This window comes from Pseudoalteromonas sp. DY56-GL79, assembly GCF_041414765.1.
In the GTDB taxonomy this organism is placed as follows: domain Bacteria; phylum Pseudomonadota; class Gammaproteobacteria; order Enterobacterales; family Alteromonadaceae; genus Pseudoalteromonas; species Pseudoalteromonas piscicida.
Genome location: NZ_JANHZS010000006.1, coordinates 1 through 115,343, shown reverse-complemented (window position 1 = coordinate 115,343; position 115,343 = coordinate 1). Strand labels below are relative to the sequence as shown.

104 protein-coding genes, 1 rRNA gene, 1 other RNA gene and 1 pseudogene (1 of these 107 running past the window's edge) are annotated in these 115,343 nt (G+C 42.4%); 44 read left to right on the top strand and 63 right to left on the bottom strand.

What is annotated here, in order from left to right; all coding sequences use genetic code 11:
- The 4 genes from NO992_RS06105 to NO992_RS06090 form a co-directional block, all read left to right on the top strand.
- A protein-coding gene (locus NO992_RS06105; RefSeq protein ID WP_371375171.1) for a helix-turn-helix domain-containing protein crosses the window boundary here: on the top strand, window positions 1-117 show its 3' portion. Its footprint begins 222 nt before the window's first position; the window shows 117 of its 339 coding nt (coding positions 223-339); its start codon lies off the left edge, out of view; its stop codon occupies window positions 115-117.
- Window positions 118-511: 394 nt separating this feature from the next.
- Window positions 512-1,009: a hypothetical protein gene (locus NO992_RS06100; protein ID WP_371375168.1), complete on the top strand. Its 498-nt coding sequence runs from the start codon at window positions 512-514 to the stop codon at window positions 1,007-1,009.
- Window positions 999-1,763: a hypothetical protein gene (locus NO992_RS06095; protein WP_371375165.1), complete on the top strand. Its 765-nt coding sequence runs from the start codon at window positions 999-1,001 to the stop codon at window positions 1,761-1,763. Before NO992_RS06100 ends, NO992_RS06095 begins: the two co-directional genes overlap by 11 nt.
- 825 nt (window positions 1,764-2,588) lie before the next feature.
- Window positions 2,589-5,096 carry a hypothetical protein gene (locus NO992_RS06090; RefSeq protein ID WP_371375162.1) on the top strand — a complete coding sequence of 836 codons (2,508 nt, stop codon included), beginning with the start codon at window positions 2,589-2,591 and terminating at the stop codon, window positions 5,094-5,096.
- A gap of 155 nt (window positions 5,097-5,251) precedes the next feature.
- Here NO992_RS06090 and NO992_RS06085 read toward each other — a convergent pair whose 3' ends face one another.
- Window positions 5,252-5,797 (bottom strand): Ltp family lipoprotein, encoded by a 546-nt coding sequence (locus tag NO992_RS06085; RefSeq protein WP_211858719.1) that lies wholly within the window; start codon window positions 5,795-5,797, stop codon window positions 5,252-5,254.
- A gap of 977 nt (window positions 5,798-6,774) precedes the next feature.
- Between NO992_RS06085 and NO992_RS06080 the strand changes: the two genes are divergently transcribed.
- Window positions 6,775-7,002, top strand: coding sequence for a hypothetical protein (locus NO992_RS06080; protein WP_211858720.1), 228 nt, complete (start codon window positions 6,775-6,777; stop codon window positions 7,000-7,002).
- A gap of 303 nt (window positions 7,003-7,305) precedes the next feature.
- Here NO992_RS06080 and NO992_RS06075 read toward each other — a convergent pair whose 3' ends face one another.
- On the bottom strand, window positions 7,306-9,129 hold the full coding sequence (locus NO992_RS06075) for an alpha/beta hydrolase (RefSeq protein ID WP_371375155.1): 1,824 nt from the start codon (window positions 9,127-9,129) through the stop codon (window positions 7,306-7,308).
- Window positions 9,130-9,260: 131 nt separating this feature from the next.
- Between NO992_RS06075 and NO992_RS06070 the strand changes: the two genes are divergently transcribed.
- A complete protein-coding gene (locus NO992_RS06070; protein WP_371375152.1) occupies window positions 9,261-11,234 on the top strand; it encodes a winged helix-turn-helix domain-containing protein in 1,974 nt (657 codons plus the stop codon).
- 56 nt (window positions 11,235-11,290) lie between these two features.
- On the opposite strand, the gene rpmG is transcribed toward NO992_RS06070, so the two are convergent.
- The 3 genes from rpmG to radC form a co-directional block, all read right to left on the bottom strand.
- A complete protein-coding gene (gene rpmG, locus NO992_RS06065; RefSeq protein ID WP_010364212.1) occupies window positions 11,291-11,446 on the bottom strand; it encodes a 50S ribosomal protein L33 in 156 nt (51 codons plus the stop codon).
- 11 nt (window positions 11,447-11,457) lie between these two features.
- Window positions 11,458-11,694, bottom strand: a complete 237-nt coding sequence (gene rpmB / locus NO992_RS06060) for a 50S ribosomal protein L28 (protein ID WP_010376746.1) — start codon at window positions 11,692-11,694, stop codon at window positions 11,458-11,460.
- 459 nt (window positions 11,695-12,153) lie between these two features.
- Entirely contained in the window at window positions 12,154-12,828 is a 675-nt protein-coding gene (gene radC, locus NO992_RS06055; RefSeq protein ID WP_017219072.1) for a DNA repair protein RadC, read from the bottom strand.
- Between the two features lie 128 nt (window positions 12,829-12,956).
- On the opposite strand from radC, the gene coaBC reads away from it, so the two are divergent.
- The 4 genes from coaBC to NO992_RS06035 all read left to right on the top strand — a co-directional run bounded on the left by coaBC (window position 12,957) and on the right by NO992_RS06035 (window position 20,955).
- Window positions 12,957-14,153, top strand: a complete 1,197-nt coding sequence (coaBC, locus tag NO992_RS06050; protein WP_371375147.1) for a bifunctional phosphopantothenoylcysteine decarboxylase/phosphopantothenate--cysteine ligase CoaBC — start codon at window positions 12,957-12,959, stop codon at window positions 14,151-14,153.
- A gap of 157 nt (window positions 14,154-14,310) precedes the next feature.
- Window positions 14,311-14,898, top strand: a complete 588-nt coding sequence (gene slmA / locus NO992_RS06045) for a nucleoid occlusion factor SlmA (protein ID WP_010376740.1) — start codon at window positions 14,311-14,313, stop codon at window positions 14,896-14,898.
- Window positions 14,899-15,004: 106 nt separating this feature from the next.
- The gene (locus NO992_RS06040; protein ID WP_371375144.1) at window positions 15,005-17,776 is read left to right on the top strand and encodes a prolyl oligopeptidase family serine peptidase; all 2,772 of its coding nucleotides are present in this window, start codon (window positions 15,005-15,007) and stop codon (window positions 17,774-17,776) included.
- A 266-nt stretch (window positions 17,777-18,042) separates the two neighbouring features.
- Window positions 18,043-20,955: a TonB-dependent receptor plug domain-containing protein gene (locus NO992_RS06035; protein ID WP_371375141.1), complete on the top strand. Its 2,913-nt coding sequence runs from the start codon at window positions 18,043-18,045 to the stop codon at window positions 20,953-20,955.
- 736 nt (window positions 20,956-21,691) lie between these two features.
- Here the strand turns inward: NO992_RS06035 and NO992_RS06030 are convergent.
- Together NO992_RS06030 and NO992_RS06025 are read right to left on the bottom strand one after the other, a co-directional pair.
- Window positions 21,692-21,952 carry a hypothetical protein gene (locus NO992_RS06030; protein WP_010376734.1) on the bottom strand — a complete coding sequence of 87 codons (261 nt, stop codon included), beginning with the start codon at window positions 21,950-21,952 and terminating at the stop codon, window positions 21,692-21,694.
- Window positions 21,953-22,075: 123 nt separating this feature from the next.
- Window positions 22,076-24,265 carry an EAL domain-containing protein gene (locus tag NO992_RS06025; protein ID WP_253105391.1) on the bottom strand — a complete coding sequence of 730 codons (2,190 nt, stop codon included), beginning with the start codon at window positions 24,263-24,265 and terminating at the stop codon, window positions 22,076-22,078.
- Between the two features lie 220 nt (window positions 24,266-24,485).
- On the opposite strand from NO992_RS06025, the gene NO992_RS06020 reads away from it, so the two are divergent.
- Together NO992_RS06020 and NO992_RS06015 are read left to right on the top strand one after the other, a co-directional pair.
- Complete coding sequence (locus tag NO992_RS06020) at window positions 24,486-24,968, top strand: hypothetical protein (protein ID WP_010376729.1); 483 nt, start codon at window positions 24,486-24,488, stop codon at window positions 24,966-24,968.
- Between the two features lies 1 nt (window position 24,969).
- Entirely contained in the window at window positions 24,970-25,848 is an 879-nt protein-coding gene (locus NO992_RS06015; protein WP_045964954.1) for a TIGR03899 family protein, read from the top strand.
- Window positions 25,849-25,934: 86 nt separating this feature from the next.
- Here NO992_RS06015 and NO992_RS06010 read toward each other — a convergent pair whose 3' ends face one another.
- The 10 genes from NO992_RS06010 to rsmI form a co-directional block, all read right to left on the bottom strand.
- The gene (locus tag NO992_RS06010) at window positions 25,935-26,696 is read right to left on the bottom strand and encodes a TIGR04219 family outer membrane beta-barrel protein (protein ID WP_010376724.1); all 762 of its coding nucleotides are present in this window, start codon (window positions 26,694-26,696) and stop codon (window positions 25,935-25,937) included.
- Between the two features lie 4 nt (window positions 26,697-26,700).
- The gene (locus tag NO992_RS06005; RefSeq protein ID WP_371375136.1) at window positions 26,701-27,687 is read right to left on the bottom strand and encodes a DUF2333 family protein; all 987 of its coding nucleotides are present in this window, start codon (window positions 27,685-27,687) and stop codon (window positions 26,701-26,703) included.
- 17 nt (window positions 27,688-27,704) lie between these two features.
- Window positions 27,705-28,229 carry a copper chaperone PCu(A)C gene (locus tag NO992_RS06000; RefSeq protein ID WP_010376720.1) on the bottom strand — a complete coding sequence of 175 codons (525 nt, stop codon included), beginning with the start codon at window positions 28,227-28,229 and terminating at the stop codon, window positions 27,705-27,707.
- A gap of 95 nt (window positions 28,230-28,324) precedes the next feature.
- Entirely contained in the window at window positions 28,325-28,666 is a 342-nt protein-coding gene (locus NO992_RS05995; RefSeq protein ID WP_010376718.1) for a hypothetical protein, read from the bottom strand.
- 23 nt (window positions 28,667-28,689) lie between these two features.
- Complete coding sequence (locus tag NO992_RS05990) at window positions 28,690-28,899, bottom strand: PspC domain-containing protein (protein ID WP_010376716.1); 210 nt, start codon at window positions 28,897-28,899, stop codon at window positions 28,690-28,692.
- A gap of 47 nt (window positions 28,900-28,946) precedes the next feature.
- On the bottom strand, window positions 28,947-29,603 hold the full coding sequence (locus tag NO992_RS05985) for a PspA/IM30 family protein (protein WP_371375132.1): 657 nt from the start codon (window positions 29,601-29,603) through the stop codon (window positions 28,947-28,949).
- Window positions 29,604-29,782: 179 nt separating this feature from the next.
- Entirely contained in the window at window positions 29,783-30,802 is a 1,020-nt protein-coding gene (gene dusA / locus NO992_RS05980; RefSeq protein ID WP_371375129.1) for a tRNA dihydrouridine(20/20a) synthase DusA, read from the bottom strand.
- Window positions 30,803-31,015: 213 nt separating this feature from the next.
- Window positions 31,016-32,491, bottom strand: coding sequence for a serine hydrolase (locus NO992_RS05975; RefSeq protein ID WP_371375126.1), 1,476 nt, complete (start codon window positions 32,489-32,491; stop codon window positions 31,016-31,018).
- A 238-nt stretch (window positions 32,492-32,729) separates the two neighbouring features.
- Window positions 32,730-33,100, bottom strand: an RNA gene (gene rnpB / locus NO992_RS05970) — RNase P RNA component class A.
- Window positions 33,101-33,154: 54 nt separating this feature from the next.
- Window positions 33,155-34,015: a 16S rRNA (cytidine(1402)-2'-O)-methyltransferase gene (gene rsmI / locus NO992_RS05965; RefSeq protein ID WP_253105395.1), complete on the bottom strand. Its 861-nt coding sequence runs from the start codon at window positions 34,013-34,015 to the stop codon at window positions 33,155-33,157.
- A 60-nt stretch (window positions 34,016-34,075) separates the two neighbouring features.
- Between rsmI and NO992_RS05960 the strand changes: the two genes are divergently transcribed.
- Genes NO992_RS05960 through dolP form a run of 4 tightly spaced genes read left to right on the top strand, consistent with a single transcriptional unit; the run spans window position 34,076 to window position 37,489 of the window.
- Window positions 34,076-35,962: a penicillin-binding protein activator gene (locus tag NO992_RS05960; protein ID WP_010376707.1), complete on the top strand. Its 1,887-nt coding sequence runs from the start codon at window positions 34,076-34,078 to the stop codon at window positions 35,960-35,962.
- Between the two features lie 9 nt (window positions 35,963-35,971).
- A complete protein-coding gene (locus tag NO992_RS05955) occupies window positions 35,972-36,337 on the top strand; it encodes a YraN family protein (RefSeq protein ID WP_010376706.1) in 366 nt (121 codons plus the stop codon).
- A gap of 1 nt (window position 36,338) precedes the next feature.
- Window positions 36,339-36,926 (top strand): SIS domain-containing protein, encoded by a 588-nt coding sequence (locus NO992_RS05950; RefSeq protein WP_010376705.1) that lies wholly within the window; start codon window positions 36,339-36,341, stop codon window positions 36,924-36,926.
- Window positions 36,923-37,489 (top strand): division/outer membrane stress-associated lipid-binding lipoprotein, encoded by a 567-nt coding sequence (dolP, locus tag NO992_RS05945; protein WP_010376704.1) that lies wholly within the window; start codon window positions 36,923-36,925, stop codon window positions 37,487-37,489. The genes NO992_RS05950 and dolP overlap by 4 nt, the downstream gene beginning before the upstream one ends.
- Window positions 37,490-37,526: 37 nt before the next feature.
- Here the strand turns inward: dolP and NO992_RS05940 are convergent, their stop codons facing one another.
- From NO992_RS05940 to zapE, 8 genes are all read right to left on the bottom strand, one after another.
- On the bottom strand, window positions 37,527-37,952 hold the full coding sequence (locus NO992_RS05940) for a ClpXP protease specificity-enhancing factor (RefSeq protein WP_010605921.1): 426 nt from the start codon (window positions 37,950-37,952) through the stop codon (window positions 37,527-37,529).
- On the bottom strand, window positions 37,952-38,578 hold the full coding sequence (gene sspA / locus NO992_RS05935; RefSeq protein ID WP_017219052.1) for a stringent starvation protein SspA: 627 nt from the start codon (window positions 38,576-38,578) through the stop codon (window positions 37,952-37,954). The genes NO992_RS05940 and sspA overlap by 1 nt, the downstream gene beginning before the upstream one ends.
- A 96-nt stretch (window positions 38,579-38,674) precedes the next feature.
- Window positions 38,675-39,412 carry a cytochrome c1 gene (locus tag NO992_RS05930; RefSeq protein WP_029215832.1) on the bottom strand — a complete coding sequence of 246 codons (738 nt, stop codon included), beginning with the start codon at window positions 39,410-39,412 and terminating at the stop codon, window positions 38,675-38,677.
- Complete coding sequence (locus NO992_RS05925; RefSeq protein ID WP_017219050.1) at window positions 39,409-40,710, bottom strand: cytochrome b N-terminal domain-containing protein; 1,302 nt, start codon at window positions 40,708-40,710, stop codon at window positions 39,409-39,411. Before NO992_RS05925 ends, NO992_RS05930 begins: the two co-directional genes overlap by 4 nt.
- Complete coding sequence (gene petA, locus NO992_RS05920) at window positions 40,710-41,300, bottom strand: ubiquinol-cytochrome c reductase iron-sulfur subunit (protein WP_010376697.1); 591 nt, start codon at window positions 41,298-41,300, stop codon at window positions 40,710-40,712. Before petA ends, NO992_RS05925 begins: the two co-directional genes overlap by 1 nt.
- Window positions 41,301-41,814: 514 nt before the next feature.
- On the bottom strand, window positions 41,815-42,207 hold the full coding sequence (gene rpsI / locus NO992_RS05915) for a 30S ribosomal protein S9 (RefSeq protein WP_161796706.1): 393 nt from the start codon (window positions 42,205-42,207) through the stop codon (window positions 41,815-41,817).
- 8 nt (window positions 42,208-42,215) lie between these two features.
- The gene (gene rplM, locus NO992_RS05910; RefSeq protein ID WP_010376694.1) at window positions 42,216-42,644 is read right to left on the bottom strand and encodes a 50S ribosomal protein L13; all 429 of its coding nucleotides are present in this window, start codon (window positions 42,642-42,644) and stop codon (window positions 42,216-42,218) included.
- Window positions 42,645-42,998: 354 nt separating this feature from the next.
- Window positions 42,999-44,087, bottom strand: a complete 1,089-nt coding sequence (gene zapE, locus NO992_RS05905; RefSeq protein WP_305777470.1) for a cell division protein ZapE — start codon at window positions 44,085-44,087, stop codon at window positions 42,999-43,001.
- A 123-nt stretch (window positions 44,088-44,210) separates the two neighbouring features.
- Between zapE and NO992_RS05900 the strand changes: the two genes are divergently transcribed.
- From NO992_RS05900 to NO992_RS05890, 3 genes are all read left to right on the top strand, one after another.
- Window positions 44,211-44,666 (top strand): YhcB family protein, encoded by a 456-nt coding sequence (locus tag NO992_RS05900; protein ID WP_010376689.1) that lies wholly within the window; start codon window positions 44,211-44,213, stop codon window positions 44,664-44,666.
- Between the two features lie 110 nt (window positions 44,667-44,776).
- A complete protein-coding gene (locus NO992_RS05895; RefSeq protein WP_010376687.1) occupies window positions 44,777-46,129 on the top strand; it encodes a DegQ family serine endoprotease in 1,353 nt (450 codons plus the stop codon).
- 102 nt (window positions 46,130-46,231) lie between these two features.
- Entirely contained in the window at window positions 46,232-47,311 is a 1,080-nt protein-coding gene (locus NO992_RS05890) for a trypsin-like peptidase domain-containing protein (protein ID WP_010605926.1), read from the top strand.
- Between the two features lie 68 nt (window positions 47,312-47,379).
- On the opposite strand, the gene murA is transcribed toward NO992_RS05890, so the two are convergent.
- The 7 genes from murA to NO992_RS05855 are packed head-to-tail and all read right to left on the bottom strand — an operon-like array spanning window position 47,380 to window position 52,036.
- Complete coding sequence (gene murA / locus NO992_RS05885; RefSeq protein WP_017219046.1) at window positions 47,380-48,639, bottom strand: UDP-N-acetylglucosamine 1-carboxyvinyltransferase; 1,260 nt, start codon at window positions 48,637-48,639, stop codon at window positions 47,380-47,382.
- A 12-nt stretch (window positions 48,640-48,651) separates the two neighbouring features.
- Window positions 48,652-48,909 (bottom strand): BolA family protein, encoded by a 258-nt coding sequence (locus NO992_RS05880; RefSeq protein ID WP_010376682.1) that lies wholly within the window; start codon window positions 48,907-48,909, stop codon window positions 48,652-48,654.
- A gap of 5 nt (window positions 48,910-48,914) precedes the next feature.
- Entirely contained in the window at window positions 48,915-49,220 is a 306-nt protein-coding gene (locus tag NO992_RS05875) for a lipid asymmetry maintenance protein MlaB (protein ID WP_010376680.1), read from the bottom strand.
- On the bottom strand, window positions 49,207-49,893 hold the full coding sequence (locus tag NO992_RS05870; protein WP_010376677.1) for a phospholipid-binding protein MlaC: 687 nt from the start codon (window positions 49,891-49,893) through the stop codon (window positions 49,207-49,209). The genes NO992_RS05875 and NO992_RS05870 overlap by 14 nt, the downstream gene beginning before the upstream one ends.
- Window positions 49,894-49,895: 2 nt before the next feature.
- The gene (mlaD, locus tag NO992_RS05865) at window positions 49,896-50,441 is read right to left on the bottom strand and encodes an outer membrane lipid asymmetry maintenance protein MlaD (RefSeq protein ID WP_371375115.1); all 546 of its coding nucleotides are present in this window, start codon (window positions 50,439-50,441) and stop codon (window positions 49,896-49,898) included.
- Between the two features lie 12 nt (window positions 50,442-50,453).
- Entirely contained in the window at window positions 50,454-51,233 is a 780-nt protein-coding gene (mlaE, locus tag NO992_RS05860) for a lipid asymmetry maintenance ABC transporter permease subunit MlaE (protein WP_010376675.1), read from the bottom strand.
- Between the two features lie 2 nt (window positions 51,234-51,235).
- Window positions 51,236-52,036 (bottom strand): ATP-binding cassette domain-containing protein, encoded by an 801-nt coding sequence (locus NO992_RS05855; protein ID WP_010376674.1) that lies wholly within the window; start codon window positions 52,034-52,036, stop codon window positions 51,236-51,238.
- A 174-nt stretch (window positions 52,037-52,210) separates the two neighbouring features.
- Between NO992_RS05855 and NO992_RS05850 the strand changes: the two genes are divergently transcribed.
- From NO992_RS05850 to mgtE, 12 genes are all read left to right on the top strand, one after another.
- Window positions 52,211-53,170, top strand: coding sequence for a calcium/sodium antiporter (locus NO992_RS05850; RefSeq protein ID WP_010376669.1), 960 nt, complete (start codon window positions 52,211-52,213; stop codon window positions 53,168-53,170).
- A gap of 9 nt (window positions 53,171-53,179) precedes the next feature.
- Window positions 53,180-54,151 carry a KpsF/GutQ family sugar-phosphate isomerase gene (locus tag NO992_RS05845; protein ID WP_010376668.1) on the top strand — a complete coding sequence of 324 codons (972 nt, stop codon included), beginning with the start codon at window positions 53,180-53,182 and terminating at the stop codon, window positions 54,149-54,151.
- Window positions 54,151-54,702, top strand: a complete 552-nt coding sequence (gene kdsC / locus NO992_RS05840; protein WP_010376667.1) for a 3-deoxy-manno-octulosonate-8-phosphatase KdsC — start codon at window positions 54,151-54,153, stop codon at window positions 54,700-54,702. Before NO992_RS05845 ends, kdsC begins: the two co-directional genes overlap by 1 nt.
- Window positions 54,699-55,253: an LPS export ABC transporter periplasmic protein LptC gene (gene lptC, locus NO992_RS05835; RefSeq protein WP_010376666.1), complete on the top strand. Its 555-nt coding sequence runs from the start codon at window positions 54,699-54,701 to the stop codon at window positions 55,251-55,253. The genes kdsC and lptC overlap by 4 nt, the downstream gene beginning before the upstream one ends.
- A complete protein-coding gene (gene lptA / locus NO992_RS05830; RefSeq protein WP_010376665.1) occupies window positions 55,243-55,785 on the top strand; it encodes a lipopolysaccharide transport periplasmic protein LptA in 543 nt (180 codons plus the stop codon). Before lptC ends, lptA begins: the two co-directional genes overlap by 11 nt.
- Window positions 55,785-56,510, top strand: coding sequence for an LPS export ABC transporter ATP-binding protein (gene lptB / locus NO992_RS05825; RefSeq protein WP_010376664.1), 726 nt, complete (start codon window positions 55,785-55,787; stop codon window positions 56,508-56,510). Before lptA ends, lptB begins: the two co-directional genes overlap by 1 nt.
- Before the next feature lie 46 nt (window positions 56,511-56,556).
- Window positions 56,557-58,056 (top strand): RNA polymerase factor sigma-54, encoded by a 1,500-nt coding sequence (locus NO992_RS05820; protein ID WP_253105401.1) that lies wholly within the window; start codon window positions 56,557-56,559, stop codon window positions 58,054-58,056.
- A gap of 29 nt (window positions 58,057-58,085) precedes the next feature.
- Complete coding sequence (hpf, locus tag NO992_RS05815) at window positions 58,086-58,373, top strand: ribosome hibernation promoting factor (RefSeq protein WP_010376661.1); 288 nt, start codon at window positions 58,086-58,088, stop codon at window positions 58,371-58,373.
- A 1-nt stretch (window position 58,374) separates the two neighbouring features.
- A complete protein-coding gene (gene ptsN / locus NO992_RS05810) occupies window positions 58,375-58,833 on the top strand; it encodes a PTS IIA-like nitrogen regulatory protein PtsN (protein ID WP_010605936.1) in 459 nt (152 codons plus the stop codon).
- Complete coding sequence (gene rapZ, locus NO992_RS05805) at window positions 58,826-59,692, top strand: RNase adapter RapZ (protein WP_010605937.1); 867 nt, start codon at window positions 58,826-58,828, stop codon at window positions 59,690-59,692. Before ptsN ends, rapZ begins: the two co-directional genes overlap by 8 nt.
- Window positions 59,693-59,962, top strand: a complete 270-nt coding sequence (locus NO992_RS05800) for an HPr family phosphocarrier protein (protein WP_010376658.1) — start codon at window positions 59,693-59,695, stop codon at window positions 59,960-59,962.
- A 722-nt stretch (window positions 59,963-60,684) separates the two neighbouring features.
- The gene (gene mgtE / locus NO992_RS05795) at window positions 60,685-62,043 is read left to right on the top strand and encodes a magnesium transporter (protein WP_010376656.1); all 1,359 of its coding nucleotides are present in this window, start codon (window positions 60,685-60,687) and stop codon (window positions 62,041-62,043) included.
- Between the two features lie 68 nt (window positions 62,044-62,111).
- On the opposite strand, the gene pmbA is transcribed toward mgtE, so the two are convergent.
- Window positions 62,112-63,461 (bottom strand): metalloprotease PmbA, encoded by a 1,350-nt coding sequence (gene pmbA, locus NO992_RS05790; protein WP_010376655.1) that lies wholly within the window; start codon window positions 63,459-63,461, stop codon window positions 62,112-62,114.
- Window positions 63,462-63,597: 136 nt separating this feature from the next.
- Here pmbA and yjgA point away from each other — a divergent pair, with 136 nt between their 5' ends.
- On the top strand, window positions 63,598-64,116 hold the full coding sequence (yjgA, locus tag NO992_RS05785; RefSeq protein WP_039492934.1) for a ribosome biogenesis factor YjgA: 519 nt from the start codon (window positions 63,598-63,600) through the stop codon (window positions 64,114-64,116).
- A gap of 343 nt (window positions 64,117-64,459) precedes the next feature.
- Here yjgA and tldD read toward each other — a convergent pair whose 3' ends face one another.
- The 9 genes from tldD to NO992_RS05740 form a co-directional block, all read right to left on the bottom strand.
- A complete protein-coding gene (tldD, locus tag NO992_RS05780) occupies window positions 64,460-65,899 on the bottom strand; it encodes a metalloprotease TldD (protein ID WP_010376653.1) in 1,440 nt (479 codons plus the stop codon).
- Complete coding sequence (locus NO992_RS05775; protein ID WP_017219039.1) at window positions 65,896-66,711, bottom strand: carbon-nitrogen hydrolase family protein; 816 nt, start codon at window positions 66,709-66,711, stop codon at window positions 65,896-65,898. The genes tldD and NO992_RS05775 overlap by 4 nt, the downstream gene beginning before the upstream one ends.
- Window positions 66,704-70,633 carry a YhdP family protein gene (locus NO992_RS05770; RefSeq protein ID WP_371375102.1) on the bottom strand — a complete coding sequence of 1,310 codons (3,930 nt, stop codon included), beginning with the start codon at window positions 70,631-70,633 and terminating at the stop codon, window positions 66,704-66,706. The genes NO992_RS05775 and NO992_RS05770 overlap by 8 nt, the downstream gene beginning before the upstream one ends.
- A gap of 14 nt (window positions 70,634-70,647) precedes the next feature.
- Window positions 70,648-72,120, bottom strand: coding sequence for a ribonuclease G (gene rng / locus NO992_RS05765; RefSeq protein ID WP_045990521.1), 1,473 nt, complete (start codon window positions 72,118-72,120; stop codon window positions 70,648-70,650).
- A gap of 3 nt (window positions 72,121-72,123) precedes the next feature.
- The gene (locus NO992_RS05760; protein ID WP_371375099.1) at window positions 72,124-72,690 is read right to left on the bottom strand and encodes a nucleoside triphosphate pyrophosphatase; all 567 of its coding nucleotides are present in this window, start codon (window positions 72,688-72,690) and stop codon (window positions 72,124-72,126) included.
- Complete coding sequence (gene mreD, locus NO992_RS05755) at window positions 72,690-73,169, bottom strand: rod shape-determining protein MreD (protein WP_010376646.1); 480 nt, start codon at window positions 73,167-73,169, stop codon at window positions 72,690-72,692. Before mreD ends, NO992_RS05760 begins: the two co-directional genes overlap by 1 nt.
- Window positions 73,162-74,004 carry a rod shape-determining protein MreC gene (mreC, locus tag NO992_RS05750; RefSeq protein ID WP_371375095.1) on the bottom strand — a complete coding sequence of 281 codons (843 nt, stop codon included), beginning with the start codon at window positions 74,002-74,004 and terminating at the stop codon, window positions 73,162-73,164. The genes mreD and mreC overlap by 8 nt, the downstream gene beginning before the upstream one ends.
- Window positions 74,004-75,047 (bottom strand): rod shape-determining protein, encoded by a 1,044-nt coding sequence (locus NO992_RS05745; protein WP_010376642.1) that lies wholly within the window; start codon window positions 75,045-75,047, stop codon window positions 74,004-74,006. Before NO992_RS05745 ends, mreC begins: the two co-directional genes overlap by 1 nt.
- A gap of 67 nt (window positions 75,048-75,114) precedes the next feature.
- On the bottom strand, window positions 75,115-77,127 hold the full coding sequence (locus NO992_RS05740) for a formylglycine-generating enzyme family protein (RefSeq protein ID WP_017219036.1): 2,013 nt from the start codon (window positions 77,125-77,127) through the stop codon (window positions 75,115-75,117).
- A gap of 299 nt (window positions 77,128-77,426) precedes the next feature.
- Here NO992_RS05740 and NO992_RS05735 point away from each other — a divergent pair, with 299 nt between their 5' ends.
- Window positions 77,427-78,338, top strand: a complete 912-nt coding sequence (locus NO992_RS05735) for a 1-aminocyclopropane-1-carboxylate deaminase/D-cysteine desulfhydrase (RefSeq protein WP_253105408.1) — start codon at window positions 77,427-77,429, stop codon at window positions 78,336-78,338.
- Window positions 78,339-78,359: 21 nt separating this feature from the next.
- On the opposite strand, the gene NO992_RS05730 is transcribed toward NO992_RS05735, so the two are convergent.
- From NO992_RS05730 to NO992_RS05715, 4 genes are all read right to left on the bottom strand, one after another.
- Window positions 78,360-79,946, bottom strand: coding sequence for an EAL domain-containing protein (locus tag NO992_RS05730; RefSeq protein ID WP_371375089.1), 1,587 nt, complete (start codon window positions 79,944-79,946; stop codon window positions 78,360-78,362).
- A gap of 417 nt (window positions 79,947-80,363) precedes the next feature.
- Window positions 80,364-82,538 carry an AAA family ATPase gene (locus NO992_RS05725; RefSeq protein WP_371375084.1) on the bottom strand — a complete coding sequence of 725 codons (2,175 nt, stop codon included), beginning with the start codon at window positions 82,536-82,538 and terminating at the stop codon, window positions 80,364-80,366.
- Entirely contained in the window at window positions 82,535-82,975 is a 441-nt protein-coding gene (locus tag NO992_RS05720) for a hypothetical protein (protein ID WP_257174845.1), read from the bottom strand. Before NO992_RS05720 ends, NO992_RS05725 begins: the two co-directional genes overlap by 4 nt.
- Window positions 82,976-83,134: 159 nt before the next feature.
- On the bottom strand, window positions 83,135-83,452 hold the full coding sequence (locus NO992_RS05715; RefSeq protein ID WP_257174846.1) for a hypothetical protein: 318 nt from the start codon (window positions 83,450-83,452) through the stop codon (window positions 83,135-83,137).
- 352 nt (window positions 83,453-83,804) lie between these two features.
- On the opposite strand from NO992_RS05715, the gene NO992_RS05710 reads away from it, so the two are divergent.
- The 3 genes from NO992_RS05710 to NO992_RS05700 all read left to right on the top strand — a co-directional run bounded on the left by NO992_RS05710 (window position 83,805) and on the right by NO992_RS05700 (window position 86,563).
- Window positions 83,805-84,983, top strand: a complete 1,179-nt coding sequence (locus NO992_RS05710; protein WP_257174847.1) for a HEPN/Toprim-associated domain-containing protein — start codon at window positions 83,805-83,807, stop codon at window positions 84,981-84,983.
- Between the two features lie 297 nt (window positions 84,984-85,280).
- A complete protein-coding gene (locus NO992_RS05705) occupies window positions 85,281-85,844 on the top strand; it encodes a hypothetical protein (RefSeq protein WP_257174848.1) in 564 nt (187 codons plus the stop codon).
- 281 nt (window positions 85,845-86,125) lie between these two features.
- Window positions 86,126-86,563 carry a hypothetical protein gene (locus NO992_RS05700; protein ID WP_182760706.1) on the top strand — a complete coding sequence of 146 codons (438 nt, stop codon included), beginning with the start codon at window positions 86,126-86,128 and terminating at the stop codon, window positions 86,561-86,563.
- A gap of 59 nt (window positions 86,564-86,622) precedes the next feature.
- On the opposite strand, the pseudogene NO992_RS05695 reads toward NO992_RS05700, so the two are convergent.
- The 9 genes and pseudogenes from NO992_RS05695 to NO992_RS05655 all read right to left on the bottom strand — a co-directional run bounded on the left by NO992_RS05695 (window position 86,623) and on the right by NO992_RS05655 (window position 96,841).
- Window positions 86,623-87,272, bottom strand: a pseudogene (locus NO992_RS05695) (transposase).
- A gap of 94 nt (window positions 87,273-87,366) precedes the next feature.
- Window positions 87,367-87,756 carry a hypothetical protein gene (locus tag NO992_RS05690; RefSeq protein ID WP_257174849.1) on the bottom strand — a complete coding sequence of 130 codons (390 nt, stop codon included), beginning with the start codon at window positions 87,754-87,756 and terminating at the stop codon, window positions 87,367-87,369.
- A gap of 334 nt (window positions 87,757-88,090) precedes the next feature.
- The gene (locus NO992_RS05685) at window positions 88,091-88,588 is read right to left on the bottom strand and encodes a hypothetical protein (protein ID WP_257174850.1); all 498 of its coding nucleotides are present in this window, start codon (window positions 88,586-88,588) and stop codon (window positions 88,091-88,093) included.
- Between the two features lie 2 nt (window positions 88,589-88,590).
- Entirely contained in the window at window positions 88,591-90,834 is a 2,244-nt protein-coding gene (locus tag NO992_RS05680) for a hypothetical protein (protein ID WP_371375079.1), read from the bottom strand.
- On the bottom strand, window positions 90,827-92,434 hold the full coding sequence (locus tag NO992_RS05675) for a site-specific integrase (protein WP_257174852.1): 1,608 nt from the start codon (window positions 92,432-92,434) through the stop codon (window positions 90,827-90,829). The genes NO992_RS05680 and NO992_RS05675 overlap by 8 nt, the downstream gene beginning before the upstream one ends.
- Window positions 92,424-93,767 carry a site-specific integrase gene (locus NO992_RS05670; RefSeq protein ID WP_257174853.1) on the bottom strand — a complete coding sequence of 448 codons (1,344 nt, stop codon included), beginning with the start codon at window positions 93,765-93,767 and terminating at the stop codon, window positions 92,424-92,426. The genes NO992_RS05675 and NO992_RS05670 overlap by 11 nt, the downstream gene beginning before the upstream one ends.
- A 149-nt stretch (window positions 93,768-93,916) precedes the next feature.
- Window positions 93,917-94,570 carry a single-stranded DNA-binding protein gene (ssb, locus tag NO992_RS05665; protein WP_010376633.1) on the bottom strand — a complete coding sequence of 218 codons (654 nt, stop codon included), beginning with the start codon at window positions 94,568-94,570 and terminating at the stop codon, window positions 93,917-93,919.
- A 17-nt stretch (window positions 94,571-94,587) separates the two neighbouring features.
- Complete coding sequence (locus NO992_RS05660) at window positions 94,588-95,955, bottom strand: MFS transporter (RefSeq protein WP_371375274.1); 1,368 nt, start codon at window positions 95,953-95,955, stop codon at window positions 94,588-94,590.
- Between the two features lie 139 nt (window positions 95,956-96,094).
- A complete protein-coding gene (locus NO992_RS05655; protein ID WP_010376631.1) occupies window positions 96,095-96,841 on the bottom strand; it encodes an ABC transporter substrate-binding protein in 747 nt (248 codons plus the stop codon).
- 180 nt (window positions 96,842-97,021) lie between these two features.
- Here NO992_RS05655 and uvrA point away from each other — a divergent pair, with 180 nt between their 5' ends.
- Together uvrA and NO992_RS05645 are read left to right on the top strand one after the other, a co-directional pair.
- A complete protein-coding gene (gene uvrA, locus NO992_RS05650; RefSeq protein WP_017219024.1) occupies window positions 97,022-99,844 on the top strand; it encodes an excinuclease ABC subunit UvrA in 2,823 nt (940 codons plus the stop codon).
- Window positions 99,845-99,894: 50 nt separating this feature from the next.
- A complete protein-coding gene (locus NO992_RS05645) occupies window positions 99,895-100,989 on the top strand; it encodes a hypothetical protein (RefSeq protein ID WP_010376628.1) in 1,095 nt (364 codons plus the stop codon).
- Here the strand turns inward: NO992_RS05645 and NO992_RS05640 are convergent.
- Window positions 100,970-101,368, bottom strand: a complete 399-nt coding sequence (locus NO992_RS05640; protein WP_371375073.1) for an acyl-CoA thioesterase — start codon at window positions 101,366-101,368, stop codon at window positions 100,970-100,972. The two genes, NO992_RS05645 and NO992_RS05640, sit on opposite strands and share 20 nt — an antisense overlap.
- Before the next feature lie 29 nt (window positions 101,369-101,397).
- Between NO992_RS05640 and NO992_RS05635 the strand changes: the two genes are divergently transcribed.
- On the top strand, window positions 101,398-102,099 hold the full coding sequence (locus NO992_RS05635; protein ID WP_017219022.1) for a 2OG-Fe(II) oxygenase: 702 nt from the start codon (window positions 101,398-101,400) through the stop codon (window positions 102,097-102,099).
- A 63-nt stretch (window positions 102,100-102,162) separates the two neighbouring features.
- On the opposite strand, the gene NO992_RS05630 is transcribed toward NO992_RS05635, so the two are convergent.
- Window positions 102,163-102,531 (bottom strand): YacL family protein, encoded by a 369-nt coding sequence (locus NO992_RS05630; protein ID WP_017219021.1) that lies wholly within the window; start codon window positions 102,529-102,531, stop codon window positions 102,163-102,165.
- A 104-nt stretch (window positions 102,532-102,635) separates the two neighbouring features.
- Here NO992_RS05630 and NO992_RS05625 point away from each other — a divergent pair, with 104 nt between their 5' ends.
- The gene (locus NO992_RS05625; RefSeq protein ID WP_371375067.1) at window positions 102,636-103,538 is read left to right on the top strand and encodes an AEC family transporter; all 903 of its coding nucleotides are present in this window, start codon (window positions 102,636-102,638) and stop codon (window positions 103,536-103,538) included.
- A gap of 3 nt (window positions 103,539-103,541) precedes the next feature.
- Here the strand turns inward: NO992_RS05625 and NO992_RS05620 are convergent, their stop codons facing one another.
- A complete protein-coding gene (locus NO992_RS05620; protein ID WP_010376621.1) occupies window positions 103,542-103,769 on the bottom strand; it encodes a hypothetical protein in 228 nt (75 codons plus the stop codon).
- 220 nt (window positions 103,770-103,989) lie between these two features.
- Here NO992_RS05620 and NO992_RS05615 point away from each other — a divergent pair, with 220 nt between their 5' ends.
- Window positions 103,990-105,303 (top strand): short-chain fatty acid transporter, encoded by a 1,314-nt coding sequence (locus NO992_RS05615; protein ID WP_371375064.1) that lies wholly within the window; start codon window positions 103,990-103,992, stop codon window positions 105,301-105,303.
- 30 nt (window positions 105,304-105,333) lie between these two features.
- Here NO992_RS05615 and NO992_RS05610 read toward each other — a convergent pair whose 3' ends face one another.
- The gene (locus NO992_RS05610; RefSeq protein WP_371375062.1) at window positions 105,334-106,344 is read right to left on the bottom strand and encodes a metalloprotease; all 1,011 of its coding nucleotides are present in this window, start codon (window positions 106,342-106,344) and stop codon (window positions 105,334-105,336) included.
- A gap of 210 nt (window positions 106,345-106,554) precedes the next feature.
- Here NO992_RS05610 and NO992_RS05605 point away from each other — a divergent pair, with 210 nt between their 5' ends.
- Entirely contained in the window at window positions 106,555-107,763 is a 1,209-nt protein-coding gene (locus NO992_RS05605; protein WP_371375059.1) for an EAL domain-containing protein, read from the top strand.
- Here the strand turns inward: NO992_RS05605 and NO992_RS05600 are convergent.
- Entirely contained in the window at window positions 107,747-108,874 is a 1,128-nt protein-coding gene (locus tag NO992_RS05600) for a hemolysin family protein (protein WP_026001070.1), read from the bottom strand. The two genes, NO992_RS05605 and NO992_RS05600, sit on opposite strands and share 17 nt — an antisense overlap.
- A 166-nt stretch (window positions 108,875-109,040) precedes the next feature.
- Between NO992_RS05600 and NO992_RS05595 the strand changes: the two genes are divergently transcribed.
- Together NO992_RS05595 and NO992_RS05590 are read left to right on the top strand one after the other, a co-directional pair.
- On the top strand, window positions 109,041-111,494 hold the full coding sequence (locus tag NO992_RS05595; protein ID WP_371375056.1) for an alpha/beta hydrolase family protein: 2,454 nt from the start codon (window positions 109,041-109,043) through the stop codon (window positions 111,492-111,494).
- Between the two features lie 225 nt (window positions 111,495-111,719).
- Window positions 111,720-112,415, top strand: coding sequence for a response regulator transcription factor (locus tag NO992_RS05590; protein WP_017219015.1), 696 nt, complete (start codon window positions 111,720-111,722; stop codon window positions 112,413-112,415).
- A 43-nt stretch (window positions 112,416-112,458) separates the two neighbouring features.
- Here NO992_RS05590 and NO992_RS05585 read toward each other — a convergent pair whose 3' ends face one another.
- The 3 genes from NO992_RS05585 to rrf form a co-directional block, all read right to left on the bottom strand.
- The gene (locus NO992_RS05585; protein ID WP_371375053.1) at window positions 112,459-113,979 is read right to left on the bottom strand and encodes a YifB family Mg chelatase-like AAA ATPase; all 1,521 of its coding nucleotides are present in this window, start codon (window positions 113,977-113,979) and stop codon (window positions 112,459-112,461) included.
- 17 nt (window positions 113,980-113,996) lie between these two features.
- On the bottom strand, window positions 113,997-114,611 hold the full coding sequence (locus NO992_RS05580; protein ID WP_010376603.1) for a trimeric intracellular cation channel family protein: 615 nt from the start codon (window positions 114,609-114,611) through the stop codon (window positions 113,997-113,999).
- A 393-nt stretch (window positions 114,612-115,004) separates the two neighbouring features.
- Window positions 115,005-115,118: ribosomal RNA gene (gene rrf, locus NO992_RS05575) — 5S ribosomal RNA — on the bottom strand.
- Between the last annotated feature and the right edge of the window lie 225 nt (window positions 115,119-115,343).

Sequence of the window (115,343 nt, the reverse complement as noted above, 5' to 3'; positions counted from 1 at the left end):
GAAATGGCCAAATTTGTTACATTGTTCGCTCAATTGTCTAAAGAAGAAAAGCTAGAGCTGTTAAATAAACTAGAACTCCGTACCGATTCAAAGCATTTCTCAAACCAAACCATCTAGGTTTCAGTAACTTAGATAATATAGTTGTATACAATTCCCCTACGTAACCTCCCCCCATCTAAGTACTAAACTGTTCTTTGAATATTCCGATGTATCCATAGTCAGCAGTCATCCTCGCTGGTAGCAATACAGATTTTAGAAATAATCGTGTTATGTTGGTTTTTGACGATTCAAATTAAAAATGGAAGGATTACGCTCCAACGTTTATGATACGAAAAAATTCTACTTCTGGCGCTAAATAATTTACGGAGGCTCACTGAAGTACTCTCGGGTTTGTTAAAAAACTTGCAATTCCTTTAATGAAGGATTTATCGTCTTACAGACTCAGACAACTTCTGAGGGTAAGTTATCAAAACCAACATCAATTAGAAAACGACTAGCTGGAATATTACTAATGGAAAAGACTAAGGCATCTCCCTTATCTGAAGCCGAATTAGACTTGTTACATTTTTTGGATCAAGAGTTAGAAGTAATGCACCAACAATTTAGTTTTGAAGTGTTACTTGAAACTATATCTAAACTCATGAATCCACTACCTGTTAACGCCAAAGACTCTGAGGAACTCAACCAATATATAAAGTGGCTTAAAATTAACTTTAAAGATGAGAGAAAAGTATTCACCTGCAAAAGGCAAGAACTAATTTATTATCTAACGCAGCATAGCAATGGAAAAGAAAGGAAAAATAAATTAGGGGTTAACAATGAGTGGTACTCAAACTGTGATTCAAATAAAAAAGAAATAAAACGTTGGTACAAAGGCATTTCCCATGCTTTAAGAGCCGACCTAACATATTACCCTGATAATGAAAATGCTAGAATTGCATTTAATAAATTAAGAGAAATGATCGATGAAATGGGCCTAAGTATTGATGAGGTGGAAAGTGGAAACTAACCCCAACTTGTCAACTAAAGATGACGCTGATTTAAATTCAGACTGTACCGACATTGGTGAAAAAGATTTAGATACAGAGAAAAAGGAGAACGTCGGAAATAAAGGTAAAGATCTTAAAGTCGTTGAATCTCTTGGTACATTACCGACTAATTTCCCGTTAATTCCGAGTGAAATCGATCAAGAAAAGGCACAGAAAAAGCGAAGTACTATTCAAAAATCATCGGGACAAACTGCTGATGGTAAAACCCTTATTGGAGTTGAAGGAGTTAAAGCCGTACTAGCTACAGATGATACAGGGACAAGAATTGTTGTTTCTGACATGGATGATGACGACAAAGTAATCGAAAATGGAAAAACTTATGTAAAAACTCCAGCCGTCATTAAAGTTTTAAATGAAAGAATAGAACAGCCCAGAGACGCTCTTAAAATAGCGGAGTTAAAAGACTCTATAGGTTGCTTAGAAGCAGTAAGAGATAATTCAAGTAGTGTACAGAAAAGAGCAATTCAAGAAGTTAAAAATAGACAAGGCCAAAAAAAGCTTAAAATTGATGCGAAATTGCAAACTACTACTTGTGCTCTGAGTGGTCAACCATTAGATGCTGACGCTGAAATGGATCATGTGATAAGACAGGCTGAAGAACCAGAAAAATCTTTATGTATAGACAATGTTAGAATGGTCAATAAATCTGAGCACAGAAAAAGGCATAGAGAAGAAAACGCCGAATCTAAGCAGTGGATGGAGAATAATAAATAACACACTCTATTGTACCAGCTAAAGTTTGATTTAAGTTCATTGACCTAATTGAATAAGAGTTAGAGTGGGGTTTCGGTCAGTACTTTCACTATTTAAGGAACCTTAAAGACCGAGGCTGGAACGAAATCTATCCCTACAAAATTTGAAAAATACGAAACACAATTTAGTTTTTCGGGAAAAATTGTGGAAATTTGCTATTTTTCTGGAAAATACTCATAGCCCTTATAACAAAGGGATTTACAGAAATCTTCCAGATTATACGTGTGACAGTAATGGGTTACCATGAGATAACCTCATGATTTAATTATCAAATAATCTTTTCATAATAAAACGTGAGCCGCAGACAAGCTCGCGTTTTTTATTCTCTATCTTACATGAGTTCAGGCATTCACTCAGTAGGTTAGATAGGATGCGAAGCAGCGCCATCCAACACTTTCTAAAAGACACGATATCAATAGGATTAGCAAAGATTAGAAATCAATATGACACAACCTAATCTATCTAGTATCGAGACTACTAGTACCTGTAATACTGAAATAATGCGATATGATTGTGCGCACGTCACTTTTAAACAATCGATTTGTATACAAGACTGATCCGTGGAAAGCTAGGAAAATACCGCGATGAAGTAGCTAACTTCAAAGAACAGATGTCACTAATGGCAGCTACTCACAACGCTCTTGCACTATCGAGCCATCAGTTTCTTAAAAGAATTCCTGATTTAGAGTGTGAACTACATTTGTTGAAGAAATAAACCTAGATGAAATAACTTCGAATTTGATAATATGAAAAATCAAAGGGATATTTCATGACTAAGGCTTTGACTTGTTGTACTTAATACGGTTTGCATCTGAATTTCATTCTATAATTGGCCATACTTATACAATAATTGCTGGCTTTGTAGCTATTGGTATCCCACTTTCAATTCAGTTTTCAGCCCAATATTCAGATAAACATGACAATGCTTTACTATCCACTCGATTGACAAGAGGGAAATATGTAAATCCAAAATCTATACTAAGTCTATCTTTTCTATACATGGTTTTAAGCTTATATTACTTAACTTTCGCATCTAGCAAGCACTCTTTTTTATCACTCAGCGCCACGCATCTAGATATTCTAAAGTTCAGCTTACCAATGCTATTCGCTGTACTAATTTTATGCACATTTTATTTCTACTGGCGACTTTTTAAAAAAATAACTGTCAAATCGAGCCTACAGATTCAAGACTACTTACAACTAGACGTTAAGAAAAACTCGAAGGCTAACCTTTTTATAAAGTTTTCCAAATCTCAGTTAGCGCATTTAAACCGCCGTTTCCCTTGGTTAACCAAATGCCTCGAAAGCCTCATAACAGAAGCGCCGATTCAAAAACAACCTTCAGCTGATATAGATAGCATCAATGCTGGGCTAGAATTACTGATATATAACATTGAAAAACGAAGCTGGAGTTTTGAATTTGAAGAAACCCTAAATCAATTTCATAAAGCTATTCACTTGCGCTACTTTAGTCATGACTCTGAAAAAAAACATAAGCTTTCTGAAACAGGTTTAGTTGTAGTAAAAAGTTACTGGAATACACTCTTAAGATTAGTAAAACACGCAAGAAAAAATGAAGATATTCCAATGTCTTTCCAAACACAGCGTTTAATTGCAAGCCTCATGTATAACATTGTTTATCATCCAATGAGAAGTTCAATCATAGCTGAGTCATTCTTAGAGCAGAGTAATTCCAAAATAAGTTTGGTTCAAGATATTTATGAGTTAGCTCGATGGCAAGACTATCAGTTAAATAAGGGTATAGATCTTATTTTAGAATGTGAATGGTTTGATGGAATATTCTACGCCCCAGATAATATAGAGCTTAAAAATATTAAAAGTAGCTTAGAAGGTTTAAGCTATCTCCATAACTTAGCTGTAGATGTATTTGATATAATCGCAAAACATCAGCCAAATACAGCAATAAAATTTGTAAAAAACATCTCGAGAGCAGCCAGCCATGGACAAGAACAGCAATTCATTTCCTACTATCTAGGTGCTCAGGAAACAGAGTGGCTGGCAGATTACTGGAGTGATTTTAATAAGATAACGTTCTGTGTCGAAAATATAGATAAATTAGTTGAAAAAATTGAGTCTTTATATAATGGCGAAGCATTTGAACAGTATAGAAATGGCATTTCCTCTAAGCCTCTGAGTAAACATTCACTAAAGTGCGCTTTATCCGTGATAAAACTTGATGAAATTTTTGAATGTATTCATCTAAAATTAGTAAAACGCATGGGTTGGAGCATTTCGGCCAGACTAGCTTATTATGAGAGATGGGTTGAATTTTACGAATGCCTTTATTGGAAGCAACCAAAAGAAGCCAATGCACACCACCTAGGCGAGACGCTTTTGGCCCACAGTACAAAAGAATTAGCTGACCTTATTTACTATGACCACCAACAAATAGAGCGCTACTGGAGGTTTCATGAAAGGCATGCAATCAAAGTTTATGTCTTCAGAGCATTTTTGTTTCAACTATGCTTTTTCGCTGAGCAAGGTGAGGAACCTAGCCTAATCTATACCTCTGGTGGCTTCGATGATATCCAAACTCAAATGAGTATTATCGAGTCACTGTTGGAGCAAGAACGGTACGTTAGAAATGTAAGACAGTGGAATGCAGTTGTCACGAAAGCATGTAAAAACCTTAGACACTCTATTGAGGCTTTAAATGATCGAAAAGTAAAGCTCATAAAAACTCAAAAAATAAACGAAATAAATTGGCAATCAGCACAAAAGTTGTTGGAAAATAACTGGGCTACAACGTTTGAATTAAAAGATGTAATGGACGTTAGTTATGTTAACACCGTTAACAGAAACAAATGCAAGTTACTGAAGTATAAAGTCCCAAGATCTGAACTCATCACAGAAAAAAGCAGCAATTCTGATATTTCTAGTATGATAAGACAAATGGAACGCAATTTCTTAAGCCAACTTTATAATAAATGTATTGATAGCGCGGAGCAGTGCGCATTTGAACTTAAAGAACAAGACCATGCATTATATTTCGCTCCTTTAAAAACCTTGCAGAAACTCAGGTTTAAGCGCTCAGGCTCTATGTACTGGAAAAGCTCAAGCTATAAAAGTGTACTAGCCATTCGTTCTGAGCATACCCAGGTACTAATCGACTGCACTAAAACCAAGATATCAATCACCAAGAACCTCTGCTCTAACAATAACTCCCCTTTGTTCATTTCTCTCGAGGATAAAAATGAGGATAAAGTACAAGTTAATGCAGAGATATACTTTGAGCTAGAGTTGTTGGAAGAGGGAGCGATTACTTTTTGTTGAATCACATAGTTGTGCTTGTGGACAAAGTGAGTGACTTAAATTTACTTAGAAACAACCCGACCTACAGCGTTGACAGTCATGAGTGGACCTTAATAACATCAAACTCAACTGTGCGGCGTACTTCCCAAACTTACCTTTTTGGGGTACATTTTGACCTATTGGCAAGCATCTGTTTGCTGTGCCCCAAAAGCTGCTTGAGCTTTTGTGTAAGCATCTCCAGCGCTAGAAGAAAGCTGTTCAATCAGACCCGCGCATGAGAAGCCTGAAAAGCTGAGGTAATCCATGGCAGATCTCACCGCTTGCTTGTTCCAATCAATGTCTAGGCTATCCACAGCTACAGTAGCATCAGCAACTTTGTAACCATCTCCAGCATCCGAAGAGAGTTGGCGGATAAGCCCCTTCCGTGAGAAGCCAGAAAAGCTGAGGTAATGTTTTGCAGACCTCACCGCCTGCTTGTTCCAATCAATGTCTAGGCTATCTACAGCTATAGTAGCATCATCAATTTTATAACCATCACCAGCATCCGATGATAGTTGGTGGATAAGCCCCTTCCGTGAGAAGCCCGAAAAGCTGAGATACTGCTTCGCAGACCTAACGGCGTTCTTTTGAGGCCCTGTTAGACTTTTCGCCCATGTGGGCTCGGCGATGGAGACAATAGAACCAATTAGCACAATGTAGATCCAGCTCAATACTTTCTTCATATATTACCCCTTTGGTACGTAGTCTTCGACAGGGTTGTGTAGCCTGACAATTTCTTAGTTCGGTCTTTCCGATAATTTCCAGTATTTACAGTCGAAGGTATCATGTGACCAGACCTTACGTCGTGCATCTTAGACACAAGTAGCAATATTCACAGTTCACCCGTTTCTGATTGCCATACTTACAGTTCCTAAACTAATAGAAGTATACTACGCACACACGAAATCACACATCTTGGAATAAGGACAAACTAATCGGTCAACGTAAGTCACTTAATGTTTCTCATATATTTGGGGGATTAGAGTTCGTCTTGAATTACAAGGAAAGACCAGAGAATTAGCGCTTTTTAATTTGGCTTTATTTAGATAGTAAGTTACGCGTACGCGGTTGTGATCTAGTTTAACTCAAAGTTTCTGATGTTGCCTACGGTATAAATGTAATATCCTGAGCACATATAGTGCAACAGAAGACAAATACGCCTGTGCAGTTCAAGAGTACCAAAAGCACTAGAAAGTCTATTCAAGAATGGATTACTGAAGCAAAGTTAAAGCCTAATAACTTTTTCTTTAAATCAAGAATTCATGTTTCAGAGCACATCTCTACTAGTCAGTACAGTAGGGTTTTTCGTGGTTGAATTGAATATCCCTTGCACTCAATGAGAAGAACTAAAGCCTATTTAACTTATCAGAAAACCAAGAACTTGAGAGTAGTACAGTTACTTCTGGGACATCAAAGCACTGTTAGGTATCTTGGGGTTGAAGTGGATAATGCACTGGAAGCTTCCGAGTCAATCGAACTATGACGTAAGTATTAGAGGCTGCTATTCTGCCTCACGCCATGAGCTTGAGCAGACATTAAGACATAACTTTATGATTAATAAGTTCACATAATACGCCAACTGGTTCTCGATTAATTCAAGTCTGTGTTCTAAATTAAGCTGTGATGCATCCCGTTAACTCAACAACCATAAGGAAATATTGTGAACAATTATCAACTTACCACAGAACAACTATTAAATCTTTTGAATCTACACTTGAAACAACATCCAGATTTTGTAGAAGGTATGTCTTTTGACGATCTAAGTGTATTATCAAATGGCACTTATGATGTCAGAGCGAATTTTAATTTTGGAGGTAAAACAATTGCTGAAAATTACAACTCTCATGGGTACATTTACAATGAAGTTTTTAACGACTTTTTAGTTTAATAAGTAAAAGAAGATATTTACCCTATAATGGCTTATTTTTACTTTAAACTTTTGTAGAGATAGGGTTCATTAACCCAGAAAAATATAGCCTCTTTTTCTGGAAAAGTCTTCTAGACTAGATGACGCGAAGGTTTCCAGAGAGTTCCAGATTTGGATGTACATAGTAAACAAATGCTATGAGGTAACAGACTGATTTAAATATCAAATTATCTATTAAAAATAAAACGCGAGCCGCAGACAAGCTCGCGTTTTTTATATGTTAACTCAATGCTTCAAGCGTTCATCTAGCAAATTGGATAGGTGTCATTGGTTCGCAAGCTCAGTCAATGCCTGCTTGATAAGCTCAGGATGGGTAAATGGGATCAGGTGCTCAGTTGATGATATTGGTAAGTATTGCCCACCACTGGTTTCAGCAACTTCTTGTGACCATTTTCTCCCCTCAGCCTCCCATTTTATTAGATTGCCTTTCACTTCCTCAGAGTCTGCATTGGCAATATCTAGTTTTTCAAACTCACTATCTATAACTGAAATCGGAATGCTGCTGTCTGGCTGCCAATTTCTTACTAACTCCAAGTCATCATGGTAGTTCATCATTTCGTGTACTCGAGTAAGTTGAGCTGCAACACTATGGCGGGTTTGCATGATGTGATTGAAATATTGCCAATCCATGTAGTCTGCAAACTCACTCCCTTCAAGCAGAGCTTCAATATGCGCCTGTTCTTCAGCTATTTTGCCATTCATCTTTTCTTGCCAATTACCGGCAGCAACATGATCAATCAAGTCTTGTCCGTATTGACGATAAACATCAACTGGGTAACCTTGATACTGAGCAATAGAATGTGGCAGCAAAATATCTGGGTCTAACCACAACATGCTTGCTATCTTTTGCTTAAATTCCTGTGATTTTTGCATCGCAATTAGCGGCACTGAATTACTATTTGCGTAACTCAGCAAATGCACATCACTGAGATTGAGCTTTTCAAATAGTACTGGAAGGTCGTGTGCAAATTTATTCATGGAAGGCGTGTCATCTACACTACTTAACCCCTGCCCTAGCCTATCAATGACGTAAACATTAAAACTGTCTGCCAAGTAAGGCTGTAGTAACGCGAACCAAGCACTGTCACTATGAAAATGCATATTCGCACCCGAGAGCATGACCACAGTTGGTCTATCAGTGTGCTGTTTTAATTGTCGAACATGGTAATAACCGTTGTTTACTGAGATAAGATCAGAACCTTGGGGCAGCGCATAACGACTTGTCGATTCAAAAAATGTCATTATCGATTCGGTGGTTTGGACAGGTGGTAAATTCCAGCTATGATGAGCCCCTTCTACACTAATTAGCTGCGTTTGAATATTGCGATTAGGATAGTGAGTTAACGTCACGCCTTCCGCTATTTCTTCATCAACAGATAAAGCAGCCTCATAATTTAAGTTAGCAATAATTTTAATTGCTTGAGGTGACGAGAGTAGCCCAAAATTTGCGTGACTTTTGCCATTATAAGGCAATACCGAGTCTGCTTTACCGTGCATAATTCGGTAGTTTGTAGGTGTCGAAAAATTACAGCTATCACCTAATTGGTAGGACATAGGTGCGGCAATCGTTACTATCGCATTAAACGTCTCCGAGCGGTTACATAATAGGTTTTGTACAAATAACCCGCCTTGAGAAAAGCCAGTCGCATAAATTTCACCGTCAATGACATCATATTTGGCTTTTATTTCCGCAATCATCTGATCAACAAAGCCTAAGTCATCTACACCTAAACGATGTGCCTTGTTACAACCACAGCCTTCATTCCACTCTTCATTTTTTGATTTGGGATAAACGACGATATAATCATCGCTTTGCTCATGTAGCTTGGTTAAACCTGCCATACCGTAAGCAGTGCCACCAGAACCATGAAAGGCTAACATCAGCTTGTACGCTTTATGCGACTTTTCAATCGGCTTCATATAATAGTAACGCCCATTGAGTTGATGAACCTCTAAACCATTTACGGGCTTTAACACTCCATCGTCATTGCTTGACGCCTTTTTGCTGTCGCTACTGCTGCCACAACCCGCGACTAAAGCTGCGAGTGTTAAACCTAACGCCTGTTTTAAAAACATTCGACTTGTCATGTTGGCCATTCCTATTTTATTGTTTTCATGTACTCTAAATACTTTGAAAAAGGCCGCGACGAATTCACATGAAATCGTTGTGAGGAATTCCTTACCAATAAATATAAACAATATAATCAAAGGGATAACAAATGCGCTATGAGATTGCAGCCATTCGGTTTGATACGGTTAATCGAACGCTGACGAGTAGCACAGACTCCATCAGACTTGAGCCTAAGCCTTACTTATTGCTACAAACCTTAATTGCAGCAAATGGTAATGTTGTTTCGCGCGATAAGCTCATTGCAGAAGTGTGGCAAGGTCGCGTAGTCACAGAAAGCGCAATCAATAAAGCCGTGTCGACGTTGCGCCAGTATATGAATAAATTAGATGGTAAAACTGAGTATATAGAGACTATCCCTACCCTTGGATACCGACTGATTCCCGCGGTCACAAGTCATACTCCGGCAACAATAAATAAGACCAGCTCCCAGATCGCGCCACTTTTAGGTGTTTCTCTACTTATTACCAGCGTATGTGCATTTATTGCCTATCAGTTCATGCAGCCAGCGCACAATAACGAACCACTCCTACCACAAAAATTAACGGGCCAGAGCGGTATTGAGCTGCAGTTAAGTAGCGCGCCAAAATATAAAAGCTTTAGTTACCTGCATCCTACCGACACTCAGCAGTCGGAGCTGTGGCTCAATCACAGCAAGCAAAATAGAAAGCTGTTTTCTGGCAACATAAGCGCACAAGCCTTAAGCTCAGACGCCAAACACATTGCCTATATCGACGATGATAATGGCTGTACCGTAAAACAGTTTGATATCACGCAGGCACAGCACATGACGCTATTTCCTTGCCAGCCTATCGAAAACATTAAACTAATATGGGGCGCAAATCCGCACGACATCATTTATCGAAAACGCACAAATATACATAGTGGATACGGCCTTTACCGTTTCGACTTGAATACAAAACAACATATCCAGCTAACGCTTCCTCCAACCTCAGGAAACCTCAGAGGCGACCACCTATTTAGTTTATCCACAACTAAAGACCAACTCGCCGCCGCACGCTACCTTGGAGAAGATAAGCACGAACTGACGGTGTACGATTACCCAAGCATGTCAGTAAAGAGCACCGTTAAGTTACCTTATAATCTCACGGCACTAACTTGGTCTGCCAGCGGACAATCTATTTACTTTAGCGCAGGTAGTAGCGTTTATCGCGCTGATATAAAATCGAGTAAAGCAGAACTGCTTCACAAGCTCACAGCACCAATCGAAAGCCTAGTATTACAAGATAGCAATGAGACCCTGCTCTTTAACCAATATAAGTTAACTAGCCTAATTCTCCTTTTCGACGCATCGGATCAAACCTTTTCACCACTTGTTGATAATCAGGCATTGAATCGCTTACCTCGCGCAAATCAAATGCCGCGAGTTTGGTATATTTCGGATCACGGCGCGCATTCCGCTTTATGGTCTATCGACACTGAAACACAACAACACACTCAAGTTGACTTGCCTCACATATTTAATTTTCAGCGCTTTCAACTTAACCACGATGCCTCAACAATACTGTATGAATATCAAGACGCTATTTACCAGTTTGCTATCAACAGCCAAAAAACAACACAACTTATAAGTCCTGAGCTTAAGCCTTACGTTGCCAATTACAGCCAAGATAACAACGAAATCATTTACAGCAGTGAACGCTCTGGTAGTTGGCAGTTATGGTCTCTAAATCTAATAACAAACCAACATCAGCAACTTACAACACAAGGTGGCTACAGCGGCTACAAGCTTAATAATGTGTTGTATTTTACCAAGTTTACACAACCCGGAATTTGGCAACTGGAAGACGGGCTAGAGTCTGTAGTTGTGACGGATGTACCAGTGAGCAATTGGTTGAATTGGCGACTCAGAGATAATGCGCTTTACTATGAAAAAGACAAAAGTATTTGGCGATTTGACCTGAAGACTAAACAAGAAAAGTTGTATTTCACCCCGCCACAACGATTTATTGGACAGTTTGATATATTGCAAAATGGCGATGTGATTTTCAGTGAGCTGAAGCAACCAAGTGGTGAGCTTTGGCAATTAACCGTAAAAAATTAAAGTACAAAAACAAAAAACCCAGCCGAGGCTGGGTTTTTATTGATTCTTGAAACGAATTACTTGATTTTCGCTTCTTTGAAGATCACGTGTTTACGAACCTTAGGGTCGAACTTTTTGATCTCCATTTTTTCAGGCATGTTACGCTTGTTCTTGTCGGTAGTGTAGAAATAACCAGTACCAGCAGTTGAAACTAAACGGATCTTATCACGCATGATTCAGCTCCTTAAACTTTTTCGCCGCGAGCACGGATATCTACTAATACCGCGTCGATGCCTTTTTTATCGATAATACGCATACCTTTAGTAGTAGTGCGTAGAGAAACGAAACGCTTTTCGCTTTCAACCCAAAAACGGTGTGTTTGTAGGTTAGGTAGGAAGCGACGCTTAGTAGCGTTGCGCGCGTGCGAACGGTGGTTACCAACCACTGGGCGCTTACCTGTAACTTGACAGACTTTAGACATGTCTATGTATCTCCAATAACTTCGCTCGAGCTTAATTTTCCCTTAAAGGCCTTTTAACTGCGTGCCCTAGGTAAAATCAAAGGGCGCTCTTTATACAGTATCTACAGGCAGAGATCAAGGATCTGATCCTACTGAAATCAGCTCATGGGTAAATTTGATAGCGGCCAATTATAATGATCCGAAGCCCACTAGGAAAGTAAAAACTGCATTTAAATTGAACTAATTTATAAAATTTATACAAATATGCTGATTTAACGAGCAAATTTCTTTTTTGGCCCTTTCTACATCGTAATTTTCACTGTTTAATTTTCGTGCTTATGCGTATATTTGGGCAGCAATACTCCACCAGCTACCTCACACTTCGAGTAAAAGTTGAGTGATCAAGCTCCATTCCATTTTGCTCAGTTCGAAAGGACAGCTTGAGAAAGCAAAACCCACCTGATAAAACAGCAACTCAGCTTAAATCAGTCCTCGTTCGGCAAACGAAATACAATGACTTCCGGCAACGATTAAATGGTCAAGTACATTAATATCAACTAGTGCCAAGCCTTGCTGCAATTTTTTCGTAATGAGTTTATCCGCTTCGCTGGGCTCTGCCACGCCCGATGGATGGTTATGGGCAAAAATCACAGCTGCACTATGGTATTTGAGTGCCGCCTTTACTACTTCTCTTGGATAAACCGAAGCTGCGTTAATTGTGCCGTGAAACAACACTTCATCTTTTATCAAGCGATTTTGGTTGTCTAGATACAGCACCATAAACACTTCATGCCCAAGCCCCCGTAGTTGAGCACTCAAATAGTCACGTACCGCTGTCGGGTTTTGAAATACCGTTTCTCTTAAGCACTCTTCTTTTAGATAACGCCGGCTTAGCTCCAAAACGGCCTGTAACTGAGTGTATTTGGCAACGCCTAAGCCTTTTAACGCTGAAAACTCTTCTAACGAGGCATTGAATAAACGCTGTAACGTTTGCTGTTCTTGCAACAAGGATTCGGCAAGCTCTATGGCATTTAATCCTTTGATCCCTGTGCGTAAAAAGATAGCCAATAACTCGGCATTAGATAACGCCTCAGGGCCTTGTTCTATTAACTTTTCTCTTGGCCGTGCGGATTTGGGTAACGCTGATATTTGCATCCTACTATTCCTTATATTTGTATGTCTCCTTGACTAAATTAAGCTTAGCGGGTGATCACGATTATTCAAAAGCAAACACAGACTGTGATATCTTTAGTTTATTGATACTGTGATCGTATAAAACAAACATGCAAAGAAATAAACGCCTCTTACTTGGGATCAGCGGTGGTATCGCTGCTTACAAATGCGCAGAACTTGTTCGCCGCCTAAAAGAACAGCAAATAGATGTCAAAGTGGTGATGACTGAGTCTGCCAAGCACTTTATCACGCCACTGACAATGCAGGCGGTCTCTGGTGAAATCGTTTCTGACTCTTTGCTTGACCCACAAGCAGAAGCATCAATGGGGCATATCGAATTTGCAAAATGGGCAGACCTAGTATTGGTTGCTCCTGCGACCTCGAATATCCTCGCCAAAATGGCGGCGGGTATTGCGGATGATTTACTGACCACATTACTACTCGCAACACCCGCGCCTGTTGCCGTAGCGCCGGCAATGAATCAACAGATGTATGCACATCTATCGACTCAAGCAAACCTTAACACCCTAGCTTCACGCCATGTCCAAATCTGGGGACCTGGTAAAGGTGAGCAAGCCTGTGGAGATGTAGGCGCAGGACGCATGCTTGAACCCCATGAGTTGGTACAACTGTGTTTAACAGCACTTCGCCCTACTGAGCAAGTATTAGCAGGAAAAACGGTAACTATCACCGCAGGGCCGACGCGCGAAGCATTAGATCCAGTGCGTTTTATTACTAACCACAGTTCAGGAAAAATGGGCTTTAGCCTTGCCGAGGCGGCAAAGGCTTTAGGTGCAAGCGTAAATCTGATCGCAGGGCCGGTTTCACTAAATACCCCCACAGGAATTACTCGACTTGATGTAGAAAGTGCTGAGCAGATGCAACAAGCTGCACTCGAATATGCCGTACAATCGGATATTTTTATCGGCTGCGCGGCGGTCGCTGATTACCGTGCAGCCACCGTTGCCGAGCAAAAGATTAAAAAGCAAGGCGATGAAATCACACTTACACTGGTCAAAAACCCCGATATCATCGCCACTGTCGCTGCACTAACACAGTCTCGTCCTTATACCGTTGGCTTTGCCGCTGAGACGCAGAATGTCGCCGAATATGCGCAAGGAAAATTAGTAAATAAAGGGTTGGATATGATCTGTGCGAATGATGTGTCGGATAGTACAGGTGGTTTTAATTCTGATAACAACACATTGACCCTATATTGGAAAAAAGACCGACTTGAACTCCCTCATTCTAGCAAAAAAGAGTTAGCACTCACTGTCATGCAAGCTATTGCCGAAAAGATAAAATAACCTTCATGTAAAAGACTGGAAAGAAACTGAATAAAACATTAACATGATACCCCGATAACGTGTAAACGAGTCGGGGTTTGCACTTCTGCGCATCACTCTCTGTGCTTAATAAACCCGGCAAAAACAATATAACAATTAGAAAAATAAGGGAAATTTCATGCCAGCGACAAAACGTAGTAATCGCAAAGAGCAAATTCTTCAATCACTCGCACAAATGCTGGAAACCAGCCCGGGACAGCGTATCACCACAGCTAAACTCGCTGCTGAAGTCGGGGTTTCAGAAGCTGCGCTTTACCGCCACTTTCCAAGTAAAGCGAGAATGTTTGAGGGGCTTATTGAGTTCATCGAAGATACGTTGCTGTCACGCATTAATTTAATCCTAGAAAACGAAAAAGAAACTCGTAACCGGATCTACAACATTCTTACTCTACTCCTAGCGTTTGCAGAGAAAAATCCTGGGATCACGCGTATTTTAACGGGTGATGCACTACAAGGTGAGCAAGAACGTTTACGTGAACGAGTGCAAAGCTTATTTGAAAAGCTTGAGACACAATTCAAACAAGTATTAAGAGAGCGTAAATTGAGAGAAGGTAAGGCGTTCACGAGTGAAGAAAGTGTTCTGGCTAACCTATTCTTAGCTTTTGTTGAGGGTAAGATGAACCAGTTTGTCAGAAGTGACTTTAAAGCAAAACCAACCGCGCAATTCGATAAACAGTGGGTTGAGCTTGAGAAAATCTGGCTTTAAGCACCTGCGGCTAGCCGCTTAAATACATCCGCACACCGCAGAGCATTTTAGTTTCACTGTTAAAAGTGATAAAAACGTCATAAATACATACTAAAATGCTCTAAACATGACTCTAAAACTCACTCTCTTAAGCGCAGCACTTTTTAGTGTAAGCAGCTTAGCAGCTAAACCCAGCCTTGAATTTAAAGATGTTTTTGATTTTCGTTACCCTCAGGGTACGGTGATCTCCGAACAAGGCACATTCCTCGGCCTAAGTGCAAAGCCTTATCGTGGTGACAGCGAAGGCCAAGTGTATTCTCTCAATAATAAAGCACTGATTGCATCGGTTCCCCGTGGCACGAACCCAGTTATCAATAAAAGTGGTCAATGGGTTGGCTTTACCCAACGCCCTACCCTACTTGAAAAAGAAACGGCAGATAAAAAGAAGAAGAAAACACTAAAAAACAACTTAGTGTTGGTGAACACCACAACCAAGGCCCAGCAAACCTTTAACTCGGTTAAAGATTATCAACTTTCAGACGATGGCCAATGGCTGGTGTACCGTGAGGATGCAAAAAAAGGCGACAACAAATCAGACGCAAAAGCGAATACAGACAAGCAAACTGATGAACTCAAAATCAGTGCAGATAAAGGCGATGACTCCTTAACACTTGTGGTGCTGAATCTTTCCAACAATGAAAGCACTCGCTATGACGACATCGCAGCATACAAAGTGGCGCCAAGTAGTAACGCTATCTTGGTCAATCAGCAAAGCGAAGACGGCAGTAAAAACCGTGTTGCCGTTATTGACTTAGCAAGCAATCAAATCACAAGTCTTATTGATGAGCCCGGTGTGACTTTAGGAGACATTGCTTGGCAACCCAATTCTCAACATGTCGCTTTTTATTTAGGTAATTATGTCAACGATGACAAGCGCCGCCGCGACTACCAACTCAAATTATGGTCTCCAACAAGCAATAAAATAACCGACATCCACAACCCAAGCGGTTGGTTTTCAGGTAAGACAGCATCAATCAAATGGTCTGAAGATGGCTCACGACTGTTTTTTGAAAATCGTCCACAGCTTGAAGAAAAAGCCAAAGTGCTTAAATACACAGATGAAAGCTCACTTTTTGATTACGATACCATTCGCCAGCAAAAAGGCTTAAAGGTTTGGCACAATGCCGATCCTGAAATCAAAACTCGAGAAATAAAAACATGGAATGAAAGCCGTCGAGATCAACATTATCAAGCGGTTTATCATATTAATGGCGAGCGTGTAGTACAGCTTGAAAACCTTCAAGTGCCTGCTATTTCATTGCGCACAAACGCAAATTTTGTGCTGGGCAGCGACGATACTCCCTACCTAAAGCAGATTATGTACAAAGGCTTTTATCGCGACTACTACAGCGTTGATATCAGCAATGGTGATAAACAACTCATTGTTAAAGAAAGTTCAAATCGCCCTACCGTCGCGCCTGATGGTAAACATGCGGCCTATTTCGACGGCGAACAAGTCTGGTTGAAATCGCTATCCACACAACAGCTTACCCCGGTCAGCAAAGCGGTTAAAAACGCACTATTTGCTGATGATAAACATGATAAACCAGAACCAAACGAAGGGTTTGGATTTGCTGGTTGGCAGCTCGATGGTTCGACGCTCTACGCCTACAGTAAATATGATATTTGGGCATTTGATACCAAAACGGCAAAAGCAACTCGACTAACTGACGGCTATAAGACCCAAACACAATACCGCATTGAGTATAAAGATAAGGACAAGCTAGGCTTTAACCCAGACGATACCTTACTGTTAAGTGCGCACAACCTCGAAAATAAACAAACGCATATTGCAACGCTTTCCCTACAAGATAACAAGTTGCGAACTGTTTTGTCTGGCGAAGCTAAATATGGTGTAGTGAGAAAAGCCAAAGAAGCGGATACCTATATTTTCACAAGGCAGTCTTATCAAGAGTTTCCTGATTATTGGGTCTCAGATGGCAGCTTTAATAACCCGACAAAACTCACAGATTTAAACCCACAGCAGCAGACATTTGCTTGGGGCCAAAAACCTGAACTTGTGAAGTACAAAGGCTACGATGGCGAAGATCTTCAAGGCGTGTTAATCAAACCTGCTGATTATAAAGCTGGTGATAAAGTGCCAGTGGTGATTTACTTCTACCGCTATATGAGCCAGCGCATGTATGACTTCCCGAAAATGGAGCTAAATCACAGACCAAACCTGCCAATGTATACCTCAAACGGTTATGCGATATTCTTGCCTGATATTCGTTTTGAAATCGGTCACCCTGGGCGCTCTTCAACACAAACCATGATCAATGCAGCACAGGCGCTGATTGATACAGGTGTTGCGGATCCGGATAAAATTGGCTTACAAGGCCACTCTTGGGCTGGTTACCAAAGTGCATTTATGATCACACAGACAGATATGTTTAAAGCGGTTGTGTCTGGCGCGCCAGTATCTAATATGACCTCTGCGTTCAGTGGGATCCGTTTAGAATCGGGTCTTGCAAGACAGTTCCAGTACGAAACAGGCCAAAGCCGTATCGGTAAACCGCTAACAGAAGCGCCTGAATTATATATAGAAAACTCTCCAGTGTTTTACGCAGATAAAGTAAACACGCCAATTTTGATCATGTTTGGTGATAACGACGGCGCAGTGCCTTGGCAAGAAGGTATTCAATACTATTTAGCCTTAAGAAGACATGATAAAGACGCTATTTTCTTGCAATACGAAGGTGAACCGCACCATCTGAAAAAGCTGCCAAATCAGCTAGATTATTCAATTCGTATGAAAGAATACTTTGATTATCACCTGAAAGGATTGCCACCAGCAGAGTGGATTCAATCCGGTGAAGCATTTATCACTGAAGAGTAAGCAACTCCACAGGTATTCATCGTCAAGGACACCATCGCGGTGTCCTTTTTTTGGCAACAAATTACTCATTCCTTTGTTTTACTTTTATCTAGAAATGTTTTGTTTCAACTTTCATCCGTATAATTTCGTTATAAAAAAGCTCATATCTCCATTACATTTGACGGTTTTACAAACGAACCATTGAACTTTCAGTAGATGCGTTGTAAGTTCTATGTTGCAGGAACATTTTCCTACTCTGCTAATAAATAAATAAATAAGGAAATAAGATGAAACTTTCTAACCTATCAGCAACGATCAGGCTATCTCTACTGGCTTGTTCAACGCTGACTGCAGGCGTATCAGGTATCGCCCACGCTGAAGAAACAGATGCCAACGCTACTAATAGCGTAGAACGAATTGAGGTTACTGGTACTCGTATCAAGCGAGCTGCCATGACCGGTGCGAGCCCTGTAACAAGTGTTACGGCCGAAGACATTAAAGTTGCAGGTATTACTAGGGTAGAAGATCTACTCAACGATATGCCTGCAATCTTTGCTGACCAAACTTCAGGCCAAGCAAATGGAGCTACAGGTACCGCAACAGTAAACCTTCGTAACTTAGGCACAGAACGTACATTGGTACTCGTTAATGGACGTCGCTTGCCTTCTGGTTCTCCTGTTGCTGGTGGTATCGGTGCTGACCTTAACCAAATCCCAGCAGCTTTAGTTGATCGTGTCGATGTGTTAACTGGAGGTTCGTCAGCAACATACGGCTCAGACGCTGTTGCTGGTGTTGTAAACTTTATCATGAAAGACGACTTTGAAGGCTTCCAAGTTGAGTATCAAGGTAGTGTTTATCAACATGATAACGACCACAAAGACATGCAACGAGCACTAAAAGACAGAGGCTTCCCGGTACCTGACGGAAGTCAATGGGATGGCGACACCCATGATATCTCTCTGACTTTTGGTGCAAACTCTGCAGATGGCCGTGCTAACATCACAGGTTACGCGACTTGGCGTGATATCGAAGAGGTGACACAGGATAACCGTGACTACAGTGCCTGTGCTATGAATATAAACGCGACAGGTACACGTGTCTGTGGTGGTTCAGGAACAATTCCTGATGGCCGTATTACCGATTTCGATACCTATGACTACAAAGTATCTGGTACCGATCTAGTTCCTACAGCTGGCACAGTGTACAACTACGGTCCACTAAACTATTTCCAACGTCCAGACAAACGTAAAACATTTGGTTTGCTAGGTCACTATGATTTTAACGACAGCCATACGTTTTACGCTGAGTTTAACTACATGGACAACCGGACAGTGGCTCAGATCGCACCTTCTGGTTCATTCCTGAATCAAGTTGATATTAGCTGTGATAACCCACTACTTTCAGCTTCACAAAGAAATACGCTTTGCGGACCTGATGGTGTTGCAACAGATGGTGTTGTTAAGGGTGCTTTCATCGGTAAACGTAATGTTGAAGGTGGCCCTCGTCAAGACGATATTCGCCATACCTCAACTCGTTTTGTACTAGGTGTTCGCGGTGAAATCGATGACAACTGGACTTATGATGCGTATATGAACTTTGGTAACGTATCATATGCTCAGACTTACCAAAACGACATGTCTACAACCAGAATCATTCGTTCATTACAAGCAACAACAGATGATGACGGTAACGTGGTATGTAAGTCAGTTGTAGATGGTAGCGATCCAACCTGTATTCCTTGGAATATTTTCGATCCAGCGAACATCACTCAAGAGCAAATCGACTATCTAACTATTCCTCTATTTGCTCGTGGTGACACGAGAACAAAACAAATTAGTGGTTATGTTACTGGTGACCTTACTGAGTACGGTGTTGTAGTACCTGGGACTTCCACTGGTGTGGGCGTGGTATTTGGTCTTGAGCACAGAAAAGAGTCGCTAGACTTCAATCCGGATCAAGGCTTCCAGTCGGGTGACGGTGCAGGTCAAGGTGGTCCAGTTCTTGGCGTAAGTGGTGAATTTGACGTCAATGAATTCTTTACTGAATTCAACGTACCTTTAGTTGAAGACTCTGAATTTGCTGATTATATTACTTTAGAGTTAGCTTACCGCTACTCTGATTATTCAACGGATAAAACAACTAACACCTATAAAGGTGCGTTTGATATCCGCGTTAACGATCAACTTGGTTTGAGAACAAGCTTCCAACGCGCAGTGCGTGCAGGTAACGTACGTGACCTATTCAGATCTGCTGGTTTAGGTTTGTTTAACTGGGAAGATCCATGTGGTGGAGCGAATCCAACTCTAACCGTTGAACAGTGTGCTAGAACAGGTCTCGATCCATCTAAATATGGTTCAAACGCACTGATCAACCCAGCAGGTCAATACAACAGTATCACTGGTGGTAACCCAGACCTAGAGCCTGAGAAGTCAGATACTATCTCGTTTGGTATTCTATTATCTCCTGAAGCCATTGAAGGTTTAGACATTGCGATTGACTACTTCGACATTACTGTTGAAGACGCAATTCAAGAAATCCCTGAAGCAACAATCTTCAATCAGTGTGCGATTAATGGTAACGACGAGTTCTGTGGACTGATTAACCGTGGTCCGACTGGTTCTTTATGGCTAGGTCAGGATTCAATCACTGCAATTGATACCAACATTGGTAGCGTAGAAACAAGCGGTATCGATTTTGATGCATCTTACCGTTATAACCTACCTGATGATATGGGTCTTTTACGCTTCAAGCTAATCGGTACATGGCTAGATAAGTATGCGACGCAGAACTTACCAGGTGGTGATATTGACGATTGTGCAGGTCGTTGGGATAGAGCCGTATGTGAATACCCTGTTCCTGACTTTAAGTCAAACTTCTCAACAACTTGGGTAACGCCTTGGGATGCAAACATTACAGCAACCTATCGTTATGTAAGTGAAGTGAAGGAATTCGCTCGAAATGACGACGGTCAAGTAATCGATGGACCAGTTCCAATGACTGCGCGTGACTACGTTGATATTGCAGTAACATGGAATGCTTCTGATAACCTGCAATTCCGCGGTGGTGTAAATAATATCTTTGATAATACTGCTCCACTAGTACCAAATGGTCCTGCAGGCCCTGCAAATGGTAACACTTACCCTGGTTTCTATGATTCTTTGGGTCGCTATATCTTCGCAGGTTTCACATTTAGACTGTAGTCTAATCCCGCAAGATTTAGTCGTAATTATCAGCCCTCGCAAGTTTAAAGCTGCGAGGGCTTTTTAGTTTAATGTCACTCTCACATCACTAGTTAATCATGATGATTAAAAGGTAAACACCTATTAATTGCTAACCTAACATCAAAACCTTTCTAATAGGGTGAGCTATTTTTGAGGCTAGAAAGTCTTGTCGCTTGCTCCGCACCCAGCTAGCAGCAATGCACCTAGTTGTTCTAAAAAAGAAGTTTTAACGCAGCTAGCGTCAGATCTCCCCCTCACATTGAGTGGGTATTAAGACTATTTGGTATTAAAACATGAGATACCATGCACACAATAATATCTATCACCGCTAACGTTCATACATCGTAATCACAATTAAATAACCTGAGCTTCGGATAATTAATGCCTTTCTAGCAGCCAGTTTTAGCGCTAGCTGCGTTGAATTCACTTCCAATAGCCAGCTATTGGTGCATAAATTCGCCTTGTTATCCCTAAAACTGTCTGGCTAGATAAGGGGATAATTTAATGTGTTATTAAAAACAATGAGTTAGCTCATTCCTTATCCAAACCTCAGGTTAAATAAGTGGAGATAGTCAGGAAAGATAAAGCGTAATTTAAACTTGAGAGAGAAAGAAAGGTAATTGCTCTAAAAGAGGAGTTTTCAGCGCAATTCGCAACCGTTTCCTCAATTAGAGCAAATAATTAGACTGCTCGTGCTAGTCTAACAAAGCGAAATTTACTGACCACCCTGAACGCCAACAGTACTCTGCTGTCGGTTAAGCATGTCTTTTGCCGCACGTCGATCATGTTCGATCTGGTCTTTAGTACGACATCTTCGTTTTGTAAACTTACTACCAGTGATGATATCTTGCTTGCAGTATAAATCATCTTGATTCTTAGCTATCGTGCTCTCATTATTGTTTTTTGCCGACTCGGTCGTTGAATTACAACCCGTCAGAAGCACCAATAGGACAACACAAACTCCTGCGATTTTCATAGCAAATCCTTTATTATTGATAATACAAAGTACCTAAGTACACTTAAGAACGGAGTGTTCAAACTTTAGTCTAATCAACATTACAAAGAAAAGCAATTGCACCGATTTTCACAACACAATAGACTAATTTGATTCTAAAAATTCAAGTAAGTCTTGTTCAGGCATTGGTTTTGCTAATAAAAATCCCTGTACTTCATCGCAGCCAAGCTTTTGTAACACCGTCATTTGCTCTTCTGTCTCAACGCCTTCTGCAATTGTTTTTAGACCAAGATGCTGGCCTAAAGAGATGACAAGATCGGCAATTGCACCGCTGTCATCATGAGGGATATCTTTGACAAAAGCACGGTCAATTTTAAGCCGTGCTAAAGGTAGTTTTTGCAAATAGCTCAAAGAAGAAAATCCAGTACCAAAGTCATCAATGGCCACCTCAACACCAAATTCTTGTAACTCTTGGAGTGTATTGATCACAGAGTTTACCTCATCCATGACTACACTTTCTGTCACTTCGAGCTCAATATGCTTAGGCTCCACATTAAACGACAAGATAGTGTCCTTAACCTGCTGTGCATAGTTTGGCACCTTAAACTGCGGCACAGAGACGTTAACAGCAATGCTAAGCTCACCGAACCCCTGTTGCTGCAAAGTTGCCTGCAACTGACAGGCTTGTTCTAATACCCATTGGCCAATTTCGACAATAAGCCCTGCATTTTCCGCAAGCGGAACAAAAATCGCAGGGGAAATATAATTCCCGTTTCCAGAAGGCCAACGCAACAAAGCCTCACAGCCAATCACCTTGCGATCAGCAATAGAAAACTGAGGCTGATACCAGACCTCGAGTTTTTTCATCTCAAAATCTTGCCTGAGCTGTCTTATTAACCCCAGCTTCCAAGCCATTTTTTCTTCTAAATCCGGGGTATACCAATCCAATGGAATACTCGACTGTTTTGCTTGGTTAAGCGCAATATACGCAAGTTTTAAGGTTTCTATTCCTTGCGGTTGAAAGTCTTCTTGACGGCACACTCCAATATGAAAGTGCATAGTCAACAAATGCTCCCCGACATGGTAGGGCACGCACAAGTTATCAATAAAAGACTCTTCATCAAACTGCGACTCTGGCATTAAAAAGCCAAACACATCCGCACCAATTCGTGAAATTAACTGGGCCTCAGGAAACTCAATACTAATTCGCTCAGCAACTCCTAATAACAGCAAGTTCCCAACTTCTTGGCCTAACCCGTTATTGATGTCAGAAAATTGAGCAATATCAACAAGAATAAAAACGAGCGACTGTTGTTGGTTAAAGTAAGACTCTATTTTCTCGATAAAATTAGCGCGATTAGGCAGTTTGGTAAGATTATCTTTGTAAGCAACCTCACGTAATTCGTTGAATAGCTTAATATTATCAAGACCAACTCCAACGTTCGTGAGGAATATCTCAGCAAACTTCAATTGCGCTTCCGATGGCTCAGCCTCTAGCTCTAAATAAATGGCTGCTTTTTTGTTTTTGCTTTCAAGTAAGAAGGTAATGTCATGCGCGGTAGATTGGTGGGATTCGGTATCAATACAGTTTTGCACTTGCATGATGACACGACCATTATCAAGCTGCTCTATACCATGGCCAAAGAATTCGCGGTACTGCTCACTACCACCAAACACCCTTAAATGCATATCATCATCTAGGTAGCCACTCACTAAGCCTTCGCCTGACGCATCTAAAATATTTGCCAATTGGGCAACGACCGCCGCTGCAAAGGAACCCATATCGGTATGACCGAGTATGGCACGAGAAGCTGAAAGGATCTGCTCTAGTGCATAGCTTTGCGCTTCGAGCTCACAAATTTGTTGATAAGAACGGATAGCGGTAAGTAAAGAAGTAACCAATTTGCTGCGGGTGAGTTCTGTCTTCATTTTATAATCGTTAATATCGAACTCACGAATGATCTTTTCTTCCGGTGCATAACCCGGTTGACCTGTACGCATAATAATACGTACTGCCATATTTTTGATTTCTTCGCGCACTCGACGCACGACATTAAGACCTGCGTCGTCGGTTTCCATCACTACATCGAGTAAAAGGATACTGATATTATTTTGTTCTTTTAAAATCTCAATGGCTTCTTTGCCAGAATAGGCGTGAAAAAACCTGAGCTTTTTGCCCCAAAACTCTAAATTAGACAGCGCAAGTTTAGTAACAGAATGGATCTCAGGATCATCATCAACGACTAAGACATCCCAAAAAGCACTTGTCGTTTCTTCTTCTTGAGTAACTTCTTCGTGCTCTGCAAACAAATAATCTTCTTGCTCAGGTGCCATGTTTTACCCTTTAAATCCGCACTACTCTTTAATTATAGGCACTGATTCACTCCAGTGTTTACCATCTTACAAAATATGGTACATTTTTACTATTACAGTTCTGTTTGATTAACATACATGAAATATTATAGTCGAGCATAGAACAAAATAGATGATTTAGCATACTTTTTACCAAAGAGGATTCTGTATCAAACGTTTATCTACTCCTATTAGAATGCTGATGATTTTGGCACTTGTCATTGTGATTGCTGGTTTAGCGATGCCACACCATTATAAAGTGGTAAAAAGCACCGATATTTCTGCAAATAACACAACACTCTCTCCATTGGTATTATCCCATTGGCCAGCATTATTTAATTGGCAAGCAACCGAAGACATCCACTTTCGTATTTTACCGAAAAAGCAACGAGTAGGTGGTTCAGCAGTGTTAGTGCATCCTTGGGGAGAAGCTGAAATGACCATCACCAAAATCAACGAACAGAGTTTAGAGCTGTCATTACATTTGGACGATGAACATTTAGCCAAAATCAGCCTTAATTTGTTGACCGTTCAGGCCGATAAAAAACTGACCATCACGATTGAAGGAAGAGCTAATACGCCATTTATTGGCAGTTTTATCGCACTTTTTATGCAGCAGTATTTACAGCAACTAACTAACTCTGCAGTGAACCATATGCACACACTGTATAAACTACGAGCTTGATATGGCAGTCAAAAATGCACAAGTAAAGTCAGCTTTAGCGCTTTCGATTGAAGAAAAGCTCGGCTACCCCATGGTGAAACGGATCACACCGCTTGTCACTCAAAATGACCGTTATCAGTCTGATAAAAATAAAGACAACCAATACACGGTGCGGACTCAACATGGCACGCTAAAACGTGCTCTAAAGCGCCAACAATTAATCAAAATCCAGCGCCAGCAAAATCTTGAGGCCATTATGGGCATGGCACTTACTTTATGCCCCGAGGTTACCGCCCGAGGTCGCCCCGATCCCGATTGGTTGGAGCACTTCATCACCCTTGCAGAAGACATTGCCAATCACTCTATGCAAAAGTTGTGGGCAAAGATATTAGTGGGTGAAAGTATTACACCCGGCACTTTTTCAATTAAAAGTCTGCAAACCCTAAAGATGATGACCCAGCGTGAAGCAACCGCTTTACAAAGATGTGCACCGTTGTGTGGTTACTTAGAAAAAGAAGACAGCTACCTTATTCTTCATGGATACTATAAAAAGCCGTCTATTTTTGATTTGCTACGTAAAGGCAGCACCGAATCCATCAACTTAAGCCAAGCTGGGCTGAACTTCCCAAATATACTTACGCTGATGGACATTAATATCCTTTATCGGCAAGAAATTGAGTCCGCATCGTTACAAAAAGGACAGTCAATGCAGCTGGTGTATTTACGTAAAAAAATGACCTTAACGGCCAAATCCAATGACTTGGTGCTGAGCTATTACAAGTTGACGCAAACCGGAGACGAGCTAAAAAAATTACTCCAAAGTCCAATCAATAAACAATACAAGCAACTTGTAGAAAAGGCCTTTGAAAGCGAATTTTCTCTCGAGTGGGAAGATAGATAAGTAAGCAGTTTTATTTATAGCATACAGATAAAAACGGCTTAGTCGATTACTCGTACCAAGCCGCTAAAGGAGTAAACTACACTACCTTAGAAATGTAGTTGGATCCCTGCAAATGGACCTGAGACATCCAAATCAGTGTAGATATCATCGATATCATCTAGCTCAAGTACCATAGAGCGGTAACCCACTTTTACCGCCACATCAACAGCCATATTGTCGATAAACTCATAAGCGATACCAATTTGATAATCTTGGATTTTGCTGTCATCAATTGCAAGCATACTGCCTTCGGCAAAAACACTTAGCCCTGTAAGTGGTAAACCCACTTCACCGCGCAAATAACCTAGAGGAACAAAGCCTGAGAATTCAACTTCTTCTGTGCGTGTTTGACCATTTGCAGTACCAGTTACCATGATAGAACCGTCAAACTGCTTAAAGTTCACACCAAAGTCTAACGTCAACAAGTCATTGTCTAGCACTTCGTAATACAATGTGTAGTCGATGTGGTTTAGATCTGCGTTTGTTGTCGCGTCAGTACCTACCGTATAAACTTGGCCGCCAAAGTCAAAAGACTCTGTTAACGTCGTTTGACCATTTAACTCAAGCTCGGTATAGCGTAACTTGATATTTGGTACCAGCGGTACTGGGTGCTCAAGTGCAGCATAGAAACTAGTAAAAGTTTCATCGTCAAAGTTAAAGGTTTGCATATTGCCTTTTTCAGCAAAGCTACCTTCGGTTTCGGTATCCCACCCTTCTGCACCGACATAAAGCCCGAGTACCGTGTCTGCGTGTGCAGCAGGTGCTAAGCAAGCGAGAGATAATGCCGCTGCTAAAAAGTGTTTTTTCATGATGTTATCCTTGCGCTAAAAGTTCACTAAGTTCGATGAGAGCCGCATTGGCTCGCGAAATATAATTTGCCATGACCAGAGAATGGTTCGCTACCAAGCCAAAGCCACTGCCGTTTAACACCATAGGGCTCCACACCGTCTCTTGAGTCGCCTCTAACTCTCTGATGATCTGCTGTAGGCTGACAAGTGCATTTTTCTTTTCAAGCACAGGTCTAAAGTCATGCTCTACCGCTTTCATATAGTGCAGTAACGCCCATGTGGCGCCTCTGGCTTCATAAAATACATCATCAATCTGCCACCAAGAGGTTTTCACCATATTATGGCTTGGCGTCATGGTTGCTTGATCAGCTGCCGAATCCCCAGCTAAATCGGTATTTAATCTGTCTTGACCTACGCTTGCACTTAATCTTTGGCTTAGGCTGCCCATGCGCTTTTCGGCCTCTTTTAGCCAAGCTCTCAAGTTATCAGCACGCGCATAAAACTGACTGTCGCGGTTACTATTATCAGAGATTTGAGTCAAATACTGACGTAGTAAGTCATTGCCTTTTTGATATTCACCTTCAGCACTTGGCCACATCCACGCTGTTGAACTGATATTAAACTGTGGTTGTGCTAGCTTTAAACTTGGGTGTTCAGTCGATTGAGATTGTGAACGACTAAAATCTTTACGCATCGAAAGCGTAAGATCTCGTGTCATCTCAAGCACGCCGTATTCCCAAGCAGGCATGTTATCCATCATTACGCTTGGTGGCATCATGTCATTCGACAAGTAACCACCAGGCTTATTTAAAAGCGTATCCGTCACTTTAATCAAGGTATGTGTCGTTACATATCCAGTGACTAATGTATTGCCATTTTTCTGCGCATCCGCTTTTGCAGCCGCGACGACGTCAAACTGCTCTGGTTCCACACTCCAATATACAGCTATAACATAACCCAGAAGTATGACAGCGATAATGCAAGAGATGATTTTTCCCGTATGATTTCCCATTTAATACCTCACTGTTTTTAGTGATGAGAGTGATGTCCGGCGTTTGACTTTTCTTTGCCACCAAACATGTCTGCAAGTGCGACAACTTCCGCCATGGTGAAGATCCTATCGCCATCAGCAAAATATAGCGTAAGCTTACGCTTTTCACCGACTTTTAATGTTTCTACCGGTTCAAACACCATTAAGTGATAACCACCTGGCTGGAATGTCACTGATTTACCCGCAGGAATAGCTAGCTCGTCAACACGTTGCATTTTCATCATGTCTTCTTTATGAACATGCTCGTGAATTTCAACACGCTTAACGCCTTCAAGCGAAGCCTTAACCAACACTTTATTTTGCTGCGTTGGGTTTTCAATAACGAGATAACCTGCAGTTGAAGGTGCTGCCGGTAAAAAAGTACGCACGGTTGCGTTGTGAACAGAAAGTTGCTCCGAACCATGGTGATGTTCACCATGTTCATGCCCTTGATGAGCTGAAGCGTTAAAGCCGATAAAAGTTGATAAAGCAAAAATTAAGGTTTTGATTACACTTGATTTCATGTTGGCTTTCCTTGGATTTATAACTGCAAATAACTATATCACAGATCCCAATTTAGCGTGTTTTTTATCTCCTACCGCCAACAAAAACCCACAGCTCACACTTTGGCTTGAGCAGATTTGTCTACCACTAACCACACAATTGCAATAATACAGATGAGTGGAAATAGCACTATTAGCGAATTAAATAGCAACGTCATTACTAGCCCAATGAACACAATAAGGAGCATCCCTAAAACACCTGCGCTCAAGAGTGCTCCCAGCACCACCAGCGCTACAATTGCAAATAGCAACGTGAGTATTTCAAAGCCAAACCAACCTAGGTCAAATCCCATATCGAGTTGCAGATCGCTGATGTCTAACCATACCAGTGGCAGCGACACCCAAGATAGCGCCAATAAAAATACCAGCGCTAATAATATACCGGCCACGACTTTCATAGTGCCTACCTCGTCGCCGTTACTTAGTTTTCGTATTGCGCTTTTGGCATTGCAAACCAAGCGACGCCATACGCCAATAGCACCAACATTGGAAACTTAAAAAACAGCAATACCGTTAGTAAACGTGTTAACCAAATTGGCATATCAAAACGTTGTGCTAGTTGCGCACATACGCCACCAATTTTCTTTGAACTATTCATTTGAGACAGTGTTGATTGATATCTATTTTTCATCTTTATCCCCTTTCGCTTTGATTACTCAGTCGTTGCTGTGGGCGAGCCTAGCTCGCCATTTTTTGCTTCAGTTGGGCTAATTCATCGTCGATTTGTTGTTGCTTTTGCTCATCTTCAAAGCGCTGCCATACATCAGGCTGCCCTAAGTCATAGGATTCGACTTCAGCTTCAAGGCGCGCCACCTTACGCTCTAACTCGTCGAACTTGCGCGTTGCAGAGTGCATGTCGTCACTATTCAGCGTTTGTTTGATGGTTAACCTTGCCTTACCAGCTTCCAAGCGGCGCAACATGGCCTTTTCTTTTGCCTTTAATTGCTGAATTTTGCTTTGCAGCTTGTCCGCATCTGCGCTGAGCTTTTCAAGTGCAGGCGTTAGGTCATCAATTTTTTGCTGTGCTTCTTGTGCTTTTTCGGTTTCTCTCTGCTTTTGCTCAAGGGCTGAGCGGGCAAGATCTTCACGACCTTTCTCAAGAGCATGTTCGGCTTTGCTTTGCCACGTTGCCGCAGCTTTATTTGCTTGCTCAGCTTGACGCTGCGCTACTTTTTGTTGGCAAATAAGCTCAGCTGCCGTTGCACGACAATCAGATAGCGCTTCTTCTAAATCACGCACTAACTGAGTTGCCATTTTTTGTGGGTCTTCTGCTTTGTCTAGTAACGCGTTAAGTTCTGCTTTGATAAGCTCTTCAATTCTGTTGATGATGGTCATTGTTCGGCTCCTTTTATAATATAGTTAGACTATTCCAAGAGCCGTGCCAAAAATAAAAACAAAATTAAATCATTGAGTTAAGGTTTTTTGAAAAGAAAAATAGATTTATTGATATACATTAAATAGTGAAAAAGACGATAAAATCGTCTTTTTCACACACAGTATTGGATCAATATATTTTATGCTTCAGGTACAAAAGACAGCGCCTTTTCCATCACCTCTATGCCAGCCTCTTTTTTGTGGCCATTTTCTGATAAATGACGACGGAAACCTCTCGCACCAGGCTGATTTTGAAAAATACCCAACATGTGACGCGCAATATGCCAAAAATTTGCACCATTCGACATTTCACTTTCAAAGTAGTCATACATGCTTCTTATGACTTGATGGCGAGTTTGTGTAAACGCAGCTTCGCCATATAGCAGCTCATCAACCTGCGACAACATAAACGGGTTGCTGTAGGCTTCACGGCCAACCATTACGCCGTCAAGGTGAGCCAAATGATGCTGACATTCTTCAAGAGTTTTAACGCCACCATTAATACTGATATGCAGATCTGGATAGTCTTTCTTTAATTGATAAACACGAGGATAATCTAATGGTGGGATCTCACGGTTTTCTTTCGGGCTTAGGCCTTGCAACCATGCTTTACGGGCATGAATGATAAAGTCATCACAGCCCACCGCCTGCGAGGCTTCAATCAACGCCGTAAGAAACTCATAAGAGTCTTGTTCATCAATACCAATGCGCGTTTTTACCGTTACCGGAATATCCACTTCTGCCTTCATCGCCGCCACACAATCAGCAACTAACTGCGGCTCAGCCATTAAACACGCACCAAAGCGACCATTTTGCACGCGATCTGACGGGCAACCCACGTTTAGGTTTACCTCACTGTAGCCATATTGCTCAGCACGCTTAGCACACTCTGCCAACGCCTTAGGATCAGAGCCCCCCAACTGCAACGCCACCGGTAACTCATGCGCACCAAACGCCAAATAATCCCCTTTACCAAAAATAATCGCACCAGTGGTGATCATTTCAGTATAAAGCACCGCATGTTTAGTCAGCTTACGGTGAAAGGTTCTGCAATGGCGATCCGTCCAATCCAGCATGGGTGCAACGCTAAAGCGGCGAAAGGCATCAACACAGTGATTAGGTGTTTGTGGCTCAAAGGGTGGAGTAGGTTGTTGGCTCATGGTATGACTTTCTCAATCAGGTTTACTATCAATGACCTGTACTAGTTATGTCTATAGCAGTACATAGCTCAAATAGGTGATTGCGTAGTATACCGCAGCTTCTAATACTTCGTTAAGTATAGACAGCGATTTATTGCCAATACCAAAAAGCCGCAAGTAATTGAACTTGCGGCTTTCGACTTGCTTAGGCTGCCGTCACAGTCTTATGGAGAGTTAAAGATACTCCTTCACTTCCGCTACTTTATTTTTTGCGAACTGACTGTTTGAGTTTATCGCAAGTAACTGCTGATAGTGCTCAAGTGCTTGCGCATACTGCTTATTTAACTCATACGCTTGCGCGATGCTGTTATGGTAATAGGACTGCTCGTTATTTTGTGTCAGCGCAAACTTAAAGATTTCGATACCATTATTAACTTGGCCATCTTCAACAAGCTTATTGCCCCACTCCACCAAGATCTCTAAGTCATACATTACACCGGTATCTTGCTGCGCTTTTGCAAACATAGCCGCAAAGTCGGCAAAGCCTTGTTTATCTGTAAGCTGCTTTAAGTACACCATCGGCTGATAGGTCTTTTGCTTACTAGCGTCGTTAAAGTTGGGAATATAATAAGCGGCAATATCATCAACAAACTCAATGGGTAATCCACCCAACAGGTTAGTAAGCACAATCACGGAAACCTTGTCTTCAGGGTAGGTGATCACCGTAGTCGCGTTTCCACCGCTTGCGCTGATCGCTGGGTGATATTTACGCTGAATCACTTGCCAGCCCATTGCATAGCCGTTTTCTTTGGTGTTAAAGGCTTCTGTGCGTCCGTTGTTCAGCTTAACTGGCGTCCATAGCATATCCAACTCTTTAACCAGCTCGCCTTTTTGTAGTGATACAACATAGTTAGCCAGTTCAGTTGCGGTTGAACTCATTCCCGCTGCGGTTCTTAGCATATATGGGAATTCGCCGTAAAAGTTTTTGTAATTTCCCTCACCTAAATGAATATATTGGCGAGCCTGATTTGGCACCATAAATTCAAGATAATCAAAACCTGCCTGCGCTGTCTTTGGCATATTGGCACGTGCTAACTGCATCTTGGTAATAAAAGCAGGAAACCCTTCAGGTGCATATTTATCAATGATTTTACCCAAAATCACATAACCGGTTTGGTTATAACTAAAACGCGAGTTAGGTGTAAATTGAAGAGGCTGCTTTTGCACAGCTTGCCATGAGGCATCAATATCATTCGGTACAATGGTTTCTAGGGCATAATTTGATGCTAAGATCGCTGGCAAACCTGTGGTGTGACCCATTAATTGGTTAATTTTGAGTTGCTGCCAAGCCTTTGGTAAATCGGGTAAGTGCTTACCAATTTCATCGTCAATGTTGAGATAACCTTGTTCAGCGAGCTGTACAATCGCAACGCCGGTAAACGCCTTTGTCATCGAGTTAATCGGAAATAACGTCTGCTCAGTCACAGGCACTTGGTGCTGTAAGTCTGCAAAACCATAACTTCCTTGCTTAATAATTTTATCGTCTTTAACCACGGCCAACTGTAAGCCCGGAATGTGCCTTTCTTTCATGAGGGTTTTGATCAGCTTGTCTACCGACTCAGCCTTCACTAAGGATGAAAATAATGCCGACCATAAAAGCGTGCCAAACCATAACACGGTTGATAGTAAAACTTTGTTGTTCTTGTACATGATTGTTCCATTACTCATTTTCGTTTGAGAGATGGCTCTATCTTTCCAAGTATTGTACCAACCTTAAAAGTCATTATTTATCAGTAACTTAAATAAATTCAGCAAGTGAAAATTAGTGAATAAATTAACGAAAAGTGGTGAGATATACAAATAAATGGCGTTTTTAACAAAGTAACCGAGAGGTGATAAAGTGGGAGTCTCAAGCGTAAACATCTCATGTTGGGATGTTTACGCTTGAGGTGTGAGTCAGCCTATAAGCCGGGTTCTGTTCACTCCCGAAGGAGATCGATAATCATTCGTCTAGGCCTAGGATCGCTCCTAGGCTCAAGCAACCTACCCGGTTCCGATGCGGGCCACACCATAAGGAACCCTATTTGGTCTTGCTCCGGGTGGAGTTTACCTTGCAACCAACTGTTACCAGTGGCCCGGTGCGCTCTTACCGCACCCTTTCACCCTTACCGGTCCCGAAGGACTTAGGCGGTCTTCTCTCTGCTGCACTTGTCGTAGGCTCACGCCCCCCAGCCGTTAGCTGGCACCCTGCCCATTGGAGCCCGGACTTTCCTCCCCCTGATCATTTTCGTCACAGGCAGCGATTATCCGGCTGACTCAGGCCGGCGATTATACGCACTTTAATGCAATAACGCACGCGATAAATTGCGTGAATTACGCTTCTCGCTCAGCAATGATAGCCTTATACAAGGCGTTCTTTTTTAGCCCTAAATATTCAGCTGCTACGCCGCAGGCCTTTTTCAATGGCATTTCTGGCTCTAGTAACTCAATCAGCTTTTTCGCTTCTGGTGTTAATGCTTGTTCATCTCTTTGTTCACCGGGTAGCATCAACACCAATTCGCCTTTTTGCTTTTCAGGCGTTGTGGTTAAAAACTCAATGAGTTCAGTAACCGTGCCACTGAAAAAGGTTTCATAGGTTTTGGTCAGTTCTTTAGCAAAAACGACTTGTTGTGTTTCGCCCAGCGCGATTTTCATATCTTCTAGACTTGCCATAATGCGGTGGGTGCTTTCGTACAAGATACTGGTGATGCCAGAGGCGACTGCATCTTTAAAAAATTGCTGACGCGCTTGGCTTTTTGCTGGTGAAAATCCCACGAATTGGAATTTATCTGTTGGTAAGCCCGAACAACTCACGGCAGCAATGGCGGCACATGCGCCAGGAACGGGTGTGACGGTAGCACCTGCTTCACGACACAGGTTAACCACGGCATAGCCTGGATCGCTGATAAGCGGCGTCCCCGCATCAGATACTAACGCGATGTCTTTACCTTCGTTTAACCAATCTAAAATTTGCTGCGCTTTTTGCTTCTCGTTGTGATCATGCAGTGCAAAAGTTTTTGCTTTAATGCTAAAGTGGCTCAATAATTTACCGGTGTGGCGCGTATCTTCGGCAGCGATTAAATCGACCTGACTTAACACTTTCAGTGCACGTTCACTGATGTCATCTAAATTACCTATTGGTGTCGCTACAATATGTAGGGTGCCGATTTTGTTTTCGTTGTGAAGATTAGCCATTGAGCTCTCCAATATCAGTCAGTAAGATATCCACTCAGTCGTGAAAAAGAAGGTTTGCCTGTGCAGTTTAAAAAGATAGCGCTTTTAGTTGCCATATTGTCGGGGTTATCCGCTTGTAGTACAAGCACAAATGTCACCAAATCCGCCCAAGAAACTAAAACAACTAAAGCCGTTAGCCAATCGGATGACAATGCCGCGTCTTTATTTGCAAAGGCGCAGAGTAAAGAAGGCGTTGCCAAAATCCAATTGCTATATGCCGCCAGAGACGCTGCTATCTTAGAAAAAGACTGGCAAATATTAGAGCAAATTGGTTTAGCGATGGAAGCTAAAGCCAGTGTTGATCATATTCAAAACAAATTATACATCGCACTTGCTCGCAAAGAATTGTCGCAGTATGCCAATGCGTTAGCCATACTAAATACGCTAGAGGGCCGACTCAACACCCCTGAACACCAAGCTTGGTATGAGTATTTACTGGGTAGTATTTATGCCTCTCAGCAACTACCAAAAAAAGCATTGGTTGAATACTTTAAAGCGGCCGATATTGCCAATGAACATAACTTAGCGGTGGCGGGGCTAAACGAAGAGATTTGGCTCGCGCTACAGCAGCTATCAAGTTACGCCCTAGAGCGCTTTGATTCTGGCTCTGTTTTACAACGTGGTTGGGTAACACTGGCTAAATATCAACAAATTTATTTGGGTTCGAGCGTCCAGCTCGACCAAGCCATGAATAATTGGCGTCGTCGTTTTACTAATCACCCTGCGGTTGCTTTGCTGCCTAAAGATTTACAAGGCGCGGTTGCGCTTGAACCTTACCAGGTTAAAAGACTTGCGGTGTTATTACCACAATCTGGTGCGAGCGAGCGACTCGGCACAGCCTTGAAAAATGGTTTTTTAGCTGCCACCGACGAAGGGGCGATTGAAGAAGTCTTCTTCATTGATGAAATGGCATCCGAGTCTGAAATCGTAACGCAACTTGCTGAGGCAAATGTCGATTTTGTCATTGGTCCATTATTAAAATCCAACGTTGAAAAACTACTCGCAGATACAGGTTTTGCGGCTTACCCCACCTTATTTTTAAATGCTCGCGAAACCCTTACGCCTAGCAGTAGTGAACAGTACTTTTTTGCGCTTAATCCTGAGCATGAAGTCGAGCAAGCAATGAAGCACTTTCTTGCTAAAGGCTATAAAAAACCCATGTTACTGGCTCCAGCGAATGCTTCTGGTAAGCGTTTAATTGAGTATTTTGATCAAGGTTGGAAACGCTACAGTGAGGCCGCACCAGAAGTGGGTTATTATACCAATAGTACCAACATGGCGGATGTCATCACGGATATTTTAGAGGTCGATGCATCCAAAGCACGCACTAGCGTCATCAAAAGTCTATTTCGCAAAGAGGTCAAAAGCGAAACACGCTCTAGACGCGACATTGATGCCATCTATATTTTAGGTGATGCAATGGAAACTAGACTGCTCAAACCTTATTTAGACGTCAATGTCAGTACATTTGCCGATAGGATCCCTTTATATGCAAGCTCTCGCAGCTATAGTAAACAAATTGATGTTACTGATAAGGGCGATTTAGAAGGACTTTATTTTACCGAGCAACCTTGGATGCTACCGGGTGCTGTTGAAAAAGCACCGCTTCGAGATGCCTATCAATCTTTATGGCCTGAGCAGGCCGACTTAGAGCAGCGCTTGTTTGCAATGGCATATGACGCCACGAATTTAGTCCCCGAGCTGCGCCAACTGGCTTGGCTCTCGGGTAAAAGTTTTGATGGCTTAACCGGCCAACTCAGCATTCGCGGTGGTAGTGATGTTGTGCGAAAGCTCAGTTGGGCACAGTATCATAATAAACAAATTCGTTTGGTGAGCTTAGATGAACAGCCTCCACTACCATTATTTATGCAACAAGAGAAACCTGCGGGAGACTCTTTGATCAGATAGGATATCTGTATGTTTAAAGGACTATTTAGCAATACACGAAGTAAGGGCGAGCATTTTGAGTTGATTGCGGAGCAATTCTTGGTAAAACAAGGACTAACCCCCGTCACCAGAAACTATCTCTGTAAATACGGAGAGATAGATCTCATTATGCAAGAGTCGCAAACCTTAGTGTTTATTGAAGTAAAGTATCGCGATAGCAGCCACTTTGGTGGCGCAATTAACGCACTATCAAAAACTAAGCTTCAAAGATTAAAGCGTAGTATTTATAATTATTTAGCACAGCAAAATTTGCATAACACGCAACTTAGAGTCGACTTTGTTGCCATTCAAGGGGCCGATCCCCCTGAAATAAACTGGATTAGAAATATTTTTTAGCATGCAAGAATCTATAAAGTCTATATTTACAGAGTCAATTCAAGCGCAGATAGCGGCGGGCGAAGTATTGCCTAAAGCGCTAGAAACCGCAGCTATGACTATGGCTCAGAGCCTGATCAATGGCAATAAAATCATCTGCTGCGGCGCGCCAAGTAATCATATGTTGGCGCACCACTTCGCAACCATCTTAAGCAACTTTTACGAAACCGAACGCCCGTGTCTGCCCGCGATTGCACTAACGAATGAGCAATATAATCTGGCGTCACCAGAAAATGGCAAAGCCAGAGAGCGCTTTGCCAAGCAAATACGCGCATTCGCGCAGCAAGGTGACTTGCTGGTGGCGTATGCCATAAACGGGCAAGAAAAGGCGGTTATTGGCGCAGTGGAAGCGGCTCTTACGAGAGATATGAAAGTCATCGCCTTAGTTGGCGATGATGGTGGTGAAATCACTGGCCTGTTGGGTCCACAGGACGTAGAGATCCGGATCCCTAGTAAACGCCCAAGCCGGATAATCGAGTCACAACTATTCAATACTCACTGTTTAAGTGAGCTAATCGACGCAATTTTATTCCCTCAGGACGAAGTATGATGATGAGAATAACCTCTTTACTTGCCGCCATCTTGTTACTACAAGGGTGTGCTGCTGCGGTAGTTGCTGGTACAGCCGGTGCGGTGTCTGCTGCAAATGATAGACGCACTATCGGTGCACAAATTGACGATAACAATATCGAGATCAAAGGCACGCTTGCCATCAAAGAGATTAAGCGCCTTGCAGACCATGCCAATATCACGCTAGTGAGTGTTAATGGCATAGTATTGATGATTGGTCAAGTCACTAATCAAGAAATGAAAACGGAAGCTGAGCGTGCGCTACGGAACGTTGCTGGGATTAAGCAAGTACATAATCAGTTGAGAATAAGCTCAAACATCGGCATCACGACGCAAACACATGATACTTGGCTGACCTCTAAAGTTAAAACCAAATTACTCGCGGCCGACGAAGTCAATGGCGCAAATATTAAGGTAGTTACCGAGAATGCCGAAGTGTTCTTAATGGGCTTAGTCTCCAAACAAGAAGCAAACTCAGCGGTAGAAATCGCCAGAAATATTAATGGTGTAAAACGTGTGATTAAAGCCTTTGAGTACATCTAAACAATAGCCATAAAAAAACCTGCATCCGCAGGTTTTTTTATTTTATCACTCGAAGGTGAGAACCTTTTTTCTTTTCAGGTTCCGGCTTAGTCTCTGGCGATTGTGAGACTTCCGTCTCTTCTACCAAATCAAACTCTTCATCTTCAAAGATTTCTTCTTCAGGTGTAAATACCGTACCTTCACCATTTTCTCTTGCATAGATAGCCAATACCGCACCGTTTGGCACATATACCTGCATCGGTTGACCACCAAACCGAGCGTTAAAGCTCAGCGCTTGATTGTCCATAGAGAAATTCGTCACAGCAGACGGGCTTACGTTCAACACAATTTGCCCTTCTTGCACAAATTGTGTTGGAACCTGTACCGAGGGAAAGTCTGCGTTCACCACTAAATGGGGCGTACATTCGTTATCGACAATCCACTCGTAAAATGCGCGTAGTAAGTAAGGACGATTAGACGTCATTACGATCTGATCTCACGCTCTGCATCCGTTAGCGATGCTTGGAATGAGTCACGCTCAAATAAACGCAGCATATACTCTTTTAGCTCTTTGCTACCAGCGCCATTCAGCTCAATACCAAGCTGTGGTAAACGCCAAAGTAGTGGAGCTAAATAACAATCAACTAGGCTGAACTCTTCACTCATGAAGTAAGGTGCTTCATTAAAGATAGGTGCTACAGCTAGCAGCGCTTCAGTTAACTCTTTACGAGCTTGAGCCGCTTCATCACCACCCGCAGTGATCTTTTCAGCAAGTGAATACCAGTCAGTTTCAATGCGGTGCATCATTAAACGACTACGACCACGCATTACTGGGTACACAGGCATCAGAGGAGGATGCGGGAAGCGCTCGTCTAGATACTCCATAATGATATTCGCTTGGTACAAGCCAAGCTCACGATCGATTAGCGTAGGAACAGTGCCATACGGGTTAATCTCGTGTAGAGCTTCTGGTAAGTTGTCCTTTTCAGCCTGATGAATATCAACACTTACACCTTTCTCAGCAAGTACAATACGTACCTGGTGACTGTACATACAGTTTGACCCAGAAAAAAGTGTCATTACAGGGCGCTTATTGGCAGCAACGGCCATGCCTACCTCCATTAAAAAACTAAAAGTAATTAAATCACTTTAAACAGCAAAAGGGGCGAACGCCCCTATTGCAAAAATTACCTTTGAATATTCAAATTAATGAACATCTCTCCAGTATTCTTTCTTCAAGAAGAATGCCAGGATGAAGAAGATAACTAAGAAACCAATAACCTTAATACCAATAGCTTCTGACTCTAGGCGAGAAGGCTCACCTACATAAGCTAAGAAGTTTGTCAGGTCACGTGCTGCTTGGTCATATTCATCAACACTCATCTCACCGGTACCATCTGTTTCAGTGCCGACAACTTTAGTCACTGTGTGACCGTGTTCTTCCACTTCTTCAGTGATCGGTGTTGGCAAGCCTTGTAACTCTTGTAGTACGTGAGGCATACCCACCAATGGGAAAACAACGTTGTTCACACCAAATGGGCGAGACTCATCTTTATAGAATGACTTCAAGTAAGTATAGATGTAGTCCGGAGACTTAACACGAGAGATAAGTGTTAAGTCCGGTGGCGCAGCACCAAACCATTTTGCTGCATCATCTTTAGCCATAGAGTTTTTAATATGGCTACCTACTTTTGAACCATCGAAAATAAGCGTTTCTTGACCAATTTCAGTTGGAATACCGATGTCACGGAAAGTACGCTCATAACGCTGATATTGCATTTGGTGACAGCCAAGGCAGTAGTTCATAAATAACTTAGCGCCACGCTGTAAAGATGCTTTATCAGTTAAGTCGTTGTTTGCTTCCATCAAAGGTACTGATGGGCCCGCTGCCATCGATAACGTTGGCAACAATGCGAATAAACCGATTACTAGCTTTTTCATCATTTCGTCAACCTCGTTGGTAGTGGCTTTGTCTTCTCGTTTTTACTGTAGAAGAATAGCAACACGAAGAACATAAAATAAGTTACTGTCGTAATTTGCGACAATAGCGTTTTAAAGTCAGTTTGTGGTGTTGCACCAATCCAACCAAGGATAACGAATGTGACAACAAACTGAGCAATGTTCAACTTATGGAAACCACAACGGTAGCGAATTGAACGAACCGAACCACGGTCAATCCAAGGCAGTAGTGCCAATGCTACGATTGAAGCGCCCATTGCTAGTACACCAATCAACTTATCAGGAATAGCACGAAGGATCGCGTAGAATGGCGTAAAGTACCAAACTGGGAAAATGTGCTCTGGCGTTTTTAGCGGGTTTGCAGCTTCAAAGTTTGGCGCTTCAAGGAAGAAACCATTCATTTCTGGTGCAAAGAACACAATTGCGCAGAAGAAAATTAAGAAGCCAGCAACACCTAAGACATCTTTTACTGTGTAGTAAGGGTGGAATGGAATTGCATCCACAATATCTTTTTTATCCGTGTAGTATTCATGGAATTTAAACTTAGGTTTATCTTCCTCAGCTACAGAGCCTTTCTTGCGCTTGATCTCAACACCGTCAGGGTTGTTTGAGCCTACTTCGTGCAGTGCGACAATATGAAGGAATACTAAGATAACCAGTACTAATGGTAGTGCAATAACGTGTAGTGCAAAGAAGCGGTTAAGCGTTGCACCAGAAATAACGTAGTCACCACGGATCCAAAGCGTTAGGTCATCACCAATTACAGGGATTGCACCGAATAATGAAATGATTACCTGAGCACCCCAGAAAGACATCTGACCCCATGGCAATAAGTAGCCCATGAAAGCTTCAGCCATTAGTGCTAGGAAGATAAACATACCGAACAACCACAGTAATTCACGTGGCTTTTGATAAGAACCGTAGATCATACCGCGGAACATGTGAAGATAGACCACGATAAAGAATGCGGATGCGCCGGTAGAGTGTAGGTATCGCAATAACCAACCATATTCAACATCACGCATGATGTATTCTACTGATGCAAATGCACCTTCAGCAGAAGGTACAAAGTTCATGGTTAGCCAGATACCCGTTACAATCTGGTTTACCAGTACTAGAATGGCGAGTGAACCAAACAAGTACCAGAAGTTAAAGTTTTTTGGCGCTGGGTATTGAGCAATGTGCATATTCCAGACGCGAGTCATCGGAATACGAGCATCGATCCAATCAACAACTTTGCCCACAACGCCCGTATTTGCTGCTTTATCTACATTAACAGACATTATGCAACCCCTTCTTCTTCACCTACCAAAATGGTAGTGTCGTCAATAAAGGTATACGGAGGGATCTCTAAGTTTAGTGGTGCAGGTACGTTTTGGAATACGCGCCCCGCCATATCAAACTTCGAACCGTGACAAGGACAGAAGAAACCACTATCAGTGCCTTCTACTTTTTCACCAAAGCTTCCGTTAAGGAAAGATGGTGAACATCCTAAGTGAGTACAAATCCCAACCGCGACGAAAAGCTCAGGTCGCTTAGAACGGAAACCGTTCTGCGCAGATGCCAACTGCTGTGGCTCTTCAGAGTTAGGATCACGAAGTTGGTCTTCGTGTTGCTTCATTTGTTCTAGCATTTTTGGTGTACGATTAACAATCCAAACTGGTTTGCCTCGCCACTCAACACGAATAAGTTGTCCAGACTCAAGCTTGCTGATATCTACTTCTACAGGCGCACCTGCAGATTTAGCTCGCTCACTTGGATTCCAGGACGCAATAAAAGGAACAGCAGCTCCAACCGCACCAACGCCACCTACAACAGAGGTAGCGATAGTTAAAAAGCGACGTCGGCTGTTGTCTACAGGCGCATTGCTCATCCACTTATCTCCACTTGATTCCCAACACTTGCTATATTGAGAACATCAGTTACAGCAGGTTAATTTAAGAAATTACAAAATAGACGCGATCATAAATAAATACCTTGATTAAAACAAGGTTATTCCAGATCCATGCCCGAATAAACCCGCAGAAAATCATCTATGATTACTTCGAGCATGAAACCGAGTATTTATGATATCGCATCTGACACAACAATATACTGACTAAGATCAACCCCCCGACTAAGGATACGCACCAAATCGCGTGACTGGATCTCAGGTCTTTCTACTTGCTTCGCCAATTGTAGCAAAAAAAACCGCCAAGTTACCGCTCGAATTGCACTAATTATTATATTTATTGAACTTTTTTAACTCGACGCGATATTTTTGAGCAAATAAGTAGGACAAAACGAATTAGATACCTCGTAAATACGAGAGATTGATGTACATAGGAGAAGCTAAAAACAAAAAACCCAGCATAAGCTGGGTTTTTGAATTCTTGAAACGTAATAAATTAACGCTTAGAGAACTGTGTCTTCTTACGTGCTTTCTTAAGACCAACTTTCTTACGCTCAACTTTACGAGCATCGCGAGTAACAAAGCCAGCTTTACGTAGAGCTGGACGTAGAGACTCGTCAAACTCCATTAGTGCACGTGTGATACCGTGACGGATAGCACCCGCTTGACCAGTTGTACCACCACCTGCAACAGTGATGTATAGGTCAAACTTTTCTGTCATTTCAACTAGCTCTAGAGGCTGACGAACAACCATGCGAGAAGTTTCACGACCGAAGAACTCTTCTAAAGAGCGCTTATTGATTACGATGTTGCCAGTGCCTGGGCGTAGGAATACGCGAGCACTTGAACTTTTACGACGACCTGTACCGTAGTATTGATTTGCCATGATAGTGCTCCTTAAATGTCTAGAACCTGAGGCTGCTGTGCAGCGTGGTTGTGCTCGTTACCAGCGTAAACTTTAAGTTTACGGAACATTTCACGACCTAGAGGACCGCGAGGTAACATGCCTTTAACCGCTTTCTCAATGATCATTTCAGGCTTTTTAGCTTGAAGTTTCTCAAAGTTGATAGACTTAAGGCCACCTGGGTAACCAGAGTGAGCATAATACATTTTGTCCTGAGTTTTGTTACCAGTTACAGTAACTTTCTCAGCGTTGATTACGATGATGTAATCACCAGTGTCAACGTGTGGAGTATACTCAGCTTTGTGCTTACCGCGAAGGCGACGAGCGATTTCAGTAGCGATGCGACCTAAAGTTTTACCTTCAGCGTCAACTACGTACCAGTCACGTTTTACAGTTTCTGGTTTAGCAACAAACGTTTTCATTATAAAAATCCAAAGTTTTCAATTTTAAAACCACAGGCAGTCCTTGGACTACCGCTCTACTTGTATTTGCTTTAACCCCTTCGAGTTTAAGACTTTTATGCCGCTCAAGTCAGTGGCTAAGCCGACGAGGGCAATAGAACGCAACGTGGCAGGCCGCGGATTATAGCAAGCCTTCTGGGTGAAAACCAGCGCTTGGTGCTTTTTTCTACAAGAAAATCTGAAGAATTTCGAAAAAAATAGAAAAGGCAAAAAATCCAACGAAATGACGACGTGTGCGTGACAAGGACTCGTTCAAATAGGATGTTTACAAATACCCACACCGAACCAGTCCTCTTAACAAAAAAGTAATTGCCGTTAGGCTAAATGCTCTCTTGCTAAATATTCATGGGATTGCATTTCTTGCAAGCGGCTAATGCAGCGTTTGAACTCAAAATTCAGTGTACCTTCGGTATAAAGTTCAGTAATAGGCGCTGCAGCCGAGATGATAAGCGTCACATTACGCTCATAAAACTCATCGACGAGCGCAATAAAGCGCCTTGCCGCATCATCGTTTTGCTGACCCATTTGCTTCACATTAGATAGAATCACTGTGTTATATAAGCGACTGATCTCCATGTAATCCACTTGCGAACGAGCGGTTTCACATAGCGCAGGGAAATCAAACATAACAATACAATCTGACACCATTCGAGTTTGGATCATTCGACCTTCAATCTCAATCGCTTGTCCGGCTTTACCCGGCTCCGGAGAGAGTTTGTTAAAGTAGTCGAATAAGTTTTCATCCGCTTGTTTATCAAGTGGGCTGTGAAAAATTTCCGCTTGTTCCAACGTGCGCAAGCGATAGTCAATACCCGAGTCCACATTAACTACCTCAGTATTGGCTTTTACCAATTCAATGGCGGGTAAGAATCGTGCACGCTGCAAGCCATTTTTATACAAATCATCAGGCACAATATTCGATGTGGCCACTAACACGATACCGCGCGCAAACAGCGCCTGCATTAATCCACCCAGTAACATGGCATCAGTGATGTCTTGAACGAAAAATTCATCGAAACAGATAATGTCAGTTTCAGATTTGAACGTATCAGCGATGCTTTCCAGAGGGTTTTTCACTTCATTAAGCTTTTTCAGCTCTGCGTGAACACGATGCATAAAGCGGTGAAAATGCACCCGCATTTTACGCTCCGTCGGCAACGCATCGTAAAAGGTATCAACCAGATAAGTTTTACCGCGCCCTACTCCACCCCAAAAGTACAACCCTTTCACTTTTGGCGGCTCAGCTTTACCAAACAAGCGCGAGAAGAAGTTTGGTTTGACCGGGGGCTGATTGATAAGGTCGTCATACAGTCGCTGTAAATGCTTTACAGCATTTTCTTGTGCGCTGTCATATTGAAAATCATCACGTTGTAGATCTTGCTGATATTTTTCCCAAGGCGTCATCGACTTAAATATTTTTTTACGATTTGTTTGTAGGTTATATTAACACGACTGTATTCACAGCGTATATTTAACTCTAACAGAGTTTTAATTTTATTTGCCGTTGAGGCACACAGGGAGAAACCTATGACTACCGTTACTTGGCTTGGATTACTGATCATTGTTGCCATTGCTGCATTCTTTTTAGGTGGCTTTGTAACGAAAAAGCAGTTCAAACACGACGAACTGGAAGTGCAAGCACAACAAGCTAAACACGACCTTGAGCAATATCGTCAAGACGTATCAGATCACCTAGCTAGCACCAAAAAACTAGTAAATAAAATGCAGGATAGCTATCAGCAACTGCTTACCCATGTGGAAGAAACCAACCAACTACTGACACAGGATCGCCCATCTCATCCTGCGGATCCTTTTTTCTCGAAAGAAACCACAGAACAACTACAAGCTTCTCTTCAAGCGCGCCCAGAGAGAAGACGTAAGCAAGACCCAAGTTTTGAAGCTCCACCGAGTGACTATGCCGAAGGTGAAACTGGGTTATTTTCTGGTCAAAAAAAAGAAAGTGAGCAAATTAAAGCCTCTTGATGAAACTTTTTGTTGACCCCATAGTCTTTAAAAGAAGTTATTGATTCTAGGGGCTTGTTAGCAGCCCCTTATGACTTATATTAACGCTAATAGCGGAGTACTTCACGACTATGAAATTTAAACTATCTTTGTTATCGGCCGCTTTACTTTCTTCTAGCTTATTGCTGTTACCGCAGCAAAGCATGGCCAAACTTCCTGTTGCCGTAGACGGCCAACAACTACCAACGCTAGCACCTATGCTCGAAAAGGTCGCCCCGGGCGTTGTTAGTATCCAAGTAAAAGGTGCTAAAGAAGTGCGTCGCCGTGTCGACCCTTTCGACTTTTTCTTTGGACAACCGCAGCCTCGTAGCCAAAAGCGCCCTTTTAGTGGTCTCGGCTCAGGTGTCATCATCGATGCAGATAAAGGCTATGTCGTTACAAACAATCACGTTATTGATGATGCAGACGAAATGCTGGTCACTTTAAAGGATGGCAGAGAATTTGAGGCCAAATTAATCGGTAGCGACGCCGAATCTGATATCGCATTGCTACAAATCGACGGCGAAGACCTAACAGAAATCAAACTCGCTAATTCAGACAAGTTGAGAGTAGGTGATTTTTCCGTTGCTATTGGTAACCCATTTGGATTAAGTCATACCGTCACCTCAGGAATAATCAGTGCACTAGGCCGTAGCGGCTTAAATATCGAAGGCTATGAAGACTTTATCCAAACAGATGCGGCAATCAACCAAGGTAACTCAGGTGGTGCGCTAGTTAACTTAAACGGCGAACTCATTGGTATTAACACTGCTATTTTAGGCGCGTCTGGCGGTAATGTCGGGATCGGCTTTGCTATTCCATCAAACATGATGAAAAACCTAGTGGATCAAATTGTTGAGTACGGAGAAGTTCGTCGCGGTTCATTGGGTATTTTGGGTCGTACTTTAGATGCTGGTCTTGCTAAAGCACAAGGCTTTGATGTCAAGCGCGGTGCTTATGTCATGCGCGTGGTGGAAGATTCAGCAGCGGACAAAGCGGGTCTGAAAGCCAATGATGTCATTGTCAGCCTCAACGGCGACGACATTGAAAGCTTTAATGAACTCCACGGTAAAGTGGCTACGATGGGTGAAGGTCGTGAGGTACGACTTGGTGTCTACCGTGATGGCAAAACCAAGTTTATCGACGTAGAGCTTGGTGGTAAGCAAGAAGAACAGGCGAATGCAGAGGATGTACATCCAAACCTACGAGGCGCGGTACTAGAGAGTGGCGAGCGCAATGGCAATGAAGGTGTCGTCATTACCTCAGTAGAACCTCGCTCACCAGCTGCACGTGTTGGCCTTGAAGAAGGCGATGTGATCATGCAAGTGAATCGCCAACGTGTCACTAGCGTTAAAGATATGTCTAAACTAATTAATGGTATTAAAGGCAATATCGTACTAGGGATTAAACGCGATCGCGAGACGGTTTTCTACCTCATTCAGTAACGAAATCGACAAATATTAAAAATGAAACACAGCGAAACTTGTCGCTGTGTTTTTTTTTGTGTCATTATTAGCAGTATTAGATAACGATAAATATAAGCTCTTGTGTTCAAATTAATTAAATTCATTTTTCCACCGCTGCTTGCCGGACTTGGGATTGCTTTTATCATCATTTGGTTTAATCCTGAGCTGAGGGATAACTTGCCAAAACTTGAGGCCCCACATATTCAGGCCCATCATATGAGTTTTGCTGATGCTGTAGAAAAAACGGCTCCAGCGGTCGTAACGATTTTTTCCGAGGGCTTTAGCAATCAGCCAAGATACCAGCGCCAAAATACGGTTAGAGAGCTTGGCTCTGGTGTTATTATGAGCCGAGATGGTTACATACTGACAAACTATCATGTGGTGAACAATGCCGACCAAATCATTGTACTTCTTCCTGATGGCCGCCAATATAGCGATACGCAACTGATAGGCTATGACACCATCACCGATTTAGCTTTATTAAAAATTCCAGCCGAGAATTTGCCTGTCATTCCTATCGATCACGACTACTCACCACGTGTTGGGGATGTGGTGCTCGCAATTGGTAATCCGTTGAACATTGGACAAACCATTACGCAAGGCATTATCAGTGCAACAGGCAAACAGACACTCACGGAAAGCCAATTCAATAATTTGCTGCAAATGGATGCTGCGATTAATGTTGGTAACTCAGGTGGTGCCGTTGTCAATTCTAATGGCGCACTAGTTGGCATTACCTCTGCACAATTTCGCACACGTTTGAATATTGATATCCAAGGTATCTCTTTTGCGATCCCTTATGATCTTGCACTGGACGTTATGCATAAACTTATTATGGATGGCAGAGTGATCCGGGGCTACCTCGGCTTTAGGGGCACGCCAGTTGATAATACAGGTAAAAGTGTAACGGATCTCTACACACCAATTGTCGGCCTTGCTGTGAGCGAATTAGATCCGTTAGGTCCCGCATGGCAAGCTGGCATGAAAGAGCATGATATTGTGGTTAAAGTAGGTGGAGAACCTGTGACTAATCCGCAAAGGACACTGAAGACGATAGGCAATACCGCGCCCGGTACTAAACTCGAGTTTGAAGTACTCAGGGGTGGTCAGCGCCTCACTATTACGGTGGAAGTCGCTGAACTCGAAACAGGGTTATATTAGGCAAAAAGGTTAAGCAAAAAGCGTCCCGGAAGACGCTTTTCGTTTTTTACCAATTTGCTTAATTATGCTCAGGTTTTACGGCGTTTTATATTTGCACCTAAACGGCTTAGCTTATCTTCTATCTTCTGATAACCCCTATCAACGTGATAGATGCGATCTACGATGGTTTCGCCTGTTGCAACAATACCCGTTAGGATAAGACTCGCTGAAGCGCGTAAATCGGTTGCCATTACCTGTGCACCAGATAACGACTCTGTCTCACCACAGATTGCAGTGTTGCCTTCTAAACGAATATTCGCGCCCATACGCTGTAACTCTGGCACATGCATAAAGCGGTTTTCAAAGATAGTTTCTGTGATTGTCGCGCTACCTTCAGCCACCACATTTAATGCAGTAAACTGAGCTTGCATGTCTGTTGGAAAGCCAGGATGTGGCATGGTTTTAATATTAACGGCTTTCAAAGCGCGTTGACGCATATCCACATAAATACTGTCTTCACTTACCTCAACAATAGCATTGGCGGCACGTAGCTTTTCAAGCACAGGTTCAAGGCTATGATAATCCGTGTTTTTACACAGCACTTCACCTTTTGCCATTGCCGCAGCAACCAAAAAGGTCCCAGTTTCGATGCGATCAGGAAGGATTTTATGCTCACAACCATTAAGACGCTCAACGCCTTCTATCTCAATTCGGCTCGAACCTGCACCGCTGATCTTGGCACCCATGGCAACTAAGCATTCAGCTAAGTTAATAATTTCAGGCTCTCGCGCAGCATTATCTATCACAGTTTTACCATCGGCGAGGGTTGCAGCCATCAGTAAGTTTTCAGTAGCACCAACGCTGACGGTTTCCATAAAGATCTCAGCGCCCCGAAGACGACCTTCGGTTACCGCATGAATATAACCATTCTCAACTTTGATCTTAGCGCCCATTTTCTCAAGGCCTGAAATATGCAGATCGACTGGACGAGCACCAATAGCACAGCCTCCCGGTAGGGATACTTGCGCCTGACCAAATCTTGCGACTAATGGGCCTAACGCCAGTACTGACGCACGCATCTGCTTAACGAGCTCATAAGGTGCAAGCACGCTATTTACCGTTGCACCATTGATTTCTAAGATATCGCCATCCCACTCAACTTCAGCGCCCAGTGTTTTTAATAAGGCTTCTGTGGTACCTATATCGCGTAAGTGCGGTACATTAGAAAAACGGCTTTTACCATCGCCAAGCAGAGCGGCGAATAAAATAGGTAGGGCTGCGTTTTTAGCCCCTGAAATAGTGACTTCACCGGCTAAAGTGGTGCCACCTTGGATAACAAACTGATCCATTGCGGCACTCCGTTATTGTGGAAGAATAAATTTGCGCTCTTTTTGCCATTCATCAGGTGTGAATGCACGAATACTAACAGCATGCATAGTGCCGTCTTTAATAGTATCCATCAGTGGGCCGTAGATCAGCTGTTCTCTTTTCAGCCTTCTTAATCCGTCAAAACACGTTCCAACAGCAATGACTTCGTAGTGACTACCATTAGCTTTAACGATGATCTCGTCAAGCGATAGTGCATCTCTCAATAAAGTTTCGACTTGATTTGTTTCCATTAGACTCACTCAAATAGGGTTGTCACCTGTCCCAACTCCATTAAATTTTGCAGTTGCTCAGGCGTATTTTTCAGCTCGAGACGAATGTCGCGCTGTTTCAATTGACCTAAAGAGTGAATTAACCAAGCTAAGCCCGCGGTGTCAACCCTTGTCACCTCAGAAAGGTTAAAATAGACGGTTGATTGTGCATTTTTCAACACTTGAACGATGGTCGACTGTTTCAGTGCGCTTGGTAAACTCGCTCTCGTAAGTTCACCAGTTAACACGATTTCACCTTTACTTTCGGTGAATGAAATATTAGGCGTCACCATCATCCCCTCTAAATTGCACCGGAAGCTTGCTCTTCTTATCTAACAGTTGGATCACATGTTCAATACCCTGCTGTCGTAAAATACCATGTAGCTCCGATTGTTTGGCATCAAGTAAACTAATGCCTTCCGCCATCATGTCAAAAGCACGCCAGTCACCGTCTTGTCCGCGTCTAACTTTAAAATCGATTTTGATATCAGGCTTACCTGGCTCTACAATTTTGGTCTTAACAACCACCACAGCTTCATTCTCAAATGGGCGATGCTCACCAAACTCTACCTTTTGGTCTTTATATTGAGTAAATACACCAGCATAAGTCGCTACCAAGTAATTTTTGAATACCTCAATAAATTCTCTAATATGCTCGACAGCAGCAGCTTTCTCCTCTTTACTTTCAATGTTGCGAACCTTTTGAATATAAGAACCTAATACACGATACGCAGCATATTTGTAATCAATGTAAGGCAAGAGCTCTTCTTCTACGATAACGCGTAAGTGTTCTTTGTCTTTTTCAATGATGTTTTGCTCTTTCGTAACACGCTGAAACGTTTGCGCCGCAACTTGCTCCACCATTTTATAAGGATCGCTTGAGTCTACTTCTTTCGCCTGAACCAATGCGGTAGCCATCAATGCTACAAACAAAGTCAGACATTTCGCATAGATGTTTTTTAACATATTTACTCGCTCCCTTGATTAAATAGGAACTGACCTATTAGCTCTTCTAATACCAGTGCCGATTTTGTATCTGTGATCATGTCACCGTCTTTTAGCGCTTTTGTTTCCACACCAAAAAGAGACTCAAGATCAACGCTATCTTCACTCGTTACCTCCTGACCAAGACATTTTTGCTTCGCAGATTCAGCAGCAATAACGGGAGAAATACCTAAGTATTGCTCTCCCAAAATGCCCGAAGTCAAAATCGAAACCGACGACGTATCGGAAAACTGACACTCGTAGTTTTTATCTAAACTCATTGAAACTACCGGCACGAACTCTTGTGGATGGATGTGAATTCCATCAACACGACCAATCACAACCCCACCCACCTTAATTGGGGCGCGGATTTTCAACGAGCCTATATTTTCGAACTTAGCATGCAAAGTGTAAGTTTCACCATTGCCGCTTAAGCCTGAATTAGCTACCTTTAGCGCCAACATAACAAATGCAGCAATGCCCAATGCCACGAACAACCCAACTAAAATTTCTATTTTCCGTGTATTCATTTTTAAAACCTTTTAACTTGAGAACATAACCGCTGTTAATACAAAGTCAAAGCCAAGTACAGCCAGTGAAGAATGTACTACCGTCTCTGTCGTCGCTTTACTTATTCCTTCTGAAGTAGGAATACAGTCATAGCCTTTGTATAGCGCGATCCAAGTTACTAATAGTGCAAATACGAAACTCTTAATAAGACCATTTAAGATGTCTTGTTGAAACGACACTTGCGATTGCATAATTGACCAGAAGCTACCTGAATCTACGCCTAACCAATCAACCCCCACCAAGTGTGCGCCTAAAATAGCGATCGCAGAGAATATCAATGCGAGTAACGGCATACTAATAAAACCGGCCCAGAAACGAGGAGCAACCACGCGTTTAAGCGGGTCTATCGCCATCATTTCTAAACTAGATAATTGTTCCGTAGCCTTCATCAAACCGATTTCAGCAGTTAACGCACTGCCTGCACGTCCTGCAAATAAGAGTGCGGTTACCACAGGGCCCAGCTCTCTAAGTAAACTCAAAGCAACCAAAGGTCCAAGGCTATCTTCAGCGCCATACCCAACTAACACGGTATAGCCTTGTAATGCCAATACCATGCCGATAAATAAACCAGACACCATGATAATCAACAATGATTGATGGCCAACCATGTAAAGTTGCTTAATCAACAGCGGCGTGCCTTTTCGGAAATTAGGTAAGCTACATAGCGCACCAAAAAGCATTGTTGTGGCACGGCCAAGTGCAGCAAAACGGCTGAGGGTTTTGTGGCCTAGTTTTTGTAAAAAGTCGACCATACTCACTCTCCTTGCAACAGCGCTTGCTGATAATCAGGCGCTTTAAAGTGGAATGGCACAGGCCCATCCGCAAGGCCCTGTAAGAACTGCTGCACTAATGGCGATTCATGTTCAAGCATCTGCTCAGGGGTTCCTGTACCAATCACACCTTGCTCAGCAATAATAACAACGTGATCGGCAATGCTCAGCACTTCAGTAACGTCATGAGTGACTATCAGCGACGATAATCCCAACACTTCATTAAGGGACTTAATCAAGCGAACTAGAACCCCCATGGAGATCGGATCCTGACCTGCAAACGGTTCATCGTACATAATTAATTCAGGATCAAGCGCGATAGAACGTGCTAAAGCCGCGCGTCTTGCCATACCGCCAGAGAGCTCTGCCGGCATTAAATCTTTTGCACCACGAAGACCAACCGCTTGAAGCTTCATTAGCACCACTAAACGGATTAGTTCTTCAGATAATTCGGTATGCTCGCGTAGAGGAAATGCCACATTGTCGAACACGCTCATATCGGTAAACAAAGCACCGCTTTGAAATAACATACTCATGCGCGTTCGAGCTTGATACAAAGCTGCTCGTGACATGTTAGGGATACTGTTTCCAGCAAAAAGAATATCACCGCTATCAGGCTTAAGCTGACCACCGATTAAACGCAGCATGGTGGTTTTACCAATGCCACTCGGTCCCATTATTGCGGTAATTTTGCCCTTTGGTACAGAAAAGCTCATGTTTTTGTAGATGATCCTTTCACCCCGAGAGAAGGTTACATCCTTGATTTCTACAATTGACTGCGACAAGTCGCTCTCCAGATCCAGACTATATTCATCCAAGTATGATACTTTTTTTTCAAACAAGATGGAAAATCGTTTTGGTAAAATTTTGTAAGTAGTGAAATGTAACGGTTTGCTTATACTTTCCAGAGCGCTTTTGGTAGTATCTATCGAAATTTTAATCCTATTGGCTAGAGGTTCATGGTTTTATCGTTTGTTATTCTCATTCTTGGCTTTATTGCACTGGTTTGGAGTGCTGACCGCTTTGTTTTTGGTGCGGCCGCTCTTGCACGAAACTTTGGTGTGCCAACATTAATTGTTGGTTTAACTATCGTGGCCATGGGTTCTTCAGCACCAGAAATGATGGTTGCTGCGCAAGCCGCTCTTGCAGATAAAACAGACACCGCCGTGGGCAATGCCATAGGTTCTAACATCGCCAATATCTTACTCGTTTTGGGTCTCACCGCGTTATTAAGGCCACTCTCCGTTGGCTCTGGTATTTTGCGCCGCGAAATGCCGCTGTTAGTCATCGTTTCATTGGCAGCTTGGTATATCGTTAGTGATAACCACTTTAGTTTCGTAGAAGGTGTTTTGTTATTAGTCGGTTTCGCCGCTTTTCTTCTTGCACTTATCATTATCACCAAGCGTGGTGGTGGAGATAATGATGACCCATTTGTCAGTGAAGCCTGTGAAGAAGTGCCAAATAATATTCCAACTCAAAAAGCCGTTTTCTGGTTAATCGTGGGTATGATTTTACTGCCTATTAGCGCGGACTATCTCGTTGGCGCCGCGGTTGACATCGCCAAATATTTTGGCATGAGTGACCTGCTAATAGGATTAACCATTATCGCCGTTGGTACTAGTTTACCCGAGCTTGCGGCATGTGTTGCTGGCGTACTTAAAAAAGAAGACGATCTAGCGCTTGGCAATATTATTGGCTCGAATATCTTTAATATATTGGCAGTGCTATCGATTGCTGGGATTATTAACCCATCTGTCCTCGACGCCAATATTGCGTCACGTGATATCTTTATTATGCTTGGCGCGACACTGCTGCTTATCCTAATGAGCCTCAGCCTAACAGGTCAGCGCCGCATCAACCGCTTGGAAGGTGGCATACTTGTCGCAAGCTTCGTCGGTTATATTTACTACATCATTTAAGGAAGCCTTGTGACAACGAACCCATTTATTGATTCTGCAAATCAAGTTTTTGCTACTGAACTTGCAGCAATAGAAGAAGTGCAACAGTTTGTTGATCAACAATTTGTAAAAGCCTGTGAAATTATGTTTGGCTGCCAAGGTCGCATCATCGTGATTGGCATGGGTAAGTCCGGCCACATCGGAAACAAAATCGCAGCGACACTCGCAAGTACTGGCAGCCCCGCATTTTTTGTTCATCCAGGAGAAGCAAGTCACGGCGACTTGGGTATGATCACCAAAGATGATGTGGTTTTGATGATCTCCAACTCAGGGGAAACCCAAGAGGTGATCTCAATCCTGCCTGTGATAAAGCGCTTAGGGGCCCCCGTTATTTCTATGACAGGCAACCCGAGCTCGACAATGGCTCGTAATGCGACGGTTCACCTTTGTGTTAAGGTATCAAAAGAAGCCTGCCCATTAGGACTTGCACCCACGGCGAGCACCACAGCTACGCTAGTGATGGGCGATGCACTCGCGGTTGCGCTACTTGAAGCCAGAGGCTTTACGGCTGATGATTTTGCACTTTCCCATCCAGGTGGTAGTTTAGGAAGACGTCTACTACTAACCGTTGCTGATGTCATGCATCAAGGGGATGCAATCCCTATGGTTAAAAGTCATTGCACAGTTAAAGAAGCTTTATTTGAAATGTCAGCTAAAAGTTTAGGTATGACGGCAATCGTAGATGAAAGCTCGCAATTGCAAGGTATTTTTACCGATGGCGACTTGCGCCGTATTATCGAACAAAAGATCGATATTCACACCACCCCAATCACGCAAGTTATGACGGCTAAAAGTACGACGGCACGCGCCGATATGCTCGCAGCAGAGGTACTCAATATCATGGAAACCAAACGAATTAATGGCTTGATTGTGGTAAACAAAAACAACATACCGGTTGGCGCCTTGAATACGCAAGATTTACTTAGAGCGGGGGTGCTGTAATGCAATTTGAAGATTTATATCAGACGATTTCAACTGAAGCTTGGGAAAAAGCAAAACAAATCAAATTATTGATTTGCGATATTGATGGCGTATTCTCAGATGGACGTATATACCTTGGTAACAATGGTGAAGAACTGAAAGCATTTAATACCAAAGACGGGTTTGGTATTAAAGCCTTGATTGATAGTGGTATCGAAGTCGCCGTTATCACAGGTAGACATTCACAAATAGTTCAGCAACGCATGACTAGTTTAAATGTAACTTATATTTACCAAGGCCAAGAAAACAAGTTAGTGGCATATGATGAATTGAAGACTAAGCTCAACCTTAGTGATGACGAAATTGCATATATTGGCGATGATGGTCCAGACCTACCCGTAATGGAACAGGTCGGTTTTGCCGTTGCCGTCAATGATGCACATCCTCTTGTCAAACGTATCGCCCACTACACCACTTTGATGCCTGGTGGTTTTGGTGCTGTGAGAGAACTGACTGATCTTCTAATGCTCAGCCAAAATCACTTATTGACTTCCAAAGGATCAAGTACATGACCGTATTGCGTGTCATCTTACTCATTGTTTTCGCTTCAATAATGGTATGGATGTGGTCGCCCATGTTTAATCCATCAGAGGCGGACTCAGCAAAAGAAGATGAACCGTTAGCTAAGCCCGATTATGTTGCAACCACACTTCAGCAAACGACCTATAGTGAAAATGGCTTATTAAACTATCAGGTAACTGCTGATAAGATGGAGTTGTATCAAGATCTTGGCTTTAGTCACTTTGAAAAGCCTATTTTCACCTTATATAACGGTGAGCAAAATTGGCAAATAAGTGCATTAGAAGCAACACTGTACGAAAACAATACCTTGATATTAGAGGGCAATGTGCTGGCAAAGAATTTAACGCCTAACGCCATGATCACCGATATCAATGCCGATAATGTAAGAGTTGAAATTAAGCAAAAATTGATGAAGTCGGAACACCCTGTCGTTATCACGGGTCCTAGTCTTAGGATCACGGGTAAAGGACTGCATGCGGATCTACAAAAGCAAGTGATCGAACTCATCAACCACACAAAGACAATTTATTATGACCAGTAAAATCATTAACAAACTAGTTTTCATCGGCTTGCTTGCAAGTTCTACTCTAGTAATTGCTGCAGAACAAAATGAAGTCATTATTGATGCTGGCCGTCAGCAAGCTCAACTGCAAAGCAACATCGGTATTTTTGAACAGAATGTTGTTATTATTCATGGCAACAGAAAAATAAATGCCGATCGCCTAGAAGTCCATCGCCGCGCGGAGCTTGGTACTAACAAGCAACTGCTTGTTGCAACTGGCAGCCCAGCTATTTTCAGCGAACGTCAACCTGATGGTAATTTGCTAGAAGCCAAAGCAAACGAAATTCGCTACGACGTTGCGAAAGGCACCTTAGTCATTTCTGGCGATGCGGAAATCAATCAAACTGGGCAAAAAATCAATGCTCAGGTCATCACCTATGACATTGAAAAGCAACTGATCAGTGCTGAGCGCTCAGACCAAGAAGATTCCCGTGTAAGAACCATCCTTGTTCCTGTTGATGACAAAAAAGACGCAAAAGATAAAAAAGCGCAGGAAGAAGGTAACAATTAATGAGCGAGCTCAAAGCAACTGGTCTAGCAAAGAGTTATAAAGGCCGCCAGGTCGTCAAAAATGTTGGCTTAAGTGTTCAAGCTGGCAGCATTGTAGGCTTATTGGGCCCGAATGGCGCAGGTAAAACCACGACCTTTTATATGATTGTAGGGTTAGTACCAAGCGACAAAGGTTTTATTCAGATTGATGACGAAGATATCACTTTGCTACCAATGCACAGCCGCGCGCGACTTGGTATTGGTTATCTACCGCAAGAGTCTTCGATCTTTAGAAAACTCACGGTCTATCAAAATTTGATGGCGATTTTAGAAACTCGAAAAGACTTATCTAAAGTTGAAAGAGAAGCTGAACTAAACGAGTTACTGGATGAGTTTAATATCCAACACATTCGCGACTCACAGGGCATGGCATTGTCGGGAGGCGAAAGAAGACGCGTAGAAATTGCTCGCGCTTTAGCCGCTAACCCTAAGTTTATCCTGTTAGATGAACCTTTTGCTGGTGTTGATCCTATTTCGGTGTTAGATATAAAGACAATCATAGAGCACCTAAAAAACCGCGGTATCGGTGTGCTAATCACCGATCATAACGTTAGAGAAACACTGGACGTATGTGAAAAAGCCTACATCGTTTCACATGGTGAGTTAATCGCTGCAGGCACGCCAGAACATGTTTTGGCAGATCAAACCGTAAGAGATGTCTACCTAGGCGAACAATTCAAGCTATAGTTAAGACGTAGTATTAATAACTGTTAAAAAGGATTGTTAGAGATACATGAGGCAATCATTACAGCTGCGCATGGGGCAGCAACTTACAATGACTCCACAACTGCAACAAGCCATTCGCTTGCTGCAGCTTAGTACATTGGATCTGCAACAAGAAATACAAGAAGCATTAGACAGCAATCCATTGTTGGAAGTGGAAGAAGGTGATAATACTGACGGCGAAAACACTGACCAACACAGTCAAGAAAAGAGCAGTGCTGACGACAATCAAGATTCAAGCGATGAAGTGCAGGTTAGTGACTATGAGATAGACTCAGATACAGCCATGAGCAAAGACACGGTGAGCGATGACCTCGCCATGGATGTCACTTGGGACGAGTATATGAGTGCAGCGCCCGCTGCAAGCTCAGGCCCACTTCCCGATGACGATAATGTTTATCAAGGGGAAACCTCTGAATCTCTCCACGACTATCTCATGTGGCAACTTGAGCTGACACCATTTAGTCCAACAGATAGAGCGATTGCGATTGCGATTATTGAAGCGGTCGACCTGTCAGGCATTTTAACACTGTCTTGCGAAGACATTTTAGAAAGCATTAATGATGAGAGTAGCGAAGAGCCTATTGAGCTGGATGAAGTCGAAGCCGTGCTCAAACGTATTCAGCTTTTCGATCCTGTCGGTATCGCAGCGCGTAGTTTACAAGAATGCTTGTGTATTCAGCTAAATCAATTCGCCCCAGATACGCCATGGATTGCCGAAACGAAAATGATCCTGACAGAGCATATCGACTTGCTTGCCAGCCGTGACTATCGAACTTTGACTAAGAAAACACGCCTTAAAGAAGCCGATCTCAAAGAGGTCATGACGTTAATTCATAGTCTTAACCCAAAACCAGCGGCAAGCATTATTCATGAAGAGCCTGAATATGTGATCCCTGACGTATCGGTGAAAAAAGTAAAAGGTCGTTGGGTCGTAGAGCTAAATCCTGATGCTATGCCTAAAATAAAAGTAAACGACCATTATGCTGCGATGTCTAGAACAGCGAAATCCAGTACAGATAGTCAGTTTATTCGCTCACATTTACAAGAAGCGAAGTGGTTTATTAAAAGCTTAGAAAGCCGAAATGATACTTTATTAAAAGTTACCAATTGCATTGTGCAACAACAACAGGCATTCTTTGAACATGGCCCCGAAGCAATGCGCCCTATGGTGCTAAATGATGTTGCTGAAATGGTTGAGATGCATGAGTCCACAATTTCCCGTGTGACAACACAAAAATACATGCATACACCTCGGGGAATATTTGAGCTGAAGTACTTCTTCTCTAGCCATGTAAGTACAGAAAATGGAGGTGAGTGCTCTTCTACAGCAATTAGAGCACTTATCAAAAAGCTGATAGCTGCAGAAAATACCGCGAAACCATTGAGTGACAGCAAAATTGCAGATATCTTAGCTGAGCAAGGAATTAAGGTAGCGAGACGTACGATTGCAAAATATCGTGAATCCCTAGCCATTCCACCGTCAAATCAGCGTAAAAGCTTGATATAAGACGTAAAAACCAAGAAGGAAAAATGCTTATGCAACTAAATCTAACTGGTCGCCATGTAGAAATTACTGACTCATTAAGAGACTATGTCACCAACAAGTTTGCGAAGCTAGAAAGGCACTTTGATCATATCAATAACGTGCATGTGATCCTTGATGTCGAGAAGCTAGTACAAAAAGCAGAAGCAACATTACACGTAAACGGCGGCGAGCTATTTGCATCAACAGAGCATCAAGATATGTATGCCGCAATTGATGGCCTTATCGACAAGCTAGATCGTCAAGTTATTAAACACAAAGAGAAGCTCACTCGACACTAAGATGAAATTAAGTGAATTGGTGAACAAGGACTGCAGTAAAGCTGCGGTCCTTTTTAATAGCAAAAAACGTATTTTAGAATACATCAGCGAACTGGCTCATAGCCAAATTCCAAATACCAGTCAGCATGCTATCTTAGACGCTTTAATGGCGCGAGAGAAATTAGGCAGCACAGGGATCGGTAAAGGTATTGCCATTCCTCATGGTAGACTTGAAGGTTTGGATAAAATCCTTGCAATGGTGCTTGTTAGCGAGCAAGGGATCCAGTTTGAAGCCATAGATAAGCAGCCTGTCGATATTTTTGTCGCGTTCATCGTACCCGAAGGTGATAATCAACAGCACCTGAAGACCTTAGCGGCGATTGCTGATACACTCAAAGACAAGTCTTTTTGCAAAATGCTTAGGCAAGCAAAAAGTGATGACGAGTTATATGCAGTGATCCAAGGTGAACTTGATGAGTGATGAAGAAAAAGGACTCGAGCTTATCATTATCAGTGGCCGCTCAGGCTCTGGTAAATCTGTAGCGCTTCGAGTATTGGAAGACTTAGGCTACTATTGTGTAGATAACATTCCAGTCAATTTACTGCCGTCTTTAGTCCGCAGCGTTTCCGACAATTATAATAAAATTGCAGTCAGTATTGATGTTAGAAACTTGCCTAAAGAACAGGACGAGTTTAATGACATTCTTGAATACTTGCCTGGTTTCGCCAAACCTACCCTGTTTTATTTAGACAGTGACGATCAAACCCTGATAAAACGCTTCTCAGAAACACGCCGTTTGCACCCTCTTTCACTACATAATCTTCCATTAGATGTTGCGATAAAGAAAGAACGGGAATTGTTAGACGTGTTGATCACACGCGCTGATTTTCTCATTGATACTACAGGCCTGAGCGTTCATCAACTTGCGGAAGATATCCGCGAAAAAATCTTAGGTAAGAAAGACAAACAACTCATTATTACCTTTGAATCTTTCGGCTTTAAACACGGCATCCCAAAACAAGCGGATTACGTTTTTGATGCGCGCTTTTTGCCCAACCCACATTGGGAGCCTGAGCTTAAGCCGCTAACTGGCCTAGATCAGCCAGTCAAAGACTATTTGTCGAGTCACAGCATCGTGCAAAAGTTTACTTGGCAGATCCAAACCTTTGTACAAACTTGGTTACCACACTTAGAGCGTAATAATCGCAGTTATCTAACGATCGCAATAGGATGTACTGGTGGACAACATCGCTCGGTATACTTAGCGCAAACCATTGGCGAGCGATTTGCAAAAACCCATCCCAACGTCAAAATTCGCCACCGTGAGCAAGAGGGTTAAATGTTAGAAGATACGTTTTTAATCCAGAACAAGCTCGGCCTGCACGCTCGAGCAGCGACGGTTCTTGCGCAATTAGCGACCCAATTTGATGCCGAAGTGACCTTATATCAAGGAGACAAAAGTGCTGCTGCTGACAGCGTACTAGCGCTGTTGTTACTTGAAAGCAGCCAAGGAAAAGAAGTACGAGTGGTTTGTGAAGGTCCCGATGCTCAGTATGCACTAGACGCCATTGGTGGACTAATAGAAAATAAATTTAATGAATCCGAGTAACTTGGGTTACTAGCGCCCAGATAGCACTAAGGCCCGATTCATTTATTCCCTGCTAATCTCCCCCTCCGTAACCAGACTGGTATAATACCAATTAGTCTTAATACTTGCTCAATTTGAAGGAGCAAATCTGACGCTGACTGTGTTAAAAATTTTTCATTTAGAACAACTAAATAACCTGAGCTGCGGATAATTAATGCCTTTCTAGCAGCCAGTTTTAGCGCTAACTGCGTTGAATTCACTTCCAATAGCCAGCTATTGGTGCGTAAATTCGCCTTGTTTTCCCTAAAACTTGCTGGCTAAACAAGGAAAAAACTAAGTTGTGCTTTAGCAACAATGAGTTGGAACATTCCTTATCCAAACCTCAGGTTAAATAGCAAAATTTTCGCCGTGTTATCGACAAGATTTTCTCGCCTCAAAATAGATCACTTAATTAAGCGAATTGGTATAATAAGTCTCTCATAATTAAGCGTAAACCTTGGTAGTTCCCAATAAACTGAGTTACACTGTAATACCAATTTAGGTTTCTTTCGTGCAGTAAAGCGAGTTGCCGAGAAAATCCTATTTTATCGTTGCGTACACCTTTAACGTGTATTAACGATAGCAACCCACCAGCAGAAACAACACGAATAAAATTCAAATTAAGAAATTGATTTCTGCGATAAAGTAAATGAATTGGGTTAACTTCATCACGTTAGCCAACATTATTATCAAAAAGGATGCCTATGCCTGAAGTATTTGAACAAGACTACACACTGGAACAACTCCAAAAGGTAACTAAAGCCTTAAACAGTGGTCAGTTTGTTCAAGTTAGGCGTATGCTCGCAGAAACAGCTCCTTGTGATACAGCACTGCTTTTAGAATCATCTCCTCATAAAGTTCGCTCTATGCTGTGGCAGCTCGTTGACCCAGATATCCAAGGGGATGTTTTAGAGGAACTGTCAGAGGACGTAAGACTTGGGATCATCGCCCAGATGGAGCCGGAGCTAATTGCTGCCGCTACAGAAGACATGGACGACGATGACCTTGGTGATGTCCTGAGAAGCCTGCCTGATACCGTCTACCAAGATGTTATTGGTGCGATGGATAGCCAAGATAGAGAACGTGCGACACAAGCATTGTCCTACAAGGAGCACTCGGCCGGTGCGCTAATGAGCACCGACACGGTCACTATTCGACCCGATGTTACCTTAGAAGTTGTATTTAGATATCTACGTCTTAAAGGCGAATTGCCAGACGGTACGGACGAGTTGTATGTAGTTGATAAAGACAACTGCTTTTTAGGTACGCTGCCAGTCAATACCTTATTAACTAAGTCTCCTGACAGTATGGTTCGAGACTTGATGGATGAAGATAAGGAAACGATCCCTATCTCCATGGATGAATCTGAAGTGGCGCAGCTTTTTGAGCGTCATAACTGGATCTCAGCTCCTGTAGTTGACGATAACGCCCATTTGCTTGGTCGTGTCACCATTGATGACGTTGTTGACGTCATCCGTGAAGATGCTGAGCACAGCTTGTTAAGTATGGCAGGTCTTGAAGATGAAGAAGACACCTTTGCGCCAGTTCTAAAAAGTAGCCAGCGCCGCTCTATTTGGCTTGGGATTAACCTGTTAACCGCCTTAATGGCAGCGTTTGTTGCAAGCTTCTTCGAAGGTACTCTGGATATTTTACCTATTCTCGCGGTGTTAAATGGCATAGTACCAAGTATGGGTGGCGTTGCCGGTAGCCAAACGCTAACCTTAGTGATCCGTGGTATTGCCCTTGGTCATATTAACCAGACTAACCAAAAGTTTTTAATGGGTAAAGAGCTGGCGATAGGTGCCTTAAATGGCGTGCTGTGGTCTGTCTTGATCGCAGGGGTTATTGCTATATGGCAGTGGGATTTTACACTCGGTGCTGTAATTGCCTTCGCGATGTTTATGAACTTAGTCGCTGCAGGTATCGCGGGAGCCAGTATTCCAATTATGTTAAAGAAAATGAATATCGATCCAGCGCTAGCTGGTAGTGTGGTACTAACAACGGTTACTGATATTGTCGGGATCTTTGCATTCCTTGGCACCGCCACTTGGTTATTAGTGTAGCAGTAACATAGTCTACATAGCGGGAAATGCTGGTCAAAACCAGCATTTCTTGAACTGAGGAGGGAGAGTTATTCGCCCGCTATTTGCATAGTATTGAGTAATATTGAGCCGGTTTGTACTGCGCCTCGACATTCAATATCACCGCCAATCCCTTCAATCCCCATAAACATATCTTTTAAATTACCAGCAATCGTAATTTCACTTACAGGATATTGAAGTTCTCCATTTTCAACCCAAAAACCAGCAGCGCCCCTTGAGTAATCACCAGTTACCGTATTAACACCTTGCCCCATAAGTTCAGTGACTAACAAACCGGTGCCCATCGACGCAAGTAGGCTAGTTAAATCGTCGTGTGTTGGTTTTACTAACCAGTTATGGATCCCACCTGCGTGACCTGTCGCTTGCATATTCATTCTACGTGCGGCATAGCTTGCCAATAAGTAAGTATTAAGCACGCCATCTGTGATAATTTCTCGGTCGATGGTTTTTACACCTTCACTATCAAAAGGACTCGAAGCAAGTCCTCTTAGTAAATGTGGCTTCTCTTCAATGTTTACGCAGCGATTAAAAATCTGTGTGTCTAAAGAATCCAATAAGAAGCTAGACTTGCGATATAGCGCACCACCACCGATACCTGATACTAAGTGTCCAAATAAGCTGTTAGCAATATCCGCTCGAAAGATAACTGGCACTTTACGCGTTGATACCTTACGACTGCCTAATTTTGCCAGCGTTGATTGCGCCGCTTCTAAACCAACTTCTTCAGGGGATTTTAGCTCCGAGTGCACGCGAGATAACGTATATGCAGAGTCCCGTTGCATTTGCTCACCTTCTTTACCAATCACCATAGTACTCAGGCTGTGTCTGGTACGTGGGAACCCTGCAATTAAGCCATGGCTATTGCCATATACACGGATCCCTTGGTGGCTCGATAAGCTCGCGCCATCAGAATTCACGATTCGAGGATCGAATTCTAACGCTGCTTTTTCAGCAGCTATACATTGCTCAATGGCTTCATCGGGAGAAACTTGCCAAGGATGGAAAAGATCTAAATCTGTTGGTGACATCTCTAGCAAGGCTTTATCCGCCACACCATTACAGGGATCATCCGAGGTAAATCGAGCGATATCTATGGCTTTTTCAACCACAGAGCGCAGAGCTTCAGGACTCAGATCCGCTGTTGATGCTGAGCCTTTATGGTTACCCACATAAACGCTGATACCAAGACCACCGTCTTGATTAAACTCAATGGTTTCAACCTCTCCCATTCGTGTACTTACAGACAGACCAGAGGTGCTAGACATCGCCGCTTCTGCCGAGGTTGCACCTAGTTTTTTAGCATGCGCTAACACATCGGCAACTGCATTTTTCACATCATCAATTTGATTATATATTGGGTGTTGTTGAGGTTGAGTCATAGATACCTTATCCGCTCGCTCGTCTAACTAAAACATATTAGTTAATATGCTATCACAGCTACTAACTATTGTAGTGATCAATTGTGGTATACTCTAATGTTAGAGACCTTAATATTTACTAGTATAGACAAGACCAATGGCTAAACACGAGCAAACGACCGAAGAAGAGATTATTTACGTTTCAAAAAGCGAGCTTAAGCGCGAGGCGCTAGAGTTGCATGAACTAGGCTGTGAAATTGCAGGGCTTGCCAAGAAGCAGCGTGAGAAGTTACCTCTAACGGACGAGCTTAAAGAGGCCATGACTGTTGCGGATAGGATACGTGCTAAAACAGATGCTTACCGTCGTCATATGAACTACATTGCGAAGACATTGCGTAGTACTCCAAATGTCGAAGATATTCAGGCTGCGATGGATTTGATGCTAAATAAGAACAATAAAGCAGACGTATTGCTGAACAAGATTGAGCTTATTCGCGATGAAGTGATTGCCAAAGGAGATAGCAAGATTAATGAGCTATTGGATAAGTATCCTGAACTTGAGCGTCAAAAAATGCGCCAGATGGCGCGCCAAGCAAGTAAAGAAGTAAAAGCTGAGAAGCCAGGCAAAGCCTACAAAGAGCTGTTTCAGTATTTAAAAGAAGCAATTATGCCGTAACGCAGTGTTGTGGCTCTGATACAACATAAAAAGGCGCTGATGCGCCTTTTTGCTTATGATTAGGGCCTGTTTACCTTTCAAGTTTGTTTTTGCAGCAGTTTGATTGGTATTTGTACAAGGCAGAGCCTGCGTAGCATAGTTATTCTATGTGAGTCAGGCGAGAACACAGTAGAAATACTAATCAAGCGCTGCCCTTTGGGTTCACCTGAGTGCGCTTTGTTCATTGTTGCTCAACTTTTGCCTAGATTACTAGGCGGCAAGTCGAGCGTCGCGACCAAAACACACTCAGGAGAACAAAAATCAAACAGCAAAGATCAACAGGCCCTAGTTATCGTAGGTAGTATTACGCTGTACCACCGACAGTAATTTCGTCAATCTTCAAACTCGGTTGGCCGACTCCCACAGGGACGCTTTGACCATCTTTACCACATACTCCAACGCCTCTATCAAGTGCAAGGTCATTGCCTACCATAGAGACCTTTTTCATCACCTCTGGGCCATTGCCAATCAGCGTTGCGCCTTTAATTGGTTGGGTTATCTTACCATTTTCTATTAAGTAGGCTTCAGACGCTGAGAATACAAATTTGCCGGAGGTAATATCCACTTGACCACCGCCAAAGTTACTAGCAAAAATCCCTTTATCTACACTACGAATGATCTCTTCTTGACTGTGCTCACCCGCAAGCATGTAGGTATTTGTCATTCTCGGCATCGGTAAATGGGCATAAGACTCACGACGCGCATTACCTGTAGGCGCCACGCCCATTAAGCTTGCGTTTTGCTTGTCTTGCATATAGCCTTTCAAAATACCATTTTCAATCAGTACGTTGTATGCCGCTGGCGTACCTTCATCATCCACATTCAAAGAGCCACGACGGTCGGCTATCGTGCCATCATCCACCACAGTACAAAGACTCGAAGCGACTTGTTCACCTATTTTGCCACTGAATGCAGAGGCACCTTTACGGTTAAAATCACCTTCTAGGCCATGTCCAACTGCTTCGTGTAACAAAACCCCCGGCCAACCTGAACCGAGCACCACAGGCATCGCACCTGCCGGAGCATCAATGGCGTCAAGATTCACGCGTGCTTGGCGTACAGCTTCTTTGGCAAACTGCACCCATCTCGGTGCACCGTCTACTAACTCTTTAAAGTAACCATAATCTAAACGCGCCCCCCCACCGGCACTGCCACGCTCTCTGCGACCATTTTTCTCAAGCAGTACCGAGCAATTTAAACGTATTAACGGGCGAATGTCGGTTGCAAATGTGCCGTCGCTTGCGGCAATTAACACTTCTTCATATACCGCAGACAGTGAACTTACCACTTGCTGCGCCTCAGGCGCTAAATCGCGAATACACTGTTCAATCTCTCTTAGTAAAGCCACTTTATCCGCATCACTCATGCTGGTAATTGGCTGTGCTGGTTGAAATTGAATGGGTGCTTTTACATCGCTAAATACTTGGACTTTACTGCTTTCGCCAGCTTGCGCAATGCTACGCGCAGCTTCTGCTGCTTTGGTTAACGCTTCAATATTGATGGCATCAGAATAACTAAAGCCAGTCTTCTCACCACTCACTGCACGCACACCAACACCACGTTCGATGTTGTAGCTGCCGTCTTTGACTATGCCGTCTTCCAGCACCCAAGTTTCATGGTAGCTTGATTGAAAGTACAGATCGGCATAATTTACTTTGTGCTGATGAATATACTCGAGAGTTTGTGATAATTGCTCACGTGTCAGCTGGCTATTGGTCAGTAAATTCTGCTCTACATTACTCATAAAAACTCACTTTTAAATCGGTTATGATCCGCAACCGGCATTTTTTGCCGGATCGAATCAAGAAACGCGCTATCTAGCTGCTGTGAAATGGGTTCTAAACTCGCACCAGAGTCAATTAAGACTTCACCCCAAGGCGATACAATTAAACTGTGTCCATAGGTTTCTCGGCCATTTTCATGACAACCTACTTGCGCGGCTGCAACAACATAGCATTGGTTTTCTATCGCCCTCGCCTGTAATAATGGCTGCCAGTGTGCCTTGCCCGTTGCACAGGTAAAAGCACTCGGGACTAAAAATAGCTCAGCTCCCTTCGCTCTCATCATTTGGAACAAACCGGGAAAGCGCAGATCATAGCACACGCTTAATCCAATTCTGCCAAATGGACTATCCACTACCACGACATCCTTCCCAGGCTCTGTTCGCTCAGATTCTCGGTATTGTTTAGTTTTGTCACTCACATCGGCGTCAAACAGATGGATCTTATTATAGCGTGCTACGATTTCGCCACTAGAATCAAATAAGTAACTTGCAGCTAGATATTTATCGTTCTGACTTGGTATCGCGATGGTACCTGCTGCCAACCAAATGTTATGGTGTTGACAAAGCGCTGAGAGCTCTTCGAGCAGTGCTTCATTATGCTGCGCGTATTCCCAAGTCTGTTGAGCATTGTCGCAAAACGCCAGCCAAGTTTCAGGTAAGCAGACTAAGGTTGGCTCTTCAACCACTAACTTAGCCAGCTGGTTTTTAAGGTAATCTATATTTGTTTGGGGTGCTTTAGCCGAGCTCATTGGCAATGCAATCACCTTAGCCATTACCACTTTCCTTATTTTGTGACACAAGAGGTTGCTCACTTTGCTTAAGTGTAGCACTTGGTTGTGATTCTGAATTCAAAGCTGGTGCTTCTTTACTTATATTCTCATCAGCTCCATCTGGCATAACTTCCTCACTAGGGGGCACAACCGGTTTCGGTAACTCAATTTCTTTACTCTTACGATCAACCTCGGTAACCACCGGCTCTTGCATCGTTCCGGTGATTTTAAAATTAATCTCAGAGATCACTCGCGCGGAGTGGATAACCTTATCTAATGCCAGTGCTGCTAACCCCGTCACCGGATTCACCGCCCATGCCATGATCACAGGTAAACTCGACGTGACTTGTGGTGCAACGGCCAAATCATAATTGATTTCGTGAGTATTGAGGTTGGCATAGCCACGTATCGTTAGATCAGCTGGCACGCCATCGAGCTTTGAATCTTCAGTGATCGCAATACCATTCGTTAGTTGTACCGAACCACTCATACTGTTATAGAAAAAGCCTTTAGAAAACACATCTCTAAAGTCCAAGCGTAGCTTTCTGATCAAAGAGTCCAAACTCAGTAGCGAAAAGACACGTGCACCTTTATCACTTATTTCTGCCAAATGACCCTCACCTAAGCGCCAAGTCAACTCGCCTCCTAGGCTAGGTAAATCCATTTCGTATGGTGCGCCTTGCCAATTGAGGGAAAAATCAATGTTGGCTCGGGAGTCTTTAATAGTTGAAGTAATATCAAACTCATCCGTTAGTTCACCGAAATCATCGCTGTTTAACGCGCCGCTTAGCGTCGTTTTACCTTGCTCAAAGCGACCACTGGCATTGAGTTTATGATCTTTTTTGTCAATCACTAACTCTGAGATATTGAGTCTATTACCATCTCCAAACAACGACATATTGACCTGATCTAACTGATATTCACCTACTTTACAGTCACTACACACAAATTCGGTTGCAGGTAAGCTCAACAACCAATCTAACGAGTGAATGTCTCTTTCCACTGTCTCTTGCGCTTGCGGCTCTGACTTAGGTAAATTTAGACGTAGATAATCACTATTAATGTGAATAGGACGGCTTGAGTTTGATGCTGGAATAGCCACTTGTGAGCGCATTTCTTTACTATTGATTTTAAGCTGCATCGCGCCGTCAATCGCAGCCATAGTAAAGTCAACATCATGGAAAGGGATCTCTGAGAATGTTACTTTTGAGAAAGAGCCATTTACCTGATTCAGCGCTGGTAGAAATGCAGGGTCGGAACCTGAACTTGGCGCTTTGATAATACGGTTGATCAGTGGTAACCAAGGCAACAGCTCGACTTCTTGTTGTTTGATTGTGATATCAAAACCGGATGCATTTAAGCCTTCATCTTTACTGCCAATTATCAGGTGTGCATTACGCATCGCACCGGATCCATTTTCAATGATGCCATTAAAATACAATTGATTATCTAGGCTTGCCGTCACAAGATTCGAAATATCATCCCCTAATACAGTGCCGCTTAGCAGTTTAGCTTGATCAGCAGGTTTGCCGAATTGATCGGGTAAGTGACTTGCAATCCCCCGTAAATCACTCGCAAATTTGGCTTTATAGTTAAATCCAGCATCGGCAAAATTAAGCATAAGCTCAGTGCTCAGCACGCTATTGCCTTCAAAGTAGCCGTCAATAATTCCATTAGCATGCGGTTGCAGTTGTTCTATTCCAGCCTCAAGGCTTACCTTGGTCGTTACTTGATAATTTTGCTTATCTCCGCTTCCTGATAAGTCTAACGAAAGGGGCATGTCCAGCCACTTAGCAGACAAATTATTCACTTTGATAGTGTCATCATCGAAGCTAACCACACCTTTCACTTGCTGTAATTGCATCCCAGGCTTTGCCAAAAAAATAGGATTGTTGTCTAGGTAGATGTCACCTTTAGCATGTACGGCACCTGAGTGCAGGTCGACGGCCAATTGCACATCCCCTTTTGCATCACCTTTACCTTGAACAATATCTAATATATTCGCGAGCGGATCTGCGAGCGGTGTTGCCGCAAAGAAAGGCTGTAACGTGCTCGCTTCTGTGGTGTGATTAATATCAACGGTCAGCACATCAGCGTGATTTAAATCCGCAATACTAACAATGACACCCTCATCAATACTTTGATTAACAAGTTCCCCACGGTGTGCGTAGATATCCATTCTTTCGTTTTCGAAGTGTAATGTGACATCACCTGAAGTAACGCTAGGCCAATCCGGGGCAAAACCAAAGGTAACCTCATTCAAACGTGATTTAACTTCAAACTGACCTTGCTTATCAGCGAATGGAAATTGTGAAAGCGCCCCACTCAGTAAGACTTGAGTCTGCAAGTGCTGACCACCTTGGATCCCTGCTTCTAAATAATCGACTAAGCTTTTACGCATAATACTGACAGGAAAGTACTGTGAAGCGATTTCACCACGCCCACCGAGTAGCTCCGCATATAAATCAAGCCGAGGGTCATCTGATAACTGCAAGGAAAATTCTGTGGCTAACGCTACGTCTTGATTACTAAGCCAAAAGTTGGGACTGGAAACTTGCCAGCCTTGCGTTTGTTGATTGCGAATATAGACATCACCACTGAGCTGCTGGAGCTTAATATTATCTTTGAAAGTCTCTTTTGATAGTAATTCAGTTTGTTCAGCACTTAAATTGAGCCTAACTTGCTCATCAGTCGCACTCACCTCTAATCGGGTACCATAAATTCCAGGGATCCCATGAAATGGCTCAAAAGCTATCTCCTCAATGACCCCCCATGCCGCAAAAGCATTATTAGTACCTAGACTGAATTTCGCTGCGCTCAGTTGACCATTGGGATTCATACCATACAACAAATCTCGTCCAGGGAATTTAGCAAGTTGTGCTAACTCAGCTAAAAAGTTGGCGTTAATATCCTTTAGCCAAAAGGTCTTGTTATCTTTATGCCATTTCGCTTCAAATAAAATAGGAGCAAGCGCTTCTTGATTGCGACTAAACTGGATACCACTACTTTGCACCCACCAACCTTGCTGATCTGGCTTTAACAGAAATTGCGCATCATCTAATGCTAACGTGCGCTGATTTTCATCTTCTTGCCAAGTCAACGTACTGGGTTTGATATCTACTGTGATATCTTGCAATGTACCTTGCTCAAAGCCTAACCATAGCTGAGCATTGATGTCTACTTTTAGGTCTGGATGCGCTAAGGTGATAAGCTCTTCTAGCCAATCAACCGGATTAACCTTATCCGCAGATACATAGATATTCCCCGCCAATTCACGTAGCTTTCGCCCTGACAAAGAAAGACGAGCGTTAAACTGACCTTGAGAAAACCCGGGTAATGCGATTTCTCCCGCACCTTCATGTAATGCGCTAGAGTTTTGCCACACTAAATCTTTCAATAATAAACTGTGAGTCTTACCACTAGAAAAGGTGATATTTAGACGACTGTTTTGCACCGCAAAATGCCCAACATCACCTAAGAAAAGGCTTTCAATTAATGCTTGCTGCTCAAAAGCACCTTGATCTTGAGCCGCGTTTAACTTACTCAGATCTATATCGGCTTCAAACCCTTCCAGTACAAAATAGTTAGATGCGATCTGCATTTGTCGTACAGACTCAAATACATTGAGCTGCAATGAGGTTTTGGCGATATTAATGGAAATTGGCGAGTCTTTATTATCTTTAAAAGAGAGCGATTCCAACACTAGGGCAGGTCCATTGCCCTCCCAACTCGCACTGATCTGGCCAATACTAATATCAACATTCAGTTGCTTTTGGATCAGCGCTTCGATGTTACTTCTATAATCATTAGCATAGGGCAAGGCATACTTTAGCGCAGACACCAGCACCGCGAGTGTCACTAAAGTGATCGCAAAGATTTGCCACGCTTTACGCAGGCAGAAAAAACAGACGGCCTTAGCCTGCATGTACCGCTACCCTATTACATCATTACTACGTCAAACTGCTCTTGGCTATATAAGCTCTCAGTTTGAATGCTAACCTGCTTACCAATAAATAATTCAAGCTCAGCTAAATTATGATACTCATCGTTGATCAAGGCTTCGCTCACCGCTGGCGAGGCGTAAACCATAAACTTGTCAGCGTCATATGCACGATTCACACGCACGATTTCTCGTAGGATCTCATAGCAAACGGTTTCGACCGTTTTTAGTGAACCACGACCTGAACAGGATGGACACACATCACAAAGAATATGTTCTAGGCTCTCGCGCGTGCGCTTGCGGGTCATTTCTACAAGCCCAAGTGCAGAGAGTCCATTGATATTGGCTTTCGCTCGGTCTTTAGACAACGCGGTTTCTAAAGAGTGCAATACTCGGCGTTTATGCTCGTCAGATATCATGTCAATAAAGTCGATAATAATGATACCACCAAGGTTTCGTAACCTTAGTTGCCTCGCAATTGCTGACGTCGCTTCAACATTGGTATTAAAAATCGTCTCTTCGAGATTACGATGGCCAACAAATGCGCCAGTATTAACATCAACCGTTGTCATTGCTTCCGTTTGGTCAATAATAAGGTAGCCACCAGACTTTAACTCAACCTTTCGATGTAGTGCTTTTTGGATCTCAGTTTCAACATCAAACAAGTCAAAAATGGGGCGTTCACCGGGGTAATACTCAAGTGCACTAGCGAGTTGGGGAACAAACTCTTCAGTGAAAAGCTTTAGTTCTTGGTAAGTTAACTTTGAGTCAACACGGATACGCTCCATGTCCTCACCAACATAATCACGCAAGGTGCGAAATGCTAAGGTAAGATCCTCGTGCAAAATTTTTGCTTTGCTCGTTTTACGGCGGCGAGTCACAATTTTTTGCCAAAGCTTTTTCAAAAACTCCGCATCATGCTGTAATTCGGCTTCCGAAGCACCTTCGGCAGCGGTACGAACGATAAAACCACCGTTTTCGTCATTATATTGTGCAACGATCTCTTTTAACCTGTCGCGCTCTTGTTCGGTTTCAATACGCTGACTCACACCCACATGCGTCGCGTCAGGCATAAACACCAAATAACGTGAGGGAATAGTGATGTCGGTAGTCAGTCTAGCGCCTTTTGTGCCAAGCGGATCTTTGACCACTTGTACCATAATGAACTGGCCTTGTTTAACCAGCTCACGAATATCCTGCACTTTCTTAACTGGGGACTCGGCCACCCCCTCTTCGATCGAAGCGCTATTCACGATATCTGACGCATGTAGAAACGCCGCTTTTTCCAAGCCGATATCCACAAAAGCAGCCTGCATACCAGGAAGAACTCGGCTTACTTTGCCAAGATAAATATTACCAACGATGCCGAGGTTACCGATCCGTTCAACTTGAACTTCTTGCAGCACCCCATTTTCGATTAAGGCTACGCGACTTTCACTTGGGGTGACATTGATTAGTAGTTCGCTACTCATATTTTATTTTAAAAACCGTTGAATTAATTCGTCTGTCTCATATAAAGGTAAGCCGACAACTGCAAAATAGCTACCTTGGATCTCAGTTACAAAGCGTCCACCTACCCCTTGGATCCCGTAGCCACCCGCTTTATCTTGTGGCTCGTTGGTGTCCCAGTAGGCATCAATTTCAGTTTCACTGAGCGTTTTAAAAGTCACATTGGTCACAATCACATTGCTCAGTACTTTGCTTGTATCTGCAAGTGCAATCGCAGTCATTACCTGATGTGTATTACCAGAAAGGCGCTGCATCATCGCTTTGAAATCCGCTTTATCACGAGGCTTACCAAGCGCTTCTCCGTCAATGACAACCACAGTGTCACTGCCAAGAACCGGCTTGTCGGTATACCCTAGCGCCACACCTGATTGCGCTTTTAAACACGCCAAACGCTCCACAAGCTGTAATGCGGTTTCATCGTCTAGCGGACTTTCATCTGCATCAACACTAAATTGCTCGAACGAATAGCCAAGCTGAGAAAGTAGCGCTTTGCGACGCGGAGAAGCCGAAGCTAAATATAAAGAAATAGACATTATCTGATCCTAAACTGTCTACGATATTTTCTCAGCAGTGGGAATATCCACAGCCAGCACACCATGCCCGTAACTGCAGGCCAGAGATAATGCGGGTTAAAGTAGATATCAAGCAAGAAATGATTAAGCCAAAATTGTAACAAATGATAGAGCGCGAGAAATAGCCCGATCAGCACTGCTTGCTGCCAGATGGAGAAATTACGAATTTTCTGAAAGTTGCTGGCGGTAATATAAATACAAATGGAATAGGTCAATGAGTTCACCCCGAGTGGCGCGCCCATCGCTAAATCTATTATCAGGCCAGTCATCCAAGCCCAACCAATATTCACACGGTGAGGAACGGCCAAAGACCAGTACATCAGCACCAATAATACCCAGTCAGGACGAAATGGTTCAAGTGAAAAAGGCAATGGCATAAGTGCCATGATTAACGCAACAAAGACACTTAATGCAATCAATAAGTTGCTATGTTTACTCATGATTAATTGCCTCTTGGCTACGTTTACCTAACACCACGAGTAAGCGAATGCGATCTAGTTGTGCAATCGGCTCTGCCTGTACTTGTGCAAATGGTAGGCCTTCATCTCTGTCTATCTCAGTAACTACAGCCACCGGATAGCCTTCAGGGAAAGTACCACCAAGCCCGGAAGTGACCAACACATCGCCAATGCGAATATCCATGCTATGCGGTACATGAGCAAGACGAACATTATTGATTTTACCCGTCCCCTCTACCACAGTGCGAACGTCATTACGCAATATTCTGACCGGTGTCGCATGGGTGGTATCTGTCATAAGCAGCACTCTTGAGGTCGTTGTACCGACTTGAGTTAGCTGCCCAACAATACCCATTTCGTCAATAACAGCCTGCCCTTCGCTGATCCCATCAATAGTACCGCGATTAATCACCACCTGATGACTATAAGGGTTCGAATGAACAGACAACACTTGAGATATTAAACGTTGATTGGTTTCCCTAGCTGACGCACCTAATAAGGCGCGCAATTCTTGATTTTCTTTTTGCAAAAACTGAAGCTGCTGTAATTGCTCACTCTGTATTAATTGTTTTTCTCTGAGTGCTTGGTTTTCTTGTTGCAGCTTTTCTCTGGTATTGAGACTTTTCAGGCCCAAGTTGAACGCTTCATAGGGAATGTTAGCGACGTACAGTAGCGGACTGACCAAAGTGTTTAAACTAGTTCGCACCATAGTCCCACCAACCGTGTAGCGGTCACCAATGATCAGAACAATACTAAGCACAACTGCGACAGTAAGTCGCAGTTGTAAAGGAACGGTTCGGCCAAATAATAAATTCATCAGTCGTAACTAAATACGTCACCACCGTGCATGTCTATCATCTCTAACGCTTTACCACCACCTCTTGCCACACAAGTTAATGGATCATCGGCAACCACCACTGGAATACCGGTTTCTTCCATCAACAAACGGTCTAAGTCTTTGAGTAATGCGCCACCACCTGTTAATACCATGCCGTGGGCAGAAATATCAGAGGCTAGCTCTGGTGGCGACTGCTCTAGCGCAACCATTACTGCACTTACAATCCCCATCAAAGGTTCTTGTAACGCTTCTAAGATTTCATGTGAGTTGAGTGTGAAAGAGCGCGGTACCCCTTCAGCTAAGTTACGGCCGCGAACCTCAATCTCAATCGGTGTTTCACTCTTAAACGCTGAGCCAATTTCATGTTTGATATGCTCAGCCGTCGCTTCACCAATTAGACTTCCGAAGTTACGACGTACATAGTTAATAATCGCTTCATCAAACTTATCACCACCGATACGTACTGAAGACGAATAAACAACACCATTTAGTGAGATAATCGCGACTTCCGTCGTACCACCACCGATATCAACAACCATCGAACCCGTCGCTTCAGATACTGGTAGACCAGCACCAATTGCAGCAGCCATTGGCTCTTCAATTAAGTACACTTCACGCGCACCGGCACCCATTGCGGATTCACGGATAGCACGCTTTTCAACTTGCGTTGCACCACAAGGTACGCAAATAAGCACACGAGGGCTTGGACGCATAAAGTTATTATTGTGCACCTGTTTAATGAAGTGCTGTAACATTTTTTCTGTTACATAGAAGTCTGCAATCACCCCATCTTTCATCGGGCGAATAGCTTTGATGTTACCCGGTGTTCGACCTAGCATTTGCTTAGCCGCAGTACCGACTGATGCAACGCTTTTTGGACCACCAGCTCGCTCCTGACGAATTGCCACCACCGATGGCTCATTCAGTACGATGCCTTCTTCTTTTACATAAATAAGTGTGTTTGCCGTCCCTAAATCGATAGAGAGATCGTTAGAAAATAATCCGCGTAATTTTTTAAACATGAGGCTGGGTGACCTTTCAGAATTCTGTCAAACAAAGCAGCATCACCTGCTGCTCTTAATTTACTACTTATCGCTCTCGAACAAGTCGAAAACCTATATAATTCGCTCTAAAATCTGGCGCTAACGCTAAGCGAGTTGACACTCGAGCCAAACTCGGCGCGAAGTTCCATGCACCGCCACGCACTGTAACATCGCTCTGAGAAGCACGCTTTTGCGTCCACTCCCAGACGTTTCCTACAGTATCATATAAGCCATAGCTATTCGGTGAAAATTGGGCAACTGGTGAAGGACTTTTATTAGACCACTCACTGCCACACCAACCACAATTAGCTAGGTTTCTTCCGATTTCATTACCCCATGGGTACTCAGATGCAGTGCCTGCACGCGCCGCATATTCCCATTCAACTTCATTGGGTAATCTAAATTGTTGTCCTTTTTCGCCAGATAACCAGTTGGCATACGCTTTGGCATCATCATAAGCAACACAAACAACGGGAAAATTATCTGATTGCTCGTAACCTGGGTTTTCCCAATTATATTCAAGCTCCCAAACCGGTTCGCCATTTTTATAGTATGCACAGCCTTTACCTTGTTCTGCTAAGGTTTTATATCCAGTGCTTTGTGCAAAACGGCGAAAAGCCGCCACTGTAACCTCTGTGCTCTGCATGGCATATGAATGACTCAACACTTTTTCAACAATGGGACGCTCATTTGGTAAACCATTACCCGTCAGGTCGCCCATTTTAAAAGTGCCTGCGGGGATAATAGCTAGCTCATTTTCGGTGGTTGCTACAGCGACCACTTGCACTTGTTGCGCTTCAGGCTCAGGCTTTTTCGTTACAACAGACGTTACCGATTGGCGTTTCTTCACCAATTTCGCATTAATGGTTTGTGCCGCTCGTAGGTTAATGCGTGCTTTATAAGGTTCATAACCTAATTTACGGATCTCAACATCATAAAATCCGGCAGGAATTGCTACTGTCGTTTTTGTCGCGCCGTAGCTGACTCCATTAATAAATACTTCGTCGTCGTAAACATTTGATCTTAAAGTTAACTCGACTGTTTTATCAGCCGTTTGTGACTTTTTTACAAGAGGGGTCTCCACGACTGGCTGCTTTGTAATAGTCGCAACTTCAACCGGATCACTTTGCTCGTCCGAAAAAGTCAGTTGATTATCACTGTAGACGGTCGAGTAGTTCGACTGGTAATTTACGGCAAGTGGAGTGCCATACTCCGCACAATAACGATTGTCTAAGCTCAACAGGTTACATAAGCGGCTGCTATTTACATCACCACGCATCGTTACGCTGAGATTAACGTTGTAGTTGCCTTGTCCACTAAATCCACTATTTACAACATGGCTGCTTACCACTTGAACCTGCGCGCCAGCCATATTGCGTTTTGGCTCGACAACACGGCTCTCGGTTAGGTTTGCAAAAATCTGATCAATAAAGCGCTTAGTTGCTTTTTGAAGCCCCATTTGCTGACCACGCTGTTCACAAGCCGCCAAGGTTTCTGTGCGCTTACAGTTAATCGTGTGGTCTACCTCTAGCGTACCTTCACGAGTAAACTCATTACGTAGTCGCTCTACGCGCGCGGTGCCAAGCTGATCTTTTAAGTTTTCAAGCGTATTTACTAAGGTGTGCTTAGTTACACGGACCTGCTCAATATCTTTACGCTGTGATGCAATCGCCGCAATCTGCATCGCAATGTCTTCTTTATTCTGCTTGTGATCTGCCACTGCTTGCTGATAACGCGTTTGCGCAGAAGAAATATCAATGGAAGGATCATCAATTAGCCGACGATACAACTCATTCATTGCATCTAAGGCCTGATTTTTTTCTTTGTCTAACTCACCTGAACGTTTTCTCAATAACTCAAGTTGAGACTGCAGACGCGTTTCCTCAGCGAGGTGTTTTTCTAAAACGACCGAGTATCTGTCTAATTCGCTTTGCTTATTAGACAATTCAGACTCGATGGCAGTGACCGTCGCAGTATCTTGCGCCATAGCGCTTTGAGCAACAGTACCCATGGCCAGGATCGAGGCCGAGACAATAAAAGTTAAAGGAGCAATTCGCATATGTTCCATTCCCAACAGCGGCAATTGTTTGGTCTTGTTATTTCTTATAGTTAGGGCTCTATGCTATGTACTTACAAAGTAAAACACAAGCTTTGCACAATTAATATCTGAGTTTACAACTATTAACCAGCGTCTTGCCAGTTTTTAGCTGAGATTTTGTCTATTTTTCTCTAACATCTCGATGTGTTACTCATTCGAGTCCAAAATAGCAGATAGGTAATCAAGGATGTATGATAACCTCTGGAGTGAAACGCTTAGGTTATTTATTATAGTGTGCAAAATATCAGACTGATTTCATCATGCAAACCATCACCAATATCACCGAGTCGCCAATCCAAACAATTCACCACCCGACATTAGATAAATACGGTTTAACGTTGCAGGTTAAGCGTGATGATTTGCTCCATCCTGTGATCCAAGGAAACAAATGGCGTAAGCTAAAATACAATATACTCCACCTCAAGCAAGCTGGCCTTGAAGAGTTAGTCACTTTTGGCGGGGCATTTTCCAATCACTTATATGCTACCAGCATGGCATGCAAACTTTTCGCAATCAAAGGTCACTTAATTGTTAGAGGCCCAGAGATTGACCGGCACAACCCAACGCTAAAAATGGCAAACGCTTGCGGGCTAACACTTCATCCAGTGAGTCGAATCGAATATCGACAAAGAAATCAACCTGAATACATTCAAACTCTGCAAGCCAAGTTTAATAATGCTTATCTCATACCAGAAGGCGGCACTAATGCACTTGCACTCCAAGGCGTTGAAGAGTTAGCGCATTCCTTGCCGCAAAGTGATTATGTCATGACGGCTGTGGGCAGTGGTGGCACAGTGGCAGGACTAATCTCGGGATTACCTAACCACACGCAGGTTTTAGGTGTTACGGTACTAAAAGGTGCTGAATATCTAGCACAGGAAATACATGAATTAATCACAGTTCAGCGCCGCGCGCCATGGCAGCTACTCCATGATTTTCACCACGGAGGTTACGCCAAGACTACACCTGAATTGCTGAGTTTTTGTCATCAAATGAAGGTGAAATATCGTTTACCTCTTGAGCCTATTTACACGGGTAAACTGTTTTACGCTATTTTCACTTTGGCTAAGCAAGGATACTTCAAAAAAGGCAGTGTGATCACCGCAATCCATACCGGCGGTTTACAAGGATTAGATGGTTTGAGATATCTGGCAAATAAAAAGTCGACCTAACCAGCTCATGCGGTTAGCGTTTTAGTGAATATCAGCGAGCTGTTGTAATGGTGCGGAGAAATAATGCCCTTGCGCGCCTTTCACTCCAAGCCCTTTGATGCAACTCAGTTCAGCAACGGTTTCAACCCCCACGGCATACACGGGAATACCCAAGCTTCTCGCTTGAGCGACTATTTGCTTTACTGTGCGTTTACGATATGCAGACTTTTCAATGCCATGTACTAGCTCATAGCTAAGCTTGACAGCTTTTACCAACTCGGCAAGCGGTGAGCGCCCTAGCGTCAGAGCCTGCGTAACATTATCCAAATAAATATCGCATCCAAGTCGGTTCAACCTATCAAAAACTGCTAGCAAACGCTCTCCATGTTGATAGACCTCTTCTATGCTAAGTTCAAACCCAATTGCCGCACCACTATGAGACGCAATGAGCTGCCCCTCTAGCCACTCAATAAACTGACTATCCACCCAACTCGAAATATGTAAGTTAATACTTACCTTACCAAAACTCCTTTCCTGCTCATAAACAGACAACACCTGCTTAACTATCGCTCTATCCAGAAACTGAAATTGCTCTGGAGTATAAAGGTGTTGCATCACCTGCTTGGCCGAAATTCGCCCCATTTCTTTGTGAGTCACTCTGAGTAGCGCTTCGCTTACAATTACGTCCTCGGCTAAAAAGTCGAACAACGGCTGGAAGAATAAGGAAAACTGTCCGGCTTTCAGATAACTCAGCAAAGCTTCACCGTCTTCGTTAAGGCGTTTTGCCAATAACTCTGTGAGATGAACTAGATGAATATGTTGCCACACTTGATTTTGCGCAATTGAGAGCGCTGATTTTGCGCTTTGATAAACCTGTGTCTGTTGTTTATTTTCCTGATAAAAACACGCGCCAAGCTTCACTTTGCTGCGAGATAAATCCCCCCGAAACTCTAGCAGTACTCGATAAACGATTTCGTGCATTTGCTTTGCCAAATCCATACCTTTAGTCGCCCCTATCTGCTTTACTGTCACGGCCAATGCCCCTGAAGTTAGATATTTAACTGCCACCGTCCCAAACTCTCCAACGCCTTTAACTAGCGCAAGCTGAAAATGTAACTGCAGATCAACTTCTTTAGGTGTACTGCACTGCCAATGGATTAACGCAAATAATGCATACTGCCCTTCAGAAGCAGGGGCTGGCAAAGCCACTGGCTTTTGCGCATTTGAGGTAGACTCAGTCATACCGTATAAAAACCACCACCGATGTACGAATAATACGAGCCCAATCGACAACAAATTGAAAAATATCAATATATATCCATGACTTATCCATATGGATTCATGGTACAAGGTAACCGTTTGGTCATTGACAACAAATTGATGTTCTTCTGCATTCGCCACAGGTAACAACGAAAAACCATACTTCGTAGCTATTTCACTTACTCCCACAGCTAAAGCTTCCGGTGATAACTGAGAAATTTCAGCCGCCGCTTCTTCGCCTTGCGTGTGGACCTGAAGGTGCAGTAAATGATTAAGAAGGAAATTTAGACACAACAACACCGCCAAACTTACCGCGACTAGCTTTTTTTGATACTGACGACTAAATCCATCTAACAGCTGAACTGGCATAATGTTTTGATTGGGTGGAAAGATAACTGAAGTGTTGTTCAAAATAGTGCAAAACTCAAGCGAGATGCGGCTTTTAATTGTGCAGAAAGGATAAGCAACTGAGCCAAAACTAGAAATGCGTTAAGTTTATTAATCGTACAAGATGGTAAGCTTTATCTAAGCTTACTTGTCACCATTTTCTTAGAGATATTTATACCGGTAAAAAACAAAAACCCCAGCATGATGCTAGGGTTTTCGTAGATGCTATACCACCATTTAGAACGGTTATCTAAGACAAAATACATAAATTCAGGGTCAGTACAGAAACAAAACCTTTACCATAAAAGGGTCTTTACCAAATGACCCTAATACTTTTTTAAACATAAAAATACAATAATGTAGATTAATTGCGCTATTTTCTACCAATTACGGTTAAATTTAAACATTTTTCAACATTTCTGCCAAGGCGGTTTTACGAGTATCAACTGCGCCTTGTTTGTTAACACCATAACGAAAATCCGTTTCCTTGCCAATAATATGTACTTTATCTTCTGCTCTTGTCACAGCCGTATACAACCAACTACGATCAAGCAACCTTCCTCGTTCAAGTAAAACAATTACATTCGGTGCTTGTGACCCCTGCAATTTATGCAAAGTTAAGCAGTAAGCAAGATCGATATATTCAAATAATTGCCAATCCACTTCTAACAAACGTTTATTACCTTTTTCATCAAGGTCTTCAAGTTCAATAACACAAGCATATTCATCTGTAGGTTCAGCACTCTTAATGACACCCAATGTACCATTCTGAACATCGTGTTTGTAACTGGTCAGGGTAATGACAACAGGGTCACCTTCCCTGAAATCATAGCTTCCTTTAGTAATAGGCATATCCGTAAGGTCAAGAATCTTGCCATTAGGGTTCACAACGCCTTGCAGCATAATGTTTGCTTTTCTTACTGTATCATTGGTAGGAGCGACTATCATAGCGTTGTCATACTCAGAATATGCAGTTACTGCGTCTTGCAGAATGTCCCCTGTAGATTCTTGAAGCGTAATATCAGCAGTAGTTAATGACTCTGGCATTATGCCGTGCCGTATTGCATTGGAATATGCAGGTACACTACTATCTGCTCCCTGTCGTTTCACGACATCAAGTTCCACATGGTTTATTGCACCGCTTTTAATGACATCATTTAAAATCAACCCCGCATTAATCGGTGGAAGCTGATAAGGATCACCAACTAACAAGATTCGAACTTTATCAGAAAACAAAGTAACTAAACGCCACATGGTATATGCATCCAACATGGAGGCTTCATCCACAAGTAATACAGCCTTATCTTCATCAAGATCAGTTTCTCGCAACAGTTTTGCAATCGTTTTCGCTTCACTACCGATTGATTGTTGAAGCCTACGGGCTGCCTTTCCCGAAAGTGCAACGGGGTATATCGTATAACCTAATTTTTGATAAGCATTTACAATCAGCTTAGTAGTCGTTGTTTTGCCTGTTCCAGCTCCGCCTGTAAGGGCGAAGACATGGCTGACTAATGCTGTCCTTACGGCACGTTCTTGTGCTTTTTCAATGGGCCAATCGGCAGGAAATGAGGTTATAAAAGCCTCTTCTAACTCGCTCGACCAACGATTGTCTAATTTTCTGAGGTTACCAAAACGTTTGGCTATTGTTTTCTCAAATATATAATTGCCAGAAACAAAGTATTGGTTGTTTTTCTTAACAAACCCTATGATATCGCCATTGAGTTCTTTTGCCTTAGAAACTAGGTGCTCGTCTTTATTTAACGAGTCCGAGACACATGATTCGATGTCTTGCCAATCTGCAACCGTATTACCTTCATCACTCCATGACCTCAATGCTTGCTCAACGATTGCGACTAGTCTAATTTTTTCGTCCTGTTTTATACCAAAGTGCTTTTGAGCAATAGCATCTACCTTCGGAAACCGCATTCCCAGCGAAAACAACCGATACGGGTTCTGGGTAAGAAAATTGATAGCATCCTGATCGGCAAATCTGAACAATTGTCGCTGAATAGGGGCTTCTATTTCCCATTCAACCAACTGCGCTGAATGTTTTAGATTTGAATACTCTTTATAGCCATTCCAAAGCCCATGTACCGCTTTGTCTTTAAGCAGCACTTCCCTGACAGCTTGAAAGTTTGTTTTTGATTGGTCTTTTTCGTATGGGGCATATTTATCACATTCTAGGATGTTGAATATATCGCTTCTAAATTCAATCCAGAGTAATTGAGCACTTACTTTACCTATGCCTTCAAATACTTTCTCTGTGCTTAAAAAGGTTACAAAGCCAGCACCATTATCTGGCATAATACATTTCAGTGTCGGCTCCATAAAGCGCCATACATCAACATACCTACCTGTGCTGACTTGTTGCTGTCTGATACTGAAGTTTTGCTCTTTAAGGATTTTCCATTGCTGCCCGACTTTCGGATCAATATTTAACTTGTCTTGAGTAGTCAGAATCTCAATACGATGCGCACCTGCTTTGTGGTTAACAAAAATAGCTCCCAGCCGGACATTATCCGGGTGGTACTGGTATATTCTGGTGATCCTTACCAGATAAGCACTACTCTTCATTTCCACAAGCCCATTTCAATCAGTACATCTTTAAATTCAGATAGCTTGGCAACTTCGGCAGCTAACTTAGCATTTTCGTTTTGTAGTCTTCGGTTTGTTCTTTTTAGGTCTCTGACTCTAGCGCTATCTTTGATGTCTTCGTCAGTTTCTTTTGATACATCAATGATCTCTTTATCGAGAGGCAGGTTTTTCTTACGTTGCTGGTAAACCCCTGAGGTAGCAAGTTCTTGTTTAAGTTCTTGCAACAAATCAAAGAGCTTTTTATTTCTTTTTTCCTTAAATGCAGAGGAATCAAAACCAAGCTCATCAGCAATTTTTTTGGGACTTAACGTATCACCATGCCAATAATCCAACCAATTAGGCGACTCTTTCGATTTCATTTCTGCAACCCAACCGAGAAATAAATCTCTGTTACGCTTGCCTCTTTCTTTACTCATCTTAACCTCCACCCACGATGTGTCTTATCGTAGTCCTAACACCATACTCCTTTGAGAACCAAAAAATAATTATCTTTTGAATAGCGTTAAGTTTATTTTCTGACGGTGCGCCTTTCTCAGCTCTAATATCAATATGCTTTTTATTGAGAATACCAAAAGTTAATGGGCTAAAAGAGGCGATGAGCTGTTTAACGTCCGAATTTGCTCTGGCGAAAAGCCGTGCCGAAGTAATTCAAAATCATCTAAATCGATGATTGCCATTTTTCCTTTTCCAATGAGCTGATACTGTGAGTGACTGGATGTAATAACCTGCTGCGCCCCTATATCCATCGATACGATCCGCGATGTTGTCACGTAGTCCCCTTCGAAAAAGCGAAAAGTTTGATCGTGTTGTACTGTAGCATATAACACTTCTCCTATTAATTGTCTCCCATCCATGACACCAACAATATACCAATTTTTTACAGTGGTGTTCAAAAGCCTCTCCTCGAAGTTAGCGTGAGGATATATGATAAAAAAATCGGAATTAAAAGCATAACCAAAGCGTGGATCTAATCCTGACTTTTTTCTATGGTGCAGTAAATAAAGGGAATAAAGTAGATTTTGCAATCACAGTGAGTAGTTTATTTTTCATATGCTGTATACATAGTGATAAGAATTTGCATTAGCCTACAAAGCTAAGGGATTTACTTGTTTATTTATTGATTCATAATAGCTTTAATTAGAGGCATGAGTCTTAAACCATACTACTCGGTTTAGCTTAATTAGTTCATCTCTGATTACTGAGTTATTAATCAAAAACAATCGTTGTTAAAAGGAGTCGATCGCGATGTCTACTTGGGCTGGAATTGATTTTGGGAAATATTCCATCGAGGAATGGCAAAATACGTATCATAAGTGGCTCTTCAATGATGCTGATCGCGTCAGAGAAGGAGACTTTATTGGTTACCGTATAGACACCGAAACGCTCAAACGCAGATTAGAACTTCAAGGAGTTAATAGGGCATCAGTTGAACTAGAGGTTAACGAGTTCAAAGGTTTATGGATAAAAGATATGGAAGATCTATTAACCGAGACACTTGCCACTAAACACCGTGAAGAATATTCATGCTACATTGACGGACTTAAGAGTTGCTCTTTGAATAGCTGGTTGAAGCTTATCCCCATAGCAGCATCAATGCAAAAACATGAGATTACAGGAAGCTGTGATGAACCTAGTAAATTACTTTCATCGTTAACTAAAGCAGAGCAAAACCTTCTAAAGTTCATGTGTTCTGAATACGATGAATACCCTAATTACACTGCCGGAGGCTATCACTTTCCTTGTCTCTCATCATACAGTTATGCATGGGCAATTCTTCAATTTGTTACCCCAAATTCAGTTTGTGAGCTGGATATATCACCATTAATTGACAGTGGTTGGGTTGACGATTTTGAAGATCTTGCAGAGTATCAAGCAGGGCAAACCAAGTTTTCCGAAAGAGCAAAGATTGAAATTCAGGATATAACTAAGCTTAGTGAATCGTTTAAAGATAATAATGTGTTACAACGTCTCTCTTATAGCGGGCTGGTTACAATACTTGAAGCTTATTTAGCGGACATAGCAAAACGACAGGTGCTTAATAAAGATTCCATTAAGAGAAGATTTGTTGAAAACTTCGACGCATTTTCGAAAAACCAGAAAAACTTAAAAGTAACAGAGGTCTTCTTTTGGATGGAGCAACTTGATAATCAGATTATAGAGTGCCTAGACAATTTGTCTTTCCATAATGTGAAGACTATTAAAGCATTCTTTCCCTCTGTTTTATTGGTTAAAATTTCAGATGATTTAAGCGATCGCCTTGCTGTAGCAGAAATTACTCGGCACGATATCGTTCATCGCGCAGGGAGAACTAAAGATGGGAAGTCCAACGAAGTAACTTTGGCAGATGTGAAAGCTGTATCCACATTAGTGCTGGATATCATAACGTCTGTGGATTCTCAAATCGTTGATGGAATATTGGTGTAAGTGTAGTTGAATTAGATGTAGTAGCTCATATCTGATCTTACAGTTTCGATGAATAGGTTTAGACTTCATCTGACAGACAGCTATGAGCGACAAGCGGACAGTGATAGATTATGATGTTTGAAGGCTAAACTCGGTTTCCTTCGAGGCTATTGTTTGAATAATGTATCAAGTATTTGTAAGTAATAGGCTATCCCCCTCAACTTAAAATTGAATTTAGTGGAACAACTTTCAAAGATCAATTAAAGTTGATTGGTAGTTTTAGTTAGGACGTTAGGCAACAAAATAAAGGAATAAGTAATGACCGATGAAGTCAAGAATTGTCCATTCTGTGGCGAAAAAATATTAGCTGTTGCAAGGATATGCAAACATTGCCGCTCTGATCTTGAACAAGATGCAACAGATAAAGCATCCACAAAACCAGCTGTTGATTACGGTATCTTTCTGCTAGCAATCCCTGTAGTGACAACAATGCTAATTTGGTTTTGGGTGTCTGGCATGAATTTATTCCAGTCACCCAGCGAAACAATGGTGCTTCTAATGTTGACAACTGTACTAGGCACAGCAATTGTTGCCGCAATGGAAGCAAGTAAAGTCGGAATGAAAACGGATCGAAAGAAAGGCACTTATAGTGCTACTTCGTGGTTTTTCATTATCTCTTTGCTCTGGATTATTGGTTACCCAGTTTACCTGTACAAACGTAAGCACTACGGGCTAACTAATCGTTTGATAGCAGGTATTCTTATAGGTATTATCTTTGTTGGTAGCTGGAGTGTGATTAATTCTGCTATCGAAGCCAAAAAGGCAGAAATAAGGGATAACCTCCAAGAAATGCAACAAAGGTTTGAACCGTATGTCAGGTAGTTACTTAGCAAAGCCGCCAATGTCAAAAGTTGCAGTAAACAGTATTCTGAAACCAGTGGGTTACGGTGCTTTACCTTTTTTTAAAATTTGCTTTCAGTATTTCCGATTGAATAAGCTTCTTTAATAGTCAGGAAATCAACTGATGTTTATTATTCGAACACTTACGTATATAGGTGAATACTTTCTAAATTCAATATGGATATTCAGAGGGTAGTAACAGAGCGATTATGCAATAACTGTGTATCGTATAAGTAATAAAATGTTCGCTATGCAGAGGGTATATGGAGAAAGATGAGTTTTTTCTCAAGGTTTCGAGAGCATTGTCAGGATGTCAGATGATAGAAATGGAGTTGAAGCTCTACTTGTCTAATGCTGTCGCTCTCATAAATAAGCGTTTGGGCAATCGAATGTTTTGTGGAATGTCAGGCGACGATTTTCAAAACCATTCTCTAGAGAGACTGATTACTGAATTTAAGAAGTTTTCCGACAATGGAACACTTATTAAACGTCTCAACAAGTTTAAAGACGAACGAAACTTTCTAAGTCATAAAGCAATTGCATCGTGTATGGACCCGCACAATGGTTACCAAGGGCTTCAAGCCGCTTCTCTTGACGAACGTTTGTTAAAAATAGAGAAAGAGGCGTCAGATATAACCCATACTATTCATGAAGAATCAGCGAAGTTTTTGGGATACTTGTTATTTGAAGATGAAGTATGATGCAGTACTAACGATTAGTTTCATGGAGGACGTTCAGAATTCTGTGTCAGCCTAAATTGCTAAATATCTAGCACACCATCTAACCTACCTTCGAAGTGGATGGCCAATTGCGACAATGTCAGATTCCAATTATGGATTGGCATTGTCCATTTCTAAGCATTCAATATACCTGCATACAATAATTTCATCAAGCTGTTTTCATTAGGGAATGCTCCCTTAATCTTGGTGAGTCGCCTAAACTGACGATGTACAGCTTCAATCGCATTCGTGGTATAAATAGCTTTACGCACATAATCTGGATACTTGAAGTAAACCGACAGATTGCCCCACTTACGACGCCAAGACTCGAATCAGCTGGTCTGTCACGGCAGTGATGGTGGCCTCGAATATCTCGATAGCTCATACCTAAAGCAAACATAGGTAGGATTTTTTCATCAATTTCGGGCGTTAATTTGGTTTGGTTCTTTTTAACTAGTTGAGGTTCAAACGTGCCTGAGCGGTCTCTGGGCGTTTCAAGTTCGAATTGACCTATAGATGACTTAACTGTTTTTTTGGTTGAACCATTTTTACGGTTAACTTGAGTCTCAGATGCTAGGTGCTGCTCAATTCGGCTTTAAGAGCCGCTTCAGTGAGTTGTTTGTTCGCCAGTAAGACCTTTACCAGCTTGAAGTTCAGTTAATGCTTTGTTGAAGTCGAAAGATTGAGTTATGTGTCACTCCTGTTTTCTTAATAATATTGAAATGACACAGATTTCTAAACACTACCCGAAAAGCATTAAAGCTCCAACGTCCCCACTTATTGGTCTAACTACGGCGTCTCGTATTTCTGCCTGATAACACTGTCAACTGAACTATTTTTAAAATAATACCAGAAGTTGTGTAACCGCTAACTTCCACCTCATGGTTTTTATTATCACCCCAGTATTTAAAATATATTGTTCCGCAACCCTTATAAAAATCCAAGAATAAGTATTCTGTGTAGTCATAAACCCCTAAATCAGCAAAAAGGTTTAATACATTTATATTATGCACCGTACATGCACCTTTGTTGCTCTCATAACCACTCATATCAAATCGAAGCTTAGTACTTTTTACACCATCAAATTGATTCAGACGTCCCTTTACAAAGGCTTTTAACTCTTCATCTGACATATCCATAATATTGTCTACGCCAGTTCTACCTTGACTATCCACATCACACTCCTTAATTGTTAGTAATATTATTTACTCTATTAATTAATAACATTGGAACATTTCAATTCATTTCCAACATTAGTAAAACATCATGGTATCCAATAACTTTTTAAAAACATATCAAATACGTGGATCTAATCCTGAGTTTTTAAATTCAAACACATTTAAATTTTCATCAACATCTTCAGCTCGTGATGGAAATTCGATTGCGAACTCATTTAAACAGTCAAAAGCTATTTCTTAAAAGAATACAATGCTAGTTTGATTGAATTAGAACGCTATCTAATCTGAACTGATGTACTGTTACAAACGGAGTAAGTTAATGTAGCTAAAATTAACTTCGATTCTTTGCTGGTAACCCACTATCAATAGTTGCAGCAAGCTTATTCAAATCAACACCATCCATCTTCTGAAGATTATGCTGCCACCTAGCAAACCTTTCAAGCAACATGTCATTATGGGTACTTAACCTATTGTTCTCTGAAGAAAGCCTTTCGTTCTCGTTTTCAAGCTTTTCAACTCGCTTTATAAGTTCAGCAATGGTTGCATCATCATTGTCCAAATTTTCCAAAAGCTGGCTTAATTTATCAGAGCTATCGAATATCGATTTAGCCTCTTCAATAGCAATTGATTTCTTGTTTCTAAGCTCTTCTTTCTTTAAGCCAAATGCATGTTTGATTTCATCATGCTTTGTGTAAGTGTGCCTTGATGGGGGACGTTTTAAGCCCAATTCTGATTGAAGCCTTTCAGAAAGAAGATCATATGTAAGCTTACCGCTCCAACCATCAATGATCGCTAGAATCGTTTCTTTATTATCTGTTACAAAAGCCATTATCACTCCTCCATACCAGATAATGCCAAGGCAGTAAGGTCGAAGATTGGTATAACATTTTGCTCATCAATATTAAGTGACCGTTTAACAGGGGAAGGGTCTAATTCGTCAGGAATTCTGATAGGTGTGCCATCAGGTCTGTTTGGATCTTCCATCATAGCAATAATGGTTTTAATCTTTGATAACCTAAAGCCTGAGGCAGTTACCCAACGATCAGCACCGAAAACTTTGTCTCCTGCTTTAACGATTGCATCCTCTAATTGCTCCTTATTAAGCTTTTCAAGGTTTTTAAGCTCTTCTAGAGTGTTTGGCAGCCCCTTAAGGCATTCATGGTCGCTACAGACCGCACAATCGCCATTTTTAACACACGGACTTTCTGCATAATTGTGGACACAATAACCTAACCCTGTGAACTGAGCGACACCTGAGCGATTAATCCCAAGTGACTTGAGAGAGACTGGTAAGCCTAAATCATGCAACACGATTGCAGGAGGTGGCGACTCTGATGTGTATGGCGATAAAAACTGATTAGCTTGAGCAACCGTCATAACACCTTCACCATTTGCAACATGGCCTATACGCTTGGTTAACCGTGACTTTTGCTCTTGAGTTCTACCATCGTAAGCTTTATTTTGTTCTATATCCGCTCGACCTGACCACTTGGCAATCAGCCAATCTTCTTCACCAGCCAGTTTCAACTTAGTATTCAACCAATGCCGAGGTTGGTGTGTATTCAATTGTAACCGCGTGCCATCTTCGTCTGTGATTGCCAATTCATCAAAGATTGACTCGATTGTTTCTTCTCCTGAAGGGCGATCTGACCCCATAGCATCACTCACAGCTCCATGACCGACCATTACCCAAGAAAACGGCTTAACATCAAACTCTTTGTGAAACTCATTCTCGCGAACTAAGGTAATGCAATCCCAAAGCTTCACATCACCATAATTGGGAAAGTCTTTTGTTTTATATTTTTGGTCAACAACAGAGCGAAGATCTCTATAACTAGGGAATTTTATACTAATCCCAGTAGGGTTATGAGTGTGTTTAGTCAGTATTTCGTTATCCTGCGAAACTTTACACCCATTCAATAAATCCTTCTTCCAATCTGCCACATGATTGATTTGGCTTATTAATTTACGTAACCATTTTAGTGAACCATTATGCGTCCAACTCATCTGTGTTCCGTTTGAATCCAGACCAGTCTTTAAGCACATTGCTTTTGCAAATTGATTATATGTTAACGGTTTGTCATGCGGGAAATCAGTAAGTGTAATGCACTCTTCATGCGTCATAAAAATGTTGGGATTTTCAAAAGCAAATTTCGCCGCAGCTCTAGCGGGAGCAGAAATATCAATGAGTCTGTCAAATGCCTGCTGTACGACATCCTCTAGTAGTTTAGGCACCCACTTTTTAACTGGGTCTCCTCCTTTTGCGGGGTGCCACATTAGATATAAACGTCCCTTTTCACTTCTTTGTAGTGAGTTTATTGTTAAACCATTAAGTTCTGTATTTCTGCTTGGCTGACACATCAACATTACACATAGACTGGTGAAGTATTTTTGACGAGGTGTTTTAGCTTTATGAAAGGCATCCGCCACTTGAAGCATTTGATAGTCAGAAGGACATTTCTCCACTTCTTCTTTACGACTGTCTTCATCAAGTTTAATTCTGGAATCGGATGGACGAGGGAAAGGATTTGACCACTCTTGTAAATCTAGTTTGAATCGCTTGTCCTTAATAAACTTCAATATTTTTTCAAATGACAGGCCAATATTGCGCTTGCCTCCAGCACTCAATCCGCTGTTCTTAATCTGCTCTTCCACACGATTAATTACCGTGTTATTGAGGTACATAATATCAATGGCTACTCTACCATTTTGAGTCGCATTTTCTTCTAATGCATTGTGAAGCCATACCAATGAAGAGGCCCACATAACTGAGTCTTTGTGATTGAGCGACTGTTGGTATCGTACATAGGCTTTGGCAAAGTCAGCAAATGGCTGCTTAAATGGTGTATATTTCGAATGATTTTCGCTGTTACCAAATACGATGGTTAATTTCTTTCCTCTTGCTGTATTCCAAGACCACTTATCACATTCCCATCCCTTTTGAATTCCGCTAGGGCTTTCAAAGTCAACATCCTCAAAAAGCGTTAAATCGTTTTTTGCAAATGCTATGAACTCCGCGTAGTTTTTCTGGAAATCAAGTTTATGCTTCGGTGTAAATACCAATACATCAGACATTTAACGCTCCTTCTTTTTCCAGCTCTTGCTTTCTAACATGACACTTTTGAATAACGACTTTGATTGCATCAATACTGCGATTATGACCTTGCAATACAAACTCACTTGCACCCATCTTACGCTTACGATCACGCTCAGTAATGACACTTTTCAGAACTTCTGTATGAGGTGCATTTAACCAAGGTTGGAATTTATTGCAGGTGTAACAATGAATTGTGCCATTAGCACAAAAGCCAAACTTTCCACAGCTTCCGACAGGATTGCCATCGTTGTTGTTGATTCGACTGCGAGGATCATTAGCTCGAATTGCGTCTTTTTCACCATCTATCAAAGTTCCTGAAAATGCTTGCGCCAATGGCGTAAGATCCGCTGCAAGCGCTTCATCAATTCTGTCAGCCATTTCTTCGTTGAACTCTGTATAAACTTTGACTTGCTGGGTATCTGACTGGCCTAGTTCTTCGGCTATTGCATAGTCACTTGCACCTAGCATTGCCATATTGGTCGCATGGGTATAGCGGAATCTCCTTGGATTGATATGCAGGTCACCAAACCCATCATCTAACTTAATCCGTGTTGTTTTTAAAGGGCAAAGTCGAGACAAGCGCCTGATTATTTCATCAACTGATGGATTTCCAATTTTTGTTCGTAAACATAATAAGTCAGGCGTTTTTTGTTGTAGCTGTTCAAATTCATCAAAACTAGCGAGTTTAGACATTTCTCGTGTATTGAGGAAAATAGGAATTTGGTTCTTTTGTCTAGATGTCAATTTAATATCGAATTGTGTTTCAACAGCATTGATGGATTGATTTGCCTGTGTTTTTAGCACTAGCATTAAATCTTCACCAGAATCCTTCTTGATTTGAAAAGAGCCTCTAAAATGCTCATCACGTTTTTTGGCATTTGGAAGCTGTAAATCAAAGTGTTCAACACCTTCTTCAACCCTTGTTATTAAATCTCTATAGTAGAGATACGTGAGTTGCACAGGACGAGCACCCGTTTGTTGTAGTGCCATGATAAAGGCGTAATCAATCAACGAGATCAGCCTTTCAGTAAAGGCATCAACGTACCAGTTTATAAATGCTGTTTGTTCTTCAAATGAATAGGCACCGCTGAAAGGGCAACCTAAAGCTACGGCTTTTCCTTTTTCATTGCCAGACAGTTTAAGTGAGTTAAGCAACTCAACCGTTTTTTTATCAACTCCTTTGATTTCCTTGTCGTGCCAGTCTAATAAGAATGCACGAATGTAACCCAGCTTATACTCTGTGCTTTTGGTTAGTGTTGCCTTGTAATTTATTACATGTTCTTCATTTATTTTGCCCGTAACGCCAACAGCGAAGAACCACCGACAATATCGAAACAGATTATCTGTATAAGAAGATGAAAATTCACATGCATAATCAGCTAATGCTAACCGAAAATTACTTTCGAACTTAGGATCTAAATTTAGCGAAGCGAGCAACTCAAAATTCAACGACTTATTTGCATCTAATTGCCAAAGATCGTCATACACATCAAATTCATAGTTAGCTTTACTGTATCGCTTATCCGACTTTGTTCTAGCGCTTTTTGAGCCGTGTAATTTTTTTGCTTTAGCTACCATGATAGTCCCCGTCTGTTTTGTGCTTCATCCGCGATTGCATTCTTTGGCGTATCCTTTGCGCCTGTTTTCTTGCAGTTCGCTTGAGATAAATCTCACCTGATTTAAGAGATGAATGTCCATTTAATTCGGCTCTTATCTCCAGCTCTCGCTGCTTTGTAATCTTATTTTCGTCTGCATATTGCTTTGCAGCTTGATGCAGCCCCGCCTGTTCCAATCGTTTTACTTCTTGCCTGACAGCCCTTCTTTCCTCATCAACCTGATCTGACAGTTGATCATTAAAATAATGTCTATAAGAATGAGGTGTAATAGCCCAGAAACGCTCAGGGTTCACACCTTTAATGCTTTTAAATATATCGTTAATTGTTTGTTGAATGAGCGGTTGTCCAGACTGGTAATGTCCCTCCTTATCTTTGTGAGAAACAAAAATAAATGGGTGTGTTTTCGCTACTTTTGTATCAGCACGATGAATCTTGATATAAGTGTTTAGTAAGTCTCTAAGCTCTTTTGTAATAGAAACCGCTCTGCCGAGGGTCTTTGCTGTTGGCTCTTTTACCCTAGGATCATCCTTACTGTCATGTCTTCTAACAACTGACAATGTTGGATTGTCAATATCTGTTCCAATATCGCTAATTCGAAGCGCTAATAACTCAGCACATCTAAATCCTGTTTCATACAAAACTTGAACAATGAGATAGTTTCTAAACTTGATAACTGGGTTTTTAAACGGGTTGTAATGTGAATCAGGCTTAGCTACCTCAACAAAGTCATCAAATACATCATCTGGAATACCAGACTTATCTAAGGAAACTTTCTTCGATTTTCCTTTTGGCTTACCACTCTTAAGTCGAGTTTTCATCTTATCCAGCGCCTCAAAAAGTTCTGCGGCTGCTGGCTTATACTTGACTCTTTCTTGCCCTATAAAGTGAAGAAACTCTGCAATGTGAGCTATACGGGATATATATTGAGATTTACCAATAGTCGGTTTGTCTTGTGATTTTGATAAATAAAACTTTCCCATATCGACCACGTTACTTGCTGGTTTATCTTTAACCACTTTAGCCTGATATGAGCAGTGCTCTTTAAGTTTATTAATATCATCAAGGTTAGGTACTTTACCGTTATATATTTCCTCAAGCAGATCCCTACCGTTAATCTCCTCCCAGCGTTTCAAATGTTTAATGTCTTTCAGGTATTGCTCAATTGATGTTGCAGCTTTAGTCATTCGCAGTTTTTGCGTAACAAAATGAGTGACCCAAAAATCGGGAACGCCATCTTCTCCTAATAAAAAGGCGTAGCGCTCTCCACTTTTAAATTTCTTTACAGCAACTTTCATGAACACCCACTAATAAACATTTATATTTGTTATAAAGTAATATAGTGAATATTTTAAACTTTTCAACATTAATTTTCTAATAAAACTAAAAAAGCCGCTAAAAAGCGGCTTTTAAGATTATTTTTCAACATTTGATATTTTGTCTTTGTCTAGAACGGAATATCATCATCAAAGTCAATTGGTGGCTCCATAGGGTTTGAGCTACCGCCTGATTGACCATTGTTTTGGTTCTGTTGTGGTGCAAAGCCGCCTTGAGACTGGCCACCAAATCCAGAAGACTGCTGAGAATTCTGTTGCGATTGCTGTGGTGCGAATCCACCTTGCTGTTGGTTTGACTGGCTTTGCTGTGGCTGCGAATATTGCTGCTGAGGCGCTTGATTATAGCTTTGTTGGCCATAATTATTTTGCTGCTGTTGACCACCTTGGTACTGGCCACCACCTTGACCCTGCTGCTCGCCACGACCACCTAGCATTTGCATTTGGCCACCCATGTCCACAACGATTTCTGTTGTGTACTTTTCTTGACCGCTTTGATCTGTCCACTTACGAGTTTGTAGACGACCTTCAATGTACACCTGCGAGCCTTTTCTTAAATACTCACCCGCAACTTCCGCAAGTTTGCCAAACAACACCACACGGTGCCATTCTGTACGCTCTTGCAATTGACCGGTGTTTTTATCTTTCCAGCTATCCGTAGTTGCAATGCTGATGTTAGCCACGCCGTTACCGTTTGGCATATAGCGAACTTCAGGATCTTGGCCCAGATTACCTACCAAAATTACTTTATTAACACCACGTGCCATGGCATTGTCTCCTCACACTATGACAAGCCCAACACTTGCTTGGCTTGCTTCAAATCAAAAATTTTATCATCTACTTTTAGGTAGCTACGATTCTCATCTCTTACTACCGTGGCCTCAAGTACCCCAGGTAATGAAACCAATTGATCTGCCAATTCCGTCGCTTGTTGCTCATTTTCTACAGCAGAAACTAAGCTGATCGCTTTGCTCTTAGGTGGTACTTGCATACCCCATGCGATAACAAACCATATTACCCCAATAATGGCCGTTGCGGCAAATATCGTATCGACCGCAAAATTTTGTGCCAAAATACCACCCAAAGCACCGCCTATAAATGCACCAAGAAACTGGCCAGATGAAAACACTCCCATCGCCGATCCCTTTTGGTTTGCTGGAGCTATGCGAGAAACCAATGCAGGCATAGTTGCTTCGAGAAAATTAAAGGCAATAAAATAGACCAGCATTGCACCTGCGATCACCCAGAGCGAATCTACAAAGCAATACAAAGTAATTGAGCTTACCACTAGCATTGCAATAGACAGCAAGAATGTCTGCTTTTCTTTTTGTTTGCGGATCGCCACTATCATCATCGGTGCCATCAAAATAAAGGCGAGTAAAAATACCGGAATATAGAGTTGCCAGTGCCTGTCAGCAGCAAGACCATCACGGATCAACTGACCTGGCAAAGCTACAAAAATTGTAGTCAGCGTCAAATGCAATAGCAACACCCCAAGATCAAGCCTCAGTAACTGTGGGTTTTGCACCAAGCGACGAATATCTGCAAAACTTGCAATTGTGTCGCCTTTTGGGGCTTTATTTACCGCATTTGGCACCATAAAGGTAATGATAGCGATACCTACAATTGCCAATACCGCCGTCAGCCAGAAGATCCCTGCGATACCAAAAGACGCTGCAATCATTGGTCCTAATAACATGGCTACAGCAAAGCTCATACCAATGCACATGCCAATGACCGCCATTACCTTGGGACGCTGCTCGTCGCGGCTCAAATCCGCAGCAAGCGCAAGTAAAGCACTTGCAATCGCGCCCATCCCCTGTAGGGCTCTACCAAATGTCACCCAATAGATTGAATCCGCTAATGCCGCGATAACAGATCCTAATGCAAATACCAACAACCCACTAATGATGATTGGCTTACGGCCGAACTTGTCAGACAGCCAACCCATAGGTATCTGCAGTACAGCTTGAGTCAAACCATAAGCACCAATAGCCAAACCAATCCACAGTGGCGAGACATCCTGTAAAGACTGGCCGTAAACAGCTAACACTGGCATCAGCATGAACAAACCAAGCATGCGGAAAGCGAAAACGCCAGCAAGAGAAATCGCGGCGCGCTTTTCAGTTGGATTTAAAGAGTCATTAGACATAAGGCGGTATTCATCACTATCGAAAATCACGCGCAAGTTTAACAAACTCTTTTCTTAACTTACACTAGCGCGAACGGATCTTTGCAATGCGATTGTTACCATCATAAATTTGAGCGATTTACTTCGAAAGAAAAAAGCGCTAGTTGACGCCGTACTTGGCCGTGATCTGATCTAATTTTCCGCTACGTTTAACCCGTTCAAATGCTTGACTTAAACGCTGCAAACGCTCGCTCGAGGTGCGTGCCTTGCTAAAGGCAAAATATACTGGGTTTTCGTTAATAACCAACGGGCTAATTGCAAACTTTTCAAAATCAGGGTTATTTTTACTTTGATACAGGATATTGAATTTTTCTTCTAAAAACCCTGCGATCCTGCCTTTTTTGAGCAAATTCAATTTTACCTGATTGTCGGGTACATAAATAAATTGCGTTTCACTGTCGGTACGACGCGCAAGGCGAGCTGTAAACGCCTCACCGTAATAAGCATTACGCTGAATAGCGATGGGCTTTGACAGATGGAATAACGACTCAAGTGAGTCAAGCTGGTGAGGCTCGCCTGAGTTCATTGCAAAAACAATGGTTTCCATGCGTTGAGGACCAATAAAATACGCAAACTGTTCACGTACTGGTGTTTTTGTGACGCTCAAAATAAGATCGATATCACCTTCCTCTAAAAGCTTCAGCGCCCGACCCCAAGGAATACTTACGAAACGATAACTACACCCCGCTTCATCTAACAAGGCTTTAGCAAAATCAACATCCATACCGTGCCAAACAAGGTCGTCATTTAACTTAGACTGCGCAGCATAATTCTCAAACCGCACCACCAGCTCACAAGCGAAGACATTTTGGCAAAGCAACGCCAAAAGCAATAAAAGTCGATACAAAATCAATATCCCAAGTTGATCGGTTTAATAAGTTTAGTTCGTTTAGCAGAGATAACTTAATTTTGTATTCGGGATGCGGTAATCTGTTCACTTCACATCATGCTTTGACTGATCCAGGTTTCAATTTAGTGGATTAGTATCGCGTACTCAGTACAGCGCACGAAAAAACACAAGGGTCGTATGGATAAAATAGAAGTTAGGGGTGCCCGCACCCACAATTTAAAAGACATTTCACTCACCATTCCAAGAGACAAATTGATAGTGATCACGGGTCTTTCTGGCTCAGGGAAGTCGTCTTTAGCATTTGACACCTTATACGCAGAAGGCCAGCGTCGTTATGTTGAGTCTTTATCTGCGTACGCGAGGCAATTTTTATCGCTGATGGAAAAACCAGATGTGGATCACATTGAGGGCTTGTCTCCCGCGATTTCCATTGAGCAGAAGTCGACTTCTCACAACCCACGTTCAACCGTGGGCACCATTACCGAAATATACGACTATTTAAGATTACTCTTTGCCCGAGTGGGTGAACCGAGATGCCCTACCCATGATTTACCGTTAGCCGCACAAACTATCAGTCAAATGGTTGATACTGTATTGGCACTACCTGAGGGTAGCAAACTCATGCTACTTGCACCGGTGGTGAAAAACCGTAAAGGTGAGCACGTAAAACTGCTAGAAGAGCTTGCGAGCCAAGGTTTTATTCGTGCACGTATTGATGGCGAGGTGTGCGATCTCTCAGATCCACCAACGCTAGAGTTACAGAAAAAACATACCATAGAAGTCGTGGTGGATCGTTTCAAAGTCAAAGCAGGGCTTGAGCAGCGGTTAGCCGAATCTTTTGAAACCGCGCTTGATTTGGCTGATGGCATTGCGCAAATCGCCTATATGGATGATAGCGACGCAGACGAACTGATCTTCTCGGCCAACTTTGCCTGTCCAACTTGTGGCTATGCCATGAGCGAACTTGAACCAAGATTGTTTTCTTTCAATAACCCAGCAGGTGCCTGCCAAAGCTGTGATGGCTTGGGGGTAAAGCAGTATTTTGATCCCAAACGTGTAGTGCAAAACCCAGAACTAAGCTTATCTGGCGGTGCAATCAAAGGGTGGGATAAACGCAGTTTTTACTATTTTCAGATGCTAAGCTCAGTTGCCGAGCAATATGGATTTGACTTAGAAACGCCATTTCAGGATCTGCCGAGTAAATTTCAAAAAGTGGTACTAGAAGGCTCAGGCAAAACTAAAATCGCGTTTAAGTATCGTAATGACAGAGGCGATCTTATCACCCGCAATCACGAGTTTGAAGGCGTGTTAAACAATATGAATCGCCGTTATCGGGAAACGGAGTCAAGCTCAGTAAGAGAAGAGCTCGCCAAATACCAAACCAGCCAAGCGTGTCCAAGTTGCCATGGCTCACGCCTGCGCGAAGAAGCTCGCCATGTGTTTATCGGCTCGACCAATCTGCCAACTGTAACAACGATGAGTATCGGCGAAGCCAGTCAATTTTTTATCGACTTAGCACTCACAGGCCAAAAAGCACAAATTGCGGACAAAATACTCAAAGAGATCCGCGACCGTTTATCTTTCTTGATCAATGTAGGCCTAAATTACCTCTCTTTGGAGCGTAGTGCTGATACTTTATCTGGCGGTGAAGCTCAGCGGATCCGTCTTGCAAGCCAAATTGGCGCTGGTCTCGTGGGGGTAATGTACGTACTAGATGAGCCTTCAATTGGTCTACATCAGCGCGATAACGACCGCTTACTTAAAACACTCACGCACTTAAGAGATCTTGGCAACACCGTGATTGTAGTAGAGCACGACGAAGATGCCATTCGTGCAGCCGATCACATCATCGATATCGGTCCAGGAGCCGGCGTACACGGCGGCTATGTTGTTGCAGAGGGAACTCGCGATGAGATAATGCAAAGTAAAGACTCATTAACGGGTCAATATCTCAGTGGCGAGAAATGCATTGAAGTTCCAGCACAACGTCATCAATGTGATGACAAGTGGCTTGAGCTTAAAGGCGCAACGGGCAACAACCTAAAAAGTGTCGACTTAAAAGTGCCTGTTGGGCTCATGACCTGCGTAACTGGGGTATCTGGTTCGGGTAAATCTACCCTCATTAATGACACCCTATTCAAGCTTGCTCATCAGGAATTAAACGGTGCAACAACGCAAGAAGCTGCACCATATGAATCAGTTCATGGGCTAGATCACTTCGATAAAGTTATCGATATTGATCAGAGTCCTATCGGTCGCACACCACGTTCAAACCCAGCAACTTATACAGGGATCTTTACTGCTATCCGTGAACTATTTGCGGGGACGCAAGAATCGCGTTCACGCGGTTATAAGGTTGGCCGCTTTAGTTTTAATGTTAAAGGCGGTCGCTGTGAAGCCTGTCAAGGCGATGGCGTTATCAAGGTAGAAATGCACTTCCTGCCGGATGTCTACGTTCCTTGCGATGTCTGTACCGGTAAGCGCTACAACCGTGAAACACTGGAAGTGCTGTATAAAGGTAAAAATATCCACGAAGTGTTGGAAATGACCGTTGAGGACGCTAGAGAATTTTTTGATAAAATTCCCGCGATCAATCGCAAACTACAAACTTTAATGGACGTTGGCCTTTCCTACATTCGCTTAGGGCAAGCCGCCACGACTTTGTCCGGTGGTGAAGCGCAGCGTGTTAAGCTCGCTCGTGAACTATCAAAACGAGATACCGGTAAAACACTCTACATTCTCGATGAGCCGACCACAGGTCTGCACTTCCATGATATTCAACAGCTACTCGCCGTACTGCATCGTCTGCGCGATCATGGTAATACGGTATTAGTTATCGAGCATAACCTGGATGTTATCAAAACCGCGGATTGGATCGTGGACTTAGGTCCAGAGGGGGGAGCTGGAGGAGGTCAAATACTCGTCTCAGGTACACCTGAAACGGTGGCTAACTTTGCGGCTTCGCATACAGGTAAGTACCTTAAGCCTTTATTGTCTTAATTTCTAAAAGTCTCTATTATTGGTGCATAATAATTACAAATTCATTTATTATGCATCAACTTCTCGCACCAAAAAACTTAACCGCGTACCTAGCAAGACTGCGCTTTTCCATCGGCCAATTTTGGCAAAGTCTAACGCTGGCTCAACGTTATTATTTAATCAGTTTTATCATTTTTATGTTCAGCTTGAGTGAAACTGAAGATAATAATTTCATCGGCTTTTTGATCTTAATAACCACTGTAACGGCACTATGTTATGAGTTTTGGCCGAGGATCATGACCTTTTGGGAAAGTGTGCCTGGCAAAGCACTGATACTGTTATTTTACGCCTTTATCGCGAACTTTGTGTTGGTTCAAGCTGATGGTCGTATCAATGATTTAACTGGCGTCAGCACAGATAATTTCCCTTACACACATAATTTGAGTGTGTTGCTGTCGTTACCTACTTGGTTCTTTATTACCAGTACCTTCTTGTTAATTCTCGCGCAGCTCTTTATGACCTGCTATGTCGTTGTGCTTTTCCTACTTAAGCCATTGCGTATAAAGCCTTTTTGGCACCAGAATCACTATCGCTACCCGGCAACAACAGCAATCATCAGGCTGATCATGTGTTTTGTTTTATTAGCTTTTTTGGTGCTTGGCATCGCTAAATCAGGTGCTTCAACCGCATTTACTGAGTTTTCTTCTGATTTCAAAATAGATGAGGACGGAATTTCTTTCCAAGCCAACGCGAAAGAATCACGCACCTCTGACTCCACAGAAGAAAACGAAGGAGCATCGGAAACTCAACCACAACAGGCCAACATGAGTAGCGATACTCCACAACAAGATGAAGCACAGCCCACGGAAGATGAGCCGGAGTCGTTAACGGTATCTATTAATAACGATCCCAACCCGGATTTGCACGAGCAAGGTAAAAACTATAACGATGTGCTTAATCAAATACTGGCTTACTTTATCTTTCGCTTTGAGTCTGACGGAAACTCACGCTGTGAACATAGCGAAGGCAGTAATATTGTTGAATTAAACGATTATGAGATCTTAGAGATCATGCCGGATAACGCCGCGGAATACGGCTACACCTATACAGTAAAGCCTTGTATTTCAGCGGCAATTGGTCACCAGTTTAAGCCGCAGCAACCATAAAAGTACCTAGCGCATCGCGCTCTTGCTGACTCAGCGGTTGGGATTGCTTAACCGCAAAGTCATATCGCACCATAATGGTTTTACCTTCAGCACAGCATTCTCCATGCTGCCAAGCCTGCTGCAAAATCAAAAATGAGCTGTTGCCGATATGTTCAACAGCCGTTTTTATTTCGACTTCCTGACCATAAAATAGCTCCCCTTTAAAAGTAACTTCGACTTTAGCAACAATCAATTTCCACTCTTTTGGATTTAAATCTGGTGTAAATATTTTGAAAATAGGTGTGCGCGCGGCTTCAAACCACACAGGGAGTACGGTATTGTTGATATGTCCAAGCACGTCTGTGTCGCAAAAACGCGGCATAAGCTTTTCAGACAGCATAATAACTCCAATAAAAACTAGGGAAAAACATGAGTGATTTTATTCGCGTTTACGATAACGCACTCAGTTCAGACTTTTGCGATGAATTCGTAAAGACCTTCGATCAAAGCCCACATTTAAAACAGGGGACTACGTCTGGTGGTGTCGACTTGAGTAAAAAAGTCAGTCACGACCTTTATTTAAATTCCTATCCTGACTATGCCAAACAGTTGCAACACATTCAACAGGTTACGGCAAAGCACTTATTTGAATACCTTGAAGAACATTTCTTTATGATCATCGGTGCATTTGGACTTAAAGTGTATCACCCCAAAACAGGTGAGCCTGTCGACCTCACTGTGGATAACTTTGAAGAAGTCGGCAAGCCACAACTCCCGGTCCTTGCTCAACAGCTGTTTCGTTTGGGTGCTATCCAAGCTCAGCGCTATCAAATAAATAAAGGCGGCTATCCCTATTGGCACAGCGAAGTCTACCCTCAACATGACCATAATGAAGCCTTACACCGAGTGCTGTTATTTATGTTCTACCTTAATGATGTCGAGGAAGGTGGCGAGACCGAGTTTTATTATCAAAAGCGTAAAATTGCCCCAGTAAAAGGCTCGATGGTGATAGCACCAGGGTATTTTACACACACACATAGAGGCAATATTCCGGTTTCTAATGATAAGTATATACTCACTTCGTGGGTGTTATTTAATAGAGCAGAGCAACTCTATGGTACGCCCAAATAAGCTATCTCTATACTTCAAGGGCTGTTGAACTCAAGCATGCAAGATCAACAGACCCCACAGAACTTATTTAGCTTTGGTAAATTCAGCCCACTCTATCAGCATGGGTAAAAAATCTTCATAGCCGCACACCGCCATCATACCCGACTCATCTAAAGCCAGTGCGTCTTCTTGATATTGTGCTATGTCATCACTTTCATGAAACAGAGCGTGGCTTTCAAATAATGCTTCTTGCGGCGTGAACGTGGCGCGGATCTCTTTTCCAGCCAACACAAGCTCTTCTTTTTGATTTGGCAGGTTTTCAAGCTGTGTCAGCAGGCTAACAATGCACTCATGTGCAAGCTCCTCGCTTAGCCACCGACCTATCAACGCATGCTCGTCATTTAAGCGAGCACGAAACCCAGAAAGTGGGTCACGAATAAACTGGTATTCCATCTTTACTTCTTAACTAAATCACCTTCTTTTATTATACCTAAGTGGCGTCCGCTAAGCATTCATTGATAGAATTACCTTTTAACCACTCGATTGTTGGTCAATGCATGTCGCCTGTTGAGATCTTATTTCCTCTCATCTTTATCGTTATTTCTGGGTTTTTGAGTGCAAAGATAGGCTTTATCGCCATCAATCAGCTTGATGGCTTGCGTACTTTTATCTTTAATTTGTGTATTCCTGTGCTGTTATTTAGCAGTATGGTGCAAGCAGATCTGGAAAGCCTTACAACGGGTCCCTTGTTATTATCCTTTTATCTCCCAGTCGCTCTGACTTATGTAGGCTTATACCTATTTCTCTTTAAAGCGCAATATCGTTCAAAAGCAGACAGTGCAGCATTGGCATTAAGTGGCACCTACTCTAATACCGTGTTAGTCGGATTACCGATAATCTTAATGGCACTCGGTGAGCAAGCCGCTGCCATGGTATTTATGATTATTACATTCCACAGTGCGATGCTGTTTTTTATGACTTTTTTACTGGCAGCAAGACACAAAAATAAGGTAGATATTGTGAAACCCCTGCTGTTAAATCCAATAGTGATAAGTATTTCAAGTGGTTTGATATTGAACGTTGCTGGGTTAAAACTACCAAGTTTAATACTTGAAAGCTTTAGTTGGTTGGCAAAACCTGCTATTCCTGGGGCGCTATTTATTTTGGGTGCAAGCTTGGTGCAGTATGGTGTACGAGGAAAGTTACACGGTGCAATATGGCTAAGTGCAGTAAAACTGATGCTACTACCGGGATTGGTTTATCTCTTTGCCACTTATTTAGGATTAGCAACTCAACAAGTTCAGGTAGTGACTCTAATGAGTGCCTCTCCTTTAGGCATTAATGCCTATCTTGTTGCTAGACAGCTCGACAGCCAACAAGCAACGCTTGCGGCTACCGTTGTGCTGTCTACTGTGCTGAGTATGGTCAGCCTGACTGGGTGGTTATACTTTTTGGTATAACCGTTAATACCTAGGCGGCGTATACTTAGCAGCATCAATAATAGCCCACAAATGGAAAACGGCGGCAATCACGGGTGGAACCAATAAAAACCACAGCGCATACCCACCTACAACAACAATTGCGAAGATTAAAGCCGCCAATATACGACCTTGAACCAACTGACCAAGGCCAGGGAAAAAGACGTTACAAATCGCTGCAATTACATTACCACCAGAACCTTGTCCAGACATAGTTACCTCTCTTAGTTACTTAAAGTCTTTCTTTTTAATATATCAGATTTCATGCCAACCCTAACACTTTGATTTTAAAAGGAACCAATGAAACTCAATATTTTCTGTTCACTATAAGTTAGCCTAAACCACTAACTTTTAGCTTAAAGTTTAGCTATATTATGATGCGTAATTCAATCACTTTGATTTACATAAAATAATAATGAAAACAGGATGTCTTATGCTTAGCAAGTTTACCACCCCGCTAACAAAATTAGTCGACAAGTATCTACCCGATCCATTTGTGATTGTACTTTTACTCACTTTTTTGGTGATGATACTCGCTGCACTATTTACTCCAGCAACGCCTGTCATGGTGCTTGAGGCATGGGGTAGTGGTTTTTGGAAGCTGCTTACTTTTGCGATGCAAATGTTGTTAGTTTTATTATGTGGTCACATGCTTGCCGTGACCCCTCCAATAGCGAAAGCACTAGACCGTATAGCTGGCCTAGCTAAGACTCACTCTCAAGCAATTATACTCACTACCTTTGTTGCGATGAGCGCCAGCTGGCTAAATTGGGGGTTTGGCTTAGTTGTCGGAGCTTTGTTTGCAAAGGCCATCGCTCGAAAAGTGAAAGTCGATTATCGCCTGTTAGTGGCCAGTGCTTACTCTGGTTTTGTTGTTTGGCACGCTGGTCTATCAGGCTCAGTCCCTCTAACTATCGCAACCCCGGGCCACTTTAGTGAAAAGAGCATCGGTATTGTTACCACTTCAGAGACAATCTTTGCACCTTTTAACCTGCTCATCGTACTCAGTATTTTTATCGTTTTACCACTTATAAATAAACTGATGCTTCCCAAAGATGATGACGCAGTTATTGTTGATAAAGAAAAGCTCATTGAACAAAGTAATGATATCAGTACCCACAATACTCCGGCTGCAAAATTAGAAAATGCCTCATGGCTTGGTATGTTAGGAGGAGCAATCGGTCTTAGCTATCTAGGCTTTTACTTTATATTTAATGCAGGCACATTGACATTGAATATCGTCATAGCCCTGTTTTTGTTCTTAGCCATGCTGCTACACAAAACCCCTGCAAATATTCTCAATGGTCTACAACAAGCAATTCAAGGTGGTGCCGGTATCGTGATCCAGTTTCCTTTTTATGCTGGGATCATGGCTATGATGGTAGAAACAGGACTTGCGCAACAAATATCTCAAGGATTTGTTTCTATTAGCAGTCAATGGACATTACCACTGTGGAGCTTTTTAAGCGCAGGCCTTGTAAATATATTTGTGCCTTCAGGTGGCGGTCAGTGGGCGGTACAAGCACCAATTATCATTCCCGCAGCAGAAGCACTTAATGCAGACATAGCCAGAGTCGCGATGGCCGTTGCTTGGGGTGATGCTTGGACTAACCTGATCCAGCCATTTTGGGCACTCCCGGTACTTGCAATTGCAGGCCTTAAAGCCAAAGATATTATGGGATTTTGCCTAGTACAATTGCTGGTAACGGGTGTAATTATCGCAACTTTATTGTTGCTGCCTCTGTAAGAAGGTGCGTAACGCACCTTCTTACACAGATTAACTTGATAAAATTTTCATTGGTAAGCTTAGGATTGGATTCTCTGAATCAGCAAAATGCATCATTACCGCAACATGACCTGTAATAACAACTATATACATAATGGCGCTGACCACTTGCCCATATCGGTCAAGGGGTAATAAGTGACTGTAATTACGGCCACGCCACTCAATCAGGATTTCAAAACTACCAATCAATATGAATATCACCAGTAGGATTAAGCCAAAGGTGTAACTTATCCAGAGGCCGAATAATACTCCTGCCATACACGCTAATAACCCCACCCAAGAGCGCATTGAAAAGCTTATACTTTTTAGAACATGCCCACCATCTAACGGCAAAATGGGTAGTAAATTGAATAAGTTCAACAGCGCACTTAATACTGCAACACCAGCAAAGATTTCCATCTCTGTCGCGTAATACAACACCACTCCAAGGATTGAGGTTATCAAACCAAATGCCGGTCCCATCAAAGAAATAACTACATCTTGCCAGCGGGTCGTGATCTTATCGTCACTTACAGCCAGGCCACCAACAAAAGGGATCAAATAGATGCCTTTTGTTTTAATCCCAAAATAGCGCATAGCACGGACGTGGCCATATTCATGAACGACTAAGCAAGCCACAAGCATAAGCGCAAACTGCCAAGAAAATAGCCATGCGTACCCTGCCACGGATGCGCCAGCCAACGCAGCTTTGACCACCTTGGCACTTTTAAATAACTTTAAGCCCAATGCTGCCAAACCAAATAAGCTGCGTTTTTCTTTAGGTGTCTCGGTGCTCACTTCGAGCCACCGAAGCTCAGATCCATTTACTGCAATACCAAGTAACCCCAGAGGTAACTGCTCTGTATTTACCGCCAGTGCTTGTCCATCAATAGTCGCGAAAATGCCATTATGTTGCTCTTCAAAGGTAATCGCTTGTTGCTCGACAAAAAGCTGTACTACTTGTTGTTGGTTAAAAAAGATAGATACCGCTTTGTCCGCTAGCGAAAGCTCGACTCTATTCATATTCAGATCCAAAGGTCATTTAGGGCATTATCGCTAAAAGCGCCCGCTTCATAAAGTGCTGCCGAAATCTGAATTAGAAAAATGCAGGCAAAGTGTCATTATTGCGCTTCAAATTGAGTAAAAATCACCTTTTAAAGCGTTTTGAGATTTGAGCACTTTAAATTATTTGTACTAGACTTTAAGGAGGTAAGGTATACGAAGGAATTGTTAATGTCATTAGCAAAACATCGGATAATGGTAGTAGATGATTCACCCGCGATCCTCGTCGTAATGCAAGCTATTATGACTGAGCTTGGCATTGAGCATGTCACAACCTGCTCAAGTGCGGTGAATGCTGTAGAAAAAATACGGCAGACTCCTCATCAATTTGACGCCATTTTTACAGATCTCAATATGCCCGAAATGGATGGCATGGAGTTTATTCGCCAACTAGGAGAGCTAAGGTTCTCCGGCGGTATTATTATTATTTCCGAAATGGACGAAAAGATTATTGATCTAGCAACCAACCTTGCCAGACAATCCAATGCACATCTTATCGGCAATATTTCCAAGCCCGTACAATTGGTTGATGTCGAGCGTATGCTCAAAAAAATGGAGACGTATACCACTGTTAAACGTAGCCGCATTGAAAAGGTGACCGAAAGCGATCTTTTGCACGCCATTAGTCACAATGAAATTACGCCTTACTATCAGCCAAAGGTTCACCGTGGTGACAAAAAGATAAAAAGTGTCGAAGTGCTTGCCCGTATTGTGTCTAAAAATACCGAGCAAGTCATTTTACCGGACCATTTCATTGGCGTGGCCGAAGATACCGATCTAATCAACATTATTACTTTCCAGCTTTTTGAAAAGGCAACGGACGAGTTTAAAGCAATCAAATCTGAGCTCAATTACCCAATTAAACTGGCTTTTAATCTATCACCTGTACAATTAAATGATCTGAGCTGCCCAGATAAACTGGCACTTATTCTAGAAATAAACCGTTTAAAGCCTAGTGATATCATTTTAGAAATTACTGAAAACCAACCGATGAATCAGTCTATTCAATTGGAAACAATGAACCGTTTACGGATCCGGGGGTTTGATATTTCGTTAGATGACTTTGGTACTGGATTTACCAATATTCAGCAGTTAAAGTCTTTGCCGTTTACTGAGATCAAAATCGACCGCTCTTTGATAACCCATGTGGAATCCGATCGCTTTTCACAGGTACTTATCGACAGCTTAATCGATATCGCACAAAATCAACAATTAGACATAGTAGCTGAAGGTATAGAGCGGATTGAAGAGCTACAATACCTTGACCGCTACAAGCATAGCCTATTAATGCAGGGTTTTTTAATCAGCAAACCTAAACCACTAACAGAACTAGTTGGGTGGATACACTCTTGGCAGCGCATGATTAATTCGAACCCTTAACCTCTGGAGAGGGCGTTTCCTCTCTATCGCTTTGCGTTTCAGACGCTTCTGCAGCTTCGTCGCTGTCTTCAATCAAATTATCATGATTATCTACTCGCTCTCGCCACTTTTGCTTGGCAGCAGCTTGCATATTGGTGGTTTGCTCTCGCTCATCAACAATATCCATTCCCATTAATGATTCAAGCAAATCTTCTAATGTCACTATGCCTTGTACATCGCCATATTCATCAATGACAAGCGCAATGTGTAGACGCTTTGCCAGTAACGCTTTGAATAGCTCTGGCGCAGCTAGCGTTTCCGGTACCGTATAAAGAGGGCGAGATAGCTTACCAATTTTATAGTCTTCTCCAAGCCTATGATAAGCAAGCATAATGTCATTCTTATGCACAAAGCCGATAATGTCGTCTGTATTTTTATCAAATACCAACACCCGAGAAAAAGCAACCGAACCATGCTCAGACAAATACTCGTGCACTGTCATATCTTTATGCACCTTAAACAGTACCGTTCTTGGTGTCATAATGCTTTCGAGTTTGGCGTGGCGAAAGCGCAACAAGCTGCGAATGGTTTCAGTTTCGTCTTGATGTAATGCGCCTGCTTCAGAGCCAATCTCCGCCATCGCTTCGATTTCTTGACGAATATAGTGAGCCTCATCTTCTTTACGGCCTATCACTTTTGTTAACTGATCAGACATCCACACAAAAGGCTTCAATATTCGAACTAACCATACCAACACACTGGAAACGATAGGTGTTAATCCGCGCCAATAAGTCGCTCCTAAAGTCTTTGGAATGATTTCTGACAGTACCAAAACCAGTAGCGTCATCACTGCAGACGCAATACCAACAGCTGCATCTGAAAATACCACAGCAGCTTGTGCACCAACCCCTGCTGCACCGGCGGTATGCGCAACGGTATTTAACGTTAGAATGGCAGATAAAGGCTGATCAATGTTGTCTTTAAGGCGTTGAACTCGCGATGCTAATGCATCATTGTCTTGCTTTAAGATCCCTATATGGCTTGGCGTAATACTAAGTAGCACCGCTTCCATCACCGAACAGATAAAAGAGATAGCTATTGCCAAAAACATGTAGGTTAATAATAAAACCAAGTAAATTCTCCTCTTTATTCAACGCTAAGTATTTGCTTAACTGCATACGTTATGTTGCTCATCAACACAGACTATTAAATTTAGGACGTCTATCGCAGCAATACAACCGGTTCAAAATACTATGATATAGTTTTATCATATAATTACCTACAATAGGCGCAAATAAATGAAATTACGTACAGCCGTCACTCTACTATTTACGGCAGTCTCAACACAACTTTCAGCAAGCCCATTAGACGAATCAAAAATACAATTTTTGGGTCCCATCGCAGGCGAATCAACAATAAAGCCAGCTGACACAGCTCATCGTGATGCAATTATTGAAAACTTGCTACCATCATTACAACAAGACGTCAAACAGGTAACGCTATTCAATAATGAAAGCAAATGGCAACCACTGAATAAAATATCTCAATTAACGATACCAGGACTGCAGGCTCTGAAGTTTAATTTCACTACTGAACGTTTTGTTTCAGGTAAACTCAAGCTTGAGGGCGTCGAGAAGGCCAAAGTATTTCTAAATGGAGAGCCTGTCTCCGGTGTTAAAGAGGTTCAGCTTGATGTAGTCAAGGGCGATCATCAAATCCTCGTTATCGCTGAGCAGGTGAATGACTGGAATAAGGTTGATCTTAGCTTTGAAGGCGAAGCAGCACATGACGTTATCACGCTAACAGAAAAACAAACCAAAGCACTGTCTGCAAAGCAATTGTTTGATGCTCCAACAGTGAGTGCTATCTCACTTGCACCTAACGGCGAATATTACATTTCTACCGTACGCCACTACGATGATGAAAAAGGCAACGCAGCAATCACCGAAACAGCTTTATACAATGAAGATGGTGACATGCTTTACAGTTTCGATGGCATGAGCGCAAATAGCTTTGCGTGGCGTGATGACAGCGGCAAACTCACTTATTTAAAAGATAATAAAGCTTACGTCCTTGATGTAAAAACCTTTAAACGTACTCAAGTTGCTACTCAGCTCAATGGCGCTAATAGTATCGAGTTTTTTGATAATGACACGCTTATTTTTGCTTGGACCAACAGCGGCAAAGAAGAAGGCAAACTGACTAAACATTATCAAGGTTTAGAAGATAGATGGTCATATGCTCGCACTCAATCGCAAATCTTCTTACTCGATATAAAAAGTGGGCTACTTAATCCTGTGACCGTTGGCGCACAAAGCCACAACTTGGCCGACTTTGACGCACAAGCAAACACGGTTTTAGCAACGCGTAATAAGCAAGACTACGCGCAACCTCCTCACATGTTGACAGAGCTAATAGAAATCGATCTATCAAACAATCAGCAAAGTGTTATTGGTCAGTATCGTACATTTAGCGGCGCGCAATACACTAAAAATGGTATTTATGTAACTGCAGGTCCTGATTTTGCAGAAGGTGCGGGGCGCAACTTACCTGAAGGTATGCTCGCGAATAACTATGATGGCCAACTCTATTGGTTAGATCGCAAAGGCAACAATGTAAAAGCACTGAGTAAAAACTTTGACCCAGCCATAGGCAGCTTTACCGTACTCAGTAATGGCGATGTGGTACTAAAAGCGACTGACCAAGATCGTCAACAGCTTTTCCTCTTTGACGAAAGTAAGTCTACTTTCAAACGCTTAAACACTGGGCTGGATGTTGTCGCCAACTATTCTGTGTCGAGTGAACGTAATCCAGAGATCTTATTCACGGGAACTACAGCATCAACTCCACAACAGTTAAAAACCATGTCAACCTCAGATAAGCGAGCTGACACGCTCTGGGACTCAACAAATATCGCATACCAGAATGCGGAAATTGCCAACCTAGAAGAGTTTAATTTTACTAATACTGAAGGCGTGGAGATTAAAGGCCGCGTGTATCTACCACACGATTTAGACAAAGCTAAAAAATACCCAGCACTCGTTTATTACTACGGTGGCACTTCTCCAGTGACTCGTGGCTTTACAGGGCGTTACCCATTTAACTTATGGGCAGCAAAAGGCTATGTGGTTTATGTCTTGCAACCAACTGGTGCGACAGGTTTCGGTCAGAAATTTTCAGCAGAGCACGTCAATGCTTGGGGTGAACACACCGCTAACGATATCATCATGGGTACCAAAGAGTTTGTGAAAGCCTACCCTTTCGTTGATGACAAGCGTTTAGGTAATTTAGGTGCTTCTTACGGCGGCTTCATGACCATGCTGCTAACAACAAAAACTGATTTGTTCTCAGCTTCTATCTCACATGCTGGTATTTCTAATATTACTTCATACTGGGGCCAAGGCTGGTGGGGTTATTTGTATTCTGGCGAGGCCTCAAAAGGAAGTTTCCCTTGGAACAATCCAACGCTTTACTCACAACATAGCCCGGTATTTAATGCAGACAAAGTAACAACACCATTATTGTTAATTCACGGCGACGCGGATACCAATGTGCCGCCAGGTGAAAGTCACAATATGTATACCGCATTGAAGATCCTTGGCCAAGATGTTGAGTTGGTCGAATACAAAGGCGCAGATCATCAAATTTTTGCTCGTGACAAGCGCTTCCATTGGTGGAACACCATGCTGGCTTATTTCGATAAACATTTAAAGCAAGAGCCACAATGGTGGGAACATCTATACGGTAAGTAATCAACACTAGGCGGCACTCTGTGTCGCCTTTTTGTTTATGGAAGCAGCAATCAAACACATCATTGTATATAATTTAATAATAAAGCTCGGTTTCCTCTTGATCGAACTAGGTTGTCAGGTTAACGTGCCAGATACAGAGTTGTAAGAATTCGTTTCATGTACTTCCAAGCAGCGATCTCTCAGTGTTATATTAACGACAATTAAACAACAATTAACAGTGAAAACATGAGCATAAAGGTTTTATTAGTTGAAGATGATGAACTCTTAGCAAAGCGACTGTGTAGTCACTTTGAAAATACCGAGTTCAGTATCACTGTAGACAATACAGGGGCTACTGCGCTTGAGCTTATTCAATCTCAAACCCAAAACCCATTTGCACTTGCTATTGTTGATGTTGTTTTACCTGCCACCGATGGCCTGCAACTTGCGAAAGAGATTAATACCTTATCAGACCTTGGTGTCATCATGCTTTCTAGCCGAGACTCTCAAGCCGACAGAATCGCAGGTCTTGCGCAAGGTGCTGATGACTACGTTTGTAAGCCTGTTGATACGCTTGAGCTTGAACTGCGTATGCGTGCCTTATACAAACGTTTAGTTGGTAATAAAGACGATGAATCGGAAGAGTTTATCGAATATGCTGACTTTAAACTACACCCTGATAACCGTACCTTAATCAATCAACATGGTATTGAGTCTCGACTTACCGAAGCAGAGCATAAAGTATTAATTTGTCTTATTTCCAATGCAGGAAGGGCAACATCCAGAGAGCGTATTTCAGAAGACATTGGGCAACCTGATTGGAGCCCAAGTGACAGAACGGTTGATGTCTTAGTTGGCCGACTACGCAAAAAACTCGGCGATGAAAAAGAGCAAAAACGCATTGTGACGGTTCGCGGCAAGGGTTATATGTTATCAGCTTAACCTTTACCAATTATACACTCCCTATCTATTGAAATGCCGTTAGCTAGAACTGTGTTAACTGACCTAACAACCTCTCCAGCGCACGATAACTAAGCGCCTCCTTTAAATGTGACAAGCTAATATTAGGTGTCGAGCTCAGATCTGCTATGGTACGCGCGACCTTGATTATTCGATGATATGAACGTGGTGATAGCTTTAGTTTTTCTGCTGCCTTTGCTAGAAATAAACGTTCAGTATCAGCAAGATAGCAGATATGATTTAGCTCTTTTACACTCAGTTGATCGTTACATTTTCCCTGACGTGCTAAAGCTGTTTTATAGGCCTGTTCCACCCTAGCCCTTATTGTCTCGCTAGACTCTCCATCACTCTGGGATTGTAGCTCTTCTGTTTTTAGACGAGGTAATTCTACCTGTAGATCTATTCGGTCTAAAAATGGACCTGAAATCTTAGCCAAATAGCGCAATACTTGATCCGGAGACGCTCGCTTGTCAGTGTAACAACCTGTAGGACTGGGATTTAATGCTGCAATCAGTTGAAAGTTTGCAGGGTAATCAACTTGCCGAGCTGCGCGCGAAATCGTTACCATGCCCGTTTCCATTGGCTCACGTAATGAGTCCAGTACCTTCCTATCAAATTCTGGCAACTCGTCCAAAAATAGAACGCCATTATTTGACAATGATATCTCCCCAGGCTTAGGGTTCGACGAGCCTCCAACCAAGGCTACCGCAGAGCAAGTATGATGTGGAGCTCTAAAAGGCCTTGTTTTCCAGTTTGATTGACTGATTGTTTTTCCCAGTATGGAATAGATAGAAGCTGTTTCTAATGCCTGATTATCCGTCATTAGTGGCATTATAGTGGGTAGACGCTGAGCAAGCATCGATTTTCCAGTGCCCGGAGGACCAAGAAATAAAACGTTATGCCCACCTGCCGCGGCTATTTCTAGCACTCGCTTCGCCCCCTCTTGCCCTTTCACCTCAGCCATATCCAGCAAGCTCCCACCTGAAGCTTCAATAGTTAAATTATCTGGGTAGAGTTGATTAAACCTAAGTGATTGCTGGCCGCTTAAGCCTAACCATGCTGTACGCAAGCAGCTTATAGCAACACGATTGGCATCAGCGGCGAGGCTCGCAACTGCATCGTTACCAATTGGTAAGTAAGCAGTTCTCCCCTCCTTCGCTGCTGCAATAACAGATGGCAAAATCGCAGTGACCGTCCTCAGCTCACCATTTAACGCAAGCTCACCATAAAACTCTTTATCAGCAATAGCATGGCTATCTAACTGTCCTGATGCGACGAGAACACCGAGTGCGATTGCAAAGTCAAAGCGGCCACCGTCTTTGGGTAGATCTGCTGGTGCTAAGTTTACTGTGATACGCTGTTCTGGAAATAAAAAGCCAGCATTAACAAGGGCACTACGAACGCGCTCTTTGGCTTCTTTAACTGAGGTTTCGGGTAACCCAACAATACTAAAGGCAGGTAAACCGTTGCTAAGGTGCACCTCAACAATTACCTCGGGAGCGGTAATACCAACTTGTGCTCGAGTGAAGACTCTTGCTAAAGACATCCATGTCTCCTGCTTACTTAAAATTTATAGTTAAATACGTGTAACACCAAGTGGTATCGCATAGCCGCTAATCTTAATAACAAAGTTGCCGCCATGGACAATACCATTACGTATTCTGTTGCCATGCCCAATTTAATTGCTTGAGTATAGACTATCCCGCCAAAAATGCAGGTGATCGCGTATAACTCTCCTTTTAGAAGTAGGGGGATCTCTCGAGCTAATACGTCTCTGATAACCCCACCAAAACACCCGGTCAATACGCCCATGATCACAGCTGTAGTATCAGGCATTCCGATACTTAAAGCCTTTTGTACTCCCATTACAGCGAAAAAAGCAAGTCCAATGGCATCAGCAACCTGCAGTACAGTTCTTGGAATATTTTGATGCCGATTTAGCCACCATATGCTCACAGCGACAGCAAATAAAATAGCGTAAATATAGCTAGTATCATGAAGCCAAAAAACAGGTTGATCTAAAATCAAGTCTCGTAATGTCCCCCCCCCGATACCAGTTACAGTCGCAAGGACAATCACACCAAAGCCATCCATGTGTTTACTATGCGCAATTAAGGTTCCCGAGATCGCAAAAACCATAACGCCCAAGAGATCAAACCAATGATAGAGTTCTGACATTTCGTAATTAGTTGTGAAACAAAAGCAAAATCATAACGAAGATCTCACACAAAAGGTAGTAGGATCGCCGATATTTACAGTTTTCAATGTACTGAGTAAAGTGACTTTATGAAATGTTTAGGATGAATACTTGTGGGTAAACCGCCTATCACGATACATGTTTATACTGTGGTGTAGCGCATTTACTTAGGTTTAGAATATTTTTTCAGAACTTCATTGCAAACCATCGGCGGATAAACAACCTCCGACCATGCTGCACTTGCAGATACTGTGGTAGGAGCGAGTTTACCTCGCGAGGTTTTAATTGCTTGCGAGGTTTTCTATTTCTCAAATCTCTATACCCCAAACAGCAAAAAACCCGTCGCATTGCTGCAACGGGTTTCTCTTATTTGGCCCTGGCGATGTTCTACTTTCACATGGGTAATCCACACTATCATCGACGCTGTTTTGTTTCACTTCTGAGTTCGGCATGGGGTCAGGTGGGTCCAAAACGCTATAGTCACCAGGAAATTCTGTTCATCAATGAAGTCTCCCTCATTAATGTAAATCCGGAAAAAGCTATTAAATTCTTTTGTCTACTTTAGTCTATTAACTTCTGTTAGCTAAGGCCTCCATGGATGGAGGTCATGCTAGGAATTGTCTGGAACAATTCTAGTAAACCACTTTGGCGTTGTATGGTTAAGCCTCACGGGTAATTAGTACGAGTTAGCTTAATGCCTCACAGCACTTCCA

Bases quoted from the DNA above. Each gene is read 5' to 3' on its own strand.
- NO992_RS05995 (WP_010376718.1), bottom strand. From the start codon at position 28,666: ATGAAAGTCGTGGCCGGTATATTATTAGCGCTGGTATTTTTATTGGCG.
- NO992_RS06005 (WP_371375136.1), bottom strand. From the start codon at position 27,687: ATGGGAAATCATACGGGAAAAATCATCTCTTGCATTATCGCTGTCATA.
- NO992_RS05820 (WP_253105401.1), top strand. From the start codon at position 56,557: ATGAGGCAATCATTACAGCTGCGCATGGGGCAGCAACTTACAATGACT.
- NO992_RS05745 (WP_010376642.1), bottom strand. From the start codon at position 75,047: ATGTTTAAAAAATTACGCGGATTATTTTCTAACGATCTCTCTATCGAT.
- dolP (WP_010376704.1), top strand. From the start codon at position 36,923: ATGATGATGAGAATAACCTCTTTACTTGCCGCCATCTTGTTACTACAA.
- NO992_RS06000 (WP_010376720.1), bottom strand. From the start codon at position 28,229: ATGAAATCAAGTGTAATCAAAACCTTAATTTTTGCTTTATCAACTTTT.
- NO992_RS05615 (WP_371375064.1), top strand. From the start codon at position 103,990: ATGCTTAGCAAGTTTACCACCCCGCTAACAAAATTAGTCGACAAGTAT.
- NO992_RS05725 (WP_371375084.1), bottom strand. From the start codon at position 82,538: ATGAAGAGTAGTGCTTATCTGGTAAGGATCACCAGAATATACCAGTAC.
- NO992_RS06015 (WP_045964954.1), top strand. From the start codon at position 24,970: ATGGCAGTCAAAAATGCACAAGTAAAGTCAGCTTTAGCGCTTTCGATT.
- NO992_RS06075 (WP_371375155.1), bottom strand. From the start codon at position 9,129: ATGACAAGTCGAATGTTTTTAAAACAGGCGTTAGGTTTAACACTCGCA.
- NO992_RS05620 (WP_010376621.1), bottom strand. From the start codon at position 103,769: ATGTCTGGACAAGGTTCTGGTGGTAATGTAATTGCAGCGATTTGTAAC.
- NO992_RS05675 (WP_257174852.1), bottom strand. From the start codon at position 92,434: ATGGTAGCTAAAGCAAAAAAATTACACGGCTCAAAAAGCGCTAGAACA.
- petA (WP_010376697.1), bottom strand. From the start codon at position 41,300: ATGAGCAATGCGCCTGTAGACAACAGCCGACGTCGCTTTTTAACTATC.
- NO992_RS06070 (WP_371375152.1), top strand. From the start codon at position 9,261: ATGCGCTATGAGATTGCAGCCATTCGGTTTGATACGGTTAATCGAACG.
- NO992_RS05700 (WP_182760706.1), top strand. From the start codon at position 86,126: ATGGAGAAAGATGAGTTTTTTCTCAAGGTTTCGAGAGCATTGTCAGGA.
- NO992_RS05760 (WP_371375099.1), bottom strand. From the start codon at position 72,690: ATGTCTATTTCTTTATATTTAGCTTCGGCTTCTCCGCGTCGCAAAGCG.
- tldD (WP_010376653.1), bottom strand. From the start codon at position 65,899: ATGAGTAATGTAGAGCAGAATTTACTGACCAATAGCCAGCTGACACGT.
- NO992_RS05735 (WP_253105408.1), top strand. From the start codon at position 77,427: ATGCAAACCATCACCAATATCACCGAGTCGCCAATCCAAACAATTCAC.
- NO992_RS05685 (WP_257174850.1), bottom strand. From the start codon at position 88,588: ATGGCTTTTGTAACAGATAATAAAGAAACGATTCTAGCGATCATTGAT.
- rng (WP_045990521.1), bottom strand. From the start codon at position 72,120: ATGAGTAGCGAACTACTAATCAATGTCACCCCAAGTGAAAGTCGCGTA.
- lptA (WP_010376665.1), top strand. From the start codon at position 55,243: ATGACCAGTAAAATCATTAACAAACTAGTTTTCATCGGCTTGCTTGCA.
- NO992_RS05975 (WP_371375126.1), bottom strand. From the start codon at position 32,491: ATGTACAAGAACAACAAAGTTTTACTATCAACCGTGTTATGGTTTGGC.
- NO992_RS05925 (WP_017219050.1), bottom strand. From the start codon at position 40,710: ATGTCTGTTAATGTAGATAAAGCAGCAAATACGGGCGTTGTGGGCAAA.
- NO992_RS05770 (WP_371375102.1), bottom strand. From the start codon at position 70,633: ATGCAGGCTAAGGCCGTCTGTTTTTTCTGCCTGCGTAAAGCGTGGCAA.
- NO992_RS05870 (WP_010376677.1), bottom strand. From the start codon at position 49,893: ATGTTAAAAAACATCTATGCGAAATGTCTGACTTTGTTTGTAGCATTG.
- sspA (WP_017219052.1), bottom strand. From the start codon at position 38,578: ATGGCCGTTGCTGCCAATAAGCGCCCTGTAATGACACTTTTTTCTGGG.
- mreD (WP_010376646.1), bottom strand. From the start codon at position 73,169: ATGAGTAAACATAGCAACTTATTGATTGCATTAAGTGTCTTTGTTGCG.
- NO992_RS05580 (WP_010376603.1), bottom strand. From the start codon at position 114,611: ATGTCAGAACTCTATCATTGGTTTGATCTCTTGGGCGTTATGGTTTTT.
- NO992_RS05775 (WP_017219039.1), bottom strand. From the start codon at position 66,711: ATGGCTAAGGTGATTGCATTGCCAATGAGCTCGGCTAAAGCACCCCAA.
- NO992_RS06100 (WP_371375168.1), top strand. From the start codon at position 512: ATGGAAAAGACTAAGGCATCTCCCTTATCTGAAGCCGAATTAGACTTG.
- murA (WP_017219046.1), bottom strand. From the start codon at position 48,639: ATGGATCAGTTTGTTATCCAAGGTGGCACCACTTTAGCCGGTGAAGTC.
- rsmI (WP_253105395.1), bottom strand. From the start codon at position 34,015: ATGGCTAATCTTCACAACGAAAACAAAATCGGCACCCTACATATTGTA.
- NO992_RS05895 (WP_010376687.1), top strand. From the start codon at position 44,777: ATGAAATTTAAACTATCTTTGTTATCGGCCGCTTTACTTTCTTCTAGC.
- rpmB (WP_010376746.1), bottom strand. From the start codon at position 11,694: ATGTCTAAAGTCTGTCAAGTTACAGGTAAGCGCCCAGTGGTTGGTAAC.
- NO992_RS06040 (WP_371375144.1), top strand. From the start codon at position 15,005: ATGACTCTAAAACTCACTCTCTTAAGCGCAGCACTTTTTAGTGTAAGC.
- NO992_RS05595 (WP_371375056.1), top strand. From the start codon at position 109,041: ATGAAATTACGTACAGCCGTCACTCTACTATTTACGGCAGTCTCAACA.
- lptC (WP_010376666.1), top strand. From the start codon at position 54,699: ATGACCGTATTGCGTGTCATCTTACTCATTGTTTTCGCTTCAATAATG.
- NO992_RS05730 (WP_371375089.1), bottom strand. From the start codon at position 79,946: ATGCCAGTTCAGCTGTTAGATGGATTTAGTCGTCAGTATCAAAAAAAG.
- pmbA (WP_010376655.1), bottom strand. From the start codon at position 63,461: ATGACTCAACCTCAACAACACCCAATATATAATCAAATTGATGATGTG.
- NO992_RS06085 (WP_211858719.1), bottom strand. From the start codon at position 5,797: ATGAAGAAAGTATTGAGCTGGATCTACATTGTGCTAATTGGTTCTATT.
- NO992_RS05875 (WP_010376680.1), bottom strand. From the start codon at position 49,220: ATGGTGACGCCTAATATTTCATTCACCGAAAGTAAAGGTGAAATCGTG.
- NO992_RS05710 (WP_257174847.1), top strand. From the start codon at position 83,805: ATGTCTACTTGGGCTGGAATTGATTTTGGGAAATATTCCATCGAGGAA.
- NO992_RS05680 (WP_371375079.1), bottom strand. From the start codon at position 90,834: ATGTCTGATGTATTGGTATTTACACCGAAGCATAAACTTGATTTCCAG.
- NO992_RS05940 (WP_010605921.1), bottom strand. From the start codon at position 37,952: ATGACGTCTAATCGTCCTTACTTACTACGCGCATTTTACGAGTGGATT.
- NO992_RS05900 (WP_010376689.1), top strand. From the start codon at position 44,211: ATGACTACCGTTACTTGGCTTGGATTACTGATCATTGTTGCCATTGCT.
- yjgA (WP_039492934.1), top strand. From the start codon at position 63,598: ATGGCTAAACACGAGCAAACGACCGAAGAAGAGATTATTTACGTTTCA.
- NO992_RS05705 (WP_257174848.1), top strand. From the start codon at position 85,281: ATGACCGATGAAGTCAAGAATTGTCCATTCTGTGGCGAAAAAATATTA.
- NO992_RS05740 (WP_017219036.1), bottom strand. From the start codon at position 77,127: ATGCGAATTGCTCCTTTAACTTTTATTGTCTCGGCCTCGATCCTGGCC.
- NO992_RS05990 (WP_010376716.1), bottom strand. From the start codon at position 28,899: ATGAAAAATAGATATCAATCAACACTGTCTCAAATGAATAGTTCAAAG.
- NO992_RS05800 (WP_010376658.1), top strand. From the start codon at position 59,693: ATGTTAGAAGATACGTTTTTAATCCAGAACAAGCTCGGCCTGCACGCT.
- mlaD (WP_371375115.1), bottom strand. From the start codon at position 50,441: ATGAATACACGGAAAATAGAAATTTTAGTTGGGTTGTTCGTGGCATTG.
- NO992_RS05630 (WP_017219021.1), bottom strand. From the start codon at position 102,531: ATGGAATACCAGTTTATTCGTGACCCACTTTCTGGGTTTCGTGCTCGC.
- NO992_RS05590 (WP_017219015.1), top strand. From the start codon at position 111,720: ATGAGCATAAAGGTTTTATTAGTTGAAGATGATGAACTCTTAGCAAAG.
- ptsN (WP_010605936.1), top strand. From the start codon at position 58,375: ATGAAATTAAGTGAATTGGTGAACAAGGACTGCAGTAAAGCTGCGGTC.
- NO992_RS06010 (WP_010376724.1), bottom strand. From the start codon at position 26,696: ATGAAAAAACACTTTTTAGCAGCGGCATTATCTCTCGCTTGCTTAGCA.
- hpf (WP_010376661.1), top strand. From the start codon at position 58,086: ATGCAACTAAATCTAACTGGTCGCCATGTAGAAATTACTGACTCATTA.
- NO992_RS05635 (WP_017219022.1), top strand. From the start codon at position 101,398: ATGAGTGATTTTATTCGCGTTTACGATAACGCACTCAGTTCAGACTTT.
- NO992_RS05625 (WP_371375067.1), top strand. From the start codon at position 102,636: ATGTCGCCTGTTGAGATCTTATTTCCTCTCATCTTTATCGTTATTTCT.
- coaBC (WP_371375147.1), top strand. From the start codon at position 12,957: ATGCAAAGAAATAAACGCCTCTTACTTGGGATCAGCGGTGGTATCGCT.
- NO992_RS05850 (WP_010376669.1), top strand. From the start codon at position 52,211: ATGGTTTTATCGTTTGTTATTCTCATTCTTGGCTTTATTGCACTGGTT.
- ssb (WP_010376633.1), bottom strand. From the start codon at position 94,570: ATGGCACGTGGTGTTAATAAAGTAATTTTGGTAGGTAATCTGGGCCAA.
- dusA (WP_371375129.1), bottom strand. From the start codon at position 30,802: ATGAGCCAACAACCTACTCCACCCTTTGAGCCACAAACACCTAATCAC.
- mreC (WP_371375095.1), bottom strand. From the start codon at position 74,004: ATGAATTTATTATTTGGCCGAACCGTTCCTTTACAACTGCGACTTACT.
- rpmG (WP_010364212.1), bottom strand. From the start codon at position 11,446: ATGCGTGATAAGATCCGTTTAGTTTCAACTGCTGGTACTGGTTATTTC.
- NO992_RS05950 (WP_010376705.1), top strand. From the start codon at position 36,339: ATGCAAGAATCTATAAAGTCTATATTTACAGAGTCAATTCAAGCGCAG.
- uvrA (WP_017219024.1), top strand. From the start codon at position 97,022: ATGGATAAAATAGAAGTTAGGGGTGCCCGCACCCACAATTTAAAAGAC.
- NO992_RS06030 (WP_010376734.1), bottom strand. From the start codon at position 21,952: ATGAAAATCGCAGGAGTTTGTGTTGTCCTATTGGTGCTTCTGACGGGT.
- zapE (WP_305777470.1), bottom strand. From the start codon at position 44,087: ATGACGCCTTGGGAAAAATATCAGCAAGATCTACAACGTGATGATTTT.
- NO992_RS05720 (WP_257174845.1), bottom strand. From the start codon at position 82,975: ATGAGTAAAGAAAGAGGCAAGCGTAACAGAGATTTATTTCTCGGTTGG.
- lptB (WP_010376664.1), top strand. From the start codon at position 55,785: ATGAGCGAGCTCAAAGCAACTGGTCTAGCAAAGAGTTATAAAGGCCGC.
- NO992_RS05640 (WP_371375073.1), bottom strand. From the start codon at position 101,368: ATGCTGTCTGAAAAGCTTATGCCGCGTTTTTGCGACACAGACGTGCTT.
- NO992_RS05585 (WP_371375053.1), bottom strand. From the start codon at position 113,979: ATGTCTTTAGCAAGAGTCTTCACTCGAGCACAAGTTGGTATTACCGCT.
- radC (WP_017219072.1), bottom strand. From the start codon at position 12,828: ATGCAAATATCAGCGTTACCCAAATCCGCACGGCCAAGAGAAAAGTTA.
- NO992_RS05880 (WP_010376682.1), bottom strand. From the start codon at position 48,909: ATGGAAACAAATCAAGTCGAAACTTTATTGAGAGATGCACTATCGCTT.
- NO992_RS06020 (WP_010376729.1), top strand. From the start codon at position 24,486: ATGATTTTGGCACTTGTCATTGTGATTGCTGGTTTAGCGATGCCACAC.
- NO992_RS05985 (WP_371375132.1), bottom strand. From the start codon at position 29,603: ATGACCATCATCAACAGAATTGAAGAGCTTATCAAAGCAGAACTTAAC.
- mgtE (WP_010376656.1), top strand. From the start codon at position 60,685: ATGCCTGAAGTATTTGAACAAGACTACACACTGGAACAACTCCAAAAG.
- kdsC (WP_010376667.1), top strand. From the start codon at position 54,151: ATGCAATTTGAAGATTTATATCAGACGATTTCAACTGAAGCTTGGGAA.
- NO992_RS05660 (WP_371375274.1), bottom strand. From the start codon at position 95,955: ATGTCTAATGACTCTTTAAATCCAACTGAAAAGCGCGCCGCGATTTCT.
- NO992_RS05670 (WP_257174853.1), bottom strand. From the start codon at position 93,767: ATGAAAGTTGCTGTAAAGAAATTTAAAAGTGGAGAGCGCTACGCCTTT.
- rapZ (WP_010605937.1), top strand. From the start codon at position 58,826: ATGAGTGATGAAGAAAAAGGACTCGAGCTTATCATTATCAGTGGCCGC.
- NO992_RS06035 (WP_371375141.1), top strand. From the start codon at position 18,043: ATGAAACTTTCTAACCTATCAGCAACGATCAGGCTATCTCTACTGGCT.
- mlaE (WP_010376675.1), bottom strand. From the start codon at position 51,233: ATGGTCGACTTTTTACAAAAACTAGGCCACAAAACCCTCAGCCGTTTT.
- NO992_RS06025 (WP_253105391.1), bottom strand. From the start codon at position 24,265: ATGGCACCTGAGCAAGAAGATTATTTGTTTGCAGAGCACGAAGAAGTT.
- NO992_RS05955 (WP_010376706.1), top strand. From the start codon at position 35,972: ATGTTTAAAGGACTATTTAGCAATACACGAAGTAAGGGCGAGCATTTT.
- rplM (WP_010376694.1), bottom strand. From the start codon at position 42,644: ATGAAAACGTTTGTTGCTAAACCAGAAACTGTAAAACGTGACTGGTAC.
- NO992_RS05605 (WP_371375059.1), top strand. From the start codon at position 106,555: ATGTCATTAGCAAAACATCGGATAATGGTAGTAGATGATTCACCCGCG.
- NO992_RS05930 (WP_029215832.1), bottom strand. From the start codon at position 39,412: ATGATGAAAAAGCTAGTAATCGGTTTATTCGCATTGTTGCCAACGTTA.
- NO992_RS05645 (WP_010376628.1), top strand. From the start codon at position 99,895: ATGCATCAACTTCTCGCACCAAAAAACTTAACCGCGTACCTAGCAAGA.
- NO992_RS05610 (WP_371375062.1), bottom strand. From the start codon at position 106,344: ATGAATAGAGTCGAGCTTTCGCTAGCGGACAAAGCGGTATCTATCTTT.
- slmA (WP_010376740.1), top strand. From the start codon at position 14,311: ATGCCAGCGACAAAACGTAGTAATCGCAAAGAGCAAATTCTTCAATCA.